The 112,679-nt window shown below is 54.8% G+C and carries 123 protein-coding genes, 1 pseudogene and 1 riboswitch (1 of these 125 running past the window's edge); of the genes and pseudogenes, 102 read left to right on the top strand and 22 right to left on the bottom strand.

All coding sequences use genetic code 11. The annotated features are described in order from the left end of the window. The 32 genes from T363_RS0101250 to T363_RS0101095 all read left to right on the top strand — a co-directional run. Window positions 1–724: the 3' portion of an S-layer homology domain-containing protein gene (locus tag T363_RS0101250; RefSeq protein WP_034971393.1), read on the top strand. 1,544 nt of this gene lie to the left of the window's left edge; 724 of the gene's 2,268 nt are visible here — the last part of the coding sequence; the start codon falls outside the window, past its left edge; the stop codon is at window positions 722–724. A 499-nt stretch (window positions 725–1,223) separates the two neighbouring features. Then, window positions 1,224–1,604 carry a flagellar basal body rod protein FlgB gene (locus T363_RS0101245; RefSeq protein WP_031472463.1) on the top strand — a complete coding sequence of 127 codons (381 nt, stop codon included), beginning with the start codon at window positions 1,224–1,226 and terminating at the stop codon, window positions 1,602–1,604. Window positions 1,605–1,620: 16 nt separating this feature from the next. Beyond that, window positions 1,621–2,088: a flagellar basal body rod protein FlgC gene (gene flgC / locus T363_RS0101240; RefSeq protein WP_031472461.1), complete on the top strand. Its 468-nt coding sequence runs from the start codon at window positions 1,621–1,623 to the stop codon at window positions 2,086–2,088. A gap of 17 nt (window positions 2,089–2,105) precedes the next feature. Next, window positions 2,106–2,417 carry a flagellar hook-basal body complex protein FliE gene (locus T363_RS0101235; protein ID WP_031472459.1) on the top strand — a complete coding sequence of 104 codons (312 nt, stop codon included), beginning with the start codon at window positions 2,106–2,108 and terminating at the stop codon, window positions 2,415–2,417. 54 nt (window positions 2,418–2,471) lie between these two features. Next, entirely contained in the window at window positions 2,472–4,082 is a 1,611-nt protein-coding gene (fliF, locus tag T363_RS0101230; RefSeq protein WP_031472457.1) for a flagellar basal-body MS-ring/collar protein FliF, read from the top strand. Continuing rightward, window positions 4,075–5,082 (top strand): flagellar motor switch protein FliG, encoded by a 1,008-nt coding sequence (gene fliG / locus T363_RS0101225; RefSeq protein ID WP_031472455.1) that lies wholly within the window; start codon window positions 4,075–4,077, stop codon window positions 5,080–5,082. The genes fliF and fliG overlap by 8 nt, the downstream gene beginning before the upstream one ends. Continuing rightward, on the top strand, window positions 5,066–5,926 hold the full coding sequence (locus T363_RS0101220) for a FliH/SctL family protein (protein WP_078096860.1): 861 nt from the start codon (window positions 5,066–5,068) through the stop codon (window positions 5,924–5,926). The genes fliG and T363_RS0101220 overlap by 17 nt, the downstream gene beginning before the upstream one ends. A gap of 31 nt (window positions 5,927–5,957) precedes the next feature. Then, window positions 5,958–7,259 carry a flagellar protein export ATPase FliI gene (fliI, locus tag T363_RS0101215; RefSeq protein ID WP_031472451.1) on the top strand — a complete coding sequence of 434 codons (1,302 nt, stop codon included), beginning with the start codon at window positions 5,958–5,960 and terminating at the stop codon, window positions 7,257–7,259. Between the two features lie 24 nt (window positions 7,260–7,283). Further along, window positions 7,284–7,736 carry a flagellar export protein FliJ gene (gene fliJ, locus T363_RS0101210; RefSeq protein WP_031472449.1) on the top strand — a complete coding sequence of 151 codons (453 nt, stop codon included), beginning with the start codon at window positions 7,284–7,286 and terminating at the stop codon, window positions 7,734–7,736. Window positions 7,737–7,766: 30 nt separating this feature from the next. Further along, entirely contained in the window at window positions 7,767–8,891 is a 1,125-nt protein-coding gene (locus T363_RS0101205; protein WP_031472447.1) for a flagellar hook-length control protein FliK, read from the top strand. An 18-nt stretch (window positions 8,892–8,909) separates the two neighbouring features. Beyond that, window positions 8,910–9,491 carry a flagellar hook capping FlgD N-terminal domain-containing protein gene (locus T363_RS0101200; protein WP_031472445.1) on the top strand — a complete coding sequence of 194 codons (582 nt, stop codon included), beginning with the start codon at window positions 8,910–8,912 and terminating at the stop codon, window positions 9,489–9,491. Continuing rightward, the gene (locus T363_RS0101195) at window positions 9,488–9,874 is read left to right on the top strand and encodes a TIGR02530 family flagellar biosynthesis protein (protein WP_031472443.1); all 387 of its coding nucleotides are present in this window, start codon (window positions 9,488–9,490) and stop codon (window positions 9,872–9,874) included. Before T363_RS0101200 ends, T363_RS0101195 begins: the two co-directional genes overlap by 4 nt. 100 nt (window positions 9,875–9,974) lie before the next feature. Then, window positions 9,975–11,141 carry a flagellar hook-basal body complex protein gene (locus tag T363_RS0101190; RefSeq protein WP_031472441.1) on the top strand — a complete coding sequence of 389 codons (1,167 nt, stop codon included), beginning with the start codon at window positions 9,975–9,977 and terminating at the stop codon, window positions 11,139–11,141. A gap of 85 nt (window positions 11,142–11,226) precedes the next feature. Continuing rightward, a complete protein-coding gene (locus T363_RS0101185) occupies window positions 11,227–11,457 on the top strand; it encodes a flagellar FlbD family protein (protein WP_031472439.1) in 231 nt (76 codons plus the stop codon). Window positions 11,458–11,504: 47 nt separating this feature from the next. After that, the gene (locus T363_RS0101180) at window positions 11,505–12,347 is read left to right on the top strand and encodes a motility protein A (RefSeq protein ID WP_031472437.1); all 843 of its coding nucleotides are present in this window, start codon (window positions 11,505–11,507) and stop codon (window positions 12,345–12,347) included. A 31-nt stretch (window positions 12,348–12,378) separates the two neighbouring features. Next, window positions 12,379–13,128, top strand: a complete 750-nt coding sequence (locus tag T363_RS0101175) for an OmpA/MotB family protein (protein ID WP_031472435.1) — start codon at window positions 12,379–12,381, stop codon at window positions 13,126–13,128. A gap of 33 nt (window positions 13,129–13,161) precedes the next feature. Further along, the gene (locus T363_RS0101170) at window positions 13,162–14,193 is read left to right on the top strand and encodes a flagellar motor switch protein FliM (protein ID WP_031472433.1); all 1,032 of its coding nucleotides are present in this window, start codon (window positions 13,162–13,164) and stop codon (window positions 14,191–14,193) included. Window positions 14,194–14,195: 2 nt separating this feature from the next. Then, on the top strand, window positions 14,196–15,464 hold the full coding sequence (gene fliN, locus T363_RS0101165; protein ID WP_031472431.1) for a flagellar motor switch protein FliN: 1,269 nt from the start codon (window positions 14,196–14,198) through the stop codon (window positions 15,462–15,464). Between the two features lie 25 nt (window positions 15,465–15,489). Further along, window positions 15,490–15,855, top strand: a complete 366-nt coding sequence (locus T363_RS0101160; RefSeq protein WP_031472429.1) for a response regulator — start codon at window positions 15,490–15,492, stop codon at window positions 15,853–15,855. 1 nt (window position 15,856) lies between these two features. Next, window positions 15,857–16,231 carry a flagellar biosynthetic protein FliO gene (gene fliO / locus T363_RS14295; protein ID WP_051643008.1) on the top strand — a complete coding sequence of 125 codons (375 nt, stop codon included), beginning with the start codon at window positions 15,857–15,859 and terminating at the stop codon, window positions 16,229–16,231. Window positions 16,232–16,236: 5 nt separating this feature from the next. Then, entirely contained in the window at window positions 16,237–16,902 is a 666-nt protein-coding gene (gene fliP, locus T363_RS0101150) for a flagellar type III secretion system pore protein FliP (RefSeq protein WP_031472425.1), read from the top strand. Window positions 16,903–16,926: 24 nt separating this feature from the next. Next, window positions 16,927–17,187 carry a flagellar biosynthesis protein FliQ gene (fliQ, locus tag T363_RS0101145; RefSeq protein WP_031472423.1) on the top strand — a complete coding sequence of 87 codons (261 nt, stop codon included), beginning with the start codon at window positions 16,927–16,929 and terminating at the stop codon, window positions 17,185–17,187. Between the two features lie 19 nt (window positions 17,188–17,206). Then, entirely contained in the window at window positions 17,207–17,977 is a 771-nt protein-coding gene (locus T363_RS0101140) for a flagellar biosynthetic protein FliR (RefSeq protein WP_031472421.1), read from the top strand. Between the two features lie 28 nt (window positions 17,978–18,005). After that, window positions 18,006–19,076 (top strand): flagellar biosynthesis protein FlhB, encoded by a 1,071-nt coding sequence (gene flhB / locus T363_RS0101135; protein WP_031472419.1) that lies wholly within the window; start codon window positions 18,006–18,008, stop codon window positions 19,074–19,076. Between the two features lie 26 nt (window positions 19,077–19,102). Then, entirely contained in the window at window positions 19,103–21,175 is a 2,073-nt protein-coding gene (flhA, locus tag T363_RS0101130; protein WP_031472417.1) for a flagellar biosynthesis protein FlhA, read from the top strand. 43 nt (window positions 21,176–21,218) lie between these two features. Then, a complete protein-coding gene (locus T363_RS0101125; RefSeq protein ID WP_031472415.1) occupies window positions 21,219–22,001 on the top strand; it encodes a sigma-70 family RNA polymerase sigma factor in 783 nt (260 codons plus the stop codon). A 16-nt stretch (window positions 22,002–22,017) separates the two neighbouring features. Then, window positions 22,018–22,773 carry a flagellar hook-basal body protein gene (locus T363_RS0101120; protein WP_031472413.1) on the top strand — a complete coding sequence of 252 codons (756 nt, stop codon included), beginning with the start codon at window positions 22,018–22,020 and terminating at the stop codon, window positions 22,771–22,773. A 24-nt stretch (window positions 22,774–22,797) separates the two neighbouring features. Further along, window positions 22,798–23,514, top strand: coding sequence for a flagellar hook-basal body complex protein (locus T363_RS0101115; RefSeq protein WP_031472411.1), 717 nt, complete (start codon window positions 22,798–22,800; stop codon window positions 23,512–23,514). Between the two features lie 15 nt (window positions 23,515–23,529). Next, window positions 23,530–24,153 (top strand): chemotaxis protein CheC, encoded by a 624-nt coding sequence (locus T363_RS0101110; RefSeq protein WP_031472409.1) that lies wholly within the window; start codon window positions 23,530–23,532, stop codon window positions 24,151–24,153. Beyond that, window positions 24,150–24,629, top strand: a complete 480-nt coding sequence (locus T363_RS0101105; RefSeq protein ID WP_031472407.1) for a chemotaxis protein CheD — start codon at window positions 24,150–24,152, stop codon at window positions 24,627–24,629. The genes T363_RS0101110 and T363_RS0101105 overlap by 4 nt, the downstream gene beginning before the upstream one ends. 28 nt (window positions 24,630–24,657) lie before the next feature. Then, window positions 24,658–25,590: a chemotaxis protein gene (locus T363_RS0101100; RefSeq protein ID WP_031472405.1), complete on the top strand. Its 933-nt coding sequence runs from the start codon at window positions 24,658–24,660 to the stop codon at window positions 25,588–25,590. Between the two features lie 24 nt (window positions 25,591–25,614). Next, entirely contained in the window at window positions 25,615–26,931 is a 1,317-nt protein-coding gene (locus T363_RS0101095) for an EAL and HDOD domain-containing protein (protein ID WP_051643007.1), read from the top strand. Between the two features lie 38 nt (window positions 26,932–26,969). Here T363_RS0101095 and T363_RS0101090 read toward each other — a convergent pair whose 3' ends face one another. From T363_RS0101090 to T363_RS0101070, 5 genes are all read right to left on the bottom strand, one after another. Next, window positions 26,970–27,152 carry a YjfB family protein gene (locus T363_RS0101090; protein WP_031472401.1) on the bottom strand — a complete coding sequence of 61 codons (183 nt, stop codon included), beginning with the start codon at window positions 27,150–27,152 and terminating at the stop codon, window positions 26,970–26,972. A 103-nt stretch (window positions 27,153–27,255) separates the two neighbouring features. Beyond that, complete coding sequence (locus T363_RS0101085) at window positions 27,256–28,731, bottom strand: flagellin N-terminal helical domain-containing protein (protein WP_031472399.1); 1,476 nt, start codon at window positions 28,729–28,731, stop codon at window positions 27,256–27,258. A 289-nt stretch (window positions 28,732–29,020) separates the two neighbouring features. Then, window positions 29,021–29,362, bottom strand: a complete 342-nt coding sequence (locus tag T363_RS0101080) for a bacteriohemerythrin (protein ID WP_242840208.1) — start codon at window positions 29,360–29,362, stop codon at window positions 29,021–29,023. Between the two features lie 58 nt (window positions 29,363–29,420). After that, the gene (locus tag T363_RS0101075) at window positions 29,421–31,235 is read right to left on the bottom strand and encodes a methyl-accepting chemotaxis protein (RefSeq protein ID WP_051643006.1); all 1,815 of its coding nucleotides are present in this window, start codon (window positions 31,233–31,235) and stop codon (window positions 29,421–29,423) included. A gap of 64 nt (window positions 31,236–31,299) precedes the next feature. Then, a complete protein-coding gene (locus T363_RS0101070) occupies window positions 31,300–32,001 on the bottom strand; it encodes a cell division ATP-binding protein FtsE (protein ID WP_078096857.1) in 702 nt (233 codons plus the stop codon). Between the two features lie 103 nt (window positions 32,002–32,104). On the opposite strand from T363_RS0101070, the gene T363_RS14290 reads away from it, so the two are divergent. After that, the gene (locus T363_RS14290; protein ID WP_051643005.1) at window positions 32,105–32,989 is read left to right on the top strand and encodes a C39 family peptidase; all 885 of its coding nucleotides are present in this window, start codon (window positions 32,105–32,107) and stop codon (window positions 32,987–32,989) included. Here T363_RS14290 and T363_RS0101060 read toward each other — a convergent pair. From T363_RS0101060 to fliD, 3 genes are read right to left on the bottom strand one after another with little or no spacing between them, the layout of a single operon-like run. Then, window positions 32,986–33,357, bottom strand: a complete 372-nt coding sequence (locus T363_RS0101060; protein ID WP_031472389.1) for a hypothetical protein — start codon at window positions 33,355–33,357, stop codon at window positions 32,986–32,988. The genes T363_RS14290 and T363_RS0101060 overlap by 4 nt on opposite strands. Then, a complete protein-coding gene (fliS, locus tag T363_RS0101055; protein ID WP_031472387.1) occupies window positions 33,354–33,725 on the bottom strand; it encodes a flagellar export chaperone FliS in 372 nt (123 codons plus the stop codon). Before fliS ends, T363_RS0101060 begins: the two co-directional genes overlap by 4 nt. Before the next feature lie 21 nt (window positions 33,726–33,746). Beyond that, complete coding sequence (gene fliD, locus T363_RS0101050; protein ID WP_031472385.1) at window positions 33,747–36,299, bottom strand: flagellar filament capping protein FliD; 2,553 nt, start codon at window positions 36,297–36,299, stop codon at window positions 33,747–33,749. Between the two features lie 152 nt (window positions 36,300–36,451). On the opposite strand from fliD, the gene T363_RS0101045 reads away from it, so the two are divergent. Next, the gene (locus tag T363_RS0101045) at window positions 36,452–37,222 is read left to right on the top strand and encodes a ParA family protein (protein WP_031472383.1); all 771 of its coding nucleotides are present in this window, start codon (window positions 36,452–36,454) and stop codon (window positions 37,220–37,222) included. Between the two features lie 20 nt (window positions 37,223–37,242). After that, a complete protein-coding gene (locus tag T363_RS14285) occupies window positions 37,243–38,049 on the top strand; it encodes a late competence development ComFB family protein (RefSeq protein WP_034971387.1) in 807 nt (268 codons plus the stop codon). 233 nt (window positions 38,050–38,282) lie between these two features. Here the strand turns inward: T363_RS14285 and T363_RS0101035 are convergent, their stop codons facing one another. From T363_RS0101035 to T363_RS0101015, 5 genes are all read right to left on the bottom strand, one after another. Beyond that, on the bottom strand, window positions 38,283–41,360 hold the full coding sequence (locus T363_RS0101035; protein ID WP_031472381.1) for an EAL domain-containing protein: 3,078 nt from the start codon (window positions 41,358–41,360) through the stop codon (window positions 38,283–38,285). 359 nt (window positions 41,361–41,719) lie between these two features. Continuing rightward, a complete protein-coding gene (locus T363_RS0101030; protein WP_051643004.1) occupies window positions 41,720–46,594 on the bottom strand; it encodes an S-layer homology domain-containing protein in 4,875 nt (1,624 codons plus the stop codon). A gap of 33 nt (window positions 46,595–46,627) precedes the next feature. Next, entirely contained in the window at window positions 46,628–47,224 is a 597-nt protein-coding gene (locus T363_RS0101025) for a PilZ domain-containing protein (protein WP_031472377.1), read from the bottom strand. Further along, the gene (locus tag T363_RS0101020; RefSeq protein ID WP_051643003.1) at window positions 47,224–47,547 is read right to left on the bottom strand and encodes an EscU/YscU/HrcU family type III secretion system export apparatus switch protein; all 324 of its coding nucleotides are present in this window, start codon (window positions 47,545–47,547) and stop codon (window positions 47,224–47,226) included. The genes T363_RS0101025 and T363_RS0101020 overlap by 1 nt, the downstream gene beginning before the upstream one ends. After that, window positions 47,534–48,952: a hypothetical protein gene (locus tag T363_RS0101015; protein ID WP_031472373.1), complete on the bottom strand. Its 1,419-nt coding sequence runs from the start codon at window positions 48,950–48,952 to the stop codon at window positions 47,534–47,536. Before T363_RS0101015 ends, T363_RS0101020 begins: the two co-directional genes overlap by 14 nt. 122 nt (window positions 48,953–49,074) lie before the next feature. On the opposite strand from T363_RS0101015, the gene T363_RS0101010 reads away from it, so the two are divergent. The 11 genes from T363_RS0101010 (at window position 49,075) to T363_RS0100960 (ending at window position 59,364) form a co-directional block, all read left to right on the top strand. Further along, window positions 49,075–51,180 (top strand): chemotaxis protein CheA, encoded by a 2,106-nt coding sequence (locus tag T363_RS0101010; RefSeq protein ID WP_031472371.1) that lies wholly within the window; start codon window positions 49,075–49,077, stop codon window positions 51,178–51,180. Between the two features lie 28 nt (window positions 51,181–51,208). After that, a complete protein-coding gene (locus tag T363_RS0101005) occupies window positions 51,209–51,700 on the top strand; it encodes a chemotaxis protein CheW (protein ID WP_078096854.1) in 492 nt (163 codons plus the stop codon). A 60-nt stretch (window positions 51,701–51,760) separates the two neighbouring features. Continuing rightward, on the top strand, window positions 51,761–52,570 hold the full coding sequence (locus tag T363_RS0101000) for a CheR family methyltransferase (RefSeq protein WP_031472367.1): 810 nt from the start codon (window positions 51,761–51,763) through the stop codon (window positions 52,568–52,570). Window positions 52,571–52,595: 25 nt separating this feature from the next. After that, window positions 52,596–53,630 carry a protein-glutamate methylesterase/protein-glutamine glutaminase gene (locus T363_RS0100995; RefSeq protein WP_031472365.1) on the top strand — a complete coding sequence of 345 codons (1,035 nt, stop codon included), beginning with the start codon at window positions 52,596–52,598 and terminating at the stop codon, window positions 53,628–53,630. A 132-nt stretch (window positions 53,631–53,762) separates the two neighbouring features. Continuing rightward, window positions 53,763–54,053, top strand: coding sequence for a flagellar biosynthesis anti-sigma factor FlgM (locus T363_RS0100990; protein ID WP_031472363.1), 291 nt, complete (start codon window positions 53,763–53,765; stop codon window positions 54,051–54,053). A gap of 5 nt (window positions 54,054–54,058) precedes the next feature. After that, a complete protein-coding gene (gene flgN, locus T363_RS0100985; protein ID WP_031472361.1) occupies window positions 54,059–54,526 on the top strand; it encodes a flagellar export chaperone FlgN in 468 nt (155 codons plus the stop codon). A 26-nt stretch (window positions 54,527–54,552) separates the two neighbouring features. Then, window positions 54,553–56,985, top strand: coding sequence for a flagellar hook-associated protein FlgK (locus T363_RS14875; RefSeq protein ID WP_051643002.1), 2,433 nt, complete (start codon window positions 54,553–54,555; stop codon window positions 56,983–56,985). An 18-nt stretch (window positions 56,986–57,003) separates the two neighbouring features. After that, window positions 57,004–58,029, top strand: a complete 1,026-nt coding sequence (locus tag T363_RS0100975; RefSeq protein ID WP_031472357.1) for a hypothetical protein — start codon at window positions 57,004–57,006, stop codon at window positions 58,027–58,029. A gap of 32 nt (window positions 58,030–58,061) precedes the next feature. Beyond that, window positions 58,062–58,664 carry a DUF6470 family protein gene (locus T363_RS0100970; RefSeq protein WP_031472355.1) on the top strand — a complete coding sequence of 201 codons (603 nt, stop codon included), beginning with the start codon at window positions 58,062–58,064 and terminating at the stop codon, window positions 58,662–58,664. A 14-nt stretch (window positions 58,665–58,678) separates the two neighbouring features. Next, the gene (gene fliW / locus T363_RS0100965) at window positions 58,679–59,125 is read left to right on the top strand and encodes a flagellar assembly protein FliW (protein ID WP_031472354.1); all 447 of its coding nucleotides are present in this window, start codon (window positions 58,679–58,681) and stop codon (window positions 59,123–59,125) included. Then, entirely contained in the window at window positions 59,119–59,364 is a 246-nt protein-coding gene (locus T363_RS0100960; protein ID WP_031472353.1) for a carbon storage regulator, read from the top strand. The genes fliW and T363_RS0100960 overlap by 7 nt, the downstream gene beginning before the upstream one ends. A gap of 205 nt (window positions 59,365–59,569) precedes the next feature. On the opposite strand, the gene T363_RS14870 is transcribed toward T363_RS0100960, so the two are convergent. Further along, window positions 59,570–60,733 carry a 3D domain-containing protein gene (locus tag T363_RS14870; protein WP_161645934.1) on the bottom strand — a complete coding sequence of 388 codons (1,164 nt, stop codon included), beginning with the start codon at window positions 60,731–60,733 and terminating at the stop codon, window positions 59,570–59,572. Between the two features lie 554 nt (window positions 60,734–61,287). Here T363_RS14870 and T363_RS0100945 point away from each other — a divergent pair. The 30 genes from T363_RS0100945 (at window position 61,288) to T363_RS0100805 (ending at window position 89,555) form a co-directional block, all read left to right on the top strand. After that, window positions 61,288–62,595 carry a DUF1576 domain-containing protein gene (locus tag T363_RS0100945; RefSeq protein WP_242840206.1) on the top strand — a complete coding sequence of 436 codons (1,308 nt, stop codon included), beginning with the start codon at window positions 61,288–61,290 and terminating at the stop codon, window positions 62,593–62,595. 465 nt (window positions 62,596–63,060) lie between these two features. Further along, a riboswitch (cobalamin riboswitch) is annotated at window positions 63,061–63,249 on the top strand. Between the two features lie 132 nt (window positions 63,250–63,381). After that, window positions 63,382–64,518 carry a cobalt-precorrin-5B (C(1))-methyltransferase CbiD gene (gene cbiD, locus T363_RS0100940; protein WP_031472348.1) on the top strand — a complete coding sequence of 379 codons (1,137 nt, stop codon included), beginning with the start codon at window positions 63,382–63,384 and terminating at the stop codon, window positions 64,516–64,518. After that, window positions 64,515–65,207 (top strand): precorrin-2 C(20)-methyltransferase, encoded by a 693-nt coding sequence (cobI, locus tag T363_RS0100935; RefSeq protein WP_031472346.1) that lies wholly within the window; start codon window positions 64,515–64,517, stop codon window positions 65,205–65,207. The genes cbiD and cobI overlap by 4 nt, the downstream gene beginning before the upstream one ends. Then, on the top strand, window positions 65,204–65,959 hold the full coding sequence (gene cobM, locus T363_RS0100930) for a precorrin-4 C(11)-methyltransferase (protein ID WP_031472344.1): 756 nt from the start codon (window positions 65,204–65,206) through the stop codon (window positions 65,957–65,959). The genes cobI and cobM overlap by 4 nt, the downstream gene beginning before the upstream one ends. After that, window positions 65,956–66,975 (top strand): cobalt-precorrin 5A hydrolase, encoded by a 1,020-nt coding sequence (locus T363_RS0100925; protein ID WP_034971386.1) that lies wholly within the window; start codon window positions 65,956–65,958, stop codon window positions 66,973–66,975. Before cobM ends, T363_RS0100925 begins: the two co-directional genes overlap by 4 nt. Beyond that, the gene (gene hemA / locus T363_RS0100920) at window positions 66,972–68,171 is read left to right on the top strand and encodes a glutamyl-tRNA reductase (RefSeq protein WP_051643000.1); all 1,200 of its coding nucleotides are present in this window, start codon (window positions 66,972–66,974) and stop codon (window positions 68,169–68,171) included. Before T363_RS0100925 ends, hemA begins: the two co-directional genes overlap by 4 nt. Continuing rightward, entirely contained in the window at window positions 68,168–68,896 is a 729-nt protein-coding gene (gene cobJ / locus T363_RS0100915; RefSeq protein WP_031472338.1) for a precorrin-3B C(17)-methyltransferase, read from the top strand. The genes hemA and cobJ overlap by 4 nt, the downstream gene beginning before the upstream one ends. Continuing rightward, entirely contained in the window at window positions 68,893–70,098 is a 1,206-nt protein-coding gene (cobK, locus tag T363_RS0100910; protein ID WP_031472336.1) for a precorrin-6A reductase, read from the top strand. Before cobJ ends, cobK begins: the two co-directional genes overlap by 4 nt. Then, entirely contained in the window at window positions 70,095–70,961 is an 867-nt protein-coding gene (gene hemC, locus T363_RS0100905; protein WP_031472334.1) for a hydroxymethylbilane synthase, read from the top strand. The genes cobK and hemC overlap by 4 nt, the downstream gene beginning before the upstream one ends. Further along, complete coding sequence (cobA, locus tag T363_RS0100900) at window positions 70,958–72,454, top strand: uroporphyrinogen-III C-methyltransferase (RefSeq protein WP_031472332.1); 1,497 nt, start codon at window positions 70,958–70,960, stop codon at window positions 72,452–72,454. The genes hemC and cobA overlap by 4 nt, the downstream gene beginning before the upstream one ends. Next, a complete protein-coding gene (hemB, locus tag T363_RS0100895; protein WP_031472330.1) occupies window positions 72,447–73,433 on the top strand; it encodes a porphobilinogen synthase in 987 nt (328 codons plus the stop codon). Before cobA ends, hemB begins: the two co-directional genes overlap by 8 nt. Further along, the gene (hemL, locus tag T363_RS0100890; RefSeq protein ID WP_031472328.1) at window positions 73,433–74,728 is read left to right on the top strand and encodes a glutamate-1-semialdehyde 2,1-aminomutase; all 1,296 of its coding nucleotides are present in this window, start codon (window positions 73,433–73,435) and stop codon (window positions 74,726–74,728) included. The genes hemB and hemL overlap by 1 nt, the downstream gene beginning before the upstream one ends. A gap of 39 nt (window positions 74,729–74,767) precedes the next feature. Next, window positions 74,768–75,955, top strand: a complete 1,188-nt coding sequence (gene cbiT, locus T363_RS0100885) for a precorrin-6Y C5,15-methyltransferase (decarboxylating) subunit CbiT (RefSeq protein ID WP_031472326.1) — start codon at window positions 74,768–74,770, stop codon at window positions 75,953–75,955. Continuing rightward, the gene (locus tag T363_RS0100880) at window positions 75,952–77,307 is read left to right on the top strand and encodes a cobyrinic acid a,c-diamide synthase CobB (protein WP_031472324.1); all 1,356 of its coding nucleotides are present in this window, start codon (window positions 75,952–75,954) and stop codon (window positions 77,305–77,307) included. The genes cbiT and T363_RS0100880 overlap by 4 nt, the downstream gene beginning before the upstream one ends. Beyond that, entirely contained in the window at window positions 77,297–78,355 is a 1,059-nt protein-coding gene (cobT, locus tag T363_RS0100875; protein ID WP_031472322.1) for a nicotinate-nucleotide--dimethylbenzimidazole phosphoribosyltransferase, read from the top strand. The genes T363_RS0100880 and cobT overlap by 11 nt, the downstream gene beginning before the upstream one ends. A gap of 27 nt (window positions 78,356–78,382) precedes the next feature. After that, the gene (locus T363_RS0100870) at window positions 78,383–78,913 is read left to right on the top strand and encodes a bifunctional adenosylcobinamide kinase/adenosylcobinamide-phosphate guanylyltransferase (RefSeq protein WP_031472320.1); all 531 of its coding nucleotides are present in this window, start codon (window positions 78,383–78,385) and stop codon (window positions 78,911–78,913) included. After that, entirely contained in the window at window positions 78,910–79,698 is a 789-nt protein-coding gene (locus tag T363_RS0100865; RefSeq protein ID WP_031472318.1) for an adenosylcobinamide-GDP ribazoletransferase, read from the top strand. Before T363_RS0100870 ends, T363_RS0100865 begins: the two co-directional genes overlap by 4 nt. Then, complete coding sequence (locus T363_RS14275) at window positions 79,695–80,030, top strand: bifunctional adenosylcobinamide kinase/adenosylcobinamide-phosphate guanylyltransferase (RefSeq protein ID WP_034971384.1); 336 nt, start codon at window positions 79,695–79,697, stop codon at window positions 80,028–80,030. The genes T363_RS0100865 and T363_RS14275 overlap by 4 nt, the downstream gene beginning before the upstream one ends. Beyond that, on the top strand, window positions 80,021–80,989 hold the full coding sequence (gene cbiB / locus T363_RS0100855) for an adenosylcobinamide-phosphate synthase CbiB (protein WP_031472314.1): 969 nt from the start codon (window positions 80,021–80,023) through the stop codon (window positions 80,987–80,989). Before T363_RS14275 ends, cbiB begins: the two co-directional genes overlap by 10 nt. Window positions 80,990–81,003: 14 nt before the next feature. Beyond that, a complete protein-coding gene (locus T363_RS0100850) occupies window positions 81,004–82,062 on the top strand; it encodes a pyridoxal phosphate-dependent aminotransferase (RefSeq protein WP_031472312.1) in 1,059 nt (352 codons plus the stop codon). After that, window positions 82,062–83,564, top strand: a complete 1,503-nt coding sequence (locus T363_RS0100845; RefSeq protein ID WP_031472310.1) for a cobyric acid synthase — start codon at window positions 82,062–82,064, stop codon at window positions 83,562–83,564. The genes T363_RS0100850 and T363_RS0100845 overlap by 1 nt, the downstream gene beginning before the upstream one ends. Continuing rightward, on the top strand, window positions 83,561–84,091 hold the full coding sequence (locus T363_RS0100840; RefSeq protein WP_031472308.1) for a cob(I)yrinic acid a,c-diamide adenosyltransferase: 531 nt from the start codon (window positions 83,561–83,563) through the stop codon (window positions 84,089–84,091). Before T363_RS0100845 ends, T363_RS0100840 begins: the two co-directional genes overlap by 4 nt. A gap of 8 nt (window positions 84,092–84,099) precedes the next feature. Then, the gene (locus T363_RS0100835; protein WP_031472306.1) at window positions 84,100–84,723 is read left to right on the top strand and encodes a precorrin-8X methylmutase; all 624 of its coding nucleotides are present in this window, start codon (window positions 84,100–84,102) and stop codon (window positions 84,721–84,723) included. 8 nt (window positions 84,724–84,731) lie between these two features. After that, window positions 84,732–85,037, top strand: a complete 306-nt coding sequence (locus T363_RS16765) for a DUF1540 domain-containing protein (RefSeq protein ID WP_407919065.1) — start codon at window positions 84,732–84,734, stop codon at window positions 85,035–85,037. Between the two features lie 260 nt (window positions 85,038–85,297). Continuing rightward, window positions 85,298–85,537 (top strand): TM1266 family iron-only hydrogenase system putative regulator, encoded by a 240-nt coding sequence (locus T363_RS0100830; RefSeq protein ID WP_031472304.1) that lies wholly within the window; start codon window positions 85,298–85,300, stop codon window positions 85,535–85,537. Window positions 85,538–85,557: 20 nt separating this feature from the next. Next, entirely contained in the window at window positions 85,558–86,574 is a 1,017-nt protein-coding gene (locus T363_RS0100825; RefSeq protein WP_031472302.1) for an ABC transporter substrate-binding protein, read from the top strand. Continuing rightward, entirely contained in the window at window positions 86,549–87,316 is a 768-nt protein-coding gene (locus T363_RS0100820; protein WP_031472300.1) for an ABC transporter permease, read from the top strand. The genes T363_RS0100825 and T363_RS0100820 overlap by 26 nt, the downstream gene beginning before the upstream one ends. After that, complete coding sequence (locus T363_RS0100815) at window positions 87,313–87,870, top strand: ATP-binding cassette domain-containing protein (RefSeq protein WP_034971383.1); 558 nt, start codon at window positions 87,313–87,315, stop codon at window positions 87,868–87,870. The genes T363_RS0100820 and T363_RS0100815 overlap by 4 nt, the downstream gene beginning before the upstream one ends. 128 nt (window positions 87,871–87,998) lie before the next feature. Continuing rightward, the gene (locus T363_RS0100810; protein ID WP_051642999.1) at window positions 87,999–89,204 is read left to right on the top strand and encodes a class I SAM-dependent methyltransferase; all 1,206 of its coding nucleotides are present in this window, start codon (window positions 87,999–88,001) and stop codon (window positions 89,202–89,204) included. A gap of 66 nt (window positions 89,205–89,270) precedes the next feature. Further along, complete coding sequence (locus T363_RS0100805; RefSeq protein WP_031472294.1) at window positions 89,271–89,555, top strand: hypothetical protein; 285 nt, start codon at window positions 89,271–89,273, stop codon at window positions 89,553–89,555. Window positions 89,556–89,575: 20 nt separating this feature from the next. On the opposite strand, the gene T363_RS0100800 is transcribed toward T363_RS0100805, so the two are convergent. The 4 genes from T363_RS0100800 to T363_RS0100785 all read right to left on the bottom strand — a co-directional run bounded on the left by T363_RS0100800 (window position 89,576) and on the right by T363_RS0100785 (window position 92,537). Continuing rightward, on the bottom strand, window positions 89,576–91,135 hold the full coding sequence (locus T363_RS0100800) for a recombinase family protein (RefSeq protein WP_031472292.1): 1,560 nt from the start codon (window positions 91,133–91,135) through the stop codon (window positions 89,576–89,578). A gap of 15 nt (window positions 91,136–91,150) precedes the next feature. Next, on the bottom strand, window positions 91,151–91,711 hold the full coding sequence (locus T363_RS0100795) for an ATPase (RefSeq protein WP_031472290.1): 561 nt from the start codon (window positions 91,709–91,711) through the stop codon (window positions 91,151–91,153). Between the two features lie 25 nt (window positions 91,712–91,736). Then, a complete protein-coding gene (locus T363_RS0100790; RefSeq protein ID WP_031472288.1) occupies window positions 91,737–92,132 on the bottom strand; it encodes a helix-turn-helix domain-containing protein in 396 nt (131 codons plus the stop codon). Between the two features lie 216 nt (window positions 92,133–92,348). Beyond that, entirely contained in the window at window positions 92,349–92,537 is a 189-nt protein-coding gene (locus T363_RS0100785; RefSeq protein WP_031472286.1) for a hypothetical protein, read from the bottom strand. 88 nt (window positions 92,538–92,625) lie between these two features. Here T363_RS0100785 and T363_RS15925 point away from each other — a divergent pair, with 88 nt between their 5' ends. Further along, the gene (locus tag T363_RS15925; protein WP_154658719.1) at window positions 92,626–92,790 is read left to right on the top strand and encodes a hypothetical protein; all 165 of its coding nucleotides are present in this window, start codon (window positions 92,626–92,628) and stop codon (window positions 92,788–92,790) included. Here T363_RS15925 and T363_RS15920 read toward each other — a convergent pair. Then, window positions 92,753–93,133, bottom strand: a complete 381-nt coding sequence (locus T363_RS15920) for a hypothetical protein (RefSeq protein WP_154658718.1) — start codon at window positions 93,131–93,133, stop codon at window positions 92,753–92,755. The genes T363_RS15925 and T363_RS15920 overlap by 38 nt on opposite strands. A 68-nt stretch (window positions 93,134–93,201) precedes the next feature. Between T363_RS15920 and T363_RS0100770 the strand changes: the two genes are divergently transcribed. Continuing rightward, window positions 93,202–93,417: a helix-turn-helix domain-containing protein gene (locus T363_RS0100770; protein ID WP_031472284.1), complete on the top strand. Its 216-nt coding sequence runs from the start codon at window positions 93,202–93,204 to the stop codon at window positions 93,415–93,417. Between the two features lie 146 nt (window positions 93,418–93,563). On the opposite strand, the gene T363_RS0100765 is transcribed toward T363_RS0100770, so the two are convergent. Then, window positions 93,564–94,088, bottom strand: coding sequence for a hypothetical protein (locus T363_RS0100765; protein WP_154658717.1), 525 nt, complete (start codon window positions 94,086–94,088; stop codon window positions 93,564–93,566). A gap of 39 nt (window positions 94,089–94,127) precedes the next feature. Between T363_RS0100765 and T363_RS0100760 the strand changes: the two genes are divergently transcribed. The 11 genes from T363_RS0100760 to T363_RS0100710 are packed head-to-tail and all read left to right on the top strand — an operon-like array spanning window position 94,128 to window position 99,179. Further along, window positions 94,128–94,307, top strand: a complete 180-nt coding sequence (locus tag T363_RS0100760) for a hypothetical protein (RefSeq protein ID WP_031472280.1) — start codon at window positions 94,128–94,130, stop codon at window positions 94,305–94,307. Between the two features lie 33 nt (window positions 94,308–94,340). Next, a complete protein-coding gene (locus T363_RS0100755) occupies window positions 94,341–94,523 on the top strand; it encodes a hypothetical protein (protein WP_031472278.1) in 183 nt (60 codons plus the stop codon). Beyond that, window positions 94,507–94,752, top strand: coding sequence for a hypothetical protein (locus tag T363_RS0100750; RefSeq protein ID WP_031472276.1), 246 nt, complete (start codon window positions 94,507–94,509; stop codon window positions 94,750–94,752). Before T363_RS0100755 ends, T363_RS0100750 begins: the two co-directional genes overlap by 17 nt. Continuing rightward, window positions 94,749–94,934: a hypothetical protein gene (locus T363_RS15915; RefSeq protein ID WP_154658716.1), complete on the top strand. Its 186-nt coding sequence runs from the start codon at window positions 94,749–94,751 to the stop codon at window positions 94,932–94,934. Before T363_RS0100750 ends, T363_RS15915 begins: the two co-directional genes overlap by 4 nt. Then, window positions 94,931–95,230 (top strand): hypothetical protein, encoded by a 300-nt coding sequence (locus tag T363_RS0100740; RefSeq protein WP_031472274.1) that lies wholly within the window; start codon window positions 94,931–94,933, stop codon window positions 95,228–95,230. The genes T363_RS15915 and T363_RS0100740 overlap by 4 nt, the downstream gene beginning before the upstream one ends. Further along, window positions 95,184–95,687: a helix-turn-helix domain-containing protein gene (locus tag T363_RS0100735; protein WP_161645933.1), complete on the top strand. Its 504-nt coding sequence runs from the start codon at window positions 95,184–95,186 to the stop codon at window positions 95,685–95,687. Before T363_RS0100740 ends, T363_RS0100735 begins: the two co-directional genes overlap by 47 nt. A 29-nt stretch (window positions 95,688–95,716) precedes the next feature. Next, window positions 95,717–96,103: a hypothetical protein gene (locus tag T363_RS0100730; protein ID WP_031472270.1), complete on the top strand. Its 387-nt coding sequence runs from the start codon at window positions 95,717–95,719 to the stop codon at window positions 96,101–96,103. A gap of 10 nt (window positions 96,104–96,113) precedes the next feature. Further along, window positions 96,114–97,667, top strand: a complete 1,554-nt coding sequence (locus T363_RS0100725; protein WP_031472268.1) for a PcfJ domain-containing protein — start codon at window positions 96,114–96,116, stop codon at window positions 97,665–97,667. Beyond that, entirely contained in the window at window positions 97,668–98,576 is a 909-nt protein-coding gene (locus T363_RS14865) for a DUF3102 domain-containing protein (protein ID WP_051642998.1), read from the top strand. It begins immediately after the preceding gene. Further along, window positions 98,573–98,938, top strand: coding sequence for a nucleoside triphosphate pyrophosphohydrolase family protein (locus tag T363_RS0100715; protein WP_031472264.1), 366 nt, complete (start codon window positions 98,573–98,575; stop codon window positions 98,936–98,938). Before T363_RS14865 ends, T363_RS0100715 begins: the two co-directional genes overlap by 4 nt. After that, window positions 98,904–99,179: a hypothetical protein gene (locus T363_RS0100710; RefSeq protein WP_031472262.1), complete on the top strand. Its 276-nt coding sequence runs from the start codon at window positions 98,904–98,906 to the stop codon at window positions 99,177–99,179. The genes T363_RS0100715 and T363_RS0100710 overlap by 35 nt, the downstream gene beginning before the upstream one ends. Window positions 99,180–99,196: 17 nt before the next feature. Here T363_RS0100710 and T363_RS0100705 read toward each other — a convergent pair whose 3' ends face one another. Beyond that, window positions 99,197–99,475, bottom strand: a complete 279-nt coding sequence (locus T363_RS0100705; RefSeq protein ID WP_031472260.1) for a type II toxin-antitoxin system YafQ family toxin — start codon at window positions 99,473–99,475, stop codon at window positions 99,197–99,199. Then, on the bottom strand, window positions 99,472–99,750 hold the full coding sequence (locus T363_RS14270; RefSeq protein ID WP_034971380.1) for a type II toxin-antitoxin system RelB/DinJ family antitoxin: 279 nt from the start codon (window positions 99,748–99,750) through the stop codon (window positions 99,472–99,474). Before T363_RS14270 ends, T363_RS0100705 begins: the two co-directional genes overlap by 4 nt. Before the next feature lie 69 nt (window positions 99,751–99,819). Here T363_RS14270 and T363_RS0100695 point away from each other — a divergent pair, with 69 nt between their 5' ends. The 13 genes and pseudogenes from T363_RS0100695 to T363_RS14850 all read left to right on the top strand — a co-directional run. Next, window positions 99,820–100,662 (top strand): rolling circle replication-associated protein, encoded by an 843-nt coding sequence (locus T363_RS0100695; protein WP_031472256.1) that lies wholly within the window; start codon window positions 99,820–99,822, stop codon window positions 100,660–100,662. Between the two features lie 299 nt (window positions 100,663–100,961). Continuing rightward, the gene (locus T363_RS14860) at window positions 100,962–101,330 is read left to right on the top strand and encodes a hypothetical protein (protein WP_031472254.1); all 369 of its coding nucleotides are present in this window, start codon (window positions 100,962–100,964) and stop codon (window positions 101,328–101,330) included. 186 nt (window positions 101,331–101,516) lie between these two features. Continuing rightward, the gene (locus tag T363_RS0100685) at window positions 101,517–102,107 is read left to right on the top strand and encodes a recombinase family protein (RefSeq protein WP_031472252.1); all 591 of its coding nucleotides are present in this window, start codon (window positions 101,517–101,519) and stop codon (window positions 102,105–102,107) included. Between the two features lie 137 nt (window positions 102,108–102,244). Then, window positions 102,245–102,787: a hypothetical protein gene (locus T363_RS0100680; protein ID WP_031472250.1), complete on the top strand. Its 543-nt coding sequence runs from the start codon at window positions 102,245–102,247 to the stop codon at window positions 102,785–102,787. Beyond that, on the top strand, window positions 102,777–104,102 hold the full coding sequence (locus tag T363_RS14855) for a phage terminase large subunit (protein ID WP_051642997.1): 1,326 nt from the start codon (window positions 102,777–102,779) through the stop codon (window positions 104,100–104,102). Before T363_RS0100680 ends, T363_RS14855 begins: the two co-directional genes overlap by 11 nt. Window positions 104,103–104,327: 225 nt before the next feature. Next, window positions 104,328–104,699 carry a hypothetical protein gene (locus tag T363_RS0100665; protein ID WP_031472246.1) on the top strand — a complete coding sequence of 124 codons (372 nt, stop codon included), beginning with the start codon at window positions 104,328–104,330 and terminating at the stop codon, window positions 104,697–104,699. Beyond that, a complete protein-coding gene (locus tag T363_RS0100660; RefSeq protein WP_031472244.1) occupies window positions 104,699–106,279 on the top strand; it encodes a portal protein in 1,581 nt (526 codons plus the stop codon). The genes T363_RS0100665 and T363_RS0100660 overlap by 1 nt, the downstream gene beginning before the upstream one ends. Next, a complete protein-coding gene (locus tag T363_RS14260) occupies window positions 106,276–106,605 on the top strand; it encodes a hypothetical protein (RefSeq protein WP_034971379.1) in 330 nt (109 codons plus the stop codon). Before T363_RS0100660 ends, T363_RS14260 begins: the two co-directional genes overlap by 4 nt. A gap of 354 nt (window positions 106,606–106,959) precedes the next feature. Then, a complete protein-coding gene (locus tag T363_RS0100650) occupies window positions 106,960–107,949 on the top strand; it encodes a hypothetical protein (protein WP_154658715.1) in 990 nt (329 codons plus the stop codon). 220 nt (window positions 107,950–108,169) lie between these two features. After that, window positions 108,170–109,225 carry an FN3 associated domain-containing protein gene (locus tag T363_RS0100645; RefSeq protein ID WP_031472240.1) on the top strand — a complete coding sequence of 352 codons (1,056 nt, stop codon included), beginning with the start codon at window positions 108,170–108,172 and terminating at the stop codon, window positions 109,223–109,225. A gap of 82 nt (window positions 109,226–109,307) precedes the next feature. Next, on the top strand, window positions 109,308–109,679 hold the full coding sequence (locus T363_RS0100640; RefSeq protein ID WP_031472238.1) for a hypothetical protein: 372 nt from the start codon (window positions 109,308–109,310) through the stop codon (window positions 109,677–109,679). 1 nt (window position 109,680) lies between these two features. Further along, window positions 109,681–111,603, top strand: a complete 1,923-nt coding sequence (locus tag T363_RS0100635) for a hypothetical protein (protein WP_031472236.1) — start codon at window positions 109,681–109,683, stop codon at window positions 111,601–111,603. A gap of 10 nt (window positions 111,604–111,613) precedes the next feature. Next, a pseudogene (locus T363_RS14850) lies at window positions 111,614–112,679 on the top strand (hypothetical protein); the annotation flags it as partial.

Raw genomic sequence — 112,679 nt, 5'->3', positions numbered from 1 at the left:
GGATAAGACCTCCATCCGCGTTGGCGGGGAGAGCTATCGGATGAGCCGCAATGCGGATGGCGTGGTGACACTGTATCTGGATGATATTAGAGCAAATGTAACGGTATCCGGGCGGGCTTATTATTCCAAGGATTCGGTAAAACCCACGGGAACAGTGAAGCTCAATACTGCAAGCAGAAGCGCGTTTCTGGATGGCTATGCGGATGGTACCTTCCGGCCGGAAGCAAAAATGACCCGGGCGGAGGCGGTTGTTATGCTGTACCGCTTGTCCGATGTTTCGAACGCTTCCGGTGCAGGGGACATTTTTATTGATGTACCCGGCAACCTGTGGTGTGCGGATGAAATCAATGCATTTGCAAATGCGGGCATTATTGACGTAACAAGCTACTTCCATCCGAACCAGTATATTACGCGTGCAGAGTTTGTGGAAATGCTTTACCGGCTGATGGGCTCGCCGAGTTATTCGCGTGGTACGCTGCGGTTCCGTGATGTGACCGGTACGGCTAATGAAACCGCAATTTATTATGCGGTATCCCGCGGATGGGTCGATGGTTATGCAGATGGAACATTCCGTCCGTTTAACTATATCGCGCGAAGCGAAGTAGCGGCGTTGATGACGCGTCTGTTGAATAGGACATCGGGCGGCAGCGGGGGTGCTTATAAAGATGTGTCGCGCACCCATTGGGCATATCGTTATATTCAGTTGGCATCTTCTTATGTATAAAGCTTAGGACACCGGAGGGCAGATGTCCTAAGGTCTAAAAGAATGGTGGGCGCAGCTTAAGGCTGCGCCCACTAAAGTTTTAATGGGCGGTATTAAACGGTTATGATAGGCGCGGGTCAAACGCTGTAAGGTAAAATGATGCTTATACAAATGAACGATATTTGATGATGTATGGGAAACGCTGCATGAAAAAGGTGTGCTTGTAATGCTGCACCATAGGCCATATTGCTGGCTGCTTCAGCAAAAGCAAGAAAATAAGTTAAGGATATGTTGGGTTTTTGTGCATTTTCGGCATAAAAACCATTTAATTTTGTGCAATTGGAAAATAGTGCCAATTAGATGACATTGAGACGGCTTTGTTAAAAATGGATACGGGAAGTAAAATGTTGTCGATTATTGTTGAAAAGTTGTTGACCAAAACGGTGAAAAGATGTAAAATAAAACATGATAATTATGTATTATAAATATAATAATTTGTTGTATGGAGATGAGAGAAAGTATGGATATGCTGACCAGTAATTCATTGCTGATGATGGAACGCTCCATGGATTTTTTGTGGACAAAACAGACCGCGATTTTAGATAATTTGTCAAACGTTGAAACACCGAATTATAAAACAAAGTATGTGACCTTTGAAGAAACCCTGCGCAGCCGCCTGCAATCCGCTGTGCCGGCGGGCGGTAAAATGCGCGAGGCCATAGAGGGGGCAAGGCCGGTGATTCATGTTGCAGAAAATGAAACGGCGCGCATGGATGGAAACGGTGTGGATGCAACGGAGCAGGGCATTGAGCTGGCACGCAACGCGCTGCAGCTGCAGCATGTGATGAGCGCGGTTTCAGATGACCTTGCCTTGCTGCGTACTGCGATCCGCGGACAATAAATAAGGAGTGAGCAGCATGGCTTTTCTCAGTTCAATGAATATTACGGGCTCATCGTTGACTGCCCAGCAACTGCGTTTGGATGTTATTTCGGAAAATGTCGCCAATATCAACACTACAAGAGTGGAAGGTGGAGACGGACCGTACCGCAGGAAGCTGGTGGTCATGGAAGCAGAAAACGGACGGGACTCGTTCCGCAATGTTTTGGCACAGGCCGCAGGGGGCGTACCGGCTGCAGCCGGGGAGCTGTCCCAGCAGGGCGGCGTGCGGGTAACGCAGATTATCGAAGATGAAAGCCCATTTAAGCTGGCGTATGACCCTGCGCATCCGGATGCGAATGCACAGGGGTACGTTGAGTTGCCTAATATTGATCTGGTTAAGGAGATCAGTGATGCAATGGCGGCAACACAGGCGTTTTCGGCAAATGTAACGGCATTTAATACGTTGAAAACAGTTGCGTCGCGCGCACTGGAAATCGGTAAGTAAACAGGAGGAACGTAAGGATGGCGGCAATTTCCAATATACAGCCTTTATGGGATACGTTGCCTATTTCCATGGGGAAAGAGGAGCAGAAGCGTTCTGAACGAACGGCGCTTCCGGTTTTTGAGCAGATATTCCAAGAGGCGATTGATAATGTGAGGCAGACCGATCAGGAAAAAAACAGGGCGGAGTATCTGATGGCGACAGGACAGCTGGACAACCCCGCTATTCGGACAATCGCGAGTACAAAGGCACAAATGTCAGTGGAGCTGCTGGTTCAGCTTCGCAACAAGGCGCTCGATGCGTACAGTGAGCTGTCCCGCATGAGCATATAACAGCTGTGGATACACAGCCGGAAGTATCGGTAGTTGGGGAACAGGGCGGAATTAATGGTGAAAGAAAAACTGCAAAACAACCTCAACAAAGTGAAAAGCTTTTTTGAAGGAGAAAATAAGAAGAAGAGGATAATTACTGCAGCAATTATTATTGTGGCAGTAATTATCGTATCCGTTATCGTTGCTGTGGTGCTGAATAATCGCCCTTACGAAACGCTGTTTACAGGACTGACAACCGATGAGGCGTCAGCTATTGTGGGAAAACTGGAAGAGTACGGCGCTACGGATTATAAGATCGAGGGAGATGCGATTAAAGTACCCGCGGCGCAGGAGCCAGACCTGAAAGCAAAGTTATTGCTGGACGGTTATCCGAAATCAGGTTTCGGTTACGACACCTATTTCAACAATATCAGCATGATGGCAAGCGACTCGGACAGGGACACGGTGCGCAACTATGAGCTGCAGGACCGAATGGCGGCGGTTATCCGCTGCTTTGAGGGTGTTAAGGATGCGGTGGTCAATATCTCCGAGGGATCGGATCAGCGCTATGTCCTTGACAGTGAAAACGCAACGCCTGCGACCGCTGCTGTGTTTGTAACCATGCAGGATGGCGGTGCATTACCGGAGAATTATGTTGATGCAATCGGAAATCTTGTTGCCCGCAGCGTAAAAGGACTGGAGTTCGGCAGCATTACGGTTACGGATTCGGTCGGCAACAGCTATATGCCGGGCGCAGAAAACAACACGACTTCCTCGGCATCTGATTTAAAGCTGCGGTTGGAAAATCAGGTAAATAACCGCGTGCGCGGGGAAGTAATGCAGGCGCTGACGCCGATTTACGGGGCGGATAACGTGCGGGTCAGCGTGACCAGCACGGTAGATGTCAGCCGGCGCGTACAGGAAAACACAGTTTATACCTCTCCGGAAGGAGCGCCTGATGGGGAAGGGATCATTGGGCAGCGGGAATATGACCAGCAGCTGATGCGGGGGGATGAAGCCACCGCAGGCGGCGTAGTCGGTACGCAGTCCAATGCGGACATTGAAACTTACATGGAATCGCAGGGTGCGGTTAACGGGGATGAAACCTGGATCAAGAACGCAGGAACCGAAGATCACAAGGTGAATTCCTCTGTCGAGCAGAGCGAGCAGAATTCCGGGGTTGTTACCGATGTGATGATTGCGGTAACGATCAATCAGAATGCCGCGAGTAATGTTGCGGCGGCACAGTTGACTAGTCATATTGCCCGTGCTGCAGGCATTGCGCGCGAGGTGCAGGCAGATAAAATCAATGTGCTGATCGCACCATTCTACACGGATACGCCGGATGGTACAGACGGTTTGCCGATTGGCGGGCTGCAGCTGCCTAAATGGGCAATATATGCGATTGCGGGCGCGGCAGGACTTCTGCTCATGCTGGTTATTCTGTTGCTTATCATACAGCATCGCCGTAAAAAGGCGAAGGCGGCTTTGGAAGAGTTGGAGCAGCAGGCAGCGCTTGCTGCTGCGGAGCGCGCAGAGCGCGAGCGGCGGGAAAGTCTGCTGGATATCCAAAACGAGAAGAGCATGGAGTTGAAACAGGATATCCGGAAATTTACAGAGGAAAACCCGGAGATCGCAGCGCAGATGATACGGATTTGGTTAAAAGGGGACGGTGCAAATGGCTGATCAGGAGTTGACTCCGCAGCAAAGAGCCGCCACAGTGATTGTTGCGCTGGGGACAGATAAGGCGTCGCGTATTTATCAATATATGGGACCGGATGAGCTGGAGCAGCTGACGCTTGAGGTTGCCAAGCTGGGGCATGTCCCGACAGAACGGACAGAGCAGGTGCTGGAAGAATTCTACCAGATGTGCCTGACTAACAAGGCTGTCACAGAGGGCGGGATGGAGTATGCCCGGTCAGTGCTGCAAAAGGCCTTTGGCGATCAGGCGGCCGATCAGCTGCTTAGCAAGGTGACGAAGGCGCTGACGAACCGTGCCTTCTCGTTTCTGGATAAAACGGACGCGAAAACGCTTCTTTCTACGTTACAGCATGAGCGTGCGCAGACGATTGCGCTGGTGCTGTCCTATGTGGATCCAGATAAGGCTGCAGCAGTCATTGAGGAGCTGTCGGCAAATAAAAAGCTGCGCGTTGTGGAGAATATCGCCCGCATGGAGAGTGCTTCGCCCGACGCAGTGAAAATGCTGGAAGAAGAACTGAAGAAGAAGTTTGCCAATATTATCGTAACCGAAAAGGTACAGGTCGGCGGACTGGACCAGATTGCTGCTATCATGAACAATTTGGAGCGTTCCAGCGAAAAAGCGGTTTTCGATGGTCTGGAAAAGCGCAACAGCAAGCTGGCAGAAGAGATTCGCAAGCGTATGTTCGTCTTCGAGGATATCGTCAAGATGGACGACCGTTCGGTACAGCGCTTTGTGCGCGATTGCGATACGCGGGATATCGTACTGGCGCTCAAGGGGGCAAACAGGGAAGTGGCAGACAAGCTGTTTGCCAATATGTCGTCCCGCATGCGGCAGAATATCGAGGAGGATCTCGAAATTACGACCAATGTGCGTATCCGCGACGTGGAAGAGGCGCAGCAGCGTATTGTTGGCATTATTCGTGATTTGGAGGAGCGGAATGAGATCATTATCCTAAAGGGTGGAAAGGATGAGATCATTGCCTAATATCCTCAAGTATTTTATGAAGCCTCAGGCGGAGGACTATCATCTTCCGGATACCGAACAGATGGCAGATACGCTGGAGGAAATGATCCGGCTGAAGGAAAGTGTACCCTATGAGGGGGAGACCCTGCCGCAGTCTGCCGGGACGGATGAGCCGACGCAGCACGGCGACATGGAGCCGGAGGATGTGCAGGAAAGCGTTCCGCAGGTGCGTTCCCTGTCCTTTGCCCGTGCCGAAGCAGATGCACTGCTGCGGGATGCGCATGCGCAGGCCGAGGAAATTATCGCTGCTGCAAAGCAGGCGGCTGAGACTGAAGTAGCAAAGATACATCAGCAGGCGGCTGAAAAAGGATACAGCCAAGGTTATGCGGATGGTGCAGAAAAGGGACGGAAAGAGACTGCCGCGGCAACAGAGGCTGCTGCGCAGCAGTCTATTCAGGAAATGCAGCGCTTTCTGCAGCAGGCGGCGCAGCTTCGGGACGATTCTATCGACCGTCTGCGGGAGGAACTGCTGCAGGTTGCGATTACGGTGGCGGAAAAAGTCATTCATGTCAGCCTGCAAAGCAGTGAGGAAATTATCCGGAGGATGATGATAGCCGCAATCGATAAGCTGAAACGGCGCGAGTGGGTGCAGATCTATGTCGCGGACTGTGATGTAAAAGGGGCGGTGCAGGCAGATCCTGCGTTGGCGTCTGCATTGTCCGGCCTTTCCAGCCACGTGAAGATTGTGCCAATGCACGACGCAGAGCCGGGCACCTGTATTGTTGAAATGCCGGATGAAATCATTGATGCGAGCGCATCAACACAGTTGGATAATATCCGCGCGATCGTGCGGGAGAATACATAGCCGGTATTCATGGGAATAAGGAAGAAAAGCAATGCTTGAACGGGTCATCCAACAGATTAGGGACAGTGATACGCTGAGCCGTACAGGAAAAATAGAAAATATTATTGGTATGTCCATTGAGGCTTCCGGTGGGCGAGGAGCAATGGGAGACATATGTCGTATCTATTCTGCGGAGTCCAATAGTCAGGTACTGGCGGAGGTAGTAGGTTTCAGAAATGAGCATATGCTTTTGATGCCTTACCAGAATATGAGCGGACTCGCGCCCGGAAGCTTTGTGCGTAATACGGGGCGGCGGCTTCGTCTCCGGGTGGGAGATTTCCTGCGCGGACGCATCATCAATGCCATGGGACAGCCGATAGACGGTGGGACAGCTTTTCCGGAGGGAGAAAGCTACTATGTTGACAGTCCCTACATTAACCCGTTGACAAGACCGCCGATCCGCGAGAGGATCGAGTTTGGCATCCGTGCGATTGATGCGACGTTGACGATTGGAAAGGGTCAGCGTATCGGTATTTTTGCAGGCTCCGGCGTGGGAAAATCAACGCTGATGGGTATGATTGCCAAAAATGTGAAAGCGGATATCAACGTGATCGCTCTGGTAGGCGAGCGCGGACGCGAGGTGCTGGAATTTGTCCAGAAAGACTTGGGAGAAGAGGGGATGCGGCGTTCAATTCTTGTTGTTGCAACCTCGGATCAGCCGGCGATGCTCCGCATGAAATGTCCCTCTGTGGCAACTGCGATCGCGGAATATTTCCGTGACAGAGGGATGGATGTCCTTTTGATGATGGATTCTTTAACGCGCTTTGCAATGGCGCAGCGTGAAATCGGGTTGGCTGTTGGAGAACCACCGGTAGCGCGCGGCTATACGCCGTCCATTTATGCAGAGTTACCCAAGCTGCTGGAGCGGAGCGGGAATTTTGAGAAAGGCTCGATCACTGGTGTATATACGGTGCTTGTGGAAGGCGACGATACAAACGAGCCGATCGCAGATACGGTGCGCGGTATTTTGGATGGACATATCGTTCTCTCACGCAAGCTGGCAAACGCGAACCATTATCCGGCAATCGATGTATCGGCCAGTATTTCCCGTTTGATGGTTGAAATTGCACCGCAGGAGCATCTCAAGCTGGCAGGTGAACTGCGAGATATATTGAGCATATATGAAAAAAATGAGGATTTGCTTGCAATAGGCGCATATAAAGCAGGAACGAATCCCAAGCTTGACAGTGCCATCACGAAAATAGGTAAGGTAAATGCGTTCCTGATGCAGGGGATCAATGAATCCTTTACCTATGAGCAAAGCCTGCAGCAACTGCGGCAGATTCTTCAGTAAAGCAATGGAAAGACGGGAGCTGCGATGAAGAAGTTTCACTTTTCAATGGAAATGGTGCTGCGCTATCAGGAGCAGCGGTTAGATGCGTTGCGCGCCGAGCATGCAGCTGCTATCGCAAAGGTCAGAGAGCAGGAGGCGGTCGTGGACTGCCTTACGCAGAGCTTCCGTTCTGTAAACGAGGAATATCGTGTTCGTAAATCGCATGGAATGACAGTAGCGGATGCAATGGGCTATGACCTTATGCTGCGGACACAGGAAAAGGAGATACAGGCTGCGGCAAAGGTTCTGGAAGAACTGCGCAGGGCGGAAGAGCAGAAGAGAGAAGAAGTGATTGCAGCTAAAACAGATAAGGCGACGATTGAAAAGCTGAAAGAAAAAAAGCTGGACGCCTATCATAAGCAGGAACAGAAAAACGAGGAACAGATGATTGATGAATTTGTGTCGGCCGCACGTGTTGTGTCCGGAATGGCGCGTTGACGGCGGCACGGTGAAAGGAGGTGAGGAAGAATGAATACGGAACAGATCGCGCTGCTCAAATCACTGCTGCAGTATTCTGCAAAGAGTAATGTAGGCGCGGATGATACGCCCAAAAATGATTTTCAGGATTTGCTTGCACGGAAAAAGAGCGGTGCAGCAAACAATGCGGATCCCCAGGAAATGAATGGGAAGACGGAAGCGCCGCAGGGCAGTGGAGAACCGGCAGAGGAATTGCAGGAAACGAATGGAGCCGACGAAGTTGCAGCAGCACAGCAGCTGGCGGCAGCGTTGGCAGTGCAGCAGTTCATTGTGCCGGCAGCGGTGGAAGAGCAGCCTGCAGAAGGCGGCGTTCCTGTGGTAGCTGATTTGCAGCAGGCAGCAGTCGTCCCAACGGTGACGGCGAAGGGCGCGGATGTGCAGCAGGCAGCATCGGATGTGCAGAACATATTACAGCAGCCGGCAGAGGAAACCGCATCAGAGATGCCCAGACAAGTTTTGCAGGCAGTAGAGAACGGGCAGGCCCCCAAAGCAGACCCGTCAGTTATGCGTCAGGGCGAGCCTACGGCGCAGCTATCGACGGCGGCAAAGGCAGATGGTGAAGGTGTGTTTAGGCAGAGTGCTGCTGAGGACACGCAGAAGCCGGTTCAGGTTGCTGTTGCACAGGCGGAGCAGCCTGTGTTTCAGGATGTTGAAAACATCCCGGTAAAGGTAGCTGATGCTGCGCAAACGGTGGATACAACGTCGGCTGACATGGATGCCCGCATAGCGGATACCGTGCAGGCAGAACTGAAAAACACAGGCGATAAGGTAGAGATCCAGCTCAAGCCGGAGCACTTAGGAAAGATTACGATTGAGCTGACACAAACTGCGGGAGGCATCGGTCTGCTGATCCATGCGGACAATGCCAAAACCACTTCGCTGCTTGCGCAGCATGCAGGCAATCTGGGAGCGCTGCTGGAGGATCGAACTGGACAGCATGTTCAGGTACAGGTGCCGCAGCAGGAGCAACAGCAGCCGCAGTATGATGGCCATAACCGGCAGCAGCAGGAACAGCACCAGAACCAACGGGCACAAGAGCAGACGATGAGCCAAGATGAGCAGGACAGCTTTTTAGGTCAGCTTCGTCTGGGGCTGTATCAGATGGAAACAGTATGACAGAAGGAAGTGATGTAAATGGGTGATTTGTTTGCACCTACTATAGCACGTACCTACGGGGCGGGCACGCAGACTGCCGCGTCGGATAAGACAAAAGAAACAAATGGGCATACCGGTTTTGTGCAGAACAGCAGCTCGGATAATCTGACGCTGACAATGCAGGATTTTTTGCAGCTGATGATCGTGCAGTTCCAAAATCAGGACATGGATAATCCCGCATCTACAAGCGATATGATGAATCAGTTGATGCAGATGTCCACGATTCAAGCTATGGCAACCGTAACGGATGCCTCTACGATGGCATATTCGGCATCCTTGGTGGGTAAAACCGTAACCGTAGGCGAATTTGTAAATGGCAAGCTGAATGAAGTCGTCGGCACTGTAACGGGAAGCGCGCGTGAAAACGGAGAGCAGGTCATTTTTGTAGACGGCAAAAAGTATAAGCTGAATTCGATCATGGCTGTTGGTAAACTGCCGCCTGTTGACGAAAAGCCTCCGGTGGAAGAGAAGCCGGACGGCGGAACCGAGGAAAAACCTCCGGTGGAGGGGAAACCTGATGAGTCGGCTCCGAACGGCGGAACGGATGCAAAACGCCTATGATTGAGCGTCTAAATGGTACGTTTCCGGTTGCGGGAACGGAGCGGCGTCAGACAACAGCCCCGGAGACAGGCACGTTCGGTGACCTGCTGCGGCATCGTCTGGAAAGCATTGGCGTTGAACCGCAGGAGGGCGGCGTGGCGCTGTCCAAGCACGCTCAGCAGCGTGCGGAGGAGCGCGGCATTGAAATAACGGGTGACCTGATGGCGCGGCTGAACGATTCGGTTGGACGTGCACAAGCGAAGGGTGCAAAAAATATTCTGGTGTTCGATGCGACACGGGCGTTTATCGTGAATGTACCGCAAAGCCGTGTGATCACAGCGATCTCACAGGAAGAAATGAAAGATAATGTATTTACCAATATTGACGGCGCTGTTCTTTTATAATAGCAAAAGAAGGCAGGTCCCCGGCCGGGGATGCTTTGGGAATGTGTCCGTTTGACCGTTTCCGACAGTGCGATAGCTGGAAGGAGCAATATCGTATCTTATGACAGGTTCTATGTATGCTGCGATTGCGGGTTTGCAGACCCACATGCAGAAGATGAATGTAATCGGCAATAATATTGCCAACGCCAATACATATGGCTTTAAGCCGGGTGTAACCTCTTTTACCGAATCCATGTATACTTCGTCCAAGGCGAGTACAGCGGGCGGTACACAGTATGGCGGCACCAATGCCGCACAGATTGGTTATGGTTCCAAAATCGGCTCTATTGACTTAAACTTTGCGCAGGGCACGTATTCGCCAACGGGTGTAAACTCTAACCTTTATCTGGATGGCAACGGGTTCTTTCTGGTTGGACCGAAGCCGTCGGATATAAAGGGCGTGGGTAATGATGGTGAGTTAGGACAGGGCGATCCGGTAACCGGCTACTACGAGCCGGATCCCAACAGCCTGACTCTGACCCGCGTGGGCAATTTCTGGTTAGACGGCGACGGATACCTGGTCGATACAAATGGCAACTGTGTATACGGCTTTATGCCGCAGGGTGTAGAAAATCCTACCACGACGAGCAGCAATATCATGACGGATCAGAAGGGAAATGTCGTGTGGAACGCCTGCCTGCAGCCGATCCGTTTGCCGCTTGCCGCACCCAAAGGGGATGGCACTGGATCTCTCAAGGAGAATGGTGCGATATACCCGACTTTGGATGGTAAGGGCGGGACAAACGAACTCGAGTATCCTGAGAATGGCGGGGAACGACCCAATATGAATACGACGGTAAAGGTAAGCGCGGTCAACCTGAGCGTCGGACAAAATGGCGTCATTACCGCAGTTACCGATGGAGGCGACCCGATCACGGTCGGCGTTATCGCGGTGGGGAGCGTTATTAACCCGAATGGCCTGACAAAGCTCAGCAATGGTTATTATCAGGGCGGCAACAATGCAGGCGACCTGACGGTCGGCACCTGCACCGGTGTTTTGGGCGGTGCCTATCTGAATAATATGGATCCTGCTACGGCGACACCGGATCTGGCGATCGGCAATGCCGGCAAGACCAAAATCTTTGCCGGAGGTCTGGAATCGTCCAAGACCGACGTTGCAACCGAATTTGCCGACCTGATCACCGCACAGCGTGGTTTTCAGGCGAACACAAAGATCATTACTGTGACCGATGAAATGCTTGCTGACCTGGTAAGCATGAAGCGGTAAGGCAGGACGATAAGCAAAGGCTGGCAGGGTGGGCGCGCAAATTGCGCGCCCCGCACCCTGCATTGTACGGGAAAGGGGTAGTACAATGATCCGTTTGACAAAGCTGAATAGGGAGCAATTTCTGTTGAACCATATGCAGATTGAAACCATTGAACTTATTCCGGAAACCAAAATCATCATGATGAACCATGACTACTATATCGTGCGGGAGACCCCGGAGCGTGTCGTTGCGCTGATTGAAGAGTATACGGCCAAGGTGCGGGATATTTATCGAGAAATCACGATCTCTGATAAGCAAAACAGAGACTGGAAATAAATTTAGAGGAATTATAGAAAAAACCGGACAGGGGGACTGGCAGCAAAATGAATCTAACATTTATCATAGGCATTGTGTTTGGCTTTTTCATGATTGTCTATGGCATTATCATGGGCGATACCCTGACTGCGATTGATTTAAATCAGCTGAAACAATTTATAGATATTCCCAGTATTTTAATTGTAGTTGGCGGCACGCTGGCAACGGTTATCGCCGGCAATCCAATGAAGACTCTGGTAAAGTTTCCCAAGCATTTGAGCATCATACTTAACCAGAAAAAGTTCAATCCGGCAGGCATTATTGATGAAGTAGTTGAATTTGCGCAGATCGCGCGAAAAAACGGATTGCTGGCGTTGGAAGAGCCGGCGAGCCAGCTGGAAGACCCGTTTTTTAAGAAAAGCATCATGCTCATTGTGGACGGCAATGATTCGGAAAAAGTGCGGGAGATGCTGACGAGTGATATCGACCAACTGAGTGCGCGGCATGACGACGTTGCTTCCATGTATGAAAAAGGCTCTGCCGCAGCACCGGCATTCGGTATGATCGGCACCTTGATTGGTCTGGTTAAGATGTTGTCTAAGATGGGCGAAATGAGCACGGGAACCAGTGAAATAGGACCGGCCATGGCGACAGCGCTTATTACGACATTTTACGGCTGTATTTTGGCGCATTTGGTGTTTAACCCGATTGCAAATAACCTTCGTACACGAGACGAGGAGGAATGCCTGTGCCGTCAGTTGGTCATAGAGGGCGTTATGGCGATCCAGTCCGGTGAAAACCCGAAATTTATCAGGGAAAAGCTGGAGGGTTATCTGGAGCAGAAGGCGACCGGCGAAGAATCTGGGGAGTCCGGGAAAAAGAAGAAGGGGTCCAGAAAAGGGAAAGAATGATCTGCCTGTGGTATAGGAGGGGCGATACGGCATGAAACGAAAAAAAGGCGGCGGTGGCGGCGCAAACTGGATGGATACCTATGGTGATATGGTAACCCTGCTGCTTTGCTTTTTCATTATGCTGTACAGTATGTCGACAATCACTGAAGAAAAGTGGCAGCAGTTTGTGCAGAGTCTCCAGCGGCAGCCCTCTTCGGAGGCTGTGGGAATGGGAGGACAGGATAAGGTGGAAACGACGGAGCAGGATGTGCAGGAGGCGCTGACACAGATTGCAACAGCACTGAATGAGTACAGCACTGAGAATAACCTGCAGCAGCAGATGACCGTCACGCAGGGTGCGGACTATGTATTCATCACCTTCCAAAATGCTGTATTCTTTGCGGGTGACAGTTGGGAGCTGCTTGACAGCGGCAAGCGGATGCTGGATGAGGTGGCCAAGGCAATACAACCGCAGACTAATCTGATTGATGAGCTGCGTGTGATGGGACATACCTCACAGGGCTCTCCTGATAGGGCAAACGATCCGACGGTGGACCGCTTTTTGGCCTCGAACCGTGCGGCAACAGTAACCGTATATCTGCAAAATAAAAATGTGGTTGATGCGGATAAGCTGGTGAGTGTGGGCTATGGACAGTGGCGGCCGATTGATGGCTTCGCTACTGAGGAAGAGCGTTCGCGCAACCGGCGTGTGGAGCTGATGGTTACAGGGCTTGATCCCGGCAGCGCCGAGAACAGCGTGGAGAAATATTTCACCATGCGCGAGGGCACGTTGGAGGAGTAATAACAGTAAGTAGGTAAAAGGATTTGTTATAACATGTCTGAAGTTTTATCACAAAGCCAAATAGATATGCTCCTTAACGCGGCGAGAAACGGTAATATTGACGCGGGAGCGGGGAATGATGCGCAGCCTGAGGAAAAGCGGTATCCAAAATATGATTTCTACAGCCCTAAGAAGTTCACACGCGACAGGCTTAAAATGGTGAGCAGCGTTTTTGAAAGCTATGTCAGGGTGCTGTCTTCGCGGCTGAATGCGATGCTGCATCTGACATGTGATCTCGAAGTCGATTCAGTCGAGGAGCAGCGCTACTACGAGTTTTCCAATGCCTTAAGCGAACGGGATGTGCTTGTGCTGGTACAGGACACGCTGGAGGATACGGGGGAAAAGGAACCGATCCTGTTCCATATCACGACGGGCATCATGGTGAGCATGATGGATCGTATGCTGGGAGGAAACGGCGATGTGGATAGCGAGGTCGGATCGGAATATGAGTATACAGACATAGAGCTTAGGCTGTATACCGATCTCATGCGAAGCATGGTGGACTGTCTGGACAGCGCTTGGAAGAATTATATTGATATTGGATTTCGGTTCAACCGCGTTGAGACTAATCCGACGCTGGTTCAGCTGATCGGGTTGGATGAGGCCGTTGTTATTATTGGTATAACAGTAAAGACGGCTGTCAGCAGCGGGCGCTTCAGTATATGTCTGCCGGGTACCATGCTGAGCGATGTGTTCAGTCAAATGAATCGAGAAACCAGCAGTATGCGTCAGCCCAATAAGCATGACAGCGATGAAATTATGGATTACCTGCGTGCTTCAGAGCTTCCTATTATTGCGGAATTGCAGCACACAACGCTGAGCTTGTCAGATATTTATCATCTGCATGTTGGTGATGTGATAGATTTGGGACAGCCGAAGGATTCAAAGGTATTCCTGAATATAGGGGATAAGCGTTGGTTTGACGGCACCATGGGAGTGTTTCAGAAAAATAAAGCGGTTCGGATCGATAAGACCTATGTGCTGTCTGAAATGGGGCGCTTAGAAGATGAAGGAGAGAGGCAGTAAGAATGGCATCGAGTTTGTTTAGCCCAATGGCGATGGATGCGATTGGAGAGATTTTCAACATCAGTTTGGGTTCTTCTGCAACGGCTGTTTCCAATATGCTGGCGCGGCGTGTGGACATCACAACGCCCACGGTGTCGCTTGTATCCGCCGAAGATTTCACGCTCGGCAATTTGCAGCCTGCAATCGGCGTAAAGATTGATTACATAGCTGGCCTTAGCGGCAGCAATATCATGCTGCTCAAGCGGAGCGATGTGCGGGCGATTGCGGATATCCTGCTGGGAACGGAAACCAAAGATGAGGACTTTCAGATCAATGAGCTGAACATGAGCGCGATCTGTGAGGTCATGAATCAGATGATGGGGGCTGCATCCACCGCAATGTCTGATTTCCTCAGTCGTATGGTAAATATCTCAACGCCGCACGCGTTTGAGATACAGAGCTTGGATGAATTTGTGCAGGAATATTTCCCGGCAGGCGGAACGATGGTTGTTGTCCGCTTTCAGCTTAGTATTGAGAATGCAGTTGAAAGCGAATTTATGAGCGCACTGAGCATGGATCTGGCGCGTGAGCTGCTGGAAGGATTTAATATTGGCGGTGCCGATGTTGGATTGCCGGAGGAGGCATCACCGCAGGCAGCGCCGGCGTCGACCCCGACACCCGCAGCAGAAGAGCCGGCAAGTGCCGGCGCGACATTGAGTCAGGATGAAATCGAAAGGCTGCTGGCACAAACCATGACTGCCGAGGAAAAGCCGGCAGAGGCACCGCCGCAGGCATCCGTACAGCCGGCATCGGCGCAGGAAGTGCCAGTCAAGATGCCGCCGCAGGAAGCGCCATCCGAGATGCCGCAGATGCAAATGCCGCAGATGCCATACCCTCCGTATGGGATGCAGATGCCATATCCTCCCATGTATTATATGCCGCAGCAGCCGGTGGAGCCGAAAACAATCAAGACGAGCAACCCGGCCATGCCCGAACTCGACAACAGGGCGGCGCAGCTTACACAAGAGCAGGAGGGGAATCTAGATCTTCTGATGTCTGTACCGGTGGATGTGTCAGTTGAAATCGGAAGGACGCGCCGGCGGGTAAAGGACATTTTGAATTATACAAAGGGATCCCTCGTTGTGCTGGATCGTTTGGCAGGAGATCGGGCAGATTTGTATGTCAATGGCAAATGCATTGCCAAGGGTGATATTGTAGTGGTTGACGATAACTTCGGCATTCGTATTGCCGAGATCATTGAACCGTTGGAACTGGAAGACCTTAGCAAGTAATTATAAAAAAGGATGGTTTTTAACAATGGCGAAGATTTTACTGGTGGATGATGCGGCTTTTATGCGCATGATGGTCAAGAATACGCTGAGTGAGAACGGCTATACCGACCTGTATGAGGCGAGTGACGGTGCGGAAGCAGTTGCAAAATATGCAGAGCTGAAGCCCGACTTGGTGATTATGGATATTACCATGCCGAATATGGACGGCTTGGAGGCGCTGAAAGCGATTCGTAAAGCGGATCCAAATGCCTCGGTTGTGATGTGCTCAGCAATGGGACAGGAAGCAATGGTAATTGAAGCGATCAAGTCGGGTGCCAAGGATTTCATTGTAAAGCCTTTTAAGCCGGATCGCATTATTAAAACTGTAAGCTCGATCGTGGGTCAGGTCTGATATGCCGCCCTTGCTTTCGCTTGCGGGAATGCTGCTGTGTACAGCTGGTATATTGTTTTTGGCTTATTGGGTAACGCGGAAAATTGGGCTGAGCGGTGGCGTAGGAACTGCGGGCGCGGGCAGCCGGATGCGTGTTCTGGATAGGCTGTCAATAGGGGCTGGGCAGTCGTTGTTGGTTGTCCAGCTTGGTGAACAGTGCTTTGTTCTGGGCGTGTCCAAGGAGCAGATCAGCCTGATTGCCGAGTTGTCGGAGGAACAGTCGCAGCTATGGAAGAAAGCGGCTGCGGCGCATAAGGCTGATGCCGCTCCGGCGGCTTTTTTTGAGACGCTTTCCCGCAAGCTGCATGGAAGAGATAATCAGAATAAGGGGGGATAAGGAACATGCCTGAGGGACTGATCAATGTAAATGGCGATAACGTCCAAACGCTGGAGGTATTGTTCCTTACCACAGTCATCGCGCTGCTGCCGTCCATTCTGGTTATGATGACTTCCTTTACCCGGATCATCATTTCACTGTCGTTTCTGCGCAGTGCGATGGGGACACAGCAGAATCCGCCTAATATGGTGTTGGTAGGGATCGCGTTGTTTTTAACACTGTTCATTATGAACCCGGTTTTAACAGAGATACAAAAAAACGCATATGAGCCCTACAAGCAGCAGACAATCACGCAGGAGCAGGCGTTGGATCGTGCGGAGGTTCCGCTTAAGCGTTTTATGCTGCGGCAGACCGAGCAGTCCTCACTGAATATGTTCTGTGATCTGGCGCAGGTGGATGCGCCTGTGTCCGAGGAAGAAGCCATGGAGCTATCCATGCGGGTGGTCGTTCCATCCTATATGACGAGTGAACTGAAGCGTGCATTTGAGATTGGTTTCTTTCTGTATATTCCCTTTATGCTGATAGATATTGTGGTTTCTTCCACATTGATGAGCATGGGCATGATTATGCTCCCACCGGCGATGATCTCCATGCCGTTCAAACTGCTGTTGTTTGTTACAGTGGATGGATGGCAGCTGTTGTTTTCCACGCTGGCGCAGGGGTTTCGATAGCAGTAGTGAAAGGCGGGTGCCACAGTGGATCAAAATCAGGTGTTGGATATTCTGCGGCAGGGGATGTGGGTTGCAGTCAAAATCGGTGGACCAATGCTGATTGCAAGTATGGCGGTCGGTATACTGGTTGCCATTTTTCAGGCGGCAACGCAGATCCATGAGCAGACACTTTCGTTTGTACCGAAGCTGATCCTGATCGCAGTATTCTGTATGGCGGGCGGCGGATGGATGCTGCATACCATGCAGGACTTTACAAGAATGATTTTCACACAAATGCTGGGATAGGCGCACAGGGAGCAAAAAGATGATAGATGAGGCGGGGCTGACATTGTTCCTGTATATCCTGATGCGGATGACAGGCTTTGTTCTTTTCAATCCGCTCTGGGGACGGACAAATGTGCCGGCTATGGTCAAGGCTGGAATGAGCCTTGTGATGGCGGTCTTTGTCGGTGCATTTGCCGCACAGGAGGCGGTGGCTGTGCCGGCAACGGTAATTGAACTTGCGCTGCGGCTTTTATTGGAGCTTGCACTGGGCTATCTGGTTGCGGTGGTCATGCATTGTTTCTTTTATGTACCGCTTCTGACAGGACATATGATTGATGCGCAAATGGGTATGAATATGTCCGAAAGCTACGATCCCGCAATGGGGACCAATGTATCCCTTACTTCGACCCTGTTGAATATCATGTTCGTCCTGCTTTTTTTCTCTGCGGGAGGACATATTACACTGTTGCGTATTTTACTTGATTCAGGCCGAATTATTCCATTCGGATCGGCCGTATTAGGAGAGCAGGCGGTTACAAGCCTTCTGGAGCTGTTTGCTTCCTGTACAGTGCTGGCACTTAAGCTCAGTCTGCCTGTTTTGGCTGCAGAACTGATCGGACAGCTGGGAATGGGTATTCTGATGAAAGTAATACCGCAGATCAATGTATTTGCTATCAATTTTGAATTAAAGATTTTGCTTGGGCTGCTGCTTGTAACGTTGTTCATGCCGCTGATGGGGGAATCCCTTTTAGGTATGGAAAAGCAAATGCTGGTAGCTATTGAGCAGATGATGAAAACGACAATATTGTAGTACTGCGGCCGGAAAGGGGGGAGCGGGCATGGCGGCTGGAGAAAAAACCGAAAAAGCGACACCAAAACGACGGCGTGACGAACGAAAAAAGGGCAATGTATTGATGAGCCGCGATGTGGTTGCTGTGGCGACTCTGTTTGCCAGCTATGTGACGCTTCGCATTGGCTTGCCGCTGATAGCAGAGGCCATGGCCTCGCTGGTGCGCTTCTGCATTGGGCTGACGGGGAGCCTGCCGACCGGCGGCGCGAGCGCCATAGGGGCTGAACTGAAAGCACAGTCTATGATGGCGTTGGCGCGGTCTGTCGCGCTTCCTCTTCTGATTACGATACTGGCAGCGGTTGTCGCAACATTTGCACAGACAAAGCTTCTGGTGTCATTTGAGGCGCTTCGGCCCAAATTCAGCAGGCTGAATCCCTTACAGGGGATTAAGCGGCTTTTTTCACTGAAAAGTATTATAGAGGCTCTAAAAGGCGTGCTGAAAATTGCGATACTGCTGTTTTTGATTTATCGCTTTGTGAAAGGTGCGCTTTTAAGGTTTTCCCAGTATATGCATATGGATCTGGCACAATCGATTCAATCTATGCTGGAGTTGGGGCTTGATTTGCTGCTGAAGGTTGCGGTAGCGTTTCTGGTGCTTTCTTTTTTTGATTACCTGTATCAATGGTGGGAATTTGAGCGACAGCTTAAAATGTCCAAGCAGGAGATAAAAGAAGAATATAAGCAGATGGAAGGCGATCCGCAAATTAAGGGAAAAATTAGGGAGCTACAGCGAAGGATGGCGCGGTCGCGTATGATGCAGGCTGTGCCGGGTTCGGATGTAGTCATCCGAAATCCGACGCATTTTGCGGTTGCACTGCGTTATCGCGTTGGGCAGGATGCAGCGCCGGTTGTAGTTGCCAAGGGGCAGGATGAACTTGCCCTGCGAATTGTGGCCGTAGCGGAACAAAGCGGTGTTGCGGTGGTTGAAAATAAGCCATTGGCGCGGGCGTTGTATGCATCGGCTGAGGTTGGGCAGATGATACCGGCAGAGCAATATGGGCCGGTGGCAGATGTGTTGGTTTATATTTACAAGCTGAATCATAAAAATCCGGTTGGTTAAAGGTACGGGGAAGAAACGGTGAAACGATGAAACGAATTTTTGACAATGTCATATCTGTGTTCGTGGTGGTCGTTGTGCTGTTTCTTCTGATTCCGCTGCCGCCATTCATGCTGGATGTATTTTTTATTCTGAATATTTCGTTATCGTTAATCATCCTGCTGATTACGATGAATATTAAGGAGCCGCTGGAATTTTCAATTTTCCCGTCGCTTTTGCTGATTACAACGCTGTTCCGTCTGGGTCTGAATGTTTCCTCAACGCGCCTGATCCTGTCTGAGCAGGGCGAAGCGGGACAGGTCATCAAGGTCTTTGGTGAATTCGTTATTCAAGGCAATGTAGTGATCGGTGTTATCATATTCCTGATCATTGTATTGATGCAGTTCATTGTTATTACCAAGGGTGCGGAACGTGTGGCGGAAGTTGCGGCACGTTTTACACTGGATGCCATGCCCGGAAAGCAGATGGCGATTGATGCAGACTTATCCTCCGGCATTATAAACGAGCAGGACGCCCGGCGCCAGCGCGCGAAGATCCAGAGGGAAGCAGACTTTTACGGTGCAATGGATGGCGCGACCAAAATTGTAAAAGGTGATGCGATCATGTCGATCATCATCACTTCGATCAACTTTATCGCGGGATCAATTATCGGTATCGTACAGTCCGGCATGGAGCTGAGCGATGTTCTCAGCATTTATTCGATCGCAACGATTGGCGATGGTCTGGTATCGCAGCTGCCGGCGCTGATGATTTCTACAGCTACCGGCATGATTGTAACCCGTTCGGTTGCGGACGGAAGCTTGAACAACGATGTGATCCGTCAGTTTCTGGCGCAGCCGCGCGCGCTTTCGATCGCAGGGCTGATACTTGCCATATTTGCGGTTCTTCCCGGTACGCCGCATGTTCAGCTCATTTTGATCTCAGCCGTACTGTTTCTGGTCAGCCGGCGGGTTACCAGTCAGATGGAGACACTGGAACGGCAGCAGCAAGAACTGCCGGCTGCACAAGAAGCAGCAAAGCGTGAGGCCGAAGCGCAGCAATCCGAGATGGATTACTATAAAGATATTAATAATGTGTACTCGCTGATCAATATTGAACCGATCGAAATGGAATTTGGATATAGCTTGATCCCGCTGGTTGATGAAGCAAGCGGTGGCAAGCTGATCAGCCGCATTGTTATTTTCCGGCGCCAATATGCACAGGATATGGGCTTTGTTGTGCCGTCTATCCGCTTGCGTGATGTGGCAATGCTGGGAACCAATCAATATGTCATCAAGATCAAAGGCGAAGAAGTGGCGCGCGGCGAGATCCTGACGGATTATTATCTTGCGTTGGAGCCGCCAAATCCCGCCGGGGAAATCGACGGAATCGAAACCATAGAGCCCTCCTATGGGATCCCCTCTCGGTGGATTCTGCCTGAAAATAAGGAAATGGCGGAAATTTATGGTTATACAGTAATCGATCCTCTTTCGGTAATGCTGACACACTTGTCGGAAACGATTAAAAAGCACACTTACGAAATTCTGAACCGTGCGGAAACCATACAGCTGGTGGATAACATGAAGAGAATTGCCCCACAGTTGGTCGAAGAGGCGTTCCCCAACGTTGTTTCATATGCAATGCTGGAGAAAATCCTGAAAAACCTGCTGAAAGAGGGGATACCAATTAAGGATATGGTGACGATTGTCGAGACGGTTGTGGATGCAGTGGCGATTACCAGAGATACGGACTTGATTACCGAAAGTGTGCGCGCTCAGTTGAAGCGGACGATTACGCACCGGTTCTGCGAGGATGGAAAGCTGAATGTAATCACGCTGGATGCAGAAGTGGAGAAGAAGATCGTAGCAAGTCTGACGAAAAACGAACAGGGCGTTTACCTTGCTCTGGGACCCGAGCTGATGCAAAAGTTGTTGTCTCAGTTGGGAGAATATGTGAAAAAGTTCGCCGAGTTTTCGCAGAAGCCGATCCTGTTGACCAGTCATATCATCCGGATATACTTGAGCAGACTGCTGGAACAGTTTTATCCGGATATAACGGTGCTTTCCTTTAACGAGATTATTACAAACGTGCAGATACAGTCGCTGGGAAACGTTACGCTTTGATCTGGCATCGCCCGGCAGATGAGAGAGGACGGGAAGAAGCGTTTTGGAAGAACAGAAACGGTGGGCGGAGCTGTCGAACGAGGCGCTGCTCGAAGAGTATAAGCAGTCTGGTGATAAGGAACTGAAAAATGTTCTGGTGATGCGGTATGCCTATCTTGTAAAAAATGTGGCATTAAAGCTGCGAGGGGTTTATGCCAGCTTCGCACAGGTCGATGATATGATTAACGAGGGGATCATCCTTTTAATGAACGCCTTGGATAAATTTGATCTGAGCCAGAATGTAAAGTTTGAAACCTTTATATGTAAACGCTTGCGCGGCATGATTATTGATGTAGCGCGTAAACAGGACTGGATCCCCCGGTCTGTGCGCCGGCACATGCGGGAGATCGATGAGGCCAACGGACACTTATATGCACGGCTTGGCAGAGCGCCAACCGATCAGGAGGTAGCTGGACATCTGGGTATCAGTGTGGAGCGCTATCAGGCAGAGCTTGCCAAGACCGCCTTGTGCAATGTGCTTTCTTTGGATATGATGCTGGATGAAAATGACTCTGACACACTGGTGAAAAAGCTTCCGCAGAGCGACGCGGATGCCCAGCCGGAGGAGCGTTATCAGAAGAAAGAGATGCAGAAGGTCTTGCGTGACAGCATTGCAGATCTGCGGGAAAACGAGCAGATTGTTTTGTCATTGTATTATCAGAAAATGCTGCAGATGAAAGAGATAGCAAAGGTGCTTGGTGTCAGTGAGCCTCGCGTTTCTCAAATCCATTCCAATGCGATTAGGAAGCTCCGAACCGCAATGACAGCCTATATATACGATACATAATCAGGGAGGAATTGCAGTGTATAAAGGATTTTACGATCTGACCTCGGCCATGCTTACGCAGACGAGGAATCTGGATGTGGTCGGTAATAACATGAGCAATACTGCCACTACGGGCTATAAGGCAGATCGCTATGCGGACACGACATTTGATGAGGTCATGCGCAGCCGGGTGGGAAACAAGCAGAAAGCTCCGCAGGCATTGGGTACAACGACGAGTTATATCACAGCACTTGACGAGGTATATACTGATCACTCTCAGGGAGGGTTGGAGCCGACAGGGCTGCCGTTCGACTTCGCCATAGAAGGGGAAGGATATTTTGCCGTTCAAAGTGCGGCCGGGCGGGTATATACGCGAAACGGCTCGTTTATGCTGGACAATCAGGGGTATCTCTATCTTGCCGGACAAGGGCGCGTGCTGGGGCAAAATGGACAGCCCATCTATCTTGGAACAGATCATATCACTACTTTAGCTGACGGCACGATTACGGGAGCAGACGGGCGTGTGCTGGGTACTTTGGGCGTGTTTGCATTTGCCGATCCGGCACAGGCTCTGGAAAAGACGGGGGAGGGGATGTTCACCTCTAACATCCAGCCGCAGGCCGCAGGCAATATGATCATTCATCATAAAATGATCGAGCGCTCTAATATTGACTTGGTGCAGCAGATGACGGAGATGATAACCTGCCAACGGGCTTTGCAGAGTGCATCGCAGATGAGCAAAATGTATGATCAGCTTATGACGAAGACTTCAACCGAGCTTGGCCGTGTTTAATAAATCGAAAGGGAGCGTTAAAGCATGAATCAGTCCTTTTATGCCGCTTCAGTTGCGGCATCACAGCAACAGAAACGGCTGAATGTAACAGCTAATAATCTGGCAAACGTCAATAATGCCGGATTTAAAGCGGAAAAAACGCAATTTTCCGATCTGCTGTATCGAAACTGGACGGGGCCTGACAATGCCGTTCTGCCGCGTGGATCGGGCAGCCGCATGATTCAGACGGCAACGGATTTTTCCCAGGGTGCCATGATGACGCGCGAGTCCGGACAAAACTACGGCATAGAGGGACGAGGCTTTTTTGCACTGCTGAATCCACAGAGCAATGAAATTTGCTATACGCGCTCCGGCGCTTTCCATTGGGGAAGCGTACAGCGCGAAGGGCAGGCTGTGTTCTACCTGTGCGACAGCGATGGATATTATGTGCTGGATCAAAACCGGCAGCCGATTGCGTTGACCAATGGTGCGGAAGCGGCGTATCCTGTGGGCGTATTCGATTTTGCCAATACAGACGGGATGCAGCATTTGGGTTCTAACAAGCTGCTTCCGGTTGCAAAGAACGGCGCGCCGCTGCCAGCAACAGGCAAGGCGATGAAAGGCGTATTGGAAGCATCTAATACAGACATTGCAACGGAGTTCGGCAAGGTGATTGAAGCGCAGCGTTCTTTTTCCTATGCGCTGAAGATGCTGCAGACACAAGATGAAGTGGAATCAACAATCAATGGATTAAGAACCTGATAGGAGAGCAAGTACGTGAATTTGCGAAAATATGAGGAAATGAATTCACAGCAGATCGATGCCCTGCGCGAGGTCGGCAGTATCGGGACGGGAAGTGCTGCGACCGCCTTATCCGCATTGCTGGGCTGCGAGGTGCGTATTCCCCTGCCGGAGGTTCAGGTGCTGGAGTTCAACGACGCGGTAGAAAAGCTGGGTGGTTTTGAAACCGTTTCTGCGGGCATTATCTCCAGCCTGAGCGGAGAGATCAATGGGTTAATGCTGGCGCTGGTGCAGCTGGACGCGATCAATCTGATCTTGAAGCACATTATGGGAAAGCAGATCACCGGCTATGACGAGCTGACAGAACTAGAGGATTCAGCGGTTATCGAGGTGGGGAATATACTGATCTCATCTTTTGTTAATGCGCTGTCTGAGCTGTCCGGTGTCAAAATCGTGCCATCCGTGCCGCAGTTGACGATTGATATGCAAGGCGCGATCATTACCGTACCAATGGTGGCCTGTGGCAATCAGTCGGATTATATTATGTTGATTGGCGGCAGCTTTCTGGTGGAGGGGAAGGAGCTTCCCTGTCGGCTGCTCCTTGCACCGGATGTACGCTCGCTGAATTATCTTCTGCACAGGTTGGGAATTGACGGATGAATAAGCTGACAGTCGGCATTGCCGATATGAAAATAGCACGCGACGAAGGCGTTTTGATTACCTATGCATTAGGCTCCTGCATAGGCATCTGCCTTTATGACCCGTTTATCAGATTGGGGGCGCTGGTGCATATTATGCTGCCGCTGAATATGGAAGCGAACCGTACCTCGCCGCTGAAGTATGCGGACACCGGGATACGGTTGACGATTAGCCAGATGGAACAAAGAGGTGCGCGGCGCTCACGTCTGGTAGCAAAAATCGCGGGCGGGGCGAAAATGTTTGACGTGGCAGGCAACGGGAGTCTGGGCAGCATCGGGCAAAGGAATATCGACAGTGTGCATCAGGTGCTACAGCAGGAGCATGTTCGGCTACTGCGGGAGGATGTCGGCGGACGAAGTGCACGTACGTTGTTATTTGATGTTGCCACTGGAGAGGGCTGCATCAAAGTCGTCGGTAAACCGGAGAAAATACTTTGACATAACAGCGATCAAAGGAGTGGGAATTATGCAGGAAAATAAGCGTGGCAACATTTTGCTGGAATCGGGAACCAATGAAATTGAAATCATGCAGTTTACGGTTGATGATAACCTGTATGGCATTAATGTTGCGAAGGTGCGTGAGATCATGATGAGCGTGCCGGTAAAAGCAATGCCGCATGCGCATCCCGCGGTGGAAGGAATATTTAAGCCGCGCGATGTTGTGCTGACCGTGGTGGATCTTCCCTTTTATCTGACAGGGCAGCATTCCAAGCCGAATCCCAAGGATTTGTTTATCGTTACCAATTTCAATAAAATGTATATTGCATTCCGCGTGCATACGGTGGTAGGGATCAGCCGTATTTCGTGGACAGATATCCAGAAGCCGGATAAAACGGTTTCCGGCGGCGAGGAAGGCGTGGCCACAGGCATTGCCCAGTGTGAAGGCCAACTGGTGACCGTGCTTGATTTTGAACGGATCGTTGCGGAAATAGCGCCCGAAACCACGATTCAGATATCCGAAATCGAAAGAAAGGGAGCGCGCGCACAGCGCAGCTGCCCGGTGCTGGTGGCGGAGGATTCGATCCTGCTGTCGCGCATGATTCAGGATTCACTCGAGAAGGCAGGATATACCAACCTGCACATGTTCGCAAACGGGCAGGAGCTGTGGGACTATCTCGAACCGCTGGCAGAAGAGCCGGGGAATCTGGAAAAGCATGCCGCGCTGGTTATCACCGATATTGAAATGCCCAGCATGGACGGACACAGGCTGACCAAGCTGATCAAATCCGACCCGGTGCTGCGCGAGATACCGGTCATCATTTTCTCATCGCTGGTGACGGAGGAAATGCGTGTGAAGGGAAAGGAGCTTGGCGCGGACGAGCAGCTCTCCAAGCCGGAGATCGGACATCTGGTGGATGTGATGGACGGCTTGCTGGATAAAAAGAAGCAGGAACGGTAAAAGCGGCCAAAGGGGGTATATTCCATGGTAAAAAATAAATATATTGTCCGGCAGGCGATTAAGGACGCGGACAGCCATGTATTGGGATATGAAATTATGTATTCCAACGGAAATGAAGCATACGGCGGGGATACCGGGGAGGATGCTGCTGCTGCGGAAGCAATTTACGACTTCCTGATGCAGAACTCTGAAAAAGCCCTCAAGGATTCCTGTACATTTATGACCTTTACCAGCTCCTTGCTGGCGCGCCGCACACCGCACCTGTTTAAGAATGACTCGCTCATTATTCAGATTGATGACAGTGCAATCATCCATCCTTTTGCCATGCATCTGGTACAGCAGTATGCAAAGGAAGGCTATCAGATTGCAGTTAACGATTTTCAGTTTGCGCCGCGCTATCTGGGGATGTTGGAATATATCTCCTATATCAAGCTCAACATGCACACAACAGGCGGCAACTCGGCGGAAAATGTTATGCGCGTGGCGCACAGCATGAATAAGCGCGTGATTGCCACGGGCGTGGATGACCAGCAGACGTTCGATCTGGCCAAAAAACTGGGCGTTTATGGTATGCAGGGAGCATTTGTGGCGGATAAGCTGGCAAATAAGGTGCATCAAAGCGGCTATCTGCGTAGCAATTTCTTCCGTTTGGTTGTTGCGGTTACACGCGAGGAGCCTGATGTGCAGGAAATTGAGCAGATCATTTCTATGGATGTTACACTGACTTACAGCCTGCTTAAAATTGCAAACTCGGCTTATTTTGCACGCCGGACACAGACGACCTCCGTCCAGCAGGCGATTATGACCCTTGGACTGAACCAGATCAAACGCTGGGTATACCTGCTCAGCGCGGGCGACCAGAGCGCGCAGGAGCTGGAGGATTCCGAAGAGTTTATCAAGCGGTCGTTCATGCGCGCAAGCTTTGCGGGCGAGCTGCACCGGTATATGAAGGACAAGCCGCTGACCCGTTCGGAGGCCTATCTGCTTGGTATGTTCTCTACACTGGGCTACCTGATCGATGCGCCGATGGAGGATATCCTTTCGGATATCCCGATGGTGGACGAACTGCGCAGCGCACTGCTGCGGCATGAAGGAATTGCGGGCAAGCTGCTCGACCTGATCATCAGCTATGAGAAGGCGGACTGGAAGCAGATTACGGAAAACGCAGAAGAGCTGGGAATACCGGCAAACCTGCTTACAACCATTTACTTCGACTGCATGGAAGAAGTGAACCGGATGTGGGAGCAGATGCTCCACCCGGCTGTGAGCGAAGAGGAGGCCGTGGATGCACAGGCGGCGCTGGCCGCGCAGCCGGACGGCGGAAGCACAGGGGAAGCATAAAAAAATGGGAGGTACGGCGCCGTACCTCCCATTTTTTTTTACGCATAGGTGTTGATATGCTCGCCCACGCCCGGCTGGGGTGGAAGCATCTGCAAAAGCTCCTGTGCGGCAAGCTCCGCGGAGTCCATCGACTTTTTGACAATCGAGATCGATACGCTCTGCTGCAGCTCAGCCGCGTGCATGGAAACCGAAAGACCTGCGATATCGCTCATCATACTCATTTGTGATTACCTCCTCTTTAACAGGGGCATAAATGCAGGAAAGCACGCGGAAATGCGTGCTTTCCTATTGGTGTACAGGATAAATACTGTACAATAAAATTGCTTACTGGAGAAGCTGGAGAACGCCCTGCGGCACCTGGTTGGCCTGCGCCAGCATTGCCTGCGCGGACTGCACCAGAATGTTGTTCTTGGTGTAAGCCATCATCTCGTCGGCCACGTCGGTGTCGCGGATGGTGGACTCGGCGTCCTGAATGTTCTCGGTCATGACGGACAGGTTATTCTGGGTGTGCTCCAGACGGTTCTGGGTAGCGCCCAGCGTACCGCGGATAGAGGATACGGTGTTGATCGCGTCCTTGATGGACTTAACCGCAGCCTGTGCAGCATCCTGAGAAGCAACGCTGACACCATTCAGACCGAGCGCCTGTACATGTACGTCGCCGATCTTAACGGTCATCTGGTTGTAATCATCAGACGTATCGCCGATCTGCAGGGTCAGGCCAGCACCATTCTGATCAGCGGTAAACATAAACTTACCACCATCATTCTTTACGCTGATGCCCGTGCCGTCCAATGCAGCATTCAGTGCTGCAACAGTGGCATCGGGATCCTTACCCAGAACAACAGCCGTTGCACCATCGATTGAGGTCTTGTCGCCAGCCTTGTTGACAAACTCATAGGTCTTGCCGTTCAACGTGATGCTATCGTTTGCGCGCACACCAGCGATATTGTCGACTGTGGTTTTTGCGTTTGTACCCGCGGTAACAGCTGCATTCGTAGCAGTAATAACACCAGTATCATCACTGCTCATGGAGACAACCTTAGCACCCTTTTCGCCAGTGACCTTGGAAGTCAGCTCAACCTTAGCGGCAGTTCCGCCAACGTCAAAAATGGCAGACAGCTCGGCATTTTTGGAAATGGCATCTCGGATTGCAGTGGCTTGATTGTTCGCACCGGTAGTATTCTTAACGTTATAGGTCAACTCAACCTTTTTCAGGCTGCCGTCCGCAGTTGCATATTCTACCGTAAGCTTGTGATCGCCTGTCGTACCAGCAGCCGCAACTGTAATGTCAGACTTGGCACCAGTAGCAGCCACATTCGTGATGGTACCATCAGCACCACCAATGGTAGCAGAAGTCAAATCAACCTTGGACTCAGCCAGCGAGCCGTCGAGCAGCTTGATGCCGTTGAAGTTTGCGGAATCAGCGATGCGGTCGATTTCAGTCTTGAGCTGGTCTACTTCCTTCTGCAGGTTGTCACGGTCAACCTCGTTATCGTAGGTGCCGTTGGCGGACTGGGTAGCCAGCTCTACCATACGGTTGAGCATGTCCTGTACTTCCTGCATTGCGCCCTCACCGGTCTTTACCAGCGAGATACCGTCCTTTACGTTCTTCTGCGCGGTTTGCAAGCCAGTGATCTGCGCACGCATCTTCTCGGAAATAGCCAGACCTGCCGCATCGTCGCCCGCGCGGTTGATCTTGTAGCCCGAGGAGAGCTTCTCGAGGTTCTTGGACAGTGCCGAGGTGTTGTTGTTGTAGTTGCGGTAGGCGTTCATCGCCATGATGTTATGCTGAATACGCATAATTTTTGTTCCTCCTTGATCATTACAGGGAAATTCCATTTTCCCCAACAAATGTGGTTCTGCCACATCCCGTGAGCTCAAACAGGACAGGGCAGAAGTGCTCCTGCGGCGGGCGGCGCCGCCCGCAAGCCGCGCCAAGGGGTTATGCGTGCCCCAATGGCTGCCGCTGTTGGCTTACATATAGATTATCGGCAGGGCAATACGCAAAATAAGCCTGCAAATAAAAAATATGGCGTAATTTCAAAAATAAACACCCGCCAAACGGCGGGTGTTGGAAAATTGGGTGGCTTTACGAGTTTTTGCGGACATGCGCGGCTACACGTTTATCTTCCCTGCGGATGTGGTTCAGCAAAACGTTAACCTGCTGGGTTAGGCTTTGCAGATTTTCCATCGTTGCGCCCGAGCGTTCGATGACGTCCACCGCTTCACGGAGCTGCTTTTTGTAATTCACATGGAAGGTATGGTGTGCATCGTAGTGCGGATAATGGTACTGCTTTTGCAGTGCTTCCTCGTCCCCAAAATGCTTGGCGACATAGTCGGCAAGGAACTGTGCGGTTTTATGCATGGAGTCCCGTCCGCGACCCGAGGCGCAGGCGTCCAGCAGGTTGTTGATTGCATCGAACAACTGCACGTGCTCAGAGTCGATCAGCTCGTTGCCGCTGACCAGATCCGGGGTAAGCGAATAGCGCTTAGTACTTATCGGAGTCCTCGGTGAAGGGTTGGGGGACTGCGGCGGGGCTGCGAAAGGTTTCCCCCTGATCGGGGGACTGACCTCCTGCATGAAGGTTGCCGCCGATTTCTGCCGGAGAAGCCGAAGCAGAGGAACCGTTTACACGGAAAGCGGAGAAGATCTGCCGCATGATATTCGCCTGAGAGGAAAGCTCCTCGCTGGCCGCCGCGGATTCTTCGCTCGTTGCGGAGTTGGTCTGTACCACTGTGGAGATCTGGTCGATGCCCTGCATGATCTGGTCGATGGACTCGGATTCATGCTCTGCGGCCTCGGCGATTCGGCTGATCTGCTCAACCGACTGCGTGGTCAGCTCGGCGCTCTGCGTAATGGAATCCGCCGCGGTACGGGCGATCTCGGAGCCGTTTTCCACAGCCTTGATCGAGGATTCGATCAGAGCGGTCGTGTTGCTGGCGGCTTCTGCGCTCTTGGTAGCGAGGTTGCGCACTTCGTCGGCAACAACCGCAAAGCCCTTGCCCGCAGAACCGGCGCGTGCGGCTTCTACCGCAGCGTTGAGCGCCAGAATATTGGTCTGGAAGGAGATATCTTCGATCGTTTTGATGATCTTGCCGATCTCCTGCGAGGTAGCAGTGATCTCGTTCATGGCTTCGATCATCTTGGTCATCTGCTCTTGGCTTGCAATGTTCTGATGACCGGCCTTGTCCGCGTTTTCCTTCGCCACGCGCGCAGATTCGGCGTTTTCACGGGCGGCATTGGCAATGTCGTTAATGGTAGAGGAAAGCTCTTCTATCGCGCTGGCCTGCTCGGTAGCGCCCTGTGCAAGCGCCTGTGCGCCGTTGGAAACCTGCTCGGAACCGGCGGATACCTGATCGACCGAGGACATCGCGTTGGAGATCATATTGCCCAAGGTAGAGATCACCGAAGAAAGGTTGTCGGACACGGTTTGCAGCGCACCGGGGAAATTGCCGCTGACGGTAAGCGAAAAGTCGCCGTTGGACATGCCGGTGGTCACGCGTGCCACCTCGCCGATGGAGTCCTTCAGCACGGTCTGGCAGATATGGAGCGCAGAGGAGATTTCACCAACCTCGTCGCGGGATTCATAGGTAACCGGGCGGTCAAGGTCGCCCTCGCTCATCGCAACAATCGCATCGCGCGCTTCGGACAGCGGTACGCGGATAGAGCGGATGATCTTAACAGCAAAGATGATCGTAAGCGCAAGGAAGATCACCGTCATAGCAATAAAGATCGTAGCGAGCGTTACAACATTCTTGGTTTCGTTGTCGTTAAGGGTCTGGATTGCGCGCTGCAGTTCGGTGGTATAGGCGTTGGCTGCCTCGGCCTGCGCCGTCAGGGCCGGTGTGCACTCCATCTGCAGGATGCTGGTGGCCGAATCGAAATCATCTTTGTCGATCGCAGCTGTGATTCTGGGAAGAACCTTTAACCAGCTTTCCGAAGTGGCGATGACCTTGTCAATCGCATTGGCATCCATACACTTGGCGTTGTTTTCCTGCAGGTAAGCAAGGGTAGCATTCAGATTGCTGAGGGCTTTATTCAGCCCCTCCTGATTCCAAGAGTAATTGGACTTGTCCGTATCGAGCACCATGTCGCGCGCATAGCGGGCGGCGGTATTGATATAGACCTGCGATTCGAGTGCCTTGGTTTCAAGCTGAAGCTCGCCGCCAATCAGGTCGGTGTAACGGTTGTTGATTGAAAAGGTTGCAATCAGTGCAAAGATAACCAGTATCAATGACAGAATAATCGGTATGGCAAAACCGACGATGAGTCGCGCGCTGATGCGCATGTTTTTCAGCTTCATTTTGCGAAATTCCTCCTGAGCATAAAATGAAATTATAAAAAATGAAATTATGAAAAACGGCAGCTTAATGTAACTCGCCGTATTTTCCTTTTTCGACGTCCCCTGCAACTCGTCCAGCAACCAGCGTAACGACACGTCGGCACATAATATTGACGAAATTTTTAGCATGGGTCGCCATAACGATGGTTGTACCGCGGCGGTTGATCTCATTCAAAATGTTCATGATATCCCAGCCGGTATCATCATCCAGATTAGCGGTGATCTCATCCAAAAGCAGAATGTGCGGGTTGCAGATAATGGCCCGTGCAAGCTCGACCAGCTTAATTTGTCCGCCGGACAGCATATATGGATAGGCGTCCGCCATATTGCGCATACCAACAATGGAAAGAGCCTTCATGGTATTCTCCAGAATGATCCGATGGGAAACGCCCATGGCTCGCTGGACGATTTCAAGGTTTTCACCAATCGTTTTTTTACGAATGAGCGCCGGCTCCTGCCATACCTGTCCAATCCGGCGGCGGTACAATGGGCGCCGCCACTGCGGTATGCGGTTGACCTGCTGTCCTTCTACCCATATGGTGCCCGACTCCGGCGTGATGTGGTTGGCAAGCAGGCGGAGAAGCGTTGTTTTTCCCGCGCCGCTGCTGCCGATCAGAAAAACAAATTCTCCGGGTTCAATCGAAAGCGAAAGTTCGTCGATTGCGGCAAAGCGGCGCTTTTCATTCATAAAATACTTGCTTACATGGTCAAATTCGATCTGGGACACGCGTTGTTCCTCCGGAAAAATACAAAATGGTGGTCAAGAATGGACAAAACCGGGTTTATCTGCTATGATATCAAAACAGGATGACGATAAGGAGGCGGGCGGCATGAAAAAATTTAAAAAGCACAAGATCAGAAATACGGTTACCGTGCTCCTCCTCATGGTATGCTGCATTGGCGGCGCGGAGCTTGCAGTAGCCTATTGGCTGGATCGGCCGGTTTTTGACAAGCTCACAAAGCCGGTGATACAAAAAGCGGAACAACTGTGGCAACGCGGCAGTGAGGTGATCGCTGTCGGCCGGTTTTGGCTGGCTGACAAATTCGCGCAAATCACCCTTGCAGAGCAGGAACCGGTAGATCCGCAGAAAGCCAGCGATCCTATGCTGGCAGACGGCGGAGAGCCGATCACAGACCCATCCGTTACCGAGTTGACAAGACGGGAAGGGCAGGAGCTTTTGACCGGCGGCTTTATTTCGATTGCGTACTATGCACAAAGTGATGCGGCGTGGAAAGATAAAAGCTATGGAAACGATCCGATTGGCAGCTATGGATGCGGCCCAACGGTTATGGCAATGGCTGTGCAAAGCATGACCGGAACGAAAACTGATCCGGAAAAAATGTCTGCATGGTGTGCTGCACATGGCTATTGGGCGCCGAAGAGCGGTTCCTATCACTCAATCGTGCAGGGAGCGGCGGCTGCTTTTGGATTGGAATGCAATCCGGCAGGGGCGCTGAGCGCAGACGAGCTTCGCCTTCAGCTCTCCGGCGGCCGCATTGCGGTGGCGCTGATGAAAGCCGGACATTTCACAAGCGGCGGGCATTTTATCCTGCTGCGCGGTATAACGGTAGAAGGGAAGATCCTTGTAGCTGACCCCAATAGCCGCGCACGCAGTTTAGCTGCGTGGGATGCCCAGACTATCATAGATGAGCTGAGCGACAGCCGCAGCGCGGGAGCACCGCTGTGGTTCCTATCAAGGGCGGTGCAGGATTAGCCGCGTGTGGAAAGTCCCTGCTCGATCCGCTGGTTGAGCGGCAGAAGCCGGTCCAGCAGCTGGCGGTTTTGCGCTATCTGTCGCGCAAGCAGCTGCTCATCTTCATCGTTAGGCAGGCCCCCATCAAGGAGGGCCTGCCATTTTTGCTGTATATCGTTGGATAGGCTCGCACACAAGGTGTGCATAGCCTGATCTGAGTCCTGAAGCCGCAGAATCGTTTCTTGCCGCATGGTGAGCAGAAGTCCGAAAGAAGTGCGATCCCCGCGGTCCAGCGCTTCGCCAAGCTGCACGGTAAGCTCAAGCGTTTCACTTAAGGCAGTATACCGGCGGCGAAGCTGCGTCAAAAGCTGCTGTATCTGTGCGTTCATACACCGCCTTCTTTCTGAGCGGCGCGGAACGTATCGCGCAGGTCGGTCAGCCGCGGCTTTACCTCCGCCAGAACCTTGGTGTTGCGCCCAATTTTTACACGGGTCAGTTCATATGTGAAAAAATCATACAGGCGGTGCAGGTCATGGCTGATGGGATACTGCGGGTCAAGCGTATCGTCCAGATATTCGAGGATTTCGATACAGCGTGTGATGGACGCCTCGAAAAGCGCATAATCCTGCTTGCCTATGGCAAGCTCGGCGCGCGTAAGGCGCTTGATCAGTTCATCATACAACAACATCAGCAGCTCGCCGGGCGTCATTGTATTAACGGACTGTGCTTTATACTGTTCGTAGCCATGCATATCCATAGGCTTGTGTCATCCTTCCGGTCAATAGCCGCTCCCGCCTAAGCCGGCAAGATAGGAGCTCTGGGCATTCATTTGGCTGATCAGAACCTCCAGTCTGCTGAATTTGGCGGTGTAGGTATCGATCTGATCGGTCAATTTATCGGTGAGCTTATCAATCACATCGGTGATATCCTCAAGCTGGTTCTGGATGGAATTGTGCAGCAGGGAAAGGGGAGAATACTGCGAGCCTGCCTTTTCAATCAGGATGCCCTTGGTCGCGCCGGTGGTACCGGCATATTTGTCAAGCTGAACCTTCAGGCGGGCAATAACACCACCGGAGGACGTATCCTCCACCCAAGAGGTACTGCCGTCTGCGTTGGTAATTTGCTTTTGCCCCAAGGGATCAGCAAATGCACTGGCCACAGCGTCCGGATCGGTATCCAACGCTGCCCGCAGCTTGGTTTCATCCAAGCTGATTTTTCCCTTTTCTGCATAGTTGGTGGACACATTGATGCCCAGCTTGGCGAGGTCGGAATTCGAGAAGAGGAAGCGCAGACCGTTGGAGAGGGAGCCGAGGTCACCATCGTTAAACAGCAGACCCTGCTTGGCCTTTTTCTCGTATTCTTCGATTTGCTTTTCGGTCATATCCGCTTTTTGCTCATCGGTAAGCGGTTCATATTTTTTGCGGTAATCGGGCTGGGTGGAATATTGCTCATTGATCTCATCCAGCACCTTGTTGTAATCTTCAACAAAGCTCTTGATCGCGTCGACGATCTTATCGCTGTCCACCTTGGAGGTGAATGTAACGGCGTCAGTGTCCGTTTTTGTAAACGTGCCGCTGGCGGTAACGGTAAAGCCGTCAATGTTAAAGGTATTGGTGCCGCTGGTCAGTGTTTGTTCGACCCCGTTGATCATGGCAGTCATGGTGGCATCCTGCCCGGCGGTGCGCTTAATTTCGGTGCTCTCTACGAACGTACCACTGTTTTTATCAAATTTATATAACGTAGCGGTAGTTTGCTTGTTTGTATCTGTTCCATATTCAACGGCACCAAACAAACGGGCAGCTAGATTGTCTGTAGTACCGTCAGCCATTTTCTTGCTAATGGCTACGCGGCCGCCGGTACCGCCATGTGTAGCAGAAAATACAAACTGGTTTGCCGTTTTTGAATAGGTCACCTTGACGCCGGCAGCACTGTTTTTATTGATATCCTGCATAATGGTGTCGATTGTCGTATCGGCGGTATATTCGCCAATTTTTACACCATTGATCTCAAAGGCATATAAGTTATTACCCTGCGCGTCCTGTTTAATTTTTCCATTCTCATCTTTGACAGGCTTCATATTTGCCAATGTGTCGCCGCACAATTCCCCTAGGGTTTTGCTTGTGTTGACACGGTTGGATGCGCCGCGCTCAATGCCGAAAATGCCGCTTTTACCAACAACATGCAGAGAACCGGAGTCGATGGAGAGCGTATCCGTATTACTGGTGCTTGTAACAGAAAATTGGAGCCTGAGTTTATTGTCAGCGCTATTGAGATCATCCACCTTTACACGGTTGTGACCAAATGCCTGATTCAACTGCGTTTGCAAGTAATCTACCAGATTCGCATCAACGGTTTTGCCATTAGTCGGACTAAAAATTGCATTATATTCCTTTGAGTCCTTTTCCGGTATTTTGATGGTTGCCGTAGTGCCGTTATAGGTGAATTTCATGAAGGTGCCGGCCAAAACTTCACCGGCAGATTTGCGGGTAGTCAAATCCGTCTTTTCCACTACCTTAGAGGATTCAATTTTATCGGTTGCTGTCAGCTTGCTGCCGCCGGACAGATGCAGCGCATCCAGAACTTCCTGAGAAGAGCTGCCCAGCAGTTCGAGGGTGTTGGTTTCACCGGAGTCGGTAAACTGGAATGAAATTTTTCCATCAACAACCGAAGCCTTGACCTTGCTGTCCATTTTAATGCTGGTGCCATCGCTGAGCGAAATAGAGGCATTACCGAGCTGCTTGTTGATTTCGTCGGCAACATCCTGCGCGCTATTATATTCACGATCGCTGTCAAAAGTGATGGAAAAGGACTTGTTGCCGTATTTGAAGGAAAGCTGCTTGCCGGCCAGTTGGCTGACATCCACGGTCCCTGTTAGGTTCACATCTTTGGAGCCGCTGATGCTCTGGGCGTTGTTAAGACCGTTCAAACCGGTAAAGCTGATGGTTTCGGTTTGAGCCAGCTGGCTGACCCCTGTGATTTTGATATCGCTTGTTGTGCTGCCGGAGGCCGAAATCAAATCCTTATATTTGCCGGCTGTGGTGACAATGCTGGGCTTGAAGAAATTTGCGCTCATCAAATTGGTGGAGGAGGTATACGAGGTATACTTGGTGGAAAGCTGCACCAGTTTGTCGCTGATGCTGCGATAAGCCTCCTGCCGCCACAGCAGCTTTTGCTGCTTTTGCTGCTGCGCTGTAATTTTGTTTTTTGTGCCCATGACCATGTTTTCGATCATGGCTTCAGTATCCATGCCGCTGGCAAGGCCACTCAGCACGTTGCGGTTGCCGTAAAGGCTGGAGACACTGCTGCCGCCGCTTACACTGTTTACTGCCATAAAAAACACTCCTTTCCCCATAATGCGGGGGTATAATACAGTGAACAGGATCATGCAGAAAAAAATAAAAATCCCTATATTTTTATGTCGACGTATAGTATACTAAAATTAAGAGCGAAAAGCTTTTTTTTGAAGACAAAGGAGTGATTTCATTGGCGGAGATAATTGCAGTTACCAATCAGAAGGGCGGCGTGGGAAAAACCACGACTGCCGCAGCGCTGATTGCTACACTGGCGGAAAAGGGGAAGAGAGTCCTTGGCGTCGATTTGGACCCGCAGGGCAATCTTGGCTTCAGCCTCGGTATAGATATTGATAATGTACATACCCTGTATGAGGTGTTCAAAAAACAAATACCGGTGGAGCAGGCGCTGTGCACCACGGAGTATGGGGATATGCTTGCATCCAATATTCTTTTGTCCGGCGTGGAGTTGGAGTGCAACAAACCCGGGCGGGAGTATCTGCTTAAGACCGAGTTGTCCGCGTTGGCGGAAGATTACGACTATATCATCATCGATACGCCGCCCGCGCTGAACCTGCTGACAGTGAATGCTTATGTGTCGGCGGACAAGCTGGTTATTCCGATGGCGCCCGAGATCCTTAGTCTGCTTGGTGTGACCCAGATCAAGGAAACGATTGAAACGGTGCGGCAATATTATAATCCTCGTTTGAAGGTTATCGGTATTCTGCTTAACAAATTCAATGCACGGCTCAACCTGAATAAGGACGTTTTGGATCTGTCCCGGCAGATCGCAGAGCAGCTGGATACCAAGGTGTTTGAAACCAAAATAAGGCAGGGCGTGCTTGTAGCGGAATCGCCCGCACACGGGAAAAGTGTTGTGACCTATGCGCCGCGCTCGAAGCCGGCAATGGATTTTGTTGCGCTTGTGGAAGAAATATTACAGGAAGACGCGGCGGAGCAGTAACGTGGGAAAGGGGAAAAAACATGGCGGAAAAGCGCAGCAGTAAAACAGCTCGCGTGCTGAACCTGATCACGCATCAGGGGGGTGAAACGCCGGAGCAAATCACAGAGGAGGTGCGGCAGCCGGAGCCTGTACCACAGGAAGAGAAAAAAACGGTTAAGCGCAAGCCTGCAAAGGCATCTGCGCCCTCCCGCAAGCCGGCCGCACAGAAGAAAACAGAGGAACAGACTGCGTCGGAGCAGCAACCATCGGTTATGCCGGAACAGCAGGCATCGGCTGCGCCGGAGCGTATGGCACAGTCTGCGCCGCCGCCGGTCGTTCCTATCGTGCAGACCACCAAGGACCGGGAAAAGGCCTTGTCGGACGAGATCCGTGCCGGATTGTTACAGGCGCTGGAAGCAGAGACAGATACAACACCGGCACAAGCGGTGGCGGAAGAGACGTCTCCGGATGAAAATGCGGTTGACAATATGTTGTCAACGGAACCGGCGGAGCAGAAAACGATATGCTTTCCATCGCAAGGTGCAGAGGAGGAACACGCCCTCGTGACGCCGCATGGAGAAAAGGATGTTCAATATATTAACGTTCTGCAGGAGCTGGTGGAGGAGGAAGCGGCATACTATGTGGAGAATATGCTGCAATGCCGCTGTGCTCGTTGTGTGGCGGATATGAAAGCGCTGGCATTGACAAACCTGCCATCCAAATATGTTGTGCTGGACAGCAAAAAGCGTAATGCGATGATGAGCCTGTATGCAGCGCGGTATGACAATCTGCTGTCCGTCCAGATGATGCGCGCATGCGTGCTTGTGAATGAGAACCCTCATCATTAGGGCGCAGGGATAGACCTGTAGCTTATCGAAAAAGTGGGTGTCAGCAATACGCGCAGCGGCGCGTATAAAACAGCATTTGCAGCGCAAATGCATAAAAAGTCAGGACATGTGCCTGACTGTTTTCGTCTGTGTTTGGCGAAATCCAAACACAGATTGTCAAAAAACGAAGTTTTCGACAGTAAAAAGGGGTCGCAGCATAGCTGCGACCCCTTTTTACTGTCGGCGAATAGAGGTTAGTGGTTGGCTGTGCCCTCCGGTGTTTCAAGCAGATGAATAAGGGCATCCAAATCCATCGGCCGGTAGAAATAGAAACCTTGCATGAAATCACAGCCAGCCTGTCGGATCAGATTGAATTCTTCCTCGGTTTCCACGCCTTCTACACAGACCTGTTTGCCAAACCGGTGGCAGGAATAGATAAAGCTTGCCATAAAGTCCAGCTTCTGCTGGGAGGAGGAGATCCCACGGATTAGCGTTTGATCTAATTTAATCAGATCGGCCGGATGCTGCAAAAGCAAGGACAGGTTGGAATAGGCTGCGCCAAAGTTATCCAGAACAAAGGAAATGCCTATTTCCTTGCACTGCCGGATAAAGGTCTCCAAGCGCTCCGGTGCGCTGTCATGATGGGTTTCTGTCAGTGCTATCAGCAAGTTTCGAGCCGGAATATTGAACTGTTGAAGCGTCTGCCGGATATGAGGGAATAATCCGTCATCCAATAGTTGAAGATAGCTGATGTTGATGCAAAAGCGAAAGTCCGGCCGGAGGGAGAGGATATGCTGTGCTGCACGTGCCGTTTGGGTGATGACCCATTTGCCGACGGGAACAATTACACCCTGCTGTTCAAGCACGGTGATGCACTGGGAAAGCGAAACATTTTGCCCCTGCATACTCCAGCGCAGCAGGATCTCGCCGCCAAATATCTGCTGTGTAGCAGCCTCGACCTGCGGTTGGATAACAATATGGAAGCCCTTAAAGGCATGGTTGACACTGTAATTGAGAGCAAAGCCAAGACTGCTCTGTTCCCGTTGATTTTGTGTCATATGAGAGGAAAATTCCAGATAGTCCAGCGAAGGGAAATTGGCCGAAACGTTTGCTGCTACAATCGCATTGTCGATCAATTCCTGCGCGGTGGATCCGTCCTTGGGGTAATGCAGCACGCCTGCTGCACAGGGGTACATCATATGGATGCCGTGCTTGGCACAGACATCCAGCATGATATTGCGTATCTGCCGGATAGGAAGTGCAGGCACCATATCTTTATGGGAGAAAGCAAGGAAGTGGTTGTCGCTCAGGCGAAAAAAACGGAAGAACGTACCCATTTGTATTTCCAGTTGGCTGCCGATCTCCCGCAGAACCGCATCTCCCGTTTCGCGGCCGAAAGCAAGGTTGATGTCGGCAAGCGGTTGGAACACAAAGCTGAGCAGGAGCAGGGGGGAGCGGGAAGTGCTGCAAATGGCAGACAACTCCTCCTCTGCCGAGGACAAATTGAGAAGCCCGGTGGTCGAATCAACGGCGTCCTCGTTTTTCAGGCAGACCATGCTTCCGGAAAAGAAGAGCGGGCGGGTCATATCATCGTTCCATTTCATAATGCCGCGGCAATGGATCCACAGCAGCTGTCCCGACTTGTTGTAAATACGGTAGCGGATCGTATGGATCTGGCGCTTCTTTTCAATCATATCCTGCAGCTCGGCGATATGGAGCGCCTGATCCGGCTTGTATATCCGCTGCTCCAACAGGTCGACAAAGTTATATACAAGATTGTCTGTAAAATTGAATTCGTCCTTTAAGTTATCGGAAATAAAGTAGACATTTTTCTGCATATCACCACAATAAAGGTAGAATATGTTGTCTGCCATGGCGACGGACTGGAAAAATACCTCAGGATCAAAAAAATAGTTATGCAGGAAGTTCTGGAACGCGGTTTCCCGGGATGCTGCGCTGGCAGGCGGCATAGTGCTGCCGCGCGGCGGGGAATGGCGCGGCTGGCCGGTTGCAAGGTCGATGCGGCTGTAATATTCCCGTTTGTCCTGATACATCAGGGCGTCGGCCTCCTGTATCAGGGTATGGATATCCTGACTGGTATCCGCTGTCCACAGGCTGCCGATCGACAGCTCGCAGTTTCCTTTGGCCAGAAGCGTCCGCAACTGAGCAACACTCTGTTCAAAGTCCGGCTGCGGTGTATTATCGCATAAAACCAGAAATTCGTCACCGCCCATGCGATAGACCGGATGAGAGGGGAACGCTTTTTGCAGAATATGAAAAATACGCACAATCAGCTCGTCGCCGCTGTTATGTCCGAACAAATCGTTGATGTTTTTCAAACCGATCAGGTCACAGTAGACGAGGCCGATGGAATGCGGCGGACATCCATGGCGGATGTGGTCATTTAGTGCACGGCGATTCAGGGCGCCGGTCATCTGGTCGTACATGATGGAATTTTTGAAATAATGCAGCAGATCGCGCCGCTGCATGGTTATGATAATGAAAGGGGACAGCACCTTGCAGATATCGGCAAGAAAGCAGAGCTGCTGCGGCGGTGCGTTATCCAGACGCAGATAACCGCTGATTTGACCCTCCAGCAGCAGCGGCACAAGGAGAAGGGACTGGTCATCCCCGGTGAAGGCCTGATTGCAAAAAGCGGGAAGGTGGCTGTGCAGCTCCCGCCCACTGGAAAGAATCAAAGGTTCGGTGCTGTCGCGGCCGGGATATTGCTGCGAAAGGTACTGCTCCAAATCAAAGGGGAGTATCTGGGGTTGCGCAGGGGAGGAAGGCCAATGGTAAGTGCTTTGGAACCGATGCTCGTCCGGCACGCGCTCGTAAATGGAAAGCTGCAGGCCGGCTTGCTGCTGTCCGATATATTGCAGCATCAGGTTAAGGGATTCATCCGGATCATTCGAGGCAGCAAAGGCAAAAATCAGGCATTCGTTGATGAACGCTTCGTAATGCACGAACGCGTTGAAGCGATAGGTTTCCAGCTCACTCCTGTCCATATCAATGGCCAGTGTAACATGAAACCGGTGGCCGCTGCATTCGATCAGGCTGTCCTTGATGCGGAACGTATGTGCGGTAACGGGATTGCGGTATACCCATTCGGCGGTACCGTGTTTCAAAAGTGCGCTGTGCGTACAGAATGTGCATGGCTCATGTGTATACTGTATAACCTCGTAGCAGGGGCGTCCCTGATAGTCCGCGTCTGAAGAAAATCCATACAGCTCCCGTGCGTGGCGGTTGAGATAAACCAGTTCGTGCGTATCAATATCACTGACATAGACAAGGTCGCTGAAATGCTCGAAGTATTCCCAAGGAGCCTGCATAGCTACCCCTCCTTATATGCGGAAAATATATATAGTATATCGGCAGAAGTGCGTACGATATAATGGAAAACATATGGAAAAAAAGGAAGCCTGAGGGCTTCCTTTTTTTCTGTTGAAAGCATTTTGCCGATGGCTGCCAGCAATACGCGCGGCAGCGCGCATCAAACAGCATTTGCAGTGCAAATGCATAAAAGCTGGGGGCGTGTACCTCAGCTTTTATACTTTGAGAGAGAAAAAGTTTCTGCACAGGAACTTTTTTCTCGTTCATGTTTGGCGCAGTCCAAACATAGATTGTCGGAAAAACCTAGTTTTTCGACAGTCACAAAAAGGAAGCCCGAGGGCTTCCTTTTTGCTGTGTGTTACGGATTGGTTTCCGAGGTGGTTCCGTCAGAAAGAACGAATTCTACCTTGTTGGCGCCGTCTTCTTCAATGGGGTTCCCGTCAGAATCCCTTTTATATTGCAGGGTAAAGGTGATGGAACCGTCGGTTCGCATGTAGCCGGACTTATTGGAGAAGTAGCCGCCATTCCCTTTTCCGTTTGTCGGCGTGATCGTGAAAGAATTACCGACAACAAAATTATTGAACTGAACACCTATTGACCGGGTGGGGTTCAGGTTGGACACACGCACATATTCTACAGAATTCGCAGGGAAAAGGTCGGTCGTTCCTCTATCTGGTGTGGGAATGTAGGCCTCCGGTTGGGGCATATCGGGACTACCGCCACCGTACACATAAAGCTCGGTATCGAAGTTGATGGTAACCGTTCCGTTATACCAATTCTTTTTGGTGCTGTAGGTGGAGGTTGTGTTCATTGATTTTACCAGTGGACCGCTGCGGTTCACCTTCTGTATGTTTTTCACTACACGGAACACGGGCAGACCGCCCAACTCATTTTTAGCAGCAACAATGAACAAGTATTTAGTCGGTTCAGGCTTCAGCAGATTTTTATCAATCACGGTTTTGGGGGTGTCCTTATCGCTGAAATTCCGCTCTGCGCCATTCTGGTCAGGGGCAGGGGAAGCGTTGCTGCCGCCCTGCATGATCTCCCACAAGGCCTCCTTGAAAGCGGTAGAGTTGTTATAGCCGCCAGTTGGCGTATCAGAGGACCACTCGTCGAACGCATCGCTCTCCATCATTTCCAGAGCAGTGTGTGTTTGGCCGTTGCTGTCGATCTGGGTGGTAAACAGCGGGGGATAGCCAGTCTGCGTTGCCTGCGGATAGAGCAGCCAATGCACTTCCGCTTCGACACTGGTTTGACCCTTGGCGGGCTTGACGGAAAAGGTTGCCTGCCCATCACCGGTGGAGTTGGCAATCAGCACGGGGGGAACCACATCGCTGGTGTTAAAGGTGTAGCACCAAACCGGAGAGGGATCCTTGTACGAACCCTTCAGAACAAAATAGATATAGTACTCCTGATTGGGCTGGAGATCTTCAACGGTAAAACTGCCCCGACCCGTGCCGCCATAATGAACCTTGCCGGTTTGATATCCGTTGGCTGGGGTGTAATTGGATGGATTCATAATGTTCTGGGTCGTGGGGGCGGTGATGCCCTGCTCTTCACGCTTCCCGGGTTCCTTCAATGCCTGCTCTGCCTCGGTATCGTTTTGGAACTTGCCGATGTCAATGATAAGATTTGGGGTATTCGTTTCGGGCTTCAGCCGGTTGACAGGGGCAACAACGTAATATACGTCCGCCTCGCGATCGAGCATGTAATCGACGCGTGTCAGGGAATCGCCGGGGGTCACACGGGGATAACCCTGCATGAACTGGGGGGCATTCTGGTTAACGCGGCGCACATCGATCGTGAAATCGGATGGGTTGCCGATCGAGGCCAGCTTCTTCTGTTGGATCACATAGCTGTCCCAGAAGGACTGTTCGACGATTCCACCGGAAGTCAGGTTTTGCAGATCGTTGGGACTGCCTGCAACGCAGTACATATACAGGTTAACGGTCGCATCCCACTTGTTACGATCCCTGTCCAGATTGATGGACGTAAATTCGACCGCGTATTCATATCCCTTGACCAATTGATTGAGCTGCGGATAGTCAGTAGGCTCAAGCCCCTTGGCACGGTTCAGGCTGGCTGCTGTCCACTTCTCTGCGGGTGTTTTGTTGATGGTAAATTCTACGGGACCCTTTTTATCTGTGACTACCTCCCAAGCAGGATTTTCGGCAGACAGGTCGCGACGATACAGCTTGAACGAAATTGTGGTATCCGAGGCAATCAGCAGATCATATTTTGTCCCATCGGGAACATTTTCCGTGGAATTGGCATAGGGGATCATGGAGAACGAGGCTTCAACTCCCGCGGGGTTGAGCTTATCAATATCCGCGGCGGTGTATTGCAATTTGTTAAAGTCCACCTGTGCATCCAAAACACGGAACTCCTTGGATTTGGTATTGGCCGGCATTACGTTGTTGGAGGAATCCGTGATGTTGTTTAGCACAAACTGGTAGGTCGCGCCGCTCTGCAGCTTCAGCGCGGCGTTGGCAAAGGTAACCTCGGTCTGGCCTTCCTCATTGAGCTTGACGGTGATATTTTCACGGCCGTCAGCGCCGAGATTAAGATCCTGCTTGCGCTGGTCGGTGGGATTATCCAGATTGTGGAATTCAAACATCCCTTTGATAATATCGATCCACTGCACCTTAGTCTGATTCTTATCGCCGGCAAGCGTAAATTCGTTTTTGCCCGAAGCATACATTTCGACCAGAGACATTTTTGCCTGACTGTTATAAATGTCCTCGCTGAACACAAGGGTAACATCGGTGTTGGCCAGCGGCCTACCCTCGTCATTGGCCTGAGAGAAGCGCAGTTCGACCAGCTCCGGCCTGCTGTTGTCCAGCGTTTTTGCATTCAGGATGGATTTGATTTCGGACAGATTGCCCGCGGTATCTTCCGCGACAAAGTAGATATCGTAGGCGGTTTCCGCGTCAAGCCCGCTCATGTTGAAGGAGGAAACCGCGTCCTGCTTCGCGCTGAACGAGCCGCTTTTAAGCGCATACATACCGCCCTTGATCTGCAGCTTTTTGTCGATTTCCTGCGCTTCCTCGTCCAGCTCGGGGTTGGACTGCGGATAATTCTCGGTGCCGTGCTTAACGATTGCCCAGTATACCTTGCCTGCTTCGTTAATCATGGATTCGCCGGTCAGCGCCTTGGCGTCGATTTTGCTGATGCGGGGATAGTTGGTGCGGAAAATAGGGGGGGTGCGGTCGGCGGTTTTTACCGATACCTTTTTAACCGCCGAATCGTTAATGGTATCGGTCAGGAAGAAGTATGCGTCATACTCGGTTACCTCGGCAAGCGCGTCCTTGGCGTGCTTATCCTTGTTGCCCATCAGGATGTTGTCTTCCTCGCTGCGGATCAGCTTGCCTTTCCCGGAGGAGATGGCGCCGCTGAGCGAACCATCCTTAAAATCATTCGCAGTGGGGGCGGGCATTCCCTTTTTATAGATCGCCCAGTAAAGGGTGCAGGTTTTTGTTGCCGCCACGTCAAAGGCAATATAGGTGTCCTCAATCGTGCTGGTCTTGGGATAGCCGGAGGCAAAATTGGGCTTGCTGTTGTCCGGCGTGGTAAAATACACGCTCTTGACCGTGCTGCGGTCGTCGCGCGCGTCCACCAGCACAGCAGAAAGGACATAGGAGGCGCCGGGCTGCAGGCCGGTAATTTTCTGCGAAAGAACATCGTTGGCGTCCTTGACGGACAGATTGCCGCTTTTTACAATTTTTCCTCCGTAGGAGGGCGGCTTAATCAGATCGTTGGCGTCGAACGCGCCGTCTCCGCTCAGGCGGACAGCCCAGTACAGCTTGCCGGGCTTGTTCGTCATAAAGGAGGCCTCGGTCTGGTTGGGGGCAACATCCGACAGACGGGGATAGCCGCTCAGGATGCGCGGCTTGTCTGACATTTGATCCGCCATCGTGCTGTCCATGATGGTGCCGTTGATATTGGCGGTGATGCCGGGGCGGATAATGATGGTATCGGGCAGCATTTCTACCGTACAGCCCGGTGCATTGACGTGCAGGGTGCCGATGTCGCCCTTGCCGGTCACGGTGGTGCCGGTATCTAAGTTCATCTGCTCTACAACAGCGCCCTGTGCGATTGTGACCTTGGAACCGACTGCGTTTTCATCTACGGTCAGCTTTTCCACTGTGCCGCTGCCGACATTGATGGTCGACTTGGGCGACATGGTCACGACCTCGTGCATATTTCCGGCCAGATCAAGCTGCGTGCCTTCCTCGCCGTCCACCTCGACATAAGCAAAGCCGTGGCGGCCGGTCGATTTTCCCTCCAGATAAGTATTGGTCCGAATGTAGACCCTGTCGATATCGGTGTTGCCAACCGTTCGGATGGTGACATACTGGTTGGTCGGGCTGTCAACGATCATCTCGGGGGCGGTGCAGTTTTTCAGGATGATGCTCGCGTCACCCTTGTTGCTTTCACCGGCACCGCTGGCAATGATTTGCCCGTAAACTGTGACGTTGTTGAGCGTGACATAGCCAAGACCTACGCCGGGGGTGATATAAAGATCGCCGGTGACCGTCATGTTTTCCAGCGTTACGCCGGAGGCGGAAACCATCAAGTTGCCGGAAACGCTGTTGGAATACGTACCGGCGGACTGGATCGGCGTGCCGATAACGTTAACCAGCATGGAGGCAACTTCGCCGCGCGTAATGCGGTTGCGCGGACGGAAAGTTCCGTCCACATAACCGTTCAGAACGCCCTTTTTAGCCGCGGCCTTAATATAGCCGCGGCTCCAACTGCTGGCTTTGCGGCTGTCGGTAAACGACAGATCCTCGCCGGACTGGGGCTGCAGCATCAGGTTGCGGCAGAGCATGGTCGCGGCTTCCTCGCGGGTCAGCGTGGCATGCGGCGAGGCTGTAGAATTAGAAGTGCCTTGAAAATAACCGGCGGTATAGGCCATGCTGATGTCGTCATAAAACCAGTCGGCTGGCCGAACGTCGCGGAACGGATGCGTGCCGGTTTTATGATAGCCGAACGTGCGGTTAAGCATGGTGGCAAATTCAGCGCGTGTAATGGCACGGCCGGGATCCAGATTGCCGTGCTGGTCACCGCGCATAATATCCCAGGATACGAGCTTATTTAGGTAAACGTCCTCCCAACCGGCCTGGGCGGGCGGTGTGGTTAACGGCAGCATGCCGAGCAGAAGGGCTGCGCATAAGGACAGCGCACATACTCGTTTGGCGATGCGGGTCATATGTGATATAAAATGGCTCATTTGTGTAATCACCTCTGCGTTTAATAGAAAGGTCTAGTGGGTGGTATTGGTTTTGTGGTGCAGGTCGTATTCAAAGATACCCTCCTGCAGCAGGGCTTCTTCTTGGGGAAGAAGGTCGGAAAAGGCGCAGGCATATAATTGCTGCTCCTCGGAAATAACACGGATCACCTGTGCGTTCAGCAGCAGGGGCGGGGAGGAAAACGGAATTGCGATCTCAAAGCAGAAGCCGGTGGTGAGTGGCCGGCTGGTGTACAGAGATATTCCGCCGCAGCTTACATCGTGTGTGATGACAGGCAGACGGATCGAATCCCCCGAAAGTGGATACAGGTAGGTGCGGAGCATGATAGGGATACGCAGATGCCGGCGCAGATGCGGGCCGATATGCTCCTCGGCCGTAAAATAAAGATTGGTATCTTGTATTCCGGTGACTCGGCCGCGCCATGCCGCAAAGTTTTCTGAATTGAGGCTGAGGATGTTGATGGCAGGCAGTGCGGACAAGTCACAGGTCGGCGTGGAGGTTAGTTCGAAAACCTTTTGCTGACCTTTCTGTTCCATCAGGATGGCGCTGGCCAGTGTTTGATGATCATCGCCGAGGATGATAAAGCGTTTTTCTGGCTGTGGATGATACATTATACGTCTCCTCCTTTAGAAGGCCCGGTGTTTGCAGCGGGGACGCGGGGCTTTTCCGGCGCCTCCGGATCAAAATGCAGGAAGTAAACATAAATATCAACAATAAACTGGTAAAGTGATTCGGGGATGGGCTGACCGAGGGCAAGCTGGGAAAGCATAGTGGCAAGGGAAGCGTCCTCATAAACAGGCACGCCGTTTTCCGAGGCGATTTCTACCATGCGTTCTGCAAGGTAGCCCATGCCGGAAGCAACCACGATCGGAGCCGGCGCCCCGTCTTCATACTGTAGGGCAACAGCCTTGCGGCTTTGATCATATTGTGACATTAACGCTGTTCATCCTTTCGAGTATCTTAGGGAACGCCTGAGTCAGTGTAACGCGCCGTGCAGAGGGGGAGGCACGGATGGCCTCCGGATTCAGACCGGCACTTGCTGCCATTTTCGCCAGTTTAGTCTCAAAAATATCGGTAAAAGGTGTCAGATTGGGTGGACAGAAGAGTTCTGCACCAACCGAATCATCCTGATAAGTAATCAGAAGGTCGAAGCCGCCGAGCTCCTGTATGTCAAACTTGAGCAGCAGCCGTATAGGGGCAGGCCCGGCGCCGGACGCACCCGCCGGCTTTTCAGCATCTGCGTCCACCCACAACTCGGAGAACATCGCACGTCCATCCATAGCGGCGGGGATAATGGCATGGGCAAGCGGCATAAAAACACTTTGATTGACAAGAACGGAACGCATCAGTTCCTGCATGGCCTGCTGCTGCGCTGTGCTGCCTTCTCCCCGCATGGCGCGGGAAGAGAGCGCGGCCAGCTGATCCAAAAGTGTGGTGGTCGCTTCATCCGGCGGAGCGGTATGCGCGCGCAGCATTTGCAGAATATCCTCTTGACTCATTTCGCCAAACGCTTTTTTGACCGGTGTGTAGCTGAAAAGCTGGTAGAACGATTGCAGCACATTTTGCGGGGAACCGTTTTCATATTGTGCGATGGTGGGAAGCAGCATACTCAAAAGATTACGGGCGATGCCGCGGTCATGCATTTGGGAGACATAGTCAGACATATAAGGGAGAATGGTGCCCTGAAGCAGGGAGAGCGCCCCGGCGCGGTCGCCCTGGGACAGCAGTGCGTCCAGCTGCGCAAGCTGTCCGTCCAGCGCACCGCTGAAGCGTTTCGGCATGAACCATGACATTTGTTGGATGGTGCGTGTCAAGCTGCGCTCAATATGCCCGGTGGAGGCGAAGTCGCTGAACTTTCGCAGAAACTGGGCAACGTCCTCCTTCATGGCAGCGGAGGGATTGGTCTGAAGCGCTTTGCGCAAGACATCGAAAAGCGGTCCGCGGAAGCGCTGCCCGGAGGAAAGTTGGCCTTTCAGCAGGGCGAGAAGCTGCTCCGGACTGAGCTGCAGAGCCTGCATAAGACGTGCCAGCGCGGCGCTGATCTCGGACGTTTCGGCTCCGGATGCGCCTAGGCTGCCGGCCAGAAGCTGGTAGATGCTGTCGGAAACTGAGCCGAAAGCGCTAAGATCCTGCAAAAATGCCTGAAAATAAGAATCAAAGCGCCGCGGCAGCCCGGAGCTGGCTGTATCCTGCCGGTCGGTGCGCTGGTCGGCACGGCTGATGCGCGACGGATCGGGTATGTTTTTAATCTGTGTATCGTTCGGTGTGATAGGAGAACGATAACCGGTATTGTTCTCCTGCCCGGGGACAGGGTTTGTCACACTGGTGATGTTTGGCATAGGGCTACACTCCGTTCATCCGTAGAAAAATTTATCCAATCTATTAATTGGGAGCTATATCCGGTCGATTTATAAATTATAACTACTGTTATTGTAATTTTGGAAAGGATGGCATGGGATTTATGGCGAACAGTGGCGACAGCGTTCTGGAAATGTATTTGTATGAAACGAATACGTTGCTCGAGCAGCTCGATAATATTATGCTTGCCGCAGAGCAGGCAGATACGCTATCACAGGATGATGTAAACGAGATCTTCCGCATTATGCATACATTGAAAGGCTCGGCGGCAATGATGGAGTATGAGCCTTTGATGACCATTGCGCACCGTATTGAGGATTTATTCTACCTGATTCGAGAAAATACGATGGATACTGTTCCGGAGCAGGATCGACCGAAGTTGTTCGACCTGCTGTTCCAGTCGATCGATTATTTTCGGAATGAAGTTGGCAAAATTGAAAAGGGAGACCCCCTCTCTACAAATATCGACCGCTTTGTTGAAACAATTAACATGTTTATCGACAAAATTAAAAACGACGGACAGGCTGCCGGGAGCAGCGGGGAAGCACCTGCGGCAGATCAAGCAGCGGTACAGGAAGGCTGCGCCGCTTTGGTAGAAAACGCGCCGGCCGGCTATCCGTTTGCGCTGCGGGTGTTTCTGGATGAGGGCTGCGGGATGGAAAACCTGCGTGCATTCATGATCGTAAGCGATGTTCGTGACAGCGGCGCGCAGTTTCTTTACGAACCGGAGGATCTGGAAAGCAATACGGCTCGTTCGCCGGAGATTGCGGAAAACGGCTTTACAATGTATTTCGCAGCGGAGAATGAACGTAAGGCGGCTCTTCCGCTGATCTCTAATCTGGGCTTTGTGAAAACCTATCAGGAAATCGATGCAGCTCCTGCGCCCGAAACGCAGAAGGATGAAAAACAGGAACCGGTGGCGGAAGCTGCCGAACCGGCCGAGCCGCAAAAGGCAATGCCTGCGGCGGGGGGCGAAACGGCATCCGGCAAGGGCGGCGGACACCAGATCAGACAAAGCCTGATCAGTGTCAATCTGTCCAAGCTGGATCAGCTGATGGCCGTAGTGGGAGAAATCGTCATTACGGAAACGATGGTGACCGCGTCGCCGGATCTGCGCGGAATCGAGGATGCCAAGCTGGATAATTTTTATAAATCCGCCCGCCAGCTGCGCAAACTGACAGATGAGCTGCAGGATATTTCGATGTCGCTGCGCATGGTTCCGGTATCGGGAACTTTCCAGAAAATGCGCCGGATTGTTCGGGACATGGGGCAGAAGCTGGGCCGCAAGGCGCAGCTGAATATCATCGGAGAGGATACCGAGATTGATAAGACGATTGTAGACGCGATCAGCGACCCGATTATGCATATTGTGCGCAATTCCATGGATCACGGCATCGAGCCGGATGAGCAGATGCGAATTGACGCGGGTAAGGATCCTGTGGGGGAAATTACCCTGTCTGCACAGAATACGGGAAGCGAAGTTATCATTAAAATTGAAGATGACGGGATGGGCGTGGATTGCGATGCTGTGCTGCGTAAAGCGCTTCAGCAGGGGCTGGCCAGCCCGGATGTGGAATACAGCCAGCGCGAGATCATGAACTTCCTGATGATGCCGGGCTTTTCGACCAATCAGGAGGTAACGGAATTCTCCGGCCGCGGCGTTGGTATGGATGTTGTGAAAAAGAATGTGGAAACGGTCGGCGGTGTAGTAACGATGTCCAGCGAAAAGGGGAAGGGGAGCTGCACTACCCTCAAAATCCCGCTCACTACCGCGATTATGGACGGCATGGAGGTGCGGGTTGGCGAATCCATTTTCACAATCCCGATCCAAAACATACGGCAGTCCTTCAAAGTTACGGAAAAGGACATTATCCATGATGCGATGCAGGGCGAGATCATCAATAAAATGGGAGAATTCTATCCCGTGGTGCGCTTGTATGATGTTTACGGGATAGAGCCGCAGTCAACCTCGATCAGTGACGGAATCCTTGTATGGGTGGAGAGCAGTGAAAATTCCTGCTGCCTGTTTGTGGATGAGCTGCTGGGCAAACAGCAGGTTGTCATCAAACCGCTTCCGTCGTACCTGAACAATTTTAAGATAAAGGATGCGGGGATCGCCGGCTGCACCATTTTGGGCGACGGTAATATCAGTCTGATTTTGGATGTGACCAACCTGATGGGCTTTATCAGCGGAAACGCAGGATATTGACATGGAAAGCATAAAAGGAGAGAATGCAATGTCTGATGAAAATATGATGTTTGCAACCGAGGAAATGCAGCGGGCGGCAGCCGAGTCCGCGGAGGACAACACGGCAGAAATAGCGATGCGCAAATTCCTGACGTTTCGAACGGATAACCTGTTGTTCGGCGTGGATGCAGAAAATGTGGTGGAGATCATTACAAACCACGTGATCACACAGGTGCCCATGGTGCCGACCTATGTACGCGGCATCATTAACCTGCGCGGGCAGACAATTCCGCTGATGGATATGCGGCTCCGCCTTTCGGCCGAGCCCAGAGACAACGACTGCATTATCGTACTGAACCTGAATGAAATGCCGATCGGCATACTGGTCGATACGGTTTGCCAAATTATTGATATCCCGGTGGATACCATCCTGCCGGTACCGGTACATAACGCACAGAAATATGTTTCGGGTATGACAACCATGCCGGATGGGACGGGTACTATGCTGGTTCTGGACTGCGAGCTTTTGCTGGCCGAATAGGCAGAGCACATCCGTGACTGCGGATAATATAAAAATTATTGCTAAGAGGTAGTCGATATTATGCTGCAGCTGTCAGATGCAGATTTTCAGCGGCTGGTAACGTTTATGCGTGACCGCTATGGAATCAATCTTTCACAGAAGCGGCTGCTGATTAACAGCCGCCTGTCCGCGGCCCTGCAGGCAAAAGGGTACACGGATTTTACCAAGTTTGTTGATGAACTGCTGTCAGGGAAGGATGCGGCGCAAGTTGAATTTATCCTGAACAAACTTACGACCAATTATACTTACTTCATGCGCGAAAAGGAGCACTTTACGTTTTTTAACGAGGTAATATTGCCTGACCTTATTAAGAGGAATGAACGGAAAAAGATGCTGTCCATATGGAGTGCAGGGTGTTCAACGGGAGAGGAACCGTATACCATCTCCATGTGCATCAAGGATTTTTTGGGACCGCAGGCAGGACGGTGGGATACGCGCGTGTTGGCAACGGATATTTCACCGCGTGTTCTGAGTGAGGCGGCGGATCCTTCTTATGAGATGCCGACCGACATCCCGCCGGAATGGCAGCGGCGCTATTTTCGAAAAAAGACGGACGGGAGCGAGCTATACACCGTTACGCCGGAGATACGGCGCAATGTTATCTTCCGCGTGTTCAATCTGATGGATCCCATTCGCTTCCGAATCAAGTTTGACGTTATTTTCTGCCGGAACGTTATGATTTATTTCGATCAGGCAACAAAGGACGCGCTTGTGCAGCGTTTCTATCACGCGACCAATCCGGGAGGATATTTTTTAATTGGTCATTCGGAGAATATCAGCAAAAACAGCCCGTACCGAATGCTCCGCCCGGCGACATTCCGCAAGGAGTGACAGCAGTGAAAGGAGGAATGCTGTAATGCAGAGCATTAAAAAAAAGATACGAGTAATGATTGTTGACGACTCGCTTCTGGCCCGGCGCATTATCCGGGATGGCCTGTCCGCATACAGCAACATGGAGATAGTCGGGGAGGCAGGAAATGCTGCGGAGGCACGGGCGAAGCTGCCGCTGCTCCGGCCGGATGTGATGACACTGGACGTGGAAATGCCGGGAATGAATGGGATTGACTTTGTAAAAAGCCTGTTGCCACAACATCCTGTACCGATCATTCTGGTGTCCTCCCTGAACCTGCGCGTATTTGATGCAATGGCAGTTGGTGCGGTTGATTTTGTTCGAAAGCCGGAAACGGTTGGGGCAAACCAGCGTTTTATAGAAGCGCTCGCCAATAAAATTGTTGTGGCCTCCTGTGCGCGGATACGCCGCAGCCAAATGGCTGCAGCACCGGCTGTGGGACGGTTGCCGCTTATGGCACAGGGCGTAAAAGAGACGATTATTGCAATCGGAGCATCTACCGGTGGAACTGAGGCAACGCTTGAGGTGATCAAACGCCTGCCGGCTGATACGCCGGGGATTGTGGTGGTGCAGCATATGCCGCCGGGCTTCACAAAAATGTATGCCGACCGCTTGGATAAAATATGTGCGATGAAGGTAAAGGAAGCGGAAAACGGTGACGCGATTGAACGCGGCCGCGTATTGATTGCGCCAGGTGATAAACAGATGCGTGTCGTCAGAACAGGAAACCGGTACACGGTTTCCTGCCAGTTTGGAGAAAAAGTGAGCGGACACTGCCCGTCTGTGGACGTGCTGTTCCACTCGGTGGCACAGAGCGTCCGCTGCCGCACGGTAGGTATTATCCTGACCGGTATGGGGCGGGACGGTGCGGATGGGCTGCTGGATATGAGGCGGCATGGTGCTTATACGATCGGGCAGGATAAGGAATCCAGTGTGGTTTACGGGATGCCTATGGTAGCGCATGATATTGGTGCGGTGGTACAACAAGCCGCCTGCGAAAATATTGCGGCTGTCCTGCTTCGTCATCTGAACAATGCATAGGAACGTGCACAAAAAGTAAAATAAGCGACAGGTTTTTTTGCAGCCTGCCGCTTATTTTTTTGCGGTAATGACCGATATTTGATATAGCAAGTAATCCATCGACTTGCGTGTGCTGAAAAGGAGCTGACCATAATGATGATTCCCAAAACGGGAGGCTTGTCCCCATTGGCAATACACCGGCCGCAGACAGAAGAAAATGAAAGCCAGCGCGCGGGCACTGCGCAATTCGACCGGGTGGAGCTGACCTCGTCGCAATATACGGAAGAGCAGCGCTTTGCGCATAAACTTGCGGGACGCATCGCGCAGGAAGTGCGGACGTACCGATGCGAAACGCTTCCGGAGCTGCAGGAGCAGGTTCAGAAGGGCGTTTACCAATATGATATTGATGAGCTGGCAGCTCGTATCATGCTGTTTGGAGGATGACAGAAATGATGAATACAGGAATGGAAGAGCTGCCGGAGCTGTTGGATCGTCTGACGGCGATTTTAGGCGAGTTGACCGCTGTGCAGAAGGATGTTGCAGCCTCTGTTCATGAGGATGACCTGATGCGTCTGGGCGAGTGCATGAAAAAAGAGCAGGCGTTATCGCTTAGTTTGCGCAATATTGACCAGAAGCGGATCAGCCTGCAACAGCAAATGGGATTGGAAAAAATAACGCTGTCCGGTTTGCCGCAGCAGATAGATTCCGCAGAACTGCGTGAAAAGGTAAAAGATGCGGCAGAACGGTTGTCCGCACAATACCGGATTATGCAAAGCGCGGCCGAGGTGGCCCGCTCGGCGCTGGAATGCAGCCTGCATCAGGTGGAAAATATGATTGCCGGGCTTGGGCTTGATCCGGAGCATGTGAAAGATCATACCATAACAACGAACGGAGCACATACAGATTTCCGTGCATAAAGGAAGAAACGGAGGAGACAAGCGCAATGGCTACTTTTGGTGAGTTTACTGTGGCGCGTTTGGGCATGATTGCAAGCCAAATGGCGCTGAATGTCACAGGTCACAATATTTCTAATATCAATACGCAGGGTTATACCCGTCAAAGACTGGATCAATACAGCTTTATCACAAGCGGATCGGGGCTGTACCATTCCCAAAATTCTGCTTCGGTTGGCTCGGGTGTTATGCTGGCTGGCGTTTCCCAGCTGCGCGATCCGTTTTTGGATATCCGGTTCCGGAAGGAGATGTCGAGCGTCGGCTCAGCCGGCGCAACACTCAATGGGCTGGATCAGCTGGAGAGCGTGATCAATGATGTAAACAAGACCGGCATCACCACCCAGATTCAGGATCTGCTGGGAAAGCTGAATGACCTGAATGACCATGTGGGCGAAAAAGAATTTGACTCGCTGGTACGCAGTTCGGCGGAAGCGCTGTGCCAGCTGCTCAATACAAGCGCCAAGAATTTGCAGACTGTATTTGAGAATGTATACAATCAATACAAACAAGATGTACAGCAAGCCGACAATATCCTGAAAAAATTGCAGGAGCTGAACGAGGAGATCCGCCGTTCGGATATTAACGGGGATCCGGCGCTTGAACTGCGCGATCAACGGAATATGCTGATCGATCAGCTTTCCGAATATATGAAAATTGATGTAACTTACAGCAAGGAAAACCTTGGAGCAGGCTTTTCGGTCGAAAAACTCACCATTAAAATGGTGGATAATAAGACGAATAAGCCCGGGGCCACGCTGATTGACGGCATTTATCGTGCAGATTTGTCGATCAAGCAAAAAGTGGATGGCAATGGCGACCCAATGGTGGATGCGGACGGCAAACCGGTGCTGGATGACTTGCTGCGGCTGTCCATCAGCGAGCTGCACGACTCTACCTATCAGACGCAGGTGTCCAACACGAATTCTCAGTTCCAGCTTCAAGGGCTGGATTTTAGAAAGAACGCACCGGGCGGACAGCAGACGGTCAATATCACTTACAAGGACAAGGATGGCAAGGAACATACCGTACCTGTCGATTTCACGGTGGCGAAGCCAGCGGATGATACCCCGGAAGAGGTTGCGAAAGCGCGTGAAACGACACTGTCTAATCTGGCAGATGCCCTAAATAAAAATACTACGCTGAAAGACCTGTTCACAGCTAAGGCGACCTCGAACGGGCTTGTCATGACTTCGACAGGCACAGGCGCTCAGGCCGCCGTCGTAACGGAGATGAAGCTGGGTGCTGGCGGCACCGGCATTACTTTGGGGGATACCAAGTCGATCGCCGCTGTACCGGCCAATACGACGACTGTGGACGAGGGGCACGGATATGGTGCGCTGGAATCCACCCGCCAGATGCTGACCGGTGCAGGCGAGTTCCGCACGGACGGCGGCGATAAGTCGATTCGTGGGATACCGTATTATCAGAAATCGCTGGACGCTTTGGCAAACAAGTTTGCAACCGAGATGAACCGGATCAATACCACCCGCCCGGATGGCACATCTTTCTCGGATCCTGGCGCAAATGGAGAGATAGCGCAGGATCAGGCGGGCAACCTGTTTACGGCAGAGGGAGATGATCCGAAAAAACCGAATACTGTGATTACCGCAGGGAATATTTCCATTTCAAGCGCATGGAAGAGCGGCGAGACACAAGTTGTGGCTTCGGTTTCGGGTAATCCGGTGCAGGGTACGATGAATGATAACATCAACCGGCTGATCAATGTATTTGAGGCAGGCTATACCTTCCGGCCAAGCGATATCGTCCGCACGAATAATACGGCCTTTACAACCGGAGAGCCGAAGCAGGATAACGCACTTGCGCCGGGAACGGACCTGACTGCACATATTACTTATATTGATGGCATGAATCAGGAGCATACGGTGGAGGTCAAGTTCCAAGCTGGCGCAACAGCAGAAGAGACTCAGACTAACTTGGCGAAGGCTTTGCAGGGGAATGCGGATGTAAATAAGATTTTTACGGTGACTGATGATGGGACAACGATCACCTTCGATGATAAGGCGGTTGTCCCGGATGGTTCGCTGTGCAATCTGGTGACGGATATTTCCTTTACGGATGCGAAAGGTAATGAAACCGACAAATTTTCCCTTGGCGACGGTAAGATTGGCGGAATTGTTTCCGGAGATCCGATTTACAAGGGCAATCTGGAAGGCTGTTACGCTAATATGGAAGGCGTGCTGGGTGCACATAAGAATACAACCAACACCATTTATGAAACCTATGCCGCAGCTGCGGATGGCATCAATACCAGCAGGGACAGCGTTGCCGGTGTCGATCTGAACGAGGAAGGCATGAACCTGCTGCAATATCAAAAGTCATTTGCAGCTGCCTGCCGTCTGATGACGGCGCTGGATGAAGCGATGGATAAAGTAATTAACGGCATGGGCATTGTTGGCCGCTGATAGAAAGGAGTTATAGTGATGTTTCGGGTTACAACAAACGGTACGCTTCGTACCTATCGGGGAAACTTGGCGAAAGCAAGCTGGAACCAGTACTATGCGATGAACACTGTTTTGACAGGCCGTCGGTTCAACTCCTTTTCGGAAGATCCGGCGTTGGCGGCGCAGTCGTTCCGTGTGCATGCGGCCTCTGCGCGTAATGATTTTCAGAAAAAAACCAGCGAATCCGCGATCCACAAATTTGAGTCGGCGCAGGCGAGCCTGCAGAAAATCGCAGATCAGTATAATACGGCGCTCGATCAGGCCGAGCAGGGCGTGGACGGTTCTAAATCAAGCGCCCGTGCGGAAATTGGAAAAACCATGCTGAATACTGCGGAAGGCATGGTTAAAACGCTGAACGCCAAGTATGGCGACAAGTTTGTGTTTGCCGGCGCAAATGGCGCGGAGGCTCCGTTTGAACTGAAGGATGGAAAGCTGTATTTCCGCGGGATAGATATGGCGACAAAGGATCCGGATGAGCTGAAGAAGCTGGAAGAGTGGAGCAAGGAGTCTACCTTTGTGGATATAGGCTTGGGCCTGCAGCTGGATGAGAATGAACAGGTCATTTCTTCCACCGCATTCAATACGGCGATTTCCGGTGCGGGGCTGTTGGGCTTCGGCACTTATAAGGATGGTTCGCCCAAGGATATTATTTCGCTGACAGCCCAGATGGGGCAGCTTCTGGTAGACTCGGCAGCTGATGGAAGCGATAAGATGAATGCGGCAGATCAGGAAAAGGCAAACGCGCTGTTTGATAAGATGCAGGAGTCCTATTCCGAGTTTAACTCCAACCGGGCGGAGCTGGATACGAAAGCCCAGTTTTTGAAGTCGAATGACGCCCGCCTGACCTCTACCGGGGATACGCTTACAGAGCAATATGAGTCGCTTGACAGAGTGGACCTGGCGGATGCGTTGAGCACATTTGTGTATGCGCAGTACAGCTACAATGCCGCGCTGCGGGTTGGCAACAATGTGCTGTCGCAATCGTTTATTGACTATATGTCTTAATATGGGTACGGACAAAAGAGGTGTACAGCGCTATGGAACGGCTGATAGAGATTAAAAATGTTCCGATCGAATTGGAAATGAAGGTAAACCATGCGCGGCTGGAATACAAAAGGTCGCAAGTGGATTTGGAGATTTCACGCAGCGAGGGCGGTCTGCAAATACGCAGCAAGCCCATCCGGCTGAACTTGGATACGTTTGAAGCGCGTAATTCCATCACACCAACCGCAATGCGCAGTATTGAACAGGCAGCACAAAAAGGGCGCGAACAGGTTTATGAAACAACAGGCACCTATGCGAGGCACGGAAAATTGCTGCTTCAGGCAAAAATTGGTGAGCAGTTGATTACGCAGTTTGCGATGGAATCCCAGCAGGTCAATACGGATGTTGCTATGACATTTCTGCCCAGCACAGGCCCGGATATTTCTTGGGATGCCGGAGAGTTGAATATTCGCTATGAGATGGATAAGCTGAATTTTGACTGGCGCATTGGAAATGGTGATGTGGAATTTATACCGGGTAATATTGAATTTACCGTAACGCAGCGTCCGGACGTGATTATCAAATATATTGGCGGGCCGGTCTATGTGCCGCCGTCGGCGGAGCCGGGATACAAGCCGTTGGATGAAACGGTTTAACGAAGGAGACTGGAATGAAAATTGAAACCAAATATTTTGGAACAATACAGGTAGACGAGCAAACGCTGCTGTTTTTCCCCAATGGTATTTTCGGTTTTGAACAGGAAAAAAAATTTGTCCTCCTCCCCTTTGCTAAGGAGGAGGACTTCCTGTTATGCCTGCAAAGCGTAGAAACGCCGTCGCTGGCTTTTACTGCGCTGAACCCGTTTATGCTGATGCCAACTTATCAGCCAAAGTTAGCAAAGTCCGAGCTGCTTCAAATGCAGGTGGAGAAGAGCGAGGACTTATGCTATTATACGCTTTGCAGGGTCAATAAGCCGGTGTGGAAGAGCACGGTAAACCTGAGATGCCCCATCGTCCTGAATGACCGGACGAGGCAGGCCTGTCAGGTGATACTGGATGAATATGATATGCAGTGCCCTCTGGAATCAATCGGACGACAGGGGGGAGCGCAGTGCTGATATTACAGCGGAAAGAAGGACAGTCCTTTGTGATCGGCGAGGACATTACAATTACGGTTCAGGAGATCGGGGTAGGGCGTGTCCGCCTGTCAATAGATGCGCCGCGCAACGTGTCGGTTCTGCGGGAGGAACTGATAGCAGCCCGCAGGGAAAATGCGGCCGCTGCAAGGGAGGAGGTTTCGCCCATGCAGCTATTGCAGCTGCTGAAACAGGATAATTCATCCAAGCAGGAGCAATGAATATGGCGGATGGAAAATGACTTGGTCACTGAAAGCATGAATATTCGGATAGATAGCTGCGGCCGGCAGACATTTTCGGGGCATAGGGAATGAGGCAGCCGGATAAAAGCGAATATGTTAAACAGGCAGGGGCCTCGAGCGTAATGCTTTTTCAGACATTGCGTTCGAGGCCCCTGTAATGGATAGCAGGCAAATAATAAGAGAATCAGTTTAATATGTATACTTTGGCTGGACGGACACCAAACTGATCAGCTTCCTCACCGGTCATGAAAAACAGATCGATGCGGTTTTCCTTGATTAAGCCGCCGGTATCCTCGGCAATGCCGGGACCATATGACCAAGATTGGTCACCGCCGTTCGAAACAACATATACGCGGCTGCCTAATGGGATTACACGCGGGTCAACTGCAATGGTACCATATTGCGTGGTTGTGCCGCTGGCAGTGATGAGGCCGCCGTCTTCAATTCGATGGTAGGCGGTTGCAGTTACGTCAATGACGGAAGAATACCGGAACGTTGAACCGTCTGCGGCGGTTATTGTTTTGGAAGCAGTATCATCCTGAATACCGGCGGGGACGGACCAGACTTGCGACCGCCCTGCGGTAGACAGCTGGCCGTCGGAAGAGCCGTTTGCAACAGTGGAGCCGATATCTGTTGTGGTATACCTGCTTGGTTGTGCTGGTGCAGAAGATTCCGCGGCAGATCGTTTTTTGGTTCCTTGTTCTATGATGCAGTTAACAGGAGCAAGGACTTCTTTTTCCAAAACCTTTTCCTTTTCGAACGGGGCACCGTCATGAAGCGTAATACGGTAAGTGACTTCATTTTCGCCATTCTTTCCGTATTGCAGGATGCGCTGTGTTCCGTCCTCCATATCAGAATTTTGGCGGGTTTCAACTTGGAAAGGGATGGCCGCTGTTTCAACTTCAGAGCGATAGCTGACTTCTGTAATGGAGATTTCTGTATTTTCCACCAACCACTTGTCGAGTTCCGGTACTACAATATCGTCCTTGCCCACAGCAATACCAATCTGTTCTAACAGCTCGCCTACGGTGCAGGCCGTAAAGGGGACGGTCATCGTTTGATCCTTGGTCTTGATCTGCGCACTCAGTTCTTGATCCAGTGTGATATACGTGGTATTTCCCTCTCTGCGCTGGGCAATTACCTTTAGGTTTTGGAAGTTTGAAATTTTTTGTGCCTTAGCAATCGTGCCGGGATACAAATGTACGGTTTCATAACGGTTTCCATCGGTCAAAATATATGTATGTGAGGAGAGCTTGACCGCCAGAACAATCAAGCAGAGAATAACACAAAGCAGGAGTAATATAAGAGCGGTGAGAATATTGGAATAGCGTTTCCCAATATCCTGCAAGGCTTCGCGCGTCTGAGGCGGGTGCTCTGGCGAAAACAGTTTCCTTTTTTTCATATATCGTATTCTACTTTCCGGTTTAATGATGTGAGGTCATACGCCTGTAATATATATCGGACGGTTCAAGGCAAAATAAATATATTACCGCAATATAAATATTTGGTGCAGAAAGCAAAAGCAGGATGGATAGATTCGAATGCATCGGCAAGCGCTGAACTGGAATCAGGGGATGTATTGCAAAACTAAAATGATTAGGGCTCGAAATTTCTTGGCAGGTTGGACGTGCCTCTGCTTTGTGATTTCCATAAGCTGTTCCCCTGTTTGTTGGCGTATCACATATTGGTCTCCTCTGCGAATGGCTGCAGAACTTTTTCATTCTGACATACCGCACATTTTCGGCTGCTGCCTCCGCTTGACTTTGTTAGACGCTTTTTGTTACAATAAGTGCATCAATAACAGGCTGCAAAAGCCACATCGGAGGCTAAGCGTCTATGAAAACCGTATCCGACAAACCGAAGCACCGTCAATTTTTTTTTCCCTGTTTATGGGGTTTTACATTGATTCTGTTGTTCACCGGTCTGCTGCTGGACAGTCCGTCCCATATTCTTTGCGGACTGCATACGATTATCTTTACCGAAGATGCGCTGATTACTGATTATGTGCTCGTTGCCGGCGCGGGTGCGGCGCTTGTCAACTCCGCTCTTGTAACAGCTATTTCGATCCTGTTTCTGCAGCACTGTAAAGAAGCGCCGAACGGGCTGACGTTGGTCGTGATTGGGCTGATGTCTGGTTTTTCCCTGTTCGGCAAAAACTTTGTGAATATCTGGCCATTTCTGATCGGTACGCGGCTGTATGCGGCAATGCGGCACGAATCGTTCGGCAAATACCTGCCCACCTCTCTGATGTCGACCGCTCTTGCACCGATCGTCAGTTACTTTGTATTGGATAACGGTGGTGCAGCGCTGCCGATCGGCATTTTAACCGGCATGCTGATTGGGTTCATTATGCCTGCGCTCTCGGCCTATACGTATAAGGTTCAAAACGGCATGAACCTGTACAACGTCGGCTTTGCTTCCGGTCTGCTGGCCTTTCTGATCGTTCCGGTCATCAGTTCTTTCGGCGCTTCTCCCACGACCCGGTACCACTGGGCTACCGACTCTGATCGCATATTCGCGGCCCTGCTCGGTAGTCTTTGCCTGCTGCTGATTATCAGTGGCCTGTTTTGCTGCCGCCGTTCACCCAAACGGGTATGGCTGTCCTACCGCGCACTGCTGCGCACCAGCGGGCGGGCACCAAGCGATTATCTGCGCATGTTTGGACCGGCGCCTGTTTTGGTTAACATCGGCATCAACGGCTTGATTGGTTTGGCGTTTATCATTCTTAGTGGCGGGAACCTCAACGGTCCGACTGCCGGCGGTATTCTGACAATCATGGGCTTTTCCGCCTTCGGCAAGCATGCGAAAAATATCCTGCCGATTATGGGCGGTGTTGTGCTCGGCAGCATGATGATGCAGTGGTCGCTGGCGGATGGCGCAGTGCAGCTCGCCGGTCTGTTCTGCACAACGCTTGCGCCGATCGCCGGTTATTTTGGCTGGTCGTTCGGTGTGCTGGCCGGATTTTTGCACTCTGCGGTCGTACTGCACACCAGTTCACCGGTTGCCGGCATGAATTTATACAATAATGGTTTTTCCGGCGGGTTGGTCGCCATTGTGTTGTATGCGCTTTTGATTGCCATTGTGCAGCACCGCCGTCCGGAGATCCAGAATGAGGACTATTTTGACATTGTAGAAAACGATAATCCTTCGGTGCCGCGCACCGCTTTCCATATGACTGAGCAGGTCGATCAACCAGATGATGCACCATGACCGATTCTATCAGTGCCAATATGCAATCCTTGATAAGCGGTTGCGCAATGCTGCAGCATGAAGGTGGCATCAAAAAATGCACACTGCTCTTAAATGATTTTAGGAAATGATCATTTCGATAAGCGTATCCAAATCAAGGATGTTTAAGGACGGCGTGACTTCGGTCATGCCGTATCTCTTTTTTGGGATTTTTACAAGCGGCTTGGGGTCGGCATCACTATGTTGGATACGGATATGCTTTGGTTTGTGTGATGTCTGCGTATTTGTTTGCCGTTTCGATGAAGCATTTGCGGTTTTCTCCCTGCTTTTTACGCACTTTAATATCCCATGTGCTTGGCAGCTCTGCAAATCAATAGCCGGGAACGCGCGGTATGGCGTATACGGTGCGGGAAATCGACGAAACCGATGCAGCCGCGTTGACAGTACGCTGTGACGTGCTATAATAAAATAGCTTTATTTGAATTTTGGATTCGAATATCAAAAGGTGCCTGCCTGTCCGGGGTGGGAGAATAGGGAAAGGGGTGAGATTCCCCTGCGGTCCCGCCGCTGTAAGGGAAGAGCACATGGTTCGATATGTCACTGGGGGTATCCGGGAAGACTAACCGTGTGTGCAGACACCCGAGCCAGAATACCTGCCTTTTGGATAGAAAGCGCATGCGGCTGCGAGGAATGGCCGGTGGATGGACAGCCTGTTTTTCGGGAAGGGGGAAATGGGCTGTCGGCGCCGGTCCGTTGCGTAAAATGCGTGCGGATACGGCGCTTTTTTAGAAAGGGGATATCCACGGCATGGATCAGAATACGATCATCTATCAGGGGGGACGGGCGTTGCGCCGCGGATGGACAACCGGCACCTGCGCCGCAGCGGCAGCACAGGCGGCAGCACAGATGCTGCTGACCGGAGTGGTGCCGCCTGCTGTCCGGCTGACAACCCCGGCGGGTTTAACCTTTACTTTGCCGGTGGATGAGGCGCACTGGGAAACGGATGCCGCCGTTTGCGCGGTTCGTAAGTACGCTGGCGATGACCCGGATGTGACCGATGGCATACGTATTTTTGCCGCGGTGTGCCGCATGGAAAAGGGCATTGTTATACAGGGCGGTGCAGGGATCGGCGTGGTGACAATGCCCGGACTGTCTGTTCCGGTGGGAGAGCCTGCGATCAATCCGGGGCCGCAGCGGCAAATCACCGATGCAGTGATGCAGGTGTGCCGTGCAGCAGCGTATACGGGCGGTCTGATTATTACCCTGTCGGCCGAGCACGGAGAGGAGATTGCACAGCAAACCTATAATGCGCATCTCGGAATCGTGGGCGGCATCTCGATTTTGGGAACGAGCGGCGTGGTCGAACCCATGAGCGAAAAGGCACTGACAGACACCATCCGGCTGGAATTGGATTGCCGATATGCGCAGGGACAGCGGGTTGCGTTTTTATGTCCGGGAAACTACGGTGCAGATTTTGCACGCAATGCACTGGGGTTGGATTTGGAAAAAGCGGTGAAATGTTCGAATTATGTTGGAGAAGCGCTCGATCATGCGGCCTGCCGTGGGTTTACGGAGATATTGCTGATCGGACATGCGGGTAAGCTGGTAAAAATAGCCGCTGGTGTGATGAATACACATTCTGCTGTGGCAGATGGCAGAAAGGAGATATTTACCGCCTATGCGGCGCTGTGCGGGGCCGAGTATGAACTGCTGGAAGCATTGATGCAAGCTATTTCTGTGGATGCTTGCGTGGCGCTGCTGGATCGTGCCGGGCTGCGGCAGCCGGTGCTTGACCGCATTGGTACGGCAGTCAGCAGACGGTTGGCGCAGCGGCTGCGTGGACAGGTACAGGCAGAATTTATCATGTTTACGGGACAATACGGCGTGCTGGCGCAGTCGCCGGGTGCACGGAAATTATGTGAAAGACTAAAGGGGTCTATATGAAACAGGGAAAACTGTACGGAGTTGGGGTAGGGCCGGGCGATCCGGAACTGATGACCGCTAAGGCTATTCGTGTGATCCGGGAAAGTGCGGTGATCGCAGCGCCGCAGGCGGATACCGGCGGCCAGACCGCACTTGCCATTGCGGCGGCCTATATCGGCGGCAAGCCGGTGCTGCACTGCGAAATGCCTATGACGCGTGACCGCGCAGTACGCGATGCCTGCCACCTGCAGGCGGCAGATGCGATTTGTGCACAGTTGGATGCCGGGCGGGATGTTGCCTTGCTGACATTGGGTGATCCCACTGTATATTCCAGCTGCTGGTATGTACTGCGCCGTGTCGCCGCGCGCGGATATGCAACCGAACTGGTGCCCGGCGTACCGTCCTTTTGTGCAGCAGCGGCGGCACTTGGCCGTGCGCTGTGTGAGGATGGCGAAATGCTGCACATCATTCCGGCAACGCATGGTGCGGTGGAGGAAGCGCTCGATCTGCCCGGCAGCAAAGTATTGATGAAAGCGGGACGGTCGGTGCTGGCAGTGCGGGATGCGCTGGCGGCGCGTGGTGCGTTGGAACAGGCTGCATTGATCGAGCGATGCGGTATGGACGGTGAGAGAATCGTGACCGACTTGTCTGCGTTGGATCGGCCCGCAGGATATTTTTCACTGATTTTGGTTAAGGAGGAGCGGGAATGATCTATTTTGTCGGCGCAGGTTCGGGTGCGCCTGATTTGATCACGGTGCGCGGCGCACGTTTGCTGGGCGAGGCTGATGTAATCGTTTACGCAGGTTCATTAGTCAATCCGGCGCTGCTGGCATACAAAAAGGCGGATTGTACGGTATATGACAGCGCGAAGATGACGCTCGAGGAGGTCATCGCGGTGATGGCGCCGGCAGCGCGGGCAGGGCAGACGGTTGTGCGCCTGCACACAGGCGACCCGTGTGTGTACGGCGCACACAGGGAACAGATGGATGCGCTCGATAAGCTGGGGCTTCCGTATGAGGTTTGCCCGGGCGTATCTTCCTTCTGCGGTGCGGCGGCGGCGCTTAAGGCGGAGTATACGCTGCCGAACGTCAGCCAGACGGTCATCCTGACCCGTATGGAAGGGCGCACGCCCGTGCCGGAAAAAGAGAAGATTGAATCGCTGGCCGCCCATGGGGCGACGATGGTTCTATTTCTTTCGGCCGGTATGCTGGAGGAGCTTTCGGCTCGCCTGATTGCGGGCGGCTATGCGCCGGAAACGCCTGCCGCCATTGTTTATAAAGCAACGTGGCCGGATGAAAAGGTCGTCCGTACCACAGTGGCAGAGCTGCCTGCCGCCGCCGCGCGCGAAGGCGTCACCAAAACTGCGCTGATTACGGTGGGCGGTTTTCTGGGCGGTGGATATGAGCGGAGCTGCTTATATGATCCTGCGTTTACCACCGGTTTCCGTGAGGCAAGCCGATGAACCGAGCAAAGCTGGTTTCCTTCACGGCGGTCGGTGCACAGACGGCGGCGCGTGCGGCTGCGCTTCTGTCGGATTTTGTATGCGAACGATACGCCCGTACGGTTGACCCGTCTCTGGCGGGTACGGAATTGACGCGCTTTGCCCAGCAGGCGATGGTGGACTGTGATCTGATTGTATTTGTCGGCGCGGCTGGCATTGCGGTGCGCGCGGTTGCACCGTATCTGGTAGGTAAGGCGTTTGATCCTGCGGTGATCGTGATGGACGAGGCGGGCAAATTTGTGATTCCGATTCTGTCCGGACATCTGGGCGGCGCAAACGCGCTGGCGCAGCGGCTGGCGGCCGGTTTGGGCGCGCAGGCCGTTGTAACAACTGCAACCGATGGGCGCGGCGTGTTTGCGGTGGATACATGGGCAAAGGAAAACGGCTGCGCGGTGTTGGAACCGGAGCAGATAAAATATATATCGGGTGCGCTGCTGCGCGGCGAAACAGTCGGCCTGCGGTCTGCATTTCCGGTAGAGGGACGGCTGCCGCCGCACATCAGTATGGATGCGACCGCGGAAAGCGGGTTTTGCATCGGGTATGATACAGCGGCGCAGCCCTTCGCGCATACGCTGCATCTTGTGCCGCGCGTTGTGCATCTTGGCGTGGGCTGCCGCCATCTTGTCCCGCCGGAGAAAATAGAGGCGGCGGTGCAGGCGGTGCTGCAAAGCGCGGGCATACCGCTTTCGGCGGTATGCGCGGTCGGAACGGTCGATATCAAGCGGGATGAACCGGGACTTTTGGCGTTTTGTCAAAAATACGGCCTGCCGCTGCATGTTTTTGCCGCCGCCGAACTGGCTGCGGCAAAAGGAACGTTTACGGCGTCTGATTTTGTACAGCGGACGGTTGGCGTGGATAATGTGTGCGAGCGGGCGGCGGTATTATCATCGGACGGCGGGCGGCTGATTTGTCGCAAAACTGCGCGTGACGGTGTGACGGCTGCATTGGCTGAACAAAGCTGGAGGGCTGTATTTTGAATCTTTGGATGGTGGGCGTGGATTTTGCGCATGCGCCGCTGGCGCTGCGCGAGCCGGTTTGCTTTACACGCGGGCAGGTGCAGGCGCTGCTGCCGCGCATCGCTGCGGCGCGGGGCGTTGCAGCCTGTGTGCTGCTGGCAACCTGCAACCGCACCGAACTGTATATCCATGGGGCGGAACATACCGAAATGGACGTGCTTGCCGTGCTGGCGCAGGCGGCGGATTTTGACGCGGACATTTACCGCGCCGTGAGCGTTGGGCGCAGCGGAAATGCGGCGGTGCATCACCTGATGTCCGTGGCCGCCGGTATGGAGAGTCAGATTTTCGGGGATGACCAGATCGTTTCCCAGGTGCGGGAAGCCGCCGCGTTGGCGCGGGAGGCGGGGACGATGGACGCGGTGCTCGATACGCTCTTTCGCCGTGCGGTAACAGCAGGCAAGCGTGTGCGCACGGAGACGCGGCTGACCGGTGTGCCCGCTTCTGCTGCCGCGGCAGGCGTGCGGCGGGCGGAGACGTTTTTCGGTACGCTGCGGGAGAAAAAAGCCATTGTCATCGGCAACGGAGAGATGGGGCGGCTGGCGGCTGCAGCACTGCATGCGCGGGGGGCTGCCGTGACGGTTACGCTCCGCACCTACCGGCACGGCGAAACAGTTGTTCCGTCCGGCTGCGCGGCGTGGCCGTATGATCGCCGGTATGAGGTGATGGACGGTGCGGATCTTGTGGTTTCAGCTACGGCCAGCCCGCATTTTACGGTGACGGCGTCCGCCGTCGCCGCCATGCACAGGCCGCCGGCGCTGCTGGTTGATTTGGCGCTGCCGCGCGATATTGAGCAGACTGCGGCTTTGTGCGGACCGACCGTTTGGAATCTGGACGATTTGGGCGATCTGGGCGAGCACAATACGGCTGAACGCGCGGCAGCTGCGCAGATCATAAAGGAAGAACAGGCAGAATGGAACGAATGGCATGCCTACCGGCAGTCGCTGCCTGTGATTGCGCAGATCAAGGATGCGGCTCTTGACCGCCTGCGGTATGACCATGCCTATAACAGTCTGCATGAGGATGCCGATTTGGATGGTCTGGCCGCGCTGGCCGTGCATAAAACGGTTGACCTGCTGCTGGGCGGCATGAAGGATATTGTCATCCCGGAGCGGCTGGAAGCCTGCCTTGCGCACATGAAAAGGGGGAGCGGAAAATGAAACTGTATTGCATCGGCATTGGGCCGGGCGGCGAGGAGCAGATGACGCAGCGTGCTGTGCGCGCGCTGGAACAGTGCGACTGCGTTGCCGGCTACGGGCTGTATCTGACATTGATCGACGGTCTGCTCCGCGGCAAGGAGCGCATCCAGACCGGTATGACGCGCGAGGTAGACCGCTGTCTGGCCGCGCGGGATGCGGCGCTTTCCGGCAAAACCGTGGCGGTCGTGTCCTCGGGCGATGCGGGCGTATACGGTATGGCAGGACTGCTGCTTGAGGTGTGTGCGCCGTATCCGGAACTTGAGGTCGAAGTCATTCCGGGCGTGACGGCCGCCTGTGCGGGCGGTGCGGTGCTTGGCGCACCACTGACGTGTGATTTTGCCTGTGTGTCGCTTTCCGATCTGCTGACGCCGTGGGAGGTTATCGAAAAGCGGCTGCGCGGGGCGGCGATGGGGGATTTCTGCATCGCCCTGTACAATCCCGCGAGCAAAAAACGCACGGATCACTTGCGCCGTGCGTGTGACATCCTGCTCGAGCTTTTGCCGTCGGAAACCGTGTGCGGCACAGTGCGCTGCATCGGGCGGGAAGGGGAGTCGTATTCCCTGACGACGCTTGGCGCATTGCGGGAAACGGCGGTCGATATGCTGACAACGGTGTTCGTCGGCAATTCGCGCACGCAGGTGATCGGCGGGCGCATGGTCACGCCCCGTGGGTACCGCGGCGTATGAAACTTGTGATTTTTTCCGGCACGAGCGAAGGCCATGCGCTGTGCCGTTATGTTTCCGCCTGCGGCGGACAGGCCGCAGCCTATGTGGCAACGGAGTATGGCGCGGCGGTGATGGAGCCGCTTTCCGGCATTACCGTACACGAGGGACGGTTGGATACGGCGGATATGACTGCACTGCTGGATGCGGATACGCTGCTCGTCGATGCGACCCACCCCTATGCTGCGGCTGTGACGGATAATCTTCGTGCTGCCTGCGCGCAAACCGGCGCGGAATATGCGCGTCTGCTGCGCCCCGCGCAGCAGGCGGACGGCGTAGTGACCGTGCCCGATGCCGCGGCGGCTGCCGCGTGGTTGAACGCACATCCGGGCAGGGTGCTGCTGACCACCGGCAGCAAGGAGCTGGACGCTTACACGGCGGTGGACGGGTATCGGGAGCGGTTGTATGTGCGTGTGCTGCCCAGTGTACCCGTGCTGCAAAAATGCGAGGAACTGGGTTTGACGGGCGCACATCTGCTTGCCATGCAGGGGCCGTTTTCGCACGAGATGAACGCAGCCCTGCTGCGGCAGGTGCAGGCGGATATTCTGGTCACCAAGGACACGGGCAAGGCCGGCGGCTTTGCCGAAAAGCTGACGGCGGCGCGGGAGACGGGCGCGGCGGTGCTGGTGATTGCCCGTCCGCGCGGGGAACAGGGCCGCACGCTCGAAGAAATGCAGGGCTTTCTTGCCGCGCAGTTCGGCTGGGTGCAGCCCGCACCCGAACAGGCGAAGCAAACGCCCCGCTTTCCGCTGTTTGTATCTCTGTCGGGCAAAAAATGCGTGGTGTTTGGCGCGGGGCGCATTGCCGCGCGCCGGGCGGAGGTGCTGCGCCGGTTTGGCGCGCAGGTGCGTGTGATCGCACCGGAGAGCCGGTCTGATCTTGTACCGGATGTACGGCGCGGCTATGAGAAAAGCGATCTTTCGGGGGCTTTTCTGGCAGTCGCGGCAACGGATGACCGGAATGTTAACCGGCAGATTACGCAGGACTGTGCTGCATGCGGGATTCTGTGTTCGGCGGCGGATTGCGCTGCGGAATCCACATTTTTCTTTCCCGCGGTATGCGAGGGAAGCGGCCTGATTGCCGGGGTGGTATCCGACGGCTCGGCGCATCGGAAAACAGCGGCGGCGGCAAACCGCATCCGCGCGGTATTGGAGGCGATGGAATGATCCGAATCGGCAGCAGAGACAGCCGCCTTGCCATCCGGCAGGCGGAGGAAGTGATGCGCGCGCTCGGGCCGGACTGCACGCTGGTTACGATGAAAACCACGGGCGATATGGTGCTGGACCGGACGCTCGATCAGGTAGGCGGCAAGGGGCTGTTTGTCAGGGAACTGGATCGTGCGCTGGCAGAGGGCGCGGTCGATTTGACGGTACACAGCCTGAAAGATGTGCCGATGGAGCAGCCTGACGGTTTGCCGCTGGTGGCTTTTCCTGCGCGGGAGGACGCGCGGGACGCGCTGGTGCTGCCCGAAAACGGCATATGGGATAAATCCCGCCCGATCGGCTGCTCCTCTGCCCGGCGGCGGGTGCAGCTGGGTGAGCTGTTCCCGGAGATGGACGTACAGCCAGTGCGCGGCAACGTGCAGACCCGACTGGCCAAGCTGGAGCGCGGGGAATACGGCGCGCTTGTGCTGGCGGCGGCTGGTTTGCACCGGTTGGGGCTGCAAAACCGCATCAGCCGGTATTTTTCACCGGATGAGATGCTGCCGGCGGCCGGGCAGGGCATCCTTGCGGTGCAGGGCCGCGCGGGCGAACTGACCGAATGTACAAGACTGCTGGATGACCGGGATGCGCATGACTGTGCGCTGGCCGAGCGCGGTTTTATCAAAACGCTGGGCGGCGGCTGTTTTGCACCGGCGGCGGCCTATGCGGAAGTGCGGCAGGACTGCCTTCACCTGCGGGGGCTGTATGTGACGGCAGATGAAAAAACGCTTGTGCGCGGGGCGCTGACAGGGGCGCGGCAGGATGCCGCCGCGCTCGGGCGCACGCTCGCCCTACAGCTGAAAGGACAGGCGGAGGGCATGCTATGACGGGAATGGTTACGTTGGTCGGCGCAGGCCCGGGCAGCAGGGCGCTGCTGACGCTGGCGGGCGCGGAGGCGATCCGCCGTGCGGATGTGGTTGTGTATGACCGGCTGGTGGACACGGATATTTTGACGCTGATCCCCTGCGGCGCGGAACGCATCGACGTGGGCAAGCGCGCCGGCGTGCATCCCGTACCGCAGGAGGAGATCAACGCGATTCTGGTACGGCTGGCGCAGGCGGGGAAAAATACCGTCCGTCTTAAGGGCGGGGACTGCTACCTGTTTGGCCGCGGCGGGGAGGAATGTGAATACCTGCATGCCCACGGCGTACCGTTCCGCGTCATCCCGGGGGTAACAAGCGCGCTTGCTGCACCGGCTTTTGCCGGTATCCCCGTAACGCATCGGGAGTATGGCTCGTCGGTTCACATCATCACTGCGCAGGCGCGGGCGGGCAAAGAGCCGGAGATCGATTATCCCAGTCTGGTGCGGTTGGGCGGCACACTGGTGTTTTTGATGGGGCTTGCCGCCTTGGAGCAGGTGATGGACGGTCTGCTGGCGGCGGGCATGGACCCGCAGATGCCGGCGACGGTCATTGAAAACGGCACGCGCGGCATACAGCGCAAGGTGGTGGATACGGTTTCCGGCCTTGCGGCGCAGGTGCGCACGGAGGGATTGCAAAGTCCGGCGCTGATCGTTGTTGGGCGGGTGTGCGCGTGCAGCAACACGCTTGACTGGTGGACGGGACTGCCGCTGCATGGCAAGCGGATTGCCGTGACCCGTCCGCAGGAGCGGGCGGGCGGCCTGACCGCGCGACTGCGCGCACTCGGCGCGGAAGTGATCGAAGCGCCGTGCATCGCAATCGAACCGGCGGCAGAACTGGAGCCGTTGCGCGCGGCTTTGGAAAACCGGTATGACTGGGCGGCGTTTACCAGTCCGGCAGGCGTTAAGGCGGCAGCCGATGCGCTGCGGCGGCTGGGGCGCGACCTGCGGGCGCTGTATGGGATGCAGCTTGCCGCCATTGGCCGCGGCACCGCAGAGGCGCTGGCCGCATACGGGCTGACAGCCGACCTTATCCCCGCACAGTATGACGGAGCGCATCTGGCGGCGGCGCTCCTTGAGCGGCTGCCGGAAAAGGGCGCCGTACTGCTGCTCCGCGCACGGCAGGGCGGCAAAATACTGCCGGAAGCGCTGCGCCGCGCCGGCATGACCGTGGCAGATGTGCCGGTTTATGACACGGTGTACCGCTGTGGCAGGACGGATGAGCTGCGCCGCCTGCTGGCGGAGGGTGCGCTCGACTATGTGACTTTTACAAGCGGTTCCACCGTGGAAGGGTTTGTGCGTGCCGTCGGGGATACGGATCTGTCCGATATGACCGCGCTGTGTATTGGCGCACAGACGGAGGAGATTGCCAAACGCTATCAAATGAAAACCATCACCGCAAGTAATGCCGCGATAGACGACATGATTGCGTGTTTATTGGAGGATTGTCACCATGTTTAACGATATTATCCGGCCGCGCCGTCTGCGTACTTCTTTGGGTCTGCGCAAAATGATGCGGGAGACCCGCCTTTCCACGGAAAGCCTGATCTGGCCTATTTTTATTGTGGAGGGCGAAAACATTTATCAGGAGATCCCCTCACTGCCCGGTCAGTACCACTATTCGCCCGACCAGCTCTACCGTGCGGTGGAGCGTGCGCAGGCACACGGCATTTCGCGCCTGATTCTGTTCGGTTTGTCGAAGGAAAAGGACGAAATCGGATCGGGCGCATGGGCAGAGGACGGTGTGGTGCAGCAGGGTCTCCGCCAAATCCGAAAACTTGATCCGGACATGTATCTTATCACCGATGTATGCATGTGCGAATATACCAGCCACGGTCACTGCGGCATTCTGTGCGGGCAGGAGGTAGACAACGACCAAACGCTGCTTCGTCTGGCGGAGATCGCAGTCAGCCACGCCCGCGCAGGCGCGGATATGGTGGCGCCTTCCGATATGATGGACGGACGTGTGGCGGCGATCCGTAAAGCGCTCGATGACAACGGGTTTCAGAATGTTCCCATCATGAGTTATGCGGCCAAATTTGCCTCTTCGTTCTACGGCCCGTTCCGTGATGCGGCGGGCTCTGCGCCTGCCTTTGGCGACCGCCGCTCCTACCAGATGGACTGGCACAACAGCCGGGAGGCCATGCGCGAATGCGCGCTTGATGTGCAGGAGGGCGCGGATATCCTGATGATCAAGCCGGCCATGAGTTATCTGGATCTGGTCTTTCAATGTCGCCAGCGGTTTGATCTGCCGGTTGCGGCTTACGCGGTTTCGGGCGAATACGCAATGATGAAGGCGGCTGCGGCGCAGGGGCTGATTGATGAATACGGCGTGATGTGCGAGTCGGCGGTGTCCATTTTCCGCGCCGGTGCAGATATTCTGATCACCTATTATGCGCCTGAACTCGCAGACGCTATCCGAAAGGGGGATATCGGCTGATGACACAGTCTGAACAGCTTTTTGAGCGGGCACAAAAGGTGCTGCCCGGCGGCGTCAATTCTCCGGTGCGGGCGTTCCGCGCGGTGGGCGGCAAGCCGCGTTTTCTGGTCAAGGGGCTTGGCAGCCATGTGTTGGATGCGGATGGGCTGGAATATATCGACTATGTCGGCTCGTGGGGGCCGATGGTGCTGGGGCACAGCCATCCGGATATTCTGAAAGCGGTATACGACCGCATGGTAAACGGCCTGTCCTTTGGTGCGCCGACCGCTCTGGAGGTTGAGATGGCCGAAAAAATGGTTGCCATGGTGCCGCATATTGAAATGGTGCGCATGGTGAACAGCGGCACGGAGGCGGTGATGAGCGCAGTGCGTCTGGCGCGCGGTGCGACTGGACGGGATAAGATCATCAAATTTGAGGGCTGCTACCACGGACATTCGGACGCGATGCTCGTCGGCGCGGGCAGCGGTGCGCTGACGCAGGGCGAGCCGGACTCCGCCGGTGTGACCCGCGGCGCGGCGCAGGATACCCTGATGGCGCAGTATAACGATGCGGCTTCGGTTGAGCGGCTGTTGGATGCCAATCCGAGCGAGGTGGCAGCGGTCATTGTCGAGCCGGTTGCGGCCAATATGGGTGTGGTGCCGCCGAAAAATGGCTTTTTGCAGCGTCTGCGCGAACTGTGTGACAAGCATGGCGCGCTGCTGATTTTTGACGAGGTCATTACCGGTTTCCGGCTGGCGGCTGGCGGTGCGCAGGAATATTTTGGGGTGCGCGCCGATCTTGTCACCTTTGGCAAAATCATCGGGGGCGGCATGCCGGTCGGCGCGTATGCGGGCAGTCGCGCGCTTATGGAGCAGGTCGCGCCGTGCGGCCCCGTGTATCAGGCGGGCACGCTGTCGGGCAATCCGGTGGCGATGGCGGCCGGACTGGCGCAGCTGCAAATTCTGATCGACCATCCGGAGGTTTACACGGTGATGGAAACATCGGCGCAGTATCTGGCCAACCACCTGCGCACGAGCGCGGCGCAGCATGGGCTGTCGGTGCAGGTCAATCAGGTGGGATCGCTGCTGTGCCCGTATTTTACGGAAATGCCGGTGGACTGCTTTGCCGCCGCCAAAACCAGCGATACTGCGGCCTATGCCGCATACTTTAACGGAATGCTGTTGCGCGGCGTATATCTGGTGCCCAGCCAGTTTGAGGCGATGTTTGTCTCTTCTGCCCATACGCAGAACGACCTTGCATTTACCGCACAGGCTGCGGATGAGGTGCTGGCAGGTTTGGCGCAGCGTAAGGGATAAGTTTGCAAGGCGGCAAGGGCATGGAAAGGAGACTGCGTGATGTCTCGTAAATTTGATATTGTCGGCGCGGGGCTGGGTTCGCCCGCGCTGTTGACTGCAGAAGCAGCGCAGGCGCTTGCACACGCCGATATAGTGCTTGCAGACCGGCGGCTGACTGCGGTCTGTCCGCATGCGGAGGTGTGCGCGTTTTCCGAGATGGCGGCGCGCGCCGTGTCGAGCGGTGTGCCGGCAACAGCGCTGCTGGTTTCGGGCGATGTGGGCTTTTTCAGCGCGGCGGGGCGTCTGCGCGAGCAGCTTTTGCCGTATGGAGAAGTGCGTCTGCTGTGCGGACTGTCCAGCATGCAGTATTTTTGCGCAAAATGTGGCGTGCCTTATGATGACCTTTGCGTGCGCAGCCTGCATGGACGGACGGGCAGTATCCTCGGCGCGGTCAGCTACCACAAGCGGGTATTTGTGCTGACCGGCGGAAAACAGAACGCGCAGACGGTCTGCCGCGCGCTGGCAGAGGCCGGACTCGGCGGGCTGACCGTGCATCTGGGCGAAAACCTCGGCATGGAGGGCGAACGCGTGCTGACGGATACGGCCTCGGCGCTGGCGCAGCAGTCCTGTGGCAGTCTGGCCGTTTTGCTGATCGAGCATCCGGCGGCGGCAAATGCTTGTGAGCCGGTGCGCGACGCCATGCTGACGCGAGGGCAGGTGCCTATGACCAAGGAGGAAGTGCGCTGGGTCGCCGTCAGCAAGCTTGCCGTGCAGCCGCGGGATACGGTATGGGATATCGGCGCCGGCACGGGGGCAGTCACGCTCGAACTGGCGCGCAAGGCATCGGACGGCATGGTATACGCGGTGGAGCGGAACGCGCAGGCGCTTGCTTTGCTGGAAGAAAACCGCGTGCGGCTCGGCGGGTATAACGTGTGGATCGTTTCCGGTCAGGCGCCTGCGGCGCTGGAGGACCTGCCCGCGCCGGACTGCGTTTTTGTCGGCGGTAGCGGCGGCAGCATGCGTGATATTCTGGCAGCGGCGCGGGAGAAAAATCCCTCTGTGCGCGTGGCCGTGACCGCCATTGCACTGGAGACTCTGCACGCAGCGCGTCAGGCGCTGGGGGCACTCGGCTTTGCGGAGATTGAAACCGTGCAGCTTGGCGCGGCGCGGGGCAGACAGGTTGGCGATTATACGATGATGACCGCGAACAATCCGGTCTTTCTGCTGACGGGGAGGGGGCGGCCATGAAGCATAACGCGCCCCGCCTGCTGCTGGGCGGTACCGGCTCGGGCTGCGGCAAAACCACGGTAACGCTGGCCCTGCTGCGGGCGTGGCAGCGGCAGGGAATACCGCTGGCGGCATTCAAGTGCGGACCGGATTATATTGATCCGATGTTTCACACGGCGGTACTCGGCGTGCCCAGCCGCAACCTCGATCTGTATTTCATGGAAGAAACGCAGGTGTGCGCCGCCTTGGCACGGCGGATTCCGCTGGACGGTTTGGGCGTGGTAGAGGGGGCAATGGGTTTCTATGACGGCGTTTCCGGCACGACCGATACCGCGTCTGCCGCGCATCTGGCACGAGCGGCGGCCATACCTGCCGTGCTGATCGTCCGCCCCAAAGGGCAGTCGCTTTCGCTGGCAGCGGAGCTGCACGGCTTTCGTACCTTTGCGAAAAATACGCTCGCAGGCGTGATTTTGAACGGCGTTTCCGCTGCGATGTATCCGTTTTACCGGACGATTGCAGAGCGGTCTGGACTGCGGGTGTACGGTTTTTTGCCGCCTGTGGCTGAGGCTGCTATTCCGGACCGGCATCTGGGGCTGGTGACGGCTGCGGAGATCGAAGACCTGCAATACCGGCTCGACCGGCTGGCGGACACCGCAGAGCAGGGGCTGGATCTCGATGGTCTGGCCGAGCTGGCGCGGACGGCGCCGCCGCTGGAGGAGCATCCGGAACAGATGCTGCCGACGGTGTCGCCGCCGGTGCGCATCGCGGTTGCGCAGGACAGCGCGTTTTGCTTTTACTATGCGGATAATCTGGAACGGCTAGCGTCACTTGGTGCGGAACTGGTTCGGTTTTCTCCGCTGGAGGATGCGCTACTTCCGGAAGGAGTGGACGGCCTGTATCTCGGCGGCGGCTATCCGGAATTGTATGCGGAGCGGCTTGCTGCCAATGTTTCCATGCGGGAAAGTGTGCGCGGCGCGATAGCGCGTGGTTTGCCGGCCATTGCGGAGTGCGGCGGCTTTCAGTATTTGCACCGGACACTGAACGGATATCCCATGGCAGGCGCGCTGCCGCTGGACGCGCACATCAGCGACCGGCTGCAGCCCTTCGGCTATGTGGAGCTGACCGCCGCGCAGGACAACCTGCTTTGCCGAAAAGGGGAGCGCATCCGCGCCCATGAGTTTCACTACGGCGTGTCAAGCGACGCGGGAGACGGCTTTACCGCTTGCAAACCGAACGGGCGGACATGGCCGTGCGCGTATGTGACGGATACGCTGTATGCGGGGTACCCGCATCTGTATTTCGGCTCCAATCCGGATTTTGCAGGGAATTTTGTACAAAAATGCGCTGCATGGAGGAAACAACATGACACTTGAACAGACGATTGCCTCTGTGCGCCCGCTGTGCAGGGGCAGCATGCAGGCAGCGCGCGAGCGGTTTTCCGCGATCGCCATGCCGCTCGGCAGTCTGGGACTGCTGCAGGAGGCGGTGGTGCAGCTTGCGGGCATCCGGCGCACGCCGCGCCCGTCCATCACCAAACGCGCCTGCGTGGTGTTTTGCGCGGATAACGGAGTTGTTGCGCAGGGGGTGACCCAGTGCGGACAGGAGGTCACCGCAGCGGTGGCGGAAAATATGGACAAAGGCCTGTCCACGGTATGCCTGATGGCGCAGCACATTGGTATGACGGTTTTTCCGGTCGATATCGGCGTAGCGCGTCCGGTGTGCGGCAGCAGGATTTTGCAGAAGAATATCCGCCGCGGCACGGCGGATATCACGCGCGGGGCTGCCATGACACGGCAGGAGGCTGTCCGCGCGGTGGAAACCGGCATTGCCCTTGCCGCAGACTGCGCAAAGCAGGGATATACCCTGCTTTGCGGTGGTGAAATGGGCATCGGCAATACAACGACGAGCGCCGCCGTTACCGCCGCGCTGACCGGCGCCGCTGTGCGCACCGTGACCGGACGGGGGGCAGGCTTGTCCACCGAAGGGCTGGCGCGTAAGGTACACGCGGTGGAAACCGCGCTGGCACTGCACCGGCCGGACGGGACGGATGCACTGGATGTGCTGCATAAGGTCGGCGGGCTGGATATTGCAGGGTTGTGCGGTCTGTATCTGGGCGCGGCGGCCTGCGGTGTGCCCGCAGTGCTGGACGGCGTGATTTCCTGCGCGGCGGCGCTGCTGGCGGTGCAGCTGTGCCCTGCGGCGGCAGATTATCTGCTCGCAGCGCACTGTCCGGCTGAACCGGCGGGTGCGCTGCTGCTGCGGGCACTGGATAAACGGCCGTTTCTCACCGCAGGGCTGCGGCTGGGTGAGGGTACCGGCGCGGTGGCTGGCGTCAGCCTGCTTGACCTGACGCTGGCTGCCTATGATGGAATGCCGCGGTTTGACGAAGTGGGAATTGAAGCCTATCAGACGCAGCAGTAGCAGAAAACAATAGGAAGGGGCGTATTCATGCTGATTTTAGTCACAGGCGGGGCTGCAAGCGGAAAATCCGAGCACGCGGAGCGGCTTTTGTGCGAACGTGCTGCGTGCTCCCGCTTGTATTTGGCAACGATGCAGCCCTTTGGCGCGGTGGCACAGGCGCGGATCGCGCGGCACCGCGCGCTGCGGGCGGGCAAAGGCTTTGACACGGTGGAGCGCCCGCTCGGTCTGGCCGGACTGACGCTGCCGCACCAGTATGATGGGATACTGCTTGAAGATTTGGGCAATCTGCTTGCCAACGAGCTGTTTGCGCCCGAAGGGGCAAAGGACGCGGCGTTCGGCAGTATCCTTGCAGGCATTGCACATCTGCAAGACTGCTGCGAAACGCTGGTAATCGTCTCAAATGAGATTTTTGCGGACGGCCTGCCGTATGCGCCGGAAACCGTCGGCTATGCGGCGCAGCTTGGCCGGCTGCATACAGTGCTGGCTGGGCGGGCGGATGCGGTATATGAATCGGTTTGCGGCATTCTGCTGCCGGTAAAGGGGGAACACACGGTATGAAAAACATATGGAGCGGCCTGTTGGTCGCGTTTTCCCTGTATTCGGCCATTCCCGTGCCGCAGGTGCAGTGGGAGAAGAAAACCATGCGTTGGGCGCTTTCCTTTCTGCCGCTCGTCGGTGTGCTGATCGGCGGGGCGGAGTGGCTGTGGTACTGTTTTTGCGTGTATTTCGGCGCGGCGGAGCTGTTTTACGCGGTCGGCGCGGCACTGCTCCCATTGGCGGTAGCGGGCGGCATCCATCTGGATGGGCTGTGTGATACCTGCGACGCGCTGTGTTCCTTTGGAGATAGAGAAAAGCGCCTTGCGATTTTGAAGGACTCGCATGTCGGCGCGTTTGGGCCGATGTGGCTGACGGCGTTCCTGCTGGCTGAAACGGCATGCTTTGCGCAGCTTTACAAAACGCCGGCATTGCTGCCGCTGGCCTGCGCGGGATTTGCCGCGGCGCGCGCTGACGGTGCGCGCAAGATCGTGACCATGCCCTGCGCCAAGAACACCGGCCTTGCGCACATTTTTGCGCAAAACAGCGACAAAAAAGCGGTCGATACAACGCTGAAAATCGAACAGGCGGTGCTGGATATTATATTGCTGGTATGGCTGCATCAACTGGAGTCCGGATATTTCCTTTGGGTGGCATATATCGTGCTGCTCGGGCTGTGGTACATGCTGCATGCCCGGATTGCGATGCGTGTGTTCGGCGGCATCACGGGTGACCTTGCGGGCTTCTGCATCTCGGTTGCCGAGCTACTCGCGTTCGTGTGCGCCGCGTTTGGAGGGTTGATGGTATGACGGTATTATTGATCGGCGGTGCCTGGCAGGGAAAAGCTGCACTGGCGGAAAGATTATATCCGGCACTGCCGCTGACGAAAAATCTGCACCAGATGGTGCGGCAGACGCTTGCAGCGGGACGGGATCCAATGGAATTGCTGCCCGCCCTGCGCGGCCACGCCGTCACCTGCGACGAGGTGGGCTGCGGCGTGGTGCCGCTCGATCCGGAGGAGGAGCGGTACCGCGAAGCGGTCGGCCGGCTGTGCTGCGCGCTGGCGGCAGAGGCGGACGCGGTCGTGCGCGTCATTGCCGGGGTGCCGCAGTACATCAAAGGGGGAACGACATGTATTTGACCTGTGTGGTGCTGCTGGGCTTTGCGCTGGACTGGCTGCTGGGCGATCCGGCGCGCCTGCCGCATCCGGTTTGCCTGATCGGCTGGCTGATCACGCGGGGAGAGCGGATTCTGCGCCGTTTGTTCCCCAAAACGCCGCGCGGCGAAACGATAGCGGGCGCGGTGCTGTGGGTGCTGGTGTGCGGCGTTTCGTTTGCGGTGCCGTTTTTTGCGCTGCGGTGGCTAAAAGGCATCCATTTCTGGTTGGGCTGCGGGGCGGAAATCCTGCTTTGCTGGCTGATTTTTGCACGCAAAAGCCTGTACGATGCGGGAATGGATGTATATGCATCGCTCAAGCGCTCGACCGAAGAAGGCCGCGCGGCGGTTGCCAAGTACGTCGGGCGGGATACCGCAGAACTGGATGAAACCGGCGTGATTTGCGCTGCGGTGGAAACCGTGGCGGAAAATACGACCGACGGCGTGGTGGCGCCGCTGATTTTCATGCTGCTCGGCGGTGCGCCGCTGGGCATGCTGTATAAGGCGGTCAACACGCTGGACTCCATGGTGGGATATCACAACGACCGGTATGAGTATTTCGGCAAGGTATCCGCCCGCATGGACGATGTGTTCAATTTTCTGCCGGCGCGGCTCGCAGCCGTGTGCCTGATCGCCGGGGCAGGTATGCTGCGGCTGGATAACCGCAATGCGCTGCGCATCTTCCGCCGCGACCGGATGGGACACAAAAGCCCGAATGCAGGACAGACCGAATCGGCCTGTGCGGGTGCGCTGCATATCCGACTTGGCGGGGATGCCAGCTATTTTGGCAAAACAGTGAAAAAAGCGGCGTTTGGCGACGCAGACCGGCAGCCCAATCCCGGGGATATCCTGCGCGCGGCCGACCTGATGACTGCGGCCAGCGTGCTGTCGCTGCTGCTGTGTGCCATGGTGCGGCTGATCCTGTGCTGGCCGCCGTTTGGATGAAAAGGAGGACAGGGATGCCCGAATATATACACGGCGGGGATGTTTATTCCCACGCGGAACGATACGGCAGCCTGCCGCTCGACCTTTCCGCAAATATCAACCCCTTCGGCATACCGGAGCGCGTCCGGCAGGCGATGCATGCGGCGGTGGAGGACTGCACACGCTATCCCGACCCCTTTTGCCGCGCGGCGCGGCAGGCGATCGGGCGGGCGGAGGGCGTGCCGCCCGACTGGCTGTACTGCGGCAACGGCGCGGCGGATGTGCTGGACCGGCTGGCGGCCGTTCTGCATCCCCAAAATGCGCTGCTGACCGCGCCGACGTTTGCCGAGTATGAGCGCACGCTTGCGGGCGCATCCATCACTTTTCACACGCTGCGGGAAGAGGAGGATTTTGCGCTGACCGAACGGTTACTGGCGGATCTGACGCCGGAGCGGGAGGCGGTGTATCTGTGCAATCCCAACAATCCAACCGGCCGCACCATTGCGCCGGCGCTGCTGGATGAGATCGTGCGCCGGTGCGCGCAAAACGGCACATGGCTGATTGTGGATGAGTGCTTTGGGGATTTTCTGACAGATAGCGCACAGCACACCCTGCGGGCGCAGCTGGGCACAAATCCCCGACTGATCCTGCTGCGCGCCTATACCAAAATGTACGCGGTACCGGGCGTGCGTTTCGGCTGGTGCATGACGTCGAACACCGCACTGATCGAAGCGCTGTACCGTGCCGGACAGCCGTGGAACGTATCGGTCATCGCGCAAGCCTGTGCGGCAGCGGCGGCAGAGGAAACGGATTTTGCCCGGCAGACCGCTCTGCGTATCGCAGCGGAGCGACAGCGGCTGCGGCAGGAACTGTCCGTGCGCGGGATGGCAGTTTGCGCGGGAGAGGCGAATTTTCTGCTGTTCCGCGCACAGGATACGGCGCTTGATAGGAAATTGGCCGCGCACGGCGTACTGATCCGCAGCTGCGCCAACTATCGGGGACTGGGCGCGGGTTGGTACCGCACGGCGGTTAAGACAGGGGCGGACAGCGAGCGACTGCTGCAAGCAATCGACGAAATACGGGAGGACGGCTGATGGCAAAGGTCATTATGGTGCAGGGCACCTGCTCCAACGCAGGCAAGAGTTTGCTCTGCGCGGCGCTTTGCCGCATTTTCCGGCAGGACGGCTATCGGGTTGCGCCTTTCAAGTCGCAGAATATGGCGCTTAACTCGTTTATCACGGCTGGGGGCGGAGAGATGGGGCGTGCACAGGTCGTGCAGGCGGAGGCGGCAGGCATTGCGCCCGATGTACGGATGAATCCCATTCTGCTCAAGCCGACAAGCGATACCGGTTCGCAGGTGATCGTATTGGGCAAGGCGCAGGGCAACCGGACAGCGCGGGAATACTGGGGCAGCAAGCGCAAACTGCTGCCGGTGATCCGACAGGCGTTTGACAGCCTGGCAGCGGAATACGATATCATTGTGATAGAAGGCGCGGGCAGCCCGGCGGAAATCAATCTGAAGCAGGATGATATCGTCAATATGGGGCTGGCGAAGCTGGTGAATGCACCAGTGTTGCTGGTTGGCGATATCGACCGCGGCGGCGTGTTTGCCGCGCTGTACGGCACGGTCATGCTGCTGGAAGAGGAAGAACGCGCGCGTATTCGGGGGCTGGTCATCAATAAATTCCGGGGAGATGTCTCCATTTTGCGGCCGGGTCTGTCCCAACTGGAGGAGCTGACCGGCAAGCCGGTTGTGGGCGTGGTGCCGTATGGGCAGTTTGATATTGACGAGGAGGACAGCCTTTCCGCGCGGCTGGATGCAGGGCCGGTACCGGCGCTGCTCCGCATTGCGGCGGTGCGTTTGCCAAGGCTGTCGAACTTTACCGATTTGTTTGCGCTCGAGCGTGTGCCGGGCGTCGCCGTCTGCTATGCGTCACGGCCGGCAGAGCTGGAAGGTGCGGACCTGATCGTGCTTCCCGGCACCAAATCCACATTGGCCGATCTGCGGTGGCTGCGTGAAAGCGGCATGGAAGCGCAGATCCTCAAACAGCATGCGGCGGGAACATTGGTGTTCGGCATCTGCGGCGGCTATCAGATGATGGGAGAAACGCTGTCTGATCCGGCGCAGACCGAGGGCGGCGGAGAGATGCGCGGCATGGGTCTGCTGCCGGTTGACACGGTGTTCCGCACAGAAAAGACGACTGTGCAGGCGGAAGGCGTTTTTGATGCGGTTTTCGGCCTGTTCACGCCCCTGTCCGGCCTGAATGTGCAGGGATATGAGATCCATATGGGTGAAACCACGCGCAGGAACGGCGCGGCGCCGCTGACGCGGCTGATGCGGACGGACGGCACAGAAACTGCGGATGGCTGTCAGGCGGAAAACGCTTACGGCACCTATCTGCACGGCGTGTTCGATGCGCCGGGGGTCGCGCTGCGCATGATGCAGGCGCTGGCAGACCGCTGCGGCGTGCAGCTGGACGGCGCGGTGCAGGATGCGGCAGCCTATCGGGAGCAGCAGTACGATTTGCTGGCAGATACCGTGCGGCAGGCATTGGATATGGAGCAGATCTATCGGATGTTGGAGGAAACTACATGAGCGAAACCGGACTTGTACACCTGTATTGCGGAGAGGGCAAGGGAAAAACGACCGCCGCGATGGGACTGGCGCTGCGCTGCGCCGGGCGCGGGCATCGCGTGGTGATCGCGCAGTTTTTGAAGGACGGTACCTCGGGCGAATGCCGCATTTTGGCAGGACTGGAGGGCGTGACCCTGCTTTCAGCCAATCCGGTGCGCAAATTTTCCTTTCAGATGACGCAGGAGGAAAAAACACAAACCGCACAGGCCGTTCGGCGTACCTTTGATGCGGCCTGTGCATTTGCCGTGCGGGAGGGGGCGCGCCTTATTGTGCTGGATGAGGTGTGCGCTGCGCTGTCCTGCGGTTTTTTGGAGGAACAAGCGGTAACGGATTTCCTGGATGCGCGGCCGGACGGGATGGAAGTGGTGCTGACCGGACGCGGGCCGTCGGAAGCATTGCAGGCGCGCGCGGATTATATAACGGAAATGGTCAAGCGGCGGCATCCGTTTGACAAAGGCATTGCCGCACGGGAGGGGATTGAACTGTGAACGGACAGATGAAACCACAGGAGATCGAAAAACAGTCGTTTGCCATCATCACGCGGGAACTGGCGGGGCGCACGTTTCCGAAGGGCGTGGACGAAGTGGTAAAGCGGGTCATCCACACCACGGCGGATTTTGATTACGCGGATACGCTGTGCTTTTCTCCGGGCGCGATCGAACGAGCTTTGCAGGCGCTGCGCGCGGGCGCAACCGTTGTGACCGATACCAACATGGCGCTTTCCGGCATCAGCAAGGGAACGCTGGCGAAGCTCGGCGGACAGGCCTGCTGCTTTATGGCAGAACTGGCAGTTGCGCAGGAGGCAGGGCAGCGCGGCGTGACCCGCGCGGTCGTTTCGATGGAACGCGCGGTAGACTTGACCGGTCCCACCATTTTTGCCATCGGCAATGCGCCGACCGCGCTCATCCGCCTGCACGAGCTGATAGAGGAAGGGCGCGTTCGTCCGGCTCTGGTGATCGGCGTGCCGGTGGGATTTGTCAATGTGGTTGAGGCCAAAGAGCTGTTCCTCGGTGGGGATACGCCGTATATCATCGCGCGGGGACGCAAGGGCGGTTCCAACGTCGCGGCAGCGATTGTCAATGCGCTGCTGTATCAGCTGGTTCGGCGTGCGGGATTTTAAGTTTTGGAATGTTTGATATTGAAAAACACTTTTATATAAATAACGGAAATTTGCGGTATAGTTTAAAAACTGAAAAATTTACCAGTATAATCATGTGGTGCCGGGATACAATAATCGTGAAATCCAACACAAGGAGGACGCCAGACATGTGTCATTCGAGCTATAACAAGGCAATTCGCTGCACAGTGGAACAGTGTGCTAATCACTGTGATTGTGCAGAGTACTGCGCACTTGACAGCATTACCGTGGGTACGCATGAAGCACATCCGACAGTCGATCAGTGCACAGACTGCAAATCTTTTCGGCGCAAGTAAGCAATCAAAAGCAAAGGGGAGCAGCATCGTTGCTTCCCTTTGCGCTGTGTATAGGTAAATGGCTTGACAATCGATGCCGTCCCGCTTATACTTTTTACAGGACATCCTTTCCCGTAAGCTGTAAATCTGACGGGTGAGCATCCGGTAATCTTTTCATTTCTGCTGTCAAAGATGCGATCTGCGATGAAGAACCTGTATATAGGAACTTGCGCCCCGCATCCGGTTTGGATGCGGGGCGTTTTGCAAAGGAGAAACACCAGATGGAAAATCGAATTGCAATTTTAGGCATCATTGTCAATGATAGGGAGGCCAGCAGCGCTGTCAATGATTTGCTGCATCAATACGGGGCATATATCATTGGCCGTATGGGCATTCCGCATCAGGAGGTTGGCTCCATTATTACGATCGTTTTATCCTGTCCGGTTGATGTGATCAACGCGCTGTCCGGTAAATTGGGACGGCTGCAAAATGTTCAGGTCAAATCCATGATGGCAAAGTAGAACAAGGAGTGTTGAATTAAATGAAACGAATGATATCCGGCCTGCTGGCCGCGGTAACTGCATTGTCTTTGTTGGCGGGCTGTGCCTCTCAGCCGTCTGCATCCGATCAAGTTGTTTCTGAGCCGGTGCAGGCAGGGTATGAAGAGGGTGTCAGCATCCGCGTGGCTGCTTTGAAGGGCCCGACTGCGATGGGGCTGGTGGAGCTGATGCAGCAGGACACAGAGTCTGACGAGAGACATTATCAGTTTTCACTATACACATCGGGAAATGAGGTCGTTCCGCTGCTTGCCAAGGGCGAAGTGGACATTGCTTTGATCCCGACCAATCTGGCGGCGGTGCTGTATCAAAAAAACGAACAGGGCGTGCAGGTGCTGGATGTCAACGCGGGAAATGTCCTGTATGTGGTTTCGCATGATGAGTCCCTTTCTGCATTGGAGGGATTGAAGGGAAAAACCATTTATATGACGGGCAAGGGAACTTCGCCCGATTGGACACTACAATACCTGTTGGATCAAAGTGGGATCACTGCGGAAGATGTAACGATCGAATTCAAAGCTGAGCCGGCCGAAGTGGTTGCAGCACTGGAGCATAATCCCACCGCTGTGGGTATTTTGCCGCAACCGTTTGCAACGGTTGCCATGATGCAGGATCAGGAACTGTCTCTTAACTTCCCATTGGAAGACGCATGGAAGCAATTCAGTCCGGACGGCAATGGTATTGCCACCGGTGTAACCGTTGTTCGCCGTGCTTTTGCGGAAGAACATCCCGCGGCTGTGGCACAGTTCATAGCGGATCATAAGAAGTCAGTGGCAGATGCACAGGCAAATCCGTCCGAGGCCGCGCAGCTGATCGAACAGTACGGTATTGTTAAAGCGCCGATCGCACAGCAGGTACTGGAAAACTTTGATCCCATGACAGCGGTATCCGGTGAAGAGATGAAGACATGGGTTTCCGGGTATCTGGAAATGCTGTTTGCTGCTGCACCGGATGCAGTAGGGGGAAAGCTGCCGGATGAAGGCTTCTACTATTTGGGATAAGTGCTGGCTGCGGCGGTTGGTGGCTGCGGCTTTTTGGATCATGGTGTGGCAGGGCGTTTCACTGACCCTGCCCACGGTGTTGTTTGCAGGTCCGGTACCGACGGTACAGCGGCTGCTCGCTATGCTGCCCGAAAAAGAACTATGGTACTCCCTTTGCTGTTCACTTGGTAAGGTTGGCATCGGATTTATGCTGGCCTTTCTGCTTGGTACGGTATTTGCGATTTTTTCCTATCACAGCCGTTTGATACGGCTGCTGCTGGAACCCGCAGTACAGATCATGAAAAGCGTTCCGGTGGCCTGCTTTATCGTTGTGGCGTTAGTGTGGGTACGGTCGGATCAAATTTCGGTTTTAACGGCTTTTTTTGTGGTATTTCCGATTGTTTACATTAACTTGAGCGAGGGTATGCATAGCGTGGATCGTAAAATGCTGGAGATGGCGCAGGTGTTTCGCCTTTCCCGCAGGAAAAGTTTGCAAGCCGTTTGGCTGCCGGCGGTCATGCCGTATCTGCTGACTGCTTGCCGGGTGTCGGTCGGCATGGCACTGAAAGCAGGTGTTGCAGGGGAAATTATCGGACTGCCGCGCTGGTCAATCGGAGAACAGCTTTATCTGTCCAAGCTTTATTTGGATACTGCCGGTCTGTTTGCCTGGTCGTTGATAATTATTGCCCTCAGCCTTGCGTTGGAAAAGCTGCTTCTGTTGGCTGTTGCGCGGATACAAAAGCAATGGGGGGTGCCGGTATGATCCGATTGGAACAGGTCACCAAAGGATATGACGGCAAATGCGTGATCAACCGATTGAACTGGCAGATTGGTAAGGGGGAGCGGTGGCGCATTACCGGCGCGTCGGGTGCTGGCAAAACCACGCTGCTTCGTCTGCTGATGGGGGTAGATCTGCCGGACAGCGGATATGTGATCGGTGCAGAGCAGCTGCGGTTTTGCCCGGTATTTCAGGAGGACCGGTTGACCGGACACTGGAGTGCGCTTCAAAATGTAGCGTTGGTTTGTGAAGAGGGATCGCGCGTGCGAGACATCCTGTCGGCACTGCTTTCATCTGATGCGCTGAATCAGCCGGTTTTTACATTATCCGGTGGTATGCGGCGGCGGGCGGCGCTTGCCCGCGCTTTAGCGGCGGATGGCGATATCTTGATACTGGATGAACCATTTACAGGATTGGATGAGCAAACCGCGCTGCGTGCATGGAATACAGTTCTTCGCTATCAGGAAGGCCGGACACTGATTTTAGTTTCACATGGGATATCGCTGCCGGATGAAGAAATGCAGACCATGGCGTTGTGAAACGGCTGTCCTGTGTTCCGCATGGAGCCGGAGCGCAGGGCATTTTGCTGCTTTCGGGGGAATTATGTGTTGGAATTGCCAAAACGGTCGGATTTATGATAAAATGATGGATGTAAAGGTTGTGATTGATGATGCAAAAAGGTGATGCAGCGAAGCTGAGACTGCTGCTCAGCGGAATTTCGGCACGCTTAACGCGGAATCGGGATTATTTTATACAGGCAGTATGTGTGTTTACCTCGGGAAAAAAGAAGTTTGAAGCACAGCTTATCCGCGCGGAGCAGATGTATCAACTGCGTTTTCAGGGTACGATGCGCACAGTAAATGCGGATGCGTTCTGTTCGTTTTTTGCCGAGCAGGCAGAGAAGTTCGATGAAGCACTGCTGACCTATACCGAGCGTGGTGTGGTCGTCTCGCTGTCGGTGACGGCACGCGGCGTGCAAATGAAGCAGGCGGAGCGCGAGGCCACAGCAGAAGAAAAGCAGGCTGCTGCTAATCCGCTGCTGGACGGCGGACGGCAATATCTGATTCGTGTAGATCAGGCGGCAGCGCTGCTGCGGGAGATCGGTATATTGACCGCAGACGGCAAGCTGAAAAATGACATGATCCGCAAATACAACCAGATCGATCATTATGTGGAACTGGTCGCGCCGATGTTTGAGCAGGATGACAGTGAAGAGATTCTGCTGCTGGACTGCGCCTGCGGAAAATCTTATCTCAGTTTTGTAATGAACTATTATCTGCACGAGGTGCTTCACCGGCGCTGCCGCGTGATCGGAGTGGATATCAATGCGCATGTGATTGAAGAAAGCCGTGCGATGGCAAAGCGGCTCGGATATCATAACATGGATTTTCAGTGCGCCGATCTGCGTACCTATCAGCCTCCGCAGCATGTAACCGCAGTCATCTCGCTGCATGCCTGTGATATTGCAACAGATTTGGCATTGGCAACTGCGATCCGTGCCCGTGCAAAATATATTGCATGCGTGCCGTGCTGTCATAAGGAGCTGCTTGATCAATATCATCTGCCTGAATTGGAACCGCTGACCAAATTCGGTGTGTTCAAAGCCCGCTTTAATGATGTGCTGACTGACAGCATGCGGGCGCTTAAGCTGGAGGCGGAAGGATACCGGGTTTCGGTAGTGGAGTATATTTCTCCGCTTGACACCCCCAAAAACCTGCTGATCCGTGCCGTCCGAACGGGGAAAGAAAATACGCGGGCACAGCAGGAATACCGTGCGGTACGCGAGGCGCTTGGTACTACTTCTGAACTCGACCGCCGCTGCGCTGACTGTGAAAACGAGTTTTTTGTCACTGACGGGGATTTGCTTCTGTAACATTGCCGATTCCTCTGAATAGACTGGTAATGAAGTTTCTTCAACCACGATTTGGAGGTAATAAGCATGGCTGATAAAATTTGCTGTCCCGGTCCGATCTGCGGCAGCTCCAATACGAACAGCGGTACGGCATCCGGCGGCGGGTTCCGCGAAGCAGTTTGTGTTCACACCAAAAAAGTGTATGATTCCTGCCGGAGCAAAGAATGTCTGCGTGATATTCGGGTGTATCTTTGCCCGGACGCGCAGGAGCTGCTGAATTCCGGCGGCATTGTTTCGGTAAAACCGCGCACCGCCGAGCTGCTTTGCGTGAAAATTGATGTCGAGAGGGTGCAGTTTAAGTGTGGCATCTGAAGTTTCAACGTCTGTGCAGGTTAATGCGGGAGCAGAGGGAATACCTGCAGGTGGAGGTTGCCGGGGTTGTTGCGTGTAACACGGACAGTTTTGGTGTAGACGATTTTTTCGATTACGGTTTTGAGAAGCTGGTTCTGCTCGCGGGCATTGGCTGCGGTTTCGTATGATTCCAGAACGTGGCGCAGTTTGGGCAAAAACTCGCGGCGGATCGCTTCCTCGTTTTGGAGCTTTTTCAGCTCGGCTTGGATATCGCTGATTCTTTTCATAACGGAGACGCGCTCGGCATCGAGCGCGTTTTTGCGTTCGATGTAAATTTCGGGCGTATAGACGCCGGTTTCCACCAGCTCAAAAGCGCGGTTTGTGCGAGCATCCAGATCGGACAAGTGTTTTTCGAACTGCCGGAGGGATGCGTGCAGCTGATCGGATACATCGCGCTGGGGGAATGGATCGCGCCCGGAGGAATACGCGGTGAGCCAGCCGCGGAGCGTATCAAGCACCATGCGCTCCACTTCGTCGTAGCGGTGTGAGATGGTTGCACACGCGGAACGGGAAATGCAAAAGATCATCGGCTCACGCGGGATATCACCCTTAGTGGACACATAGGTGCGCTGCATCTTACGGCCGCACAGGCCGCAGACGATCAGGCCGGTGAAGGCGTTTTTCTGCCCCTTGCCTGCCGGAACGGGCGGGGCAGGATGGTTTGCCAGAATATCCTGCGCTTTGTGCCAATCCTCCCGCGGGACAAGCGGCTCGTGCCGTCCCTCATACAGCTGCACATCCTTTGCGGTAAGGCGGACGGTTTTAAGTTTACCATCCACGACCTCCTTGCGCGTGGGACGGCGGGTGCTGGTGGTATAGCCTGCATAGTGCGGGTTGTGCAGCACGGCGGAGATATGCCGATCCGTCCATTTATTACGCTCGCCCGGCGGGGGCGGGTCCATCTGGTTCAGCCGTTTTTTGATCTGTGAGATGCAGACGCCATCATGCACAAACCATTGGAAGATATTTTGAATGATGGGGGCTTTTTCGGGATCGGGTTCGAGCGAGCCGCCTTTTTCGCCCTTGAGCTTTATCTTTTTGTATCCAAGGGGCGGCTGTCCGGCGGTGTACTTTCCCTCGCGCCGGGCGGCCTGCACGCCTGCGTTCAGGCGGCGGCGGATGGTTTTATACTCGCGCCGGGACATGAAAAGCCCGAATTCAAAGTATTCCTCATCAAACTCGTTAGACGGATCAAAGGTTTTGAACGGGGTTATGATGAGTGTTTCCGAGTATTTGAAGGCGCGGGCAACGATGCCCTGATCGATGCTGTCGCCACGGGCAAGGCGCTCGATCTCCATGACGATGACGCCGCGCCAAAAGCCGGCTTCGACCTCGGAGAGCAGGCGCTTCATCTGCGGGCGGGCGGCGATGGTATCGCCGGAAACGACCTCTTCATACACGGCGCTGACGGGCAGGCCGCGCTGCTCCGCCAGGGCGGTAAGCGTTTGCCGGTGCCGGGCGAGAGTATCGCCTTCGCCGCGCGCTTCGGCTTCCAAATCCTGCCGCGATTTGCGGAGGTAGATGCAGTATTCGGTTGGCATGGGCGGTCAGCTCCTTTACGGCTGGTTGATGGCAGCGGCAAGACCGTGCACCCAACGGGGCGCACCATCCAGACAGGCGATGACACCATTGCGGTATTCCGCGACAGCGACAAAGCCGTTATCGTTATCAAAAAATGTGGCTTCATCGCAATAGGGCAGGACAGCGGAAAGGGCGCGGACGCGTCCCCCGAACCGGCGGCGGACATCTTCCGCCGGGATATTATGCCCGCCCTTGCGGACACGGTTTGCGATGCGGGCAAGGCTTTCCTCCGCGCTGTCCAGACCGACATAATACATGCGGACACGATAGCCGCGATCACGCGCCTGCTGCGCGGTGCGTGCGGTGAGTGCACCGGAAAGCGTGGTTTCCTGCGTGAAGCAGACGCCGCGCGACAGACACTCCCGGATGCGGGAGACAGCCAGCCGCCCGGCAAGAATGTTGTTGCCGCCGTGCGCTGCGGCGAGCTTATCGACATCCACGATCACGCCGAGATCATCCATCTGCTGGCGGAGCACGCCGGTGAGACTGGACTTGCCCGCGCCGTTGACACCGGCGATGATGGTATAGGTTTTCATGGGGTCAGCTCCTTTGAGGGATTATTTATGCTTCCTGATCCAGCGAAGACTCAGCACATTTTTTATATTTGGGGTTATCGGCAAGGTCTGCGACGTAGTCGCGGACCTTTTCTTTTCCTTCCTCGTTGAAGGCGCGGTAATCGGTGACGAGTTGGCGCTCGTCGGGGGCGAGTACCGGATCGGCGGGCGCGGAAAGACCATAGTTGGGATCGGTGATTTCGTCCTTAATTAGATAGCGTAAATCTACATTGAAATATTCACATATGGCTTCAAGCGTGCTGAACTTTACATTATCGAAATGATCTCGTTTTAGGATATTATCAATCGTGGTATAAGGGATGTTGATGGCGCGAGCGAGATCGGCCTTTTTTGTTATACCTTTTCGCTCCATCAGAAATTCTAATTTTTCGCGTAAATTCATAACCTCACCTCTTTGCATATCTAAAAGATAACACAGAAAAATGAACAAGGCAACAATAAATTACGGACGTTGGGAAAAATGTATTGACAATTCCCAACGTCCGTAATATTATATAGCTATGAATTACCAATGATGGTAATTCTGCGGTCGAAAGACCGCGCACCTATGCTGCGGCCTCCCTGATGGTTATAGTGATTTCAAGGTGTAAAGGGCAAATCAGTTTGCAAATTTATCATTCAGACGGCCAAGCAGATAATTTTCGAAACCGGAAATGTTTGGCGCATTTTCGATTTGGAATTTTAGCCCCATATAACAGCCGAGTGATTTATGGGATTGCGTTATCAATTCTTCCAACTGCATCACAGAAGCCGGCAGGGGGAAGACAGGCAAGGGATGAAATGCCATATGACCTCCTTTCCGGGAGGCCGCAGCGCAGGGTGCAGGACTATTTTATCATGTTTTGGAAAACGAGCCAATGAAAGGAGAAAAAGCAATGAAACTAATCATCGACGGCACAGACAAAGAAATGGGGCATATCTCCGTAGAAACGAAAAATATGCCCGACACATTTATGCACCAGATGCAGCCGCTAATGGATAACGGCAAGCTTTTTGGTTTTGTTATTCAGTTTTGCATGCTGGATGAAGCGGCGGAGTAATTTCCCCGCTTTGCAGCTTGCGGTGTGTTTCAGCGTTTTTCTTTGCGGTTTCAACAGTGCAGCCTATCACATAGGATGAGGGACCCATAGGGCGCGCATACTGCACACCGGAATCACCAGAGGTAAAAAGCCCGTTGTGAATGGTGGCGTAATACTCCACAACGGAATTACCAGACGCATTGACAGTGCCGTGCAGATCATGGCGGAGAATGACACGAGAACCATTCCAAAGGTGGATATCACCGTTATATTCGGCTTGTATGTCAACGACCGCCTGATCTGTTATGGCAAGATTTTGTTTTAGATTTTCTGTAATGATTACAGATTTATTGATGAGATACACAAAGACACCCCCTTTCCTATTTCCATTGTAGCAGGAAGGGAATATAAAAACAAGAAAGGAGCGCATACATGTATCCCAATTTAGAGCTTGAAATGTTCAAACGCAAGATTACCAACCGCGATTTGGCGCGGGAGCTGCACATCAGCGAAAGCACGATGCGCAACAAGCGCAAGGGACGGGCAGACCTTACGCTTACGGAAGTGGAACGCATACTGGACATTTTCCCAGACGTACCGTGGCGAGAACTGTTCGCCCGCGAGGACGAGCAGGGGAGGGCGGGGTGAGATGCATAACAAACAGGGCGAAAGAGAGATGCTTGCACTTCTCTCTTTTGATTACGAGGCCTACATCAGGCGTTGGAACCAGTTTGCAAAAGAATATCACAGGGAAAGACGAGCGGCATTTTGGCGCAATGCGAGAGACAAGATAATTATTTATTTTTGCGTATTTTGCGCTGCAACTCCGTTTTTTCTGCTATGGGCCGCCCTACTACGTTGGGTAATTTTGCAGATTCCGGAAGTTTAGCGATATCGGGTTCATAATACCGCAACAAATCACTTTGCAGCGCTACGCGCAAATCCATAGCCGCATCGGAAAGCGTTTCGGCTTGTGCAGATGTGCGCGGCGATGACAGCGCATATTCAAACAACTGCTTGCGAAAGTTCATTAAGAGTGCGGTTGTTCCGGGCGTTGTAAGCATAGAGGCTTTTTCGATTGCCGATATAAGACGCTGCACGTTTGAAAGGTCATAATCGGAGCACACAAAACGGCTCCACTCATCCAGCAAGGCAGAAAAAGCGGAGACACGCGCCTGCATAAACTGCTGCACAACGGCACGATGCATTTGAGAAGTTTGCGTTATGCGAGCCGATTTGGCAGCGCCTATTACACCGCAGATAGCCCCAACAGCACCGGCGGCAAAGGTAATTAGAGCAATTAAAATAGTTTCAGACATATAAACACACCCTTTCGGACTTATTGTAGCAGGAGGGGAATGGAAAGACAAGAAAGGACGATTTACATGAAACCATACAGCTATTACTTAGGACTGACGGCGGAGCAGATTATGGCGGAGCCGGACGCGCCGGAGAGTCTTGTGATTGCGGCGCGGATTGAACTGCAGAAGGCAAAGGAGCGCAGAGAGGGCGCGGACAGGCAAGAGACAAGCCGGTAAGCGCATAGGATGCGGCGAAGGAGGCGGAACAGGATGGCTGTGGTAGCAACATATCATTACCCGCACGGGACGGTGGATGTGTGCGACGATGCGTATCGGGACGCTACGCCGGAGGAGCTGAAGCGGAGAGAGGAACGCATGTGGAAGGTGGCGTATGACATTATGCTGCGTGCGGAAATAAGACGAAGGGAGCAGAACCATGAAGAAAGTTTGTAGCTTTGGGCTTGGCTGGTTTGGAACGCTGGGTGCGCTGGTGATCGCCATTTGGGCGGCGGGGCTTTGCCCGTGGAGCACGGCGGCGCTTGTGCTTACGGGCTGCGCGCTGGGGCTTGCGGTGTGCATCCGCGAGCTGCGGTGGCTGCGCCGGTGCGAAATGCGGGAGCGGGAAGCCGCCCGCCGCAGCGCATGGCGGGCAGACATGTTCCGCCAGATCCGCGAAATATGAGGCGGGAGAGCAAGGTGCAGCGGGAGCGGCAGCGGCGGATCCGCATGCACTATGTACAGGCGGCAGCCCACACGGCGCCGCGCATTTCGCCGGCGGCGAGACAGATTACCGGCGGGGCGGACAAGCCGGTGCTGGAGGCGCTGCTGCTCGCGCGGCTGATGGAAAGGCGGCGGCACAGGTGAAAACCTTTCGCGGGATGGAGATCCGCCCTTACTGTCAGGTGAGCGACCTGCCGCGCGTGCGCATAGACCGCGTGCGGGTGCAGGTGCGGCGGACGCTGTTTGGTGAGACCGAATACGACATCATCGGCACGATGGGCGAGGCAGGTGTGGGCTGGCCGGTGTGCCGCCCGCTGGACAAGCTGGATGAGGTTTGGCCTGAGGTGCAGCGCGTGGAGCGCATGATAGAAAATGAACGGAGGCGGCAGGAGGATGAAAACGCAAGAAGTGGTGTGGCGGCACCCGAAGGGGCGGTTTGACGTGGTAGAGACCAGCGGAATCAACATGATGGGCGAGCACTACACATACCGCGAGGCCGTGCTGACGCCGCGCCGGGATGCGCGGGGGATGGCAAGCGAGATCGGCCTGCCAGACGCGGGACGCGGCCTTGTGACCGAGGCACTGCCCAAACGGCGCGCCCACCTGACGGAGGAAGAGCGTGCGCGCATTTTACAACTGGCGCGGGACGGCAGGACGGCAATAGAGATTGCACGGGAGACCGGGCGCAGCGTATCCACGGTGAACAAGGTGACGCGCGGCCAGAGTGTGCGGGTGCGGCAGACCGTGCGCGGCTGGACGCAGGAGGAAATAGACACCGTGCACCGGCTGCGGGATGCGGGCAAGACATCGTTTGAAATAAGCGCAGCGGTTGGGCGGACGGCGCAGGCCGTGCGCGGGCTGATAGAACGATACCGGGCGAAGTGGGCATCCGCGTAACGTCGACATGGAACAAAGGAGCAGGAGATATGAGCAATTTGGACAAGCTGCGGAAAGCAGTGGAGGAGGAGCAGCCGGGGAACGGCGCGCGGGAGATTGGCGAGGTAGTGCTGATGATTGCGGAGGAGAGCGAGCAGGCCGCGGAGATCATTGCAGCGGATATTGAAAACGAAAGCATGAGCCTTGCAAAAAGTTTTAACGCGCTGCGCGACTATGCGAAAAAGCACCAGCAGGGTGGCTTTTGGGGCTGCATGTGCAACCGGTTTGACCGAGAAAATCCGGTGATACAGGTGATATGCGGGTTTTACCATGTGCCAATGGATGTGTTTGCGCAGAATTCCAAGCGCTTGGGCGAGACGGAACACGCAGAGCCGCCGGAAACGGACGGCCCGGTCGATCTGCTCGACCTGCTGTGAGGTAAGGACGATGCGAGAGGTAAATGACTGCCCTGCACTGGAATACAGCGAGGTGTGCAGTAAAATCTGCGATACCATAGACCACACGGAGTTTTTGTTTTTTCGTTGCAGTGGCGGGGACGATCTGGACTGGATCCTCGGCCCGGCGGGAGACGGGTACGAGATGTTTTGTACGGACTGTGGGCAGCGCTTTTTTGAGAAAAGAGACCGCAAACGGCCGGCAAGCAGCTATGACAGATGCCCGCGGTGCGGCGCACCGGTGATGCCTTGCCGATGGAATGACCGGCGCAAATTGGAGGATATTCGGTTTGCCTTTCACCTGTTTCAGCGGGGCGAGGGGCGGGAGGTGTGGTTTCGATCCTTCAAGGTAGCGATGAACCGCGCATTTATGGGAGATAAGTACGATATATTCGAATATTGCCGCATGGTGTTTTACGACGGCGGAGCGCGTAAGTGGACGCGCGGATGCGACTGGATATGCGGTGCGCATCCATGGGAGCCGGTGAAGAGCATTGGGCTGAAGCGTTGGCACCTGAGATACGGACAGACGCTGGATGACTTTTTTGCAGGCGTCAGCCGGGACGAGATCGCGGGGAGCTGCCTGGAATACGCGCAGGCGCAGGAGGCGTTTGATACGCTGCGCGACCCGATTGAATACCTTGGGCTGTACGCGAAGCACCCGCAATGCGAATACATTTGGAAGATGGGGCTGGGGCGCTTTTTCCGCGAACGCGAGATGGGTAGAAAAGCGGCGTTTGCGCGGCTGTTTAATCTGCGGGCGGCACGGCCGGACAAACTGGTGAAAAATATGAACCGGCAGGAGATCAGGGCGCTGCGGGAGCATCCCGCATATTCCCTGGATCTTGCTTATGACTACCTGCAGCTGAAAGCGGACGGCCTTGTGCCGGCAGATGCAGGGTGGATGGCGTTTTTGTATGAGCTGGGCAGCAACCGTGAGGCGTTCGGCGGCATCTGCGCAAGATGCCGTGTATCTGGAGAATGCTTGCGGCGATACCTTGAGCGGCAGAGCCGGCGGTGTGGGCGGCCGGTGGACACAGTGATACAGGAGCTTACAGACTACCACCGGCAGATAGACCGCATGCAGATAAACGGCGGCAACCTGCTGCCGCATGACCTGCACGAGGCACACGCGCGGCTGAGTGCGCGCGAGCGTAAGCTGCAAACCGCGCCGTTTAACGGACAGTTCCGCCTGCGGCGGCGGCTGCTGCACTGGATGTGTTGGCGGCATGACGGGATGCTGATCCGCCCAGTGGACAGCGCAGATGAGCTGACCCGCGAGGGCGAGCAAATGGATAACTGCGTGGCGGGATATGCAAAGCGCCATGCCGAGGGCAAGACGATCATCCTGCTGCTGCGGCGCTGCGACGCCCCCTGCAGGAGCTGGCACACGGTGGAGATCGATCCGATCACGCTGACATGCAAGCAGTGCTATGCGAAAGGCAACCGAACGCGCGAGCCTGCGGCGGCGCGGTTTATGGAGGAATATCTGGCGCACCTGCAGACGGTGCGGACGGATGGAAAAACGACAAGGAGTGTGGCATAAATGGGACAGGAGGTAGTGGCCGTGCGGTCGATCGAGATCGTGACGGCAGAGATCCATACCATCCGCGACAATGTGGCGCGGATGTTTATGGACGGCGTAGTACAGATCGGCCGGCGGCTGGAGGAGGCTAAGCAGCTGGTGCCGCAGGGCGAGTGGCTGCACTATCTGGACACGGAGCTGGGCTATAAGCCGAGCACGGCACAGAACTACATGCGCATTGCGCGTGAGTTTGGAGACGGGCAGGTGGGGCTATCCGGCAAGACGGCGCAGGACTTTTTCGGCAAGCTGGGTTATGCGCAGCTGCTGCCGCTGCTGGGTATGCCGGAGGAGGAGCGCGAAGCGCTTGCCGAGGAGCATGATCTTGCAGGGATGAGCAGCCGAGAGATACAGGCGCTGGTGAAGGAACGGGACGAGGCGAAGGCTGCGGCCGATGAAGCGCGGGCGCGGGCGGAACAGCAGGGGCAGGAGGCGCGCCACGCGCACGACGAGCTGGCTGATGTGAAAAACAAGCTGAAAGCCGAAACGCAGAAAGCCGCCGAGCAGGCCAAGGCTGCCAAAGCAAACGCGCAGACCGCTGCGGAATTGCAGCGGCAGCTTGACAAACTGGCCGAGCAGGCAGATCAGCCGCGTGAGCTGACCGAAGAAGAACGGGACGCGCTGCGCAAAGAGATCGCCGCCGAGCAGGCCGAGGCTGTGCGGGCGGCGGAGGCGCGTGCCACGGAAATGGCGGACAAGCTGCAGCGGGCGAAAAAACCAGCGGCACACAAGGTGAATTTTTTGTTCGGCGAATTACAGAGCACGTTTTCCCGCCTGCGCGGGGCATTGGAGGATCTGGTGCAGCAGGACGCAGAGATAGCGGGAAAGCTCGGCGGGGCAATCAATCAGGTGATAGGAGGGTGGAAGGTATGAACGCGAAGAGGGCGGCAAAACTGATGCGCATTGCGGACTATTACGGCGCGGAGGTGCAGGTGTGCAAGCTGATGGAGGAGCTAGGCGAGGCGGTGAGCGCGGCCAGCGCGGTACAGATGAAGCAGACCTTCCATGAGGACTGCGGCAAAGACACCGACCTGCAGGAACGGCTCGAGCATCTGGCGGCGGAGCTGGCGGACGTGAGCAACCTGACCGAGCAGATTTTATATCTGTATGGTCTGGAGACGGATTTTAAGGTTGCCCGGCATCGAGGAATCCGCAAGACGCTGGATAGGATTTTGGAAGAGAGCGGAGAGGGGTTAAGCGATGGCAGACAAGGAGCTGCTGGGGCTGGCGGCTGACTACTACGAGCGCAAGACGCAAAAGCGGCTGACAAACGAGCAGAGGGACAAGCTGGGCGCGATGCTGGACAGCGGGCTGATGGTGGCGCATATGATGGACGGCGTAGATTTGGCGGTGAGCCGCTTCGGCTTTGCCGGCACAGCAAACGACTATTGGCAGACCGTGCTTGCGGACTGCCGGAACACCTATAAGATACTGAAAAAACAAGGAATGTTGGACGCAGAAAAAGCCGCCATGTGAGGCGGCTTTTGGCGCAACTATAAATCAAACAGATCGGCATGCGTACCAGTGCGGGTGAGCGCAAGGATTAGCTGATTGTCATGCAGCCGATAGATGAGGAGCCAATCGGGACGGATATGACATTCGCGTAAGCCGGCATAATCGCCGGTAAGCGCGTGATCCCGATATTGTGCGGGGAGCGGTTCATCCTGCCGGAGCAGTTCGATGACGGTTTCTAATTCATTCAGCGGATAGTGCCGCTTTTTGATGCGCTTATAATCACGCTTAAAGGAAGTGTGCAGATAAAGCTCTCTCACGGTTCGTCGTCCTCCACATCAAGTGCGGCAAACATGGACGCAGCGGAGGAATAAGGACCGGAGAGGTTTTGCCCGGAAAGGGTTTCCAGCATGGCCTGACGGGTTTCTGCGTTAGGCGTTAGGGCGGGCTTAAACGGAAATGCCTGTTCAGCCACAGCTTGGCGCAGAAACATATTTACAGCGGCATTTGTGCTGAGCCCGAGTGCAGCAAATAATTGATCGGCCTGCTGTTTGAGATCGGGCTCTAAGCGGAAGGAATACGGTTTTGCGGACATAATATCCACTCCTTTCTAATTACAGTATATCAAATGTATGTATAATGTCAATACGGAAAATGAGGGCTTATGGTTAACCAAAAAGAAGAAGCGAACGGCAACCTGTATCAGCTATCGCTGTTTACGGGCGGGTGCCTGCCGGGGTTGTCGCCCAGACAGCGGCAGAAGCGGCAGAAGCAGACCGAAGAATACAAGAAAAAAATAAATGACCGCGCGGCGCTGTGGCGGTTGATGCAGATTATCTGCGCGAATTTTTTGGAGATGCGCGATCTGTTTGTGTGCCTGACCTATGCCGAGGCACCGGAGAATGAAGGGCGATGCCTGGAAGCCTTCCACCGCAAGATAAAGCGCGCACTGGCAAAGCTGGGCGTCGAGCACGGCTATGTGGCGGTGACGACCGACCACGCGCTGCCGGACGCAGACACCGAGGTGCGCGTGCACCACCACCTGATTATGCACGGGGCGATAGGTCCGGCGATGTACATCAAAATCCGTGATGAAATTGCGCGGTGCTGGCCCCACGGCACGGTGGACGTGCGGCCGCTGCGGCAGAACGAGGAGTTTTTCCGCGACACGGCGCAGTATTTTTTGCAGCAGCCGGTGGCGAAGGGCGCGCGGCGCTACTCCACCAGCCGCAACCTGCGACCGCCGAACGAGCCGATCCGGCTGCGGCTGCCCGAGGAGGCAGCGGGCGAGATACCGCCCGGCGTGGTGGTGATCGAAGACGAGCAGGTGGCAAATGAGTTTGGCCATTACCGATATCTGGTGGGGCGCATCTATGACCGCGTGGCGTTTGACCGCTATTGGCAGCAGCAACGCAAAAAGGCTGCGCCCGACCCGTGGGAGCGGCTGCGGCGCAGGAGACGTATAGGGGGTATCCAATACCCCCTATATACGAAACACGGTTCCTGAAGAAACCGCGTTTCGATACCCCCGGACGCGCCCCAAGGGCGCTGAGTAGAGGAATCAAAACACAGGTACACGCCCTGTGTTTTGATGTGATTTAATAGATTCCCTGACAGGATGAAAAAGGGTGAAATGAGACCCTTTTTGTGGCTTGTACGGGGTCTAACAATTCCGACACACAGGGCATAGACAGGTTCGGACAATGTAAACCGACAAGCAAAGATAAGTTTACATAATATTTCTGACAGGAGGGACGCCGAGAGCGGCGGGAAACAGGTACGCGGCGACGAGGAGGACGACGAACTGTGACGCGGGAGAGACTGGAACAGTATGATAGCCTTTTGCAGGAGCTGCAGGAGGAACAGGAGCGGCTTGCCCGCGAAACGCGGCATGCGCAGCGCATGGAAGAGACATACGGCGTGGGATGCCTGTTCGGCGCGGCCTATCTGGAGGAGGCGCGAACACGGGTGCAGGTGCTTGCCGCCCAGCGCGAGGACGAGAGCGCGGAGGTGCAGCAGTGGATCGCGTCCATCCGCGACAGCATGACGCGGCGCGCGCTGCGGTTGCGGTATATGGACTGCCTGACCTGGGCGGACGTTGCGATCCGCATGGGGTACGCGGATGAGAGTGGGCCGCGGAAGCTGGTGAGCAAGGTGCTGCGGGACGGCGTGTGAGACAGACCGGGCGGGGATGCCCGGCTTTGCTGCGCCATGCGGCGTAAAAATAGGGTACATACAAATGATACAGGGGAGGGACGCGGGGAAAAACGTAAAAAAAGAATTGGTTTTGCGTTTATTTTACAGGCGTAAAGCTAAGTTAAGGACTTGACTTTTACAAATTATGAACAGGAGTGTGGACAAATGGCAGCGGGAGCGAAAATTGCGTATGTGCGTGTGAGCACGATAGAGCAGAACGAGGCGCGGCAGGTGGAGGCACTGAAAAAATATGACATCGACCGGTGGTTTATGGAGAAGGTGAGCGGGAAAAACATGGACCGGCCGGAGCTGCAGAAAATGCTGGAGTATGCCCGCGAGGGAGACACGATCTATATCCACGATTTCAGCCGGATCAGCCGCAACACCTCTGACCTGCTGACGCTGACTGAGGAGCTGCAGCGGCGCGGCATCTGTTTGGTGAGCAACCACGAGAATCTGGACACCAACACACCGACCGGCAAGCTGATGCTGACGGTGATTGCGGCGATCAACGAATTTGAGCGCACCAACTTGTTGGAACGCCAGCGCGAGGGCATTGCGATTGCTAAGCGCGCGGGCAAATACAAAGGACGCCGCCCGACGGAGCTGCCGGACATGGCGGCAGTGTACCACGATTGCGTGACGCGCCACAAGAGCAAGGTGCAGATCGCGCGGGAGCAGGGCATCTCCCGCCCGACGCTGGACAGGCTGCTGCGGGCTTACGAGCGGGAGCATATTGCAAAAAACGAGGGGTGAAAATCCCAAGCGCTTGGGCGCGCCTGACGGCCGCCCGGGCGCTTTTTTATGTGCCCGTGAAAGTTTTCCGTTTTTTCCGATTATTCCGATTATACTGGGAAGCAAAGAAAAAGACCAAACGGAGGGAAGTGCGGCAGATGCGGCAGCAGGGCAGCAAATATGACCCTAAGACCAAGGAGGAGGCGCTGGCGCTGGTGGCGTCGGGCGTATCCATTACCAACGCGGCGTGCCGGATGAACATACCAAAATCCACCCTTGCGGACTGGGTGCATACCCAATGGGACGCGGACGAGGACGCGGCAGCAGCAAGGCGGGAAGCGCGCCGCGCTTCCATCCGCAAGTGCGGACGCATTGTGGACAAGGCGCTCGGCGCCCTTGACCGCAAGGTGGCGGCGGCCGGTGCGGAGTGCCGGCAGATTGACGAGGGGCTGAAAACGCTGCGGCGGGCGGCGGCAGACGGCGTGATCGCGCTGGAAGCGAAAGAGGTAGACCGGCTGCGCGAGATTGTGGATCACTACACGGGCAGCTCGCTGCGGGAGCTGGCCGGCACGATGAAGGATGTGGCGGCGCAGCAGCAGAGCCTTGAGCGGCAGATGATGGACGCGCCGGACGCGGCACCTGAAGTGCAGGTAAGATTAACGCTGGTAGACCCCGCAAAGGAGGGGCAGGATGAACCTTGACTTTCGGCTGACGCCCAAGCAGAAGCTGTTTATTGAGACAGATGCGTTTGAAGTGCTGTACGGCGGTGCAGCGGGCGGCGGCAAGACCTTTGTGCAGGCGCTGGACGCGCTGCTGTATGCGTTACAGTATCAGGGCAGCAAGCAGCTGATTTTACGCCGCACATACAAGGAGCTGGAGCGCTCCATGGTGCCGCAGACCTTGCAGCTGTATCCGCGCGAGGTGGCAAGGTACAACCAGAGCAAACACATTTGGACGATTGGACGATCTACTATTGAAATGGGATATATTGCGACCGAGGGGGATGTGACGCAGTACCAGTCCGCCGAGTATGATGTGATCCGCTTTGATGAGATGACGCATTTTACCGAGACGCAGTACCGCTACATGATATCGCGCGTGCGCGGTGTGAACGATTTTCCCAAGCATGTTAAGAGCAGCGCCAACCCGGGCAGTGTGGGTCACGCGAACGCGAAAAGCCGGTTTATTGACATCGGTGCACCGATGGAGGTGCACGAGTGCGAGGGTGGCAGCCGGCTGTTTATTCCGGCAAAGCTGGAGGACAATCCCTTTTTGATGGAATCCGACCCCGAATACGAGGAGCGCATGAAAAACCTGCCCGAAGAGGTGTACAAGGCACTGCGTGAGGGCAACTGGGACTACTACGTCGGCCAGTATTTTACGGAGTTCAAACGCGAAACGCATGTGGTGCGACCGTTTGAAATACCGGACTACTGGCGGCGGTATGTGGCGATAGACTACGGCCTTGATATGCTGGCGGCATACTGGATCGCGGTGGATGAGACAGACAGTGCAGTGGTATACCGCGAGGTATATGAGCCGAATCTTATCATCCCACAGGCGGCGAAGCTGTTGCGGGAGCGCAACGGCGAGGACTACATTACCGCGTGGTTTGCCCCCAAGGACCTTTGGAACCGGCGGCAGGAGACCGGAAGAAGCGTGGCAGACATCTTTGCTGAGGAAGGCGTATATCTGGATCAGGTGAGCAACGGCCGTGTGGCGGGTTGGTATGAGCTCAAGCGGCGGCTGGATGCCAAACCGGACGAGTTCGGCAAGAAACAGCCGAAACTGCGGATGTTTGACACCTGCGTTAACCTGATCCGCACGCTGCCTGCCTTGCAGCACGATGAGAAACACCCGAATGACTGCGCGACCGAGCCGCATGAGGTGACGCACGCGCCGGACGCGATCCGCTATTTCTGCGACGGCTGCCCGCTGCCAGCGAGCGTACCGGGCAAGTGGAACAGTGATTACAGGACATATGAGGAGGAGATCGGTGATGTATTTGGGTATTAACGGAGGTATAGGGGACTTCCAAAGTCCCCTATATACGAAAGCCGGTTCCGGAGAAACCGACTTTCGATACCCGAAGGATAAGGTGAATTGCCCCGCAGGGGCAAGAGAAGATGCCCTGGGGTACGCCGCCCAAGGCGGCTGAGTCGGGGTATCCAAACCCACGCACATGTCGCGGGTTTGGATGAGATTTTATGCCGCGCGGAGCGCGGAGGAAGGATGCGAAGCATGGAAATTGCAATGATTTTGCTGGGCGCTGCAGCGATGGCGCTTGCGGCGTTATCCCTGCGGCGGGCTACACAGCTACAAAATGCGCTGATTGCCAAAAATGCGGAGCTGCTGGAGGAACAGGATCGTGTGACACGGTGGGAGCATGTGGCGGAAGGGTTTGAACGCATTGCCAAGGAGAACGAAAAGGAATTCGCCGAGGCTCTTCGGCGGTGTGACCGCCTGAGCGAAGCGCTGCAGCAGAGCGAGGACACCGTGATGCAGCTGCGGCAGGAGCTGCACCACGAACGGAGCCGCGGCGTGGACGCGCGGGAGCTGCGCAATATCCTGAGCTATAACGGCACGGATGAGGGGCAGGAGGAAATAAACTGATGGACAAGCAAGAGATGACGGCGGAACGCATCCAGACGGAGTATCAGAAGGGCGTCAGCTACAATCAAGGGCTGAACCTCTACGATGACGTGGAGATTTGTGAGCGTTTTTACGAGGGCCGCCAGTGGGAGGGCGTAAAGACCAAACAGGTACGCCCGCTTACGCTGAATATCATCCGCCAAATCACCAACTACAAGGTGGCACAGATTGTGAGCGACGATGTGGCGCAGGAGATTGAACCGTTTTTGCCGGATGAGGCTGCTGAAGAGGCGGCACTGGTGCTGGAGCAGTCCATCGAGCGGGTGGTGGAACGGCAGAAGATCAAGGATATGCACCGCGAGCTGCTCAGGGACGCTTACATAGATGGCGATGTGGCGCTGTATTATTGGTTTGACGCGGACAAACACACTGGCCTGCCCGGCGTACAGGGTGAAATACAGGCCGAGATGCTGATGAACACCAATGTATTGTTCGGCAATCCCGCGAGCCGCAGGGTGCAGGCACAGCCATACATTATTGTGGTGCAGCGGCTGCCGGTGGGCGAGATCCGCCGCATGGCGAAACAGGCGGGCTGTGCGGAGTGGGAGGAAATCCAGGGCGAAAACGAGGGCTTGTACAAGGGCGACAGCGAGCAGACCGAAGGGGACGCGCTGGGCACCCTGCTGACACGCTTTTGGAAGGAAGGCGGAAACGTACACTTTTGCAAGGCGTGTGGGCGGGTGATGGTGCAGAAGCCGGTGCAGACAGACATGACGCTGTATCCGATTGCGTATATGAGCTGGTCCCCGCGGAAAAACAGCTACCACGGTGTGCTGGAAAATGTGGAGCTGATCAACGCGCAGATTTCCATCAATAAACAGTACACGGCGCTGGCGATCCAGTTGAACAACAATGCGCTGCCAAAGCTCGTGTACGACAAGGGAAAATTCCCGGATGGGTGGGACGCAAACGCGACCACAATCGCCGTGCGCGGCGACCCGACACAGGCACTGACTGGCGTTGCAGGCTCCATGCCGCTGCCGACCGACGCCACCGGCATCACCCAGAGTTTGATGGAGACCATCCGCAATGTGGCTGGCGCGAATGATGCGGCGCTCGGCAATATCAAAAATCCGGATAACACCTCTGCCATTGTGGCGGTGCAGCAGGCGACGGCCGCGCCGCTCAGCCTGACGCGGCTGGCGTATTACCAGTTTATTGAGGACTATACCCGCGTGCTGATCGACATGATGCACGCCTATTACGGGCTGCGGCAGGTGAAAATCACGGACAAGGCGACAAATGAGCTGGGAGAGAGCGAGGAGCGGATTGGCGTGGCGGAATATGACTTTTCCGAACTGCCGGTGGAGGCGCTTGACCTGAAAATTAACGTGGGCGCGGCGAGCTACTGGGCACAGACGTTGCAGATCACCACGCTCGACAACATGATGCGGGCGAATATCATACCGGATGCATCCGAATATTTGGAGCGGGTGCCGGACGGCATGGTGCGCGATAAGGGCGGGCTGATGGATGCCATCCGCCGCCGACAGGAAGCAGAAATGCAGATGAGCGGATTACAGGGAGGTGTGATGGGATGAATAAGACGGACGAAACCAAGGCCGAGCGCTTTGTGCGCCTGGCGGAGCCGCGCGTGACCCGCGCATGCAAGGCGGTGAGCCTGCTCGGTAACCTTGCGGCGAGCGGGTACGAGTATACCGACCAGCAGGTTAAAACCATGTTTGACGCGGTGCATTGCGAGAGCGCAATGCGGCGGGTGGATCAGGTGCGGGAGTGCCCGCACACCCGTATAAGGGGCTTCATAAGCCCCCTATATACGGCGGACACGTCCGCCGAAACCCGAACAGCGCCGCCCAAGGCGGCTGGGTCGGGGAATCACAAAGTAAGGCAAAGCCCGACTTTATGATGCGATTCACAGAATCGCGGATCAATGCGCGCCGAAAGGCGCGGGAAATGCTCCGGCACTCTGACGGGCGGTGAAAGCCGTCCGGAAGTGATACCTCCTGTTTCATGTTGGCGGCGGGCGATCATCAGCATCGCCCGTCCGTCAGAGTGCCGGAAAACGTACAAGGGGAAATGCCTGCGCTGCGGCGGGCGGTCATAACATGCCATAAGCCGCCCAAGCCACACAGTTGTGTGCAGGGATACAGCGGATGGGGGCGCCGGAATGCAGACGAGTGGCGCACCGTCCGCCGCAGCGCAGGACAAAAAAATGAAGCAACCGGCGACGAGCCGTTGCGATATAGAAAGGACAGGCGTTATGAGTAATTGGAAAGCCAGCAATTACGCAAGCGGGGGCGAGCTTCGCGCACGGGTCGGGCTGCAGTTTTTCGCGGAGGGCGAGGACGGCGGCGCAGATCTCAGCGCGGACATGGACGCGAATTTCGACAGCGACTTTGAGAGCGCACTGCTTGGGAGCGATCTGGAAAGCCAGCAGACCGCAGAGCAGCAGACAGGCGAGGGCGCGGGAGGCGAACTGGAAAGCCAGCAGGGAGCCGAACAGCCGGAAGGCGCGATACAGGAAGAGCAGCAACCAGAGGACCATCACGACGAGGCGCAGCCGGTCGCGCCGGTGATGATGACGTATAACGGCCGGCAGATCATGCTGCCCGGTGACGCCGTTTCGGCGCTGTCTGGTGCGCTGGGCATGAACCCTGTGGAACTGCTGGAGAAGGGCATGAACTACGACCGGAAGGCCGAGCGGGAGCTGCGGATGCTGGACCGATATGCGGAGGCAAGCGGCATGACACGCGCCCAGTATATGGAGCGGCTGGAAGCCCAGCAAAACCGAATGGAGTTGCAGGCCGAGGTGGAAAAGTGCCGCGGGGAGTTTCCCGACACGCCGGACGTCGCCTTGCAGGCGATTGCCGAGGGTCGGGTGGCAGCCCGACGGCATGCCGCCCAGCAGGAGCGCGCGGCGCGGCAGCAGCAGATCACCGCGGTGCAGCAGCGCGCCCAGCAGGCTGTGACCGAGGCGCATAGGCAGGCCGAGGTGCAGGCGTGGGATGCCTATGAAATTGCAACGGGTGTACACAGACCGGGCGATATTCCGCCGCGCGTAGTGGAGTTGGTACAGCAGGGCGCAAGCCCGATGGAGGCGCACTGGCGCTATCAGGCCGAGCAGGCGGCAGCGCAAAACGCGATTGCGGCAAAGAACGACCAGAACCGAAAGCAGGCGGCGGGCAGTTTATCCGGCGCGGCGGAAGAGAGCGGTTTTGAGGCGGACTTTGCGAGCGCGTTTGCCTTCTAAGGGAGACGCTGTCCCCCTTAGATACGAATCCGTTTCCCGAGAAACCGGATTCGACAAGGTGAATTGGCCGAAGGCCAAGAGAGCGTGACCTGGGCCATAACCCCCTCGCCTCTGCACGGCAGAGGCGGTTTGGGACACGCGTCCCAAAGCAGCGGGATGTAAGGGCAGCGGAGCCGCCCTTACACGAAAATAACAGGATACATCGAAAGGAAGGTTCGATATGCAGTTTAATCTTTCGGATAAATTTGCAGGCAAGATGGAAAAGCAGTGGCTGGCGGATTCATTCGTGAAGCCGCACACCAACGGCAGCTTGGAGTTTGACGGCGTGGACACGGTGAAGATCTATGTACCGACCACGGTACCGTACAACGATTACAAGCGTGAGGGCACGGCGCGTTACGGCGACCCGAGCGAGATCGTACCCAACGTACACCTGTACAAGATGGAGCAGGACAAGGCATACACCGGCACGATTGACTTGGGCAACTCGCGCAGCCGCAGCATTGGCGCGGCGACTGGCGAGTGGGTGAAGAACCAGAACGCGCAGGTAGTCATTCCGTTTGAGGATAAGTACGCGCTGAACAAGTACGCAAGTCTTGGCGCAGTAGCTGAGGCGGCGGCCGTGACCGAGCAGACCGCGCTGGCTGAGCTGGAGAAGGCGCGCGTAGCGTTTGTGAACCAGCGTGTGCCGGTGGAGAACCGCGTGGTGTGGTGCAGCCCGAAGGTGGTTTCCGCGCTGGCGGAGAGCAAGCAGTTTACCGAGGTGGAAAAGCTGGCGGTGGACGCGGTGCGCAAGGGCGAGGTGGGCCGATGCAAGACCTTCCGCGTGATCGAAACACCGGAGGATCTGATGCCGGCAGGCTGCCAGTTTATCTGTGCGCACAAGAGTGCGCTGGTGCAGGCGGACAAGATTACCGAACTTAAGGTAAACACCACGCCGCAGGGCATTTCCGGCACGCTGATTGAGGCGCGCAACCTGTTTGACGCATTTGTCATCGGTTCGCTCGCGAAGGGTGTTTACACGTTGGTGGAGACCGGCAAGAAGCAGGCGTGCGATGTGAAGATCAGTGCCCACACGGCGACGGTGACAGCAGCGGGCGCGCAGAGCATTTACTATACGCTGGACGGATCGGATCCGCGTTTTTCGAAGAATCGCACGATTGTTGCGACCGGCGGCACGGTTACGACCCAGAAGGACCAGACGATTAAGTGCGTGGCGTTTGCGCCGGACGGCAAATTTACCTCGGACGTGGTTTCCGCGACCGACAACACCTGATACAAAGAGCGCGTCGCTCCCCGTGGCCGTGGTGCGGCATGCGAGGGGCGGCGCGTTCTGCTTTTGTTTATGGGAGGCCGACATGGCGACGATAAGAAAAATCTATGATTTGGCGGCGGCGATCCTGTTTTCCTCGCAGGGGACGGATGCGGATTTTGACAAATATGCGCCGCTGTTTTTGGAGCGCCTGCTGATGGAGGCGCTGCCATACGAGAATATGATCCGCGCACAACGAGGGGAGCCCTGCTTGCAGATTGCCCCCGAAGTGACAGCGATAGACGAGACCGAAATTGACTGGGATGACCGCATTACGCGGAGCGCCCTGCCGCACGGACTTGTAAGCTGCTTTATGGCGGATGAGGCAGACAAGAAAGCTGAAATGGTGATGGAATACAACAAATTTGTGCAGGCGTTGGAAGAGGCGGCGCCTGCGCTGACGGAGGTGGCAGAGTAATATGCCCAAACAAATCAAGACGCCGGCGTTTACCATGGCGCGGAGCGCGACGAAGAACTACCGCCGGTTTCGCGGGTTGGACTACTCGACCGATGAGACCCAGATCGACGACAGCCGCAGCCCGCGGGCGGTGAACATCATTGCAGATGAGGGTGGCGCGCCGGAACGGCGCTGGGGCTGGCGCACGGTATGCCGGTTTGGTGAGACCGAAGCGGTGAGCGGCATTTTCCCCTATGAGGGTGAGGTGGCGGCGGCGGCCGCGCAGGCGGGGCGCGTATTCGTTGTGCACGCAGGGGCAAAGCTCTATCAGGTGAAGCTAGATGCGCAATATCAGCTGGTGGAAGGCGGCAAAACGGAACTGCTTGGCGGACTGAAAACCGGAGGCCACAGCCAGGGATTTTACATGAACGGCAAGCTGTATATTATGACCGGCGCGGAAATGGTGGTGTATGATGGCAAATCGGCAAAACTGGTAGCGGATGACACTGCATACTGCCCGCTGACAAGCTTTGGACATAAACCCACGGGCGGCGGCGAAGCATATGAAAAAGTAAATATGCTGTGCAAATGGCGGCGCAATCGCTTTGTAGCGGACGGCAGCAGCAAGACCTTTCAGCTGGACGTGACCGAGCTGGATGCGGACGCAAAGCCCGAAGCGAGTTATTTTATTACCAAAGAAGCAATCCCCGTGGAGAGCTTTGACGCCAAAAAAGGCACGGTGACGTTTGCGGCTGCACCCAAAGCGCCGGAGAACGCCGGAACAAGCAATGTGGAAATCAAATTTGCCAAGACAACGGACGCGCGCAGCAAGATACTCGGCTGCACGATATTTGCTGTTTATGGACTGGACGGCGCGGGCAACCGCGTGTTTGTATCCGGCAATGACGCGCACGCGGCGACCGAGTGGTTTTCCGGCCTGAATGACCCGACCTACTTTCCGGACAGCAACTATTCGGTGGTGGGGTCGAGCGATTTCCCCATCATGTGTTATGTGAAGGCACAGGGCGAGCTGCTGCTCATCAAGAAGGACAACCGGCAGGAGGGCACGATTTGGCACCATGCGGGCAAGCTGATGAACGACGTGGCGGCGTTTCCGCTGAAGGAGGGTGTGCCGGGGTACGGTGCGATTGCCCGATACTCGGCGGCAAACCTCAACGATGATCCGCTGTTCCTTTCCCCGCGCGGCGTGTATGCGCCGACAACCACCTACTACAACAACATGCAGGTGCGGCAGATGTTCTGCCGGAGCCGTCGAATCAACCGCAGGCTGACCAAGGAGTTGGGGCGGGCGGAGGCGGTGAGCGCGGTATGGCGCGGCTGGTACATCCTTGTGCTGCCGAACGGACACGCCTATGTGGCGGACGGCAACCAGGATCGTAGTGATAACGGGTATGAGTGGTATTATTGGGAGAACATCCCGGCGCGGGTGCTGCGGACGGATGAGCAGACGCTGTATTTCGGCACGGCAGACGGCAGGCTGTGCAAGTTCAACGACGACCTTGTGACCAGCACCAACGAGACACTGATGCGCGCGTACAACGACGATGGCGCGGCCATCCATGCCGAGTGGGCGACCAAGTTGGACGCGATGGGCGACCTTTCCATGCTGAAGACCATGCCGAAGAAGGGCAGCGCCATCCATGTGAAGAGTTATGCGCGCAGCAAGGTGGAGGTTTGGATTCGCACGGAGAATGACTCAGGCAAGCGCTACAAGGTGATTCTTGCGGACCGGCTGACGTTTGACGACATCGACCTTGCGCGGTTTACGTTCAACACGAGCGTGAATACGGTGGTGCCGCCGCTAGTGAAAAAGAAAAAGTGGAAGCTGATACAAGTGATACTGATTTCGGACGCGGTGAACGAGGGGTTTGGCGTGTATGAAATTGAGCTGAAATATGTGGAGGCCGGAGAGGCGAAGCGATAGGAGGGATAGAATGGCGATTCGTGACCTTAAAATCACGCCTGAGCAGATTGCGCGCAAGGGTGTGATTGCATCCCCTGACACGCTGACGGGTACGCCGGACGAGAACAAGAACGTTTTCGACCGGCTGGCAAGAGAGATCATTGTTCCGAGCGTGAACGGTGCGATTGAAATGCTGGGACAGGTGGAGGATGACACCGTCCAATGGGAATCTGACGAACAAGCCCGCAAGCTGGCGGAGCAGGAGCGCGTAAGCGCAGAGAAGGGACGTGCGGCGGCAGAACAGACCCGTGTGCAAGCGGAGCAAGAACGAGCAAATGCAGACGGGCTGCGCACTACGGCTGAGGAAAAACGTGTTGCTGCCGAACAGGCGCGTAGTATTGCGGAACAGGAGCGTGTACATGCAGAGAATAGCCGCGTAGCGGCAGAGCAGGAGCGGGAAGTGGCGGAACAGGGGCGAAAAGCGGCAGAGGAAGCCAGGGCACAGACCGAGCGGGATAGGATGCTATGGGAAACGTATAGTGCGATCAAAAATTACGTTCCGGGCAATAAGGTTGAGCACGGCGGATCTAGCTATGTCAATATTGCACCCTGCACGGGGATCGCTCCGCCAAACAGCGCACACTGGCAGTTAGTGGCTGCCAGAGGCAAGGACGGCGACGGCGCAGGCGACATGATAAAAGCGGTGTATGATCCCACGGGTAAGGAGCAGGACATATTCGCGTACAGCGTGCCCCAAACCCGCACGATCAACAAAAAACCGCTCAGTGCGGATGTGACACTGACCGGGGAGGATATCAAGGTCACTGGAAGCGACGAGACGACGATCCACACCCGGCTATCCGAGATCACCAATCCTAATTTGCTGGATAACTGGTATTTTGGCAATCCGGTTAATCAGCGTGCGGCGTCAGAGTATAGTGGCTCTTGGTCATATTGCATCGACAGGTGGGTTGCTGAGGGGATTATTACGGTTGGCAAAGAGGGCGTGAGCGCATCGTCCAGAGATGCAAGTAATCCGGCATATTTTTTGCAACGGTTTGAGCATTTTCCGGATGGGCGGCAGGTTACGTTTTCGC

It is taken from the genome of Agathobaculum desmolans ATCC 43058 (genome assembly GCF_000701665.1).
GTDB lineage: Bacteria > Bacillota > Clostridia > Oscillospirales > Butyricicoccaceae > Agathobaculum > Agathobaculum desmolans.
This window is presented reverse-complemented; position numbering and strand designations above follow the sequence as displayed.

What these genes read in the sequence shown, in the direction of transcription:
- T363_RS0101115 (WP_031472411.1), top strand. Translation starts at nt 22,798, where the DNA reads ATGAATCAGTCCTTTTATGCCGCTTCAGTTGCGGCATCACAGCAACAG.
- T363_RS0100785 (WP_031472286.1), bottom strand. Translation starts at nt 92,537, where the DNA reads ATGGCATTTCATCCCTTGCCTGTCTTCCCCCTGCCGGCTTCTGTGATG.
- T363_RS14875 (WP_051643002.1), top strand. Translation starts at nt 54,553, where the DNA reads ATGGCTACTTTTGGTGAGTTTACTGTGGCGCGTTTGGGCATGATTGCA.
- T363_RS0100830 (WP_031472304.1), top strand. Translation starts at nt 85,298, where the DNA reads ATGGAAAATCGAATTGCAATTTTAGGCATCATTGTCAATGATAGGGAG.
- T363_RS0100870 (WP_031472320.1), top strand. Translation starts at nt 78,383, where the DNA reads ATGCTGATTTTAGTCACAGGCGGGGCTGCAAGCGGAAAATCCGAGCAC.
- T363_RS0100865 (WP_031472318.1), top strand. Translation starts at nt 78,910, where the DNA reads ATGAAAAACATATGGAGCGGCCTGTTGGTCGCGTTTTCCCTGTATTCG.
- T363_RS14855 (WP_051642997.1), top strand. Translation starts at nt 102,777, where the DNA reads ATGAACCTTGACTTTCGGCTGACGCCCAAGCAGAAGCTGTTTATTGAG.
- T363_RS0100645 (WP_031472240.1), top strand. Translation starts at nt 108,170, where the DNA reads ATGCAGTTTAATCTTTCGGATAAATTTGCAGGCAAGATGGAAAAGCAG.
- cobJ (WP_031472338.1), top strand. Translation starts at nt 68,168, where the DNA reads ATGAAACTGTATTGCATCGGCATTGGGCCGGGCGGCGAGGAGCAGATG.
- fliF (WP_031472457.1), top strand. Translation starts at nt 2,472, where the DNA reads ATGGTGAAAGAAAAACTGCAAAACAACCTCAACAAAGTGAAAAGCTTT.
- fliN (WP_031472431.1), top strand. Translation starts at nt 14,196, where the DNA reads ATGGCATCGAGTTTGTTTAGCCCAATGGCGATGGATGCGATTGGAGAG.
- T363_RS0100925 (WP_034971386.1), top strand. Translation starts at nt 65,956, where the DNA reads ATGAACCGAGCAAAGCTGGTTTCCTTCACGGCGGTCGGTGCACAGACG.
- hemB (WP_031472330.1), top strand. Translation starts at nt 72,447, where the DNA reads ATGTTTAACGATATTATCCGGCCGCGCCGTCTGCGTACTTCTTTGGGT.
- T363_RS0100680 (WP_031472250.1), top strand. Translation starts at nt 102,245, where the DNA reads ATGCGGCAGCAGGGCAGCAAATATGACCCTAAGACCAAGGAGGAGGCG.
- T363_RS0101220 (WP_078096860.1), top strand. Translation starts at nt 5,066, where the DNA reads ATGAGATCATTGCCTAATATCCTCAAGTATTTTATGAAGCCTCAGGCG.
- fliJ (WP_031472449.1), top strand. Translation starts at nt 7,284, where the DNA reads ATGAAGAAGTTTCACTTTTCAATGGAAATGGTGCTGCGCTATCAGGAG.
- T363_RS0100845 (WP_031472310.1), top strand. Translation starts at nt 82,062, where the DNA reads ATGGCAAAGGTCATTATGGTGCAGGGCACCTGCTCCAACGCAGGCAAG.
- flgN (WP_031472361.1), top strand. Translation starts at nt 54,059, where the DNA reads ATGATGAATACAGGAATGGAAGAGCTGCCGGAGCTGTTGGATCGTCTG.
- T363_RS0100820 (WP_031472300.1), top strand. Translation starts at nt 86,549, where the DNA reads ATGAAGGCTTCTACTATTTGGGATAAGTGCTGGCTGCGGCGGTTGGTG.
- T363_RS0101160 (WP_031472429.1), top strand. Translation starts at nt 15,490, where the DNA reads ATGGCGAAGATTTTACTGGTGGATGATGCGGCTTTTATGCGCATGATG.
- flgC (WP_031472461.1), top strand. Translation starts at nt 1,621, where the DNA reads ATGGCTTTTCTCAGTTCAATGAATATTACGGGCTCATCGTTGACTGCC.
- T363_RS0101245 (WP_031472463.1), top strand. Translation starts at nt 1,224, where the DNA reads ATGGATATGCTGACCAGTAATTCATTGCTGATGATGGAACGCTCCATG.
- T363_RS0100975 (WP_031472357.1), top strand. Translation starts at nt 57,004, where the DNA reads ATGTTTCGGGTTACAACAAACGGTACGCTTCGTACCTATCGGGGAAAC.
- T363_RS0101185 (WP_031472439.1), top strand. Translation starts at nt 11,227, where the DNA reads ATGATCCGTTTGACAAAGCTGAATAGGGAGCAATTTCTGTTGAACCAT.
- T363_RS0101100 (WP_031472405.1), top strand. Translation starts at nt 24,658, where the DNA reads ATGCAGGAAAATAAGCGTGGCAACATTTTGCTGGAATCGGGAACCAAT.
- T363_RS0100730 (WP_031472270.1), top strand. Translation starts at nt 95,717, where the DNA reads ATGAGCAATTTGGACAAGCTGCGGAAAGCAGTGGAGGAGGAGCAGCCG.
- cobM (WP_031472344.1), top strand. Translation starts at nt 65,204, where the DNA reads ATGATCTATTTTGTCGGCGCAGGTTCGGGTGCGCCTGATTTGATCACG.
- T363_RS0101025 (WP_031472377.1), bottom strand. Translation starts at nt 47,224, where the DNA reads ATGTATCATCCACAGCCAGAAAAACGCTTTATCATCCTCGGCGATGAT.
- T363_RS15915 (WP_154658716.1), top strand. Translation starts at nt 94,749, where the DNA reads ATGAGGCGGGAGAGCAAGGTGCAGCGGGAGCGGCAGCGGCGGATCCGC.
- T363_RS0100635 (WP_031472236.1), top strand. Translation starts at nt 109,681, where the DNA reads ATGCCCAAACAAATCAAGACGCCGGCGTTTACCATGGCGCGGAGCGCG.
- T363_RS0101200 (WP_031472445.1), top strand. Translation starts at nt 8,910, where the DNA reads ATGGGTGATTTGTTTGCACCTACTATAGCACGTACCTACGGGGCGGGC.
- T363_RS0100665 (WP_031472246.1), top strand. Translation starts at nt 104,328, where the DNA reads ATGGAAATTGCAATGATTTTGCTGGGCGCTGCAGCGATGGCGCTTGCG.
- hemL (WP_031472328.1), top strand. Translation starts at nt 73,433, where the DNA reads ATGACACAGTCTGAACAGCTTTTTGAGCGGGCACAAAAGGTGCTGCCC.
- T363_RS0100715 (WP_031472264.1), top strand. Translation starts at nt 98,573, where the DNA reads ATGAACGCGAAGAGGGCGGCAAAACTGATGCGCATTGCGGACTATTAC.
- fliD (WP_031472385.1), bottom strand. Translation starts at nt 36,299, where the DNA reads ATGGCAGTAAACAGTGTAAGCGGCGGCAGCAGTGTCTCCAGCCTTTAC.
- T363_RS14290 (WP_051643005.1), top strand. Translation starts at nt 32,105, where the DNA reads ATGAAAAAATTTAAAAAGCACAAGATCAGAAATACGGTTACCGTGCTC.
- T363_RS0101060 (WP_031472389.1), bottom strand. Translation starts at nt 33,357, where the DNA reads ATGAACGCACAGATACAGCAGCTTTTGACGCAGCTTCGCCGCCGGTAT.
- fliP (WP_031472425.1), top strand. Translation starts at nt 16,237, where the DNA reads ATGCCTGAGGGACTGATCAATGTAAATGGCGATAACGTCCAAACGCTG.
- T363_RS0100735 (WP_161645933.1), top strand. Translation starts at nt 95,184, where the DNA reads ATGAAAACGCAAGAAGTGGTGTGGCGGCACCCGAAGGGGCGGTTTGAC.
- T363_RS0100760 (WP_031472280.1), top strand. Translation starts at nt 94,128, where the DNA reads ATGGAAAGACAAGAAAGGACGATTTACATGAAACCATACAGCTATTAC.
- T363_RS0100970 (WP_031472355.1), top strand. Translation starts at nt 58,062, where the DNA reads ATGGAACGGCTGATAGAGATTAAAAATGTTCCGATCGAATTGGAAATG.
- T363_RS0101030 (WP_051643004.1), bottom strand. Translation starts at nt 46,594, where the DNA reads ATGAGCCATTTTATATCACATATGACCCGCATCGCCAAACGAGTATGT.
- T363_RS0101090 (WP_031472401.1), bottom strand. Translation starts at nt 27,152, where the DNA reads ATGAGTATGATGAGCGATATCGCAGGTCTTTCGGTTTCCATGCACGCG.
- cbiT (WP_031472326.1), top strand. Translation starts at nt 74,768, where the DNA reads ATGTCTCGTAAATTTGATATTGTCGGCGCGGGGCTGGGTTCGCCCGCG.
- cobK (WP_031472336.1), top strand. Translation starts at nt 68,893, where the DNA reads ATGAAACTTGTGATTTTTTCCGGCACGAGCGAAGGCCATGCGCTGTGC.
- T363_RS0101105 (WP_031472407.1), top strand. Translation starts at nt 24,150, where the DNA reads ATGAATAAGCTGACAGTCGGCATTGCCGATATGAAAATAGCACGCGAC.
- T363_RS14275 (WP_034971384.1), top strand. Translation starts at nt 79,695, where the DNA reads ATGACGGTATTATTGATCGGCGGTGCCTGGCAGGGAAAAGCTGCACTG.
- T363_RS0100710 (WP_031472262.1), top strand. Translation starts at nt 98,904, where the DNA reads ATGGCAGACAAGGAGCTGCTGGGGCTGGCGGCTGACTACTACGAGCGC.
- T363_RS0101205 (WP_031472447.1), top strand. Translation starts at nt 7,767, where the DNA reads ATGAATACGGAACAGATCGCGCTGCTCAAATCACTGCTGCAGTATTCT.
- T363_RS0100840 (WP_031472308.1), top strand. Translation starts at nt 83,561, where the DNA reads ATGAGCGAAACCGGACTTGTACACCTGTATTGCGGAGAGGGCAAGGGA.
- T363_RS0100725 (WP_031472268.1), top strand. Translation starts at nt 96,114, where the DNA reads ATGCGAGAGGTAAATGACTGCCCTGCACTGGAATACAGCGAGGTGTGC.
- cobI (WP_031472346.1), top strand. Translation starts at nt 64,515, where the DNA reads ATGAAACAGGGAAAACTGTACGGAGTTGGGGTAGGGCCGGGCGATCCG.
- T363_RS0100640 (WP_031472238.1), top strand. Translation starts at nt 109,308, where the DNA reads ATGGCGACGATAAGAAAAATCTATGATTTGGCGGCGGCGATCCTGTTT.
- T363_RS0100660 (WP_031472244.1), top strand. Translation starts at nt 104,699, where the DNA reads ATGGACAAGCAAGAGATGACGGCGGAACGCATCCAGACGGAGTATCAG.
- T363_RS0100750 (WP_031472276.1), top strand. Translation starts at nt 94,507, where the DNA reads ATGAAGAAAGTTTGTAGCTTTGGGCTTGGCTGGTTTGGAACGCTGGGT.
- fliW (WP_031472354.1), top strand. Translation starts at nt 58,679, where the DNA reads ATGAAAATTGAAACCAAATATTTTGGAACAATACAGGTAGACGAGCAA.
- flhA (WP_031472417.1), top strand. Translation starts at nt 19,103, where the DNA reads ATGAAACGAATTTTTGACAATGTCATATCTGTGTTCGTGGTGGTCGTT.
- T363_RS0101005 (WP_078096854.1), top strand. Translation starts at nt 51,209, where the DNA reads ATGTCTGATGAAAATATGATGTTTGCAACCGAGGAAATGCAGCGGGCG.
- T363_RS0100815 (WP_034971383.1), top strand. Translation starts at nt 87,313, where the DNA reads ATGATCCGATTGGAACAGGTCACCAAAGGATATGACGGCAAATGCGTG.
- cobT (WP_031472322.1), top strand. Translation starts at nt 77,297, where the DNA reads ATGACACTTGAACAGACGATTGCCTCTGTGCGCCCGCTGTGCAGGGGC.
- fliG (WP_031472455.1), top strand. Translation starts at nt 4,075, where the DNA reads ATGGCTGATCAGGAGTTGACTCCGCAGCAAAGAGCCGCCACAGTGATT.
- T363_RS0100770 (WP_031472284.1), top strand. Translation starts at nt 93,202, where the DNA reads ATGTATCCCAATTTAGAGCTTGAAATGTTCAAACGCAAGATTACCAAC.
- T363_RS14865 (WP_051642998.1), top strand. Translation starts at nt 97,668, where the DNA reads ATGGGACAGGAGGTAGTGGCCGTGCGGTCGATCGAGATCGTGACGGCA.
- T363_RS0100990 (WP_031472363.1), top strand. Translation starts at nt 53,763, where the DNA reads ATGATGATTCCCAAAACGGGAGGCTTGTCCCCATTGGCAATACACCGG.
- T363_RS0100790 (WP_031472288.1), bottom strand. Translation starts at nt 92,132, where the DNA reads ATGAATTTACGCGAAAAATTAGAATTTCTGATGGAGCGAAAAGGTATA.
- T363_RS0101020 (WP_051643003.1), bottom strand. Translation starts at nt 47,547, where the DNA reads ATGTCACAATATGATCAAAGCCGCAAGGCTGTTGCCCTACAGTATGAA.
- T363_RS0101085 (WP_031472399.1), bottom strand. Translation starts at nt 28,731, where the DNA reads ATGCGTATTCAGCATAACATCATGGCGATGAACGCCTACCGCAACTAC.
- fliS (WP_031472387.1), bottom strand. Translation starts at nt 33,725, where the DNA reads ATGGATATGCATGGCTACGAACAGTATAAAGCACAGTCCGTTAATACA.
- cbiB (WP_031472314.1), top strand. Translation starts at nt 80,021, where the DNA reads ATGTATTTGACCTGTGTGGTGCTGCTGGGCTTTGCGCTGGACTGGCTG.
- hemC (WP_031472334.1), top strand. Translation starts at nt 70,095, where the DNA reads ATGATCCGAATCGGCAGCAGAGACAGCCGCCTTGCCATCCGGCAGGCG.
- T363_RS0101095 (WP_051643007.1), top strand. Translation starts at nt 25,615, where the DNA reads ATGGTAAAAAATAAATATATTGTCCGGCAGGCGATTAAGGACGCGGAC.
- T363_RS15925 (WP_154658719.1), top strand. Translation starts at nt 92,626, where the DNA reads ATGAAACTAATCATCGACGGCACAGACAAAGAAATGGGGCATATCTCC.
- T363_RS14260 (WP_034971379.1), top strand. Translation starts at nt 106,276, where the DNA reads ATGAATAAGACGGACGAAACCAAGGCCGAGCGCTTTGTGCGCCTGGCG.
- T363_RS0101175 (WP_031472435.1), top strand. Translation starts at nt 12,379, where the DNA reads ATGAAACGAAAAAAAGGCGGCGGTGGCGGCGCAAACTGGATGGATACC.
- T363_RS0100995 (WP_031472365.1), top strand. Translation starts at nt 52,596, where the DNA reads ATGCAGAGCATTAAAAAAAAGATACGAGTAATGATTGTTGACGACTCG.
- T363_RS0100810 (WP_051642999.1), top strand. Translation starts at nt 87,999, where the DNA reads ATGATGCAAAAAGGTGATGCAGCGAAGCTGAGACTGCTGCTCAGCGGA.
- T363_RS16765 (WP_407919065.1), top strand. Translation starts at nt 84,732, where the DNA reads ATGTTTGATATTGAAAAACACTTTTATATAAATAACGGAAATTTGCGG.
- T363_RS0100685 (WP_031472252.1), top strand. Translation starts at nt 101,517, where the DNA reads ATGGCAGCGGGAGCGAAAATTGCGTATGTGCGTGTGAGCACGATAGAG.
- T363_RS0101015 (WP_031472373.1), bottom strand. Translation starts at nt 48,952, where the DNA reads ATGCCAAACATCACCAGTGTGACAAACCCTGTCCCCGGGCAGGAGAAC.
- T363_RS0101075 (WP_051643006.1), bottom strand. Translation starts at nt 31,235, where the DNA reads ATGAAGCTGAAAAACATGCGCATCAGCGCGCGACTCATCGTCGGTTTT.
- T363_RS0100825 (WP_031472302.1), top strand. Translation starts at nt 85,558, where the DNA reads ATGAAACGAATGATATCCGGCCTGCTGGCCGCGGTAACTGCATTGTCT.
- T363_RS0101140 (WP_031472421.1), top strand. Translation starts at nt 17,207, where the DNA reads ATGATAGATGAGGCGGGGCTGACATTGTTCCTGTATATCCTGATGCGG.
- fliI (WP_031472451.1), top strand. Translation starts at nt 5,958, where the DNA reads ATGCTTGAACGGGTCATCCAACAGATTAGGGACAGTGATACGCTGAGC.
- T363_RS0100805 (WP_031472294.1), top strand. Translation starts at nt 89,271, where the DNA reads ATGGCTGATAAAATTTGCTGTCCCGGTCCGATCTGCGGCAGCTCCAAT.
- T363_RS0100850 (WP_031472312.1), top strand. Translation starts at nt 81,004, where the DNA reads ATGCCCGAATATATACACGGCGGGGATGTTTATTCCCACGCGGAACGA.
- T363_RS0100835 (WP_031472306.1), top strand. Translation starts at nt 84,100, where the DNA reads ATGAAACCACAGGAGATCGAAAAACAGTCGTTTGCCATCATCACGCGG.
- flhB (WP_031472419.1), top strand. Translation starts at nt 18,006, where the DNA reads ATGGCGGCTGGAGAAAAAACCGAAAAAGCGACACCAAAACGACGGCGT.
- T363_RS0100795 (WP_031472290.1), bottom strand. Translation starts at nt 91,711, where the DNA reads ATGAAAACCTATACCATCATCGCCGGTGTCAACGGCGCGGGCAAGTCC.
- T363_RS0100880 (WP_031472324.1), top strand. Translation starts at nt 75,952, where the DNA reads ATGAAGCATAACGCGCCCCGCCTGCTGCTGGGCGGTACCGGCTCGGGC.
- T363_RS0100650 (WP_154658715.1), top strand. Translation starts at nt 106,960, where the DNA reads ATGAGTAATTGGAAAGCCAGCAATTACGCAAGCGGGGGCGAGCTTCGC.
- T363_RS0101180 (WP_031472437.1), top strand. Translation starts at nt 11,505, where the DNA reads ATGAATCTAACATTTATCATAGGCATTGTGTTTGGCTTTTTCATGATT.
- cbiD (WP_031472348.1), top strand. Translation starts at nt 63,382, where the DNA reads ATGGATCAGAATACGATCATCTATCAGGGGGGACGGGCGTTGCGCCGC.
- T363_RS0101235 (WP_031472459.1), top strand. Translation starts at nt 2,106, where the DNA reads ATGGCGGCAATTTCCAATATACAGCCTTTATGGGATACGTTGCCTATT.
- T363_RS0100765 (WP_154658717.1), bottom strand. Translation starts at nt 94,088, where the DNA reads ATGTCTGAAACTATTTTAATTGCTCTAATTACCTTTGCCGCCGGTGCT.
- T363_RS14270 (WP_034971380.1), bottom strand. Translation starts at nt 99,750, where the DNA reads ATGTCCGCAAAACCGTATTCCTTCCGCTTAGAGCCCGATCTCAAACAG.
- T363_RS0101190 (WP_031472441.1), top strand. Translation starts at nt 9,975, where the DNA reads ATGACAGGTTCTATGTATGCTGCGATTGCGGGTTTGCAGACCCACATG.
- T363_RS0101010 (WP_031472371.1), top strand. Translation starts at nt 49,075, where the DNA reads ATGGCGAACAGTGGCGACAGCGTTCTGGAAATGTATTTGTATGAAACG.
- T363_RS0100755 (WP_031472278.1), top strand. Translation starts at nt 94,341, where the DNA reads ATGGCTGTGGTAGCAACATATCATTACCCGCACGGGACGGTGGATGTG.
- fliO (WP_051643008.1), top strand. Translation starts at nt 15,857, where the DNA reads ATGCCGCCCTTGCTTTCGCTTGCGGGAATGCTGCTGTGTACAGCTGGT.
- cobA (WP_031472332.1), top strand. Translation starts at nt 70,958, where the DNA reads ATGACGGGAATGGTTACGTTGGTCGGCGCAGGCCCGGGCAGCAGGGCG.
- T363_RS0101170 (WP_031472433.1), top strand. Translation starts at nt 13,162, where the DNA reads ATGTCTGAAGTTTTATCACAAAGCCAAATAGATATGCTCCTTAACGCG.
- T363_RS0101000 (WP_031472367.1), top strand. Translation starts at nt 51,761, where the DNA reads ATGCTGCAGCTGTCAGATGCAGATTTTCAGCGGCTGGTAACGTTTATG.
- T363_RS0101195 (WP_031472443.1), top strand. Translation starts at nt 9,488, where the DNA reads ATGATTGAGCGTCTAAATGGTACGTTTCCGGTTGCGGGAACGGAGCGG.
- T363_RS0100800 (WP_031472292.1), bottom strand. Translation starts at nt 91,135, where the DNA reads ATGCCAACCGAATACTGCATCTACCTCCGCAAATCGCGGCAGGATTTG.
- T363_RS0101035 (WP_031472381.1), bottom strand. Translation starts at nt 41,360, where the DNA reads ATGCAGGCTCCTTGGGAATACTTCGAGCATTTCAGCGACCTTGTCTAT.
- T363_RS0100695 (WP_031472256.1), top strand. Translation starts at nt 99,820, where the DNA reads ATGGTTAACCAAAAAGAAGAAGCGAACGGCAACCTGTATCAGCTATCG.
- T363_RS14285 (WP_034971387.1), top strand. Translation starts at nt 37,243, where the DNA reads ATGGCGGAAAAGCGCAGCAGTAAAACAGCTCGCGTGCTGAACCTGATC.